Annotated in this window: 82 protein-coding genes (1 of these 82 running past the window's edge); 35 read left to right on the top strand and 47 right to left on the bottom strand. The window is 64.5% G+C overall.

All coding sequences use genetic code 11. The annotated features are described in order from the left end of the window. Together AC0L21_RS18025 and AC0L21_RS18030 are read right to left on the bottom strand one after the other, a co-directional pair. Positions 1–553 carry the 5' portion of a ribose-phosphate diphosphokinase gene (locus tag AC0L21_RS18025; RefSeq protein WP_473263162.1) on the bottom strand. It extends 368 nt beyond the left edge of the window, so only the first 553 of its 921 coding nucleotides appear in the window; it begins with the start codon at positions 551–553; its stop codon lies beyond the left edge, outside the window. Then, entirely contained in the window at positions 550–2,091 is a 1,542-nt protein-coding gene (locus AC0L21_RS18030) for a thymidine phosphorylase family protein (RefSeq protein WP_473263166.1), read from the bottom strand. The genes AC0L21_RS18025 and AC0L21_RS18030 overlap by 4 nt, the downstream gene beginning before the upstream one ends. Before the next feature lie 260 nt (positions 2,092–2,351). Between AC0L21_RS18030 and AC0L21_RS18035 the strand changes: the two genes are divergently transcribed. Further along, positions 2,352–3,797: a hypothetical protein gene (locus AC0L21_RS18035; RefSeq protein ID WP_473263167.1), complete on the top strand. Its 1,446-nt coding sequence runs from the start codon at positions 2,352–2,354 to the stop codon at positions 3,795–3,797. Position 3,798: 1 nt separating this feature from the next. Here AC0L21_RS18035 and AC0L21_RS18040 read toward each other — a convergent pair whose 3' ends face one another. From AC0L21_RS18040 to ku, 7 genes are all read right to left on the bottom strand, one after another. After that, a complete protein-coding gene (locus AC0L21_RS18040) occupies positions 3,799–4,482 on the bottom strand; it encodes a class I SAM-dependent methyltransferase (RefSeq protein ID WP_473263168.1) in 684 nt (227 codons plus the stop codon). A gap of 8 nt (positions 4,483–4,490) precedes the next feature. Further along, positions 4,491–5,486, bottom strand: coding sequence for a glycosyltransferase family 2 protein (locus AC0L21_RS18045; protein WP_473263169.1), 996 nt, complete (start codon positions 5,484–5,486; stop codon positions 4,491–4,493). Positions 5,487–5,662: 176 nt separating this feature from the next. Beyond that, a complete protein-coding gene (locus AC0L21_RS18050) occupies positions 5,663–7,225 on the bottom strand; it encodes a glycosyltransferase family protein (protein WP_473263170.1) in 1,563 nt (520 codons plus the stop codon). Between the two features lie 184 nt (positions 7,226–7,409). Continuing rightward, a complete protein-coding gene (locus AC0L21_RS18055) occupies positions 7,410–7,574 on the bottom strand; it encodes a Flp family type IVb pilin (protein ID WP_275167744.1) in 165 nt (54 codons plus the stop codon). 191 nt (positions 7,575–7,765) lie between these two features. Beyond that, positions 7,766–7,948, bottom strand: a complete 183-nt coding sequence (locus AC0L21_RS18060) for a hypothetical protein (RefSeq protein WP_473263171.1) — start codon at positions 7,946–7,948, stop codon at positions 7,766–7,768. A 173-nt stretch (positions 7,949–8,121) separates the two neighbouring features. Beyond that, the gene (locus tag AC0L21_RS18065; protein ID WP_007608288.1) at positions 8,122–8,358 is read right to left on the bottom strand and encodes a hypothetical protein; all 237 of its coding nucleotides are present in this window, start codon (positions 8,356–8,358) and stop codon (positions 8,122–8,124) included. Positions 8,359–8,415: 57 nt separating this feature from the next. Further along, on the bottom strand, positions 8,416–9,399 hold the full coding sequence (gene ku, locus AC0L21_RS18070) for a non-homologous end joining protein Ku (protein WP_473263172.1): 984 nt from the start codon (positions 9,397–9,399) through the stop codon (positions 8,416–8,418). 234 nt (positions 9,400–9,633) lie between these two features. Between ku and AC0L21_RS18075 the strand changes: the two genes are divergently transcribed. From AC0L21_RS18075 to AC0L21_RS18135, 13 genes are all read left to right on the top strand, one after another. Continuing rightward, on the top strand, positions 9,634–9,789 hold the full coding sequence (locus tag AC0L21_RS18075) for a hypothetical protein (protein WP_007593402.1): 156 nt from the start codon (positions 9,634–9,636) through the stop codon (positions 9,787–9,789). Between the two features lie 235 nt (positions 9,790–10,024). Then, positions 10,025–10,696 carry a response regulator transcription factor gene (locus tag AC0L21_RS18080; protein WP_247349962.1) on the top strand — a complete coding sequence of 224 codons (672 nt, stop codon included), beginning with the start codon at positions 10,025–10,027 and terminating at the stop codon, positions 10,694–10,696. Between the two features lie 121 nt (positions 10,697–10,817). Next, the gene (locus AC0L21_RS18085) at positions 10,818–12,194 is read left to right on the top strand and encodes an ATP-binding protein (RefSeq protein ID WP_473263173.1); all 1,377 of its coding nucleotides are present in this window, start codon (positions 10,818–10,820) and stop codon (positions 12,192–12,194) included. A gap of 159 nt (positions 12,195–12,353) precedes the next feature. Beyond that, entirely contained in the window at positions 12,354–13,754 is a 1,401-nt protein-coding gene (locus tag AC0L21_RS18090) for a hypothetical protein (protein ID WP_473263174.1), read from the top strand. 99 nt (positions 13,755–13,853) lie between these two features. Further along, complete coding sequence (locus AC0L21_RS18095) at positions 13,854–14,123, top strand: hypothetical protein (protein WP_007593394.1); 270 nt, start codon at positions 13,854–13,856, stop codon at positions 14,121–14,123. 131 nt (positions 14,124–14,254) lie between these two features. Beyond that, on the top strand, positions 14,255–15,370 hold the full coding sequence (ccmI, locus tag AC0L21_RS18100) for a c-type cytochrome biogenesis protein CcmI (RefSeq protein ID WP_473263175.1): 1,116 nt from the start codon (positions 14,255–14,257) through the stop codon (positions 15,368–15,370). 37 nt (positions 15,371–15,407) lie between these two features. Continuing rightward, entirely contained in the window at positions 15,408–15,917 is a 510-nt protein-coding gene (gene ccmE, locus AC0L21_RS18105) for a cytochrome c maturation protein CcmE (RefSeq protein ID WP_129269379.1), read from the top strand. Next, positions 15,914–17,896 carry a heme lyase CcmF/NrfE family subunit gene (locus tag AC0L21_RS18110; protein WP_473263176.1) on the top strand — a complete coding sequence of 661 codons (1,983 nt, stop codon included), beginning with the start codon at positions 15,914–15,916 and terminating at the stop codon, positions 17,894–17,896. Before ccmE ends, AC0L21_RS18110 begins: the two co-directional genes overlap by 4 nt. 4 nt (positions 17,897–17,900) lie before the next feature. Continuing rightward, complete coding sequence (locus tag AC0L21_RS18115) at positions 17,901–18,383, top strand: cytochrome c-type biogenesis protein (protein WP_473263177.1); 483 nt, start codon at positions 17,901–17,903, stop codon at positions 18,381–18,383. 231 nt (positions 18,384–18,614) lie between these two features. Beyond that, positions 18,615–20,198, top strand: coding sequence for a Do family serine endopeptidase (locus AC0L21_RS18120; protein ID WP_473263178.1), 1,584 nt, complete (start codon positions 18,615–18,617; stop codon positions 20,196–20,198). Between the two features lie 283 nt (positions 20,199–20,481). Next, entirely contained in the window at positions 20,482–21,162 is a 681-nt protein-coding gene (locus AC0L21_RS18125; RefSeq protein WP_035969420.1) for a response regulator transcription factor, read from the top strand. Beyond that, positions 21,146–22,600, top strand: a complete 1,455-nt coding sequence (locus AC0L21_RS18130) for a sensor histidine kinase (protein ID WP_473263179.1) — start codon at positions 21,146–21,148, stop codon at positions 22,598–22,600. Before AC0L21_RS18125 ends, AC0L21_RS18130 begins: the two co-directional genes overlap by 17 nt. Beyond that, entirely contained in the window at positions 22,597–25,584 is a 2,988-nt protein-coding gene (locus tag AC0L21_RS18135) for a bifunctional [glutamine synthetase] adenylyltransferase/[glutamine synthetase]-adenylyl-L-tyrosine phosphorylase (RefSeq protein ID WP_473263180.1), read from the top strand. Before AC0L21_RS18130 ends, AC0L21_RS18135 begins: the two co-directional genes overlap by 4 nt. Here the strand turns inward: AC0L21_RS18135 and AC0L21_RS18140 are convergent. Genes AC0L21_RS18140 through AC0L21_RS18160 form a run of 5 tightly spaced genes read right to left on the bottom strand, consistent with a single transcriptional unit; the run spans position 25,541 to position 31,521 of the window. Next, positions 25,541–25,774 carry a formate dehydrogenase subunit delta gene (locus AC0L21_RS18140; protein ID WP_473263181.1) on the bottom strand — a complete coding sequence of 78 codons (234 nt, stop codon included), beginning with the start codon at positions 25,772–25,774 and terminating at the stop codon, positions 25,541–25,543. The two genes, AC0L21_RS18135 and AC0L21_RS18140, sit on opposite strands and share 44 nt — an antisense overlap. After that, positions 25,764–26,591, bottom strand: a complete 828-nt coding sequence (fdhD, locus tag AC0L21_RS18145) for a formate dehydrogenase accessory sulfurtransferase FdhD (RefSeq protein WP_473263182.1) — start codon at positions 26,589–26,591, stop codon at positions 25,764–25,766. The genes AC0L21_RS18140 and fdhD overlap by 11 nt, the downstream gene beginning before the upstream one ends. 4 nt (positions 26,592–26,595) lie before the next feature. Next, positions 26,596–29,481, bottom strand: coding sequence for a formate dehydrogenase subunit alpha (gene fdhF / locus AC0L21_RS18150; RefSeq protein ID WP_473263183.1), 2,886 nt, complete (start codon positions 29,479–29,481; stop codon positions 26,596–26,598). Positions 29,482–29,491: 10 nt separating this feature from the next. Then, a complete protein-coding gene (locus tag AC0L21_RS18155) occupies positions 29,492–31,048 on the bottom strand; it encodes a formate dehydrogenase beta subunit (RefSeq protein WP_473263184.1) in 1,557 nt (518 codons plus the stop codon). Further along, positions 31,045–31,521, bottom strand: coding sequence for a formate dehydrogenase subunit gamma (locus AC0L21_RS18160; protein WP_473263185.1), 477 nt, complete (start codon positions 31,519–31,521; stop codon positions 31,045–31,047). Before AC0L21_RS18160 ends, AC0L21_RS18155 begins: the two co-directional genes overlap by 4 nt. A 223-nt stretch (positions 31,522–31,744) precedes the next feature. On the opposite strand from AC0L21_RS18160, the gene AC0L21_RS18165 reads away from it, so the two are divergent. Continuing rightward, positions 31,745–32,638 (top strand): LysR family transcriptional regulator, encoded by an 894-nt coding sequence (locus tag AC0L21_RS18165; RefSeq protein WP_473263186.1) that lies wholly within the window; start codon positions 31,745–31,747, stop codon positions 32,636–32,638. 3 nt (positions 32,639–32,641) lie between these two features. Here the strand turns inward: AC0L21_RS18165 and AC0L21_RS18170 are convergent, their stop codons facing one another. The 14 genes from AC0L21_RS18170 to AC0L21_RS18235 form a co-directional block, all read right to left on the bottom strand. Further along, a complete protein-coding gene (locus AC0L21_RS18170; protein WP_473263187.1) occupies positions 32,642–34,972 on the bottom strand; it encodes a PAS domain-containing sensor histidine kinase in 2,331 nt (776 codons plus the stop codon). Positions 34,973–35,199: 227 nt separating this feature from the next. Further along, positions 35,200–36,573 carry a cation diffusion facilitator family transporter gene (locus tag AC0L21_RS18175; RefSeq protein WP_473263188.1) on the bottom strand — a complete coding sequence of 458 codons (1,374 nt, stop codon included), beginning with the start codon at positions 36,571–36,573 and terminating at the stop codon, positions 35,200–35,202. A 214-nt stretch (positions 36,574–36,787) separates the two neighbouring features. Next, entirely contained in the window at positions 36,788–37,756 is a 969-nt protein-coding gene (locus tag AC0L21_RS18180) for a quinone oxidoreductase family protein (RefSeq protein WP_473263189.1), read from the bottom strand. 26 nt (positions 37,757–37,782) lie between these two features. Next, positions 37,783–38,778 carry an NAD(P)H-dependent flavin oxidoreductase gene (locus AC0L21_RS18185; RefSeq protein ID WP_473263190.1) on the bottom strand — a complete coding sequence of 332 codons (996 nt, stop codon included), beginning with the start codon at positions 38,776–38,778 and terminating at the stop codon, positions 37,783–37,785. A 1,029-nt stretch (positions 38,779–39,807) separates the two neighbouring features. Continuing rightward, entirely contained in the window at positions 39,808–40,458 is a 651-nt protein-coding gene (locus AC0L21_RS18190) for a hypothetical protein (RefSeq protein ID WP_473263191.1), read from the bottom strand. A gap of 69 nt (positions 40,459–40,527) precedes the next feature. Next, a complete protein-coding gene (locus AC0L21_RS18195) occupies positions 40,528–40,728 on the bottom strand; it encodes a hypothetical protein (RefSeq protein WP_007608336.1) in 201 nt (66 codons plus the stop codon). A 171-nt stretch (positions 40,729–40,899) separates the two neighbouring features. Continuing rightward, entirely contained in the window at positions 40,900–41,613 is a 714-nt protein-coding gene (locus AC0L21_RS18200) for a hypothetical protein (protein WP_473263192.1), read from the bottom strand. Between the two features lie 129 nt (positions 41,614–41,742). Further along, entirely contained in the window at positions 41,743–43,149 is a 1,407-nt protein-coding gene (locus AC0L21_RS18205; protein ID WP_473263193.1) for a hypothetical protein, read from the bottom strand. A 229-nt stretch (positions 43,150–43,378) separates the two neighbouring features. Beyond that, the gene (locus tag AC0L21_RS18210; RefSeq protein ID WP_473263194.1) at positions 43,379–44,167 is read right to left on the bottom strand and encodes a fumarylacetoacetate hydrolase family protein; all 789 of its coding nucleotides are present in this window, start codon (positions 44,165–44,167) and stop codon (positions 43,379–43,381) included. Continuing rightward, positions 44,164–45,183: a 2-dehydropantoate 2-reductase gene (locus AC0L21_RS18215; RefSeq protein ID WP_473263195.1), complete on the bottom strand. Its 1,020-nt coding sequence runs from the start codon at positions 45,181–45,183 to the stop codon at positions 44,164–44,166. The genes AC0L21_RS18210 and AC0L21_RS18215 overlap by 4 nt, the downstream gene beginning before the upstream one ends. Before the next feature lie 104 nt (positions 45,184–45,287). Continuing rightward, on the bottom strand, positions 45,288–45,713 hold the full coding sequence (locus tag AC0L21_RS18220; RefSeq protein ID WP_473263196.1) for a CBS domain-containing protein: 426 nt from the start codon (positions 45,711–45,713) through the stop codon (positions 45,288–45,290). Between the two features lie 176 nt (positions 45,714–45,889). Continuing rightward, entirely contained in the window at positions 45,890–47,212 is a 1,323-nt protein-coding gene (gene oxlT, locus AC0L21_RS18225; protein WP_473263197.1) for an oxalate/formate MFS antiporter, read from the bottom strand. Positions 47,213–47,467: 255 nt separating this feature from the next. After that, positions 47,468–48,754 carry an oxalate/formate MFS antiporter gene (gene oxlT, locus AC0L21_RS18230; RefSeq protein WP_473263198.1) on the bottom strand — a complete coding sequence of 429 codons (1,287 nt, stop codon included), beginning with the start codon at positions 48,752–48,754 and terminating at the stop codon, positions 47,468–47,470. Positions 48,755–48,998: 244 nt separating this feature from the next. Next, a complete protein-coding gene (locus AC0L21_RS18235) occupies positions 48,999–49,136 on the bottom strand; it encodes a hypothetical protein (protein ID WP_473263199.1) in 138 nt (45 codons plus the stop codon). A gap of 279 nt (positions 49,137–49,415) precedes the next feature. Here AC0L21_RS18235 and AC0L21_RS18240 point away from each other — a divergent pair, with 279 nt between their 5' ends. Next, entirely contained in the window at positions 49,416–50,747 is a 1,332-nt protein-coding gene (locus tag AC0L21_RS18240; RefSeq protein ID WP_473263200.1) for an Hsp70 family protein, read from the top strand. Between the two features lie 217 nt (positions 50,748–50,964). Here AC0L21_RS18240 and AC0L21_RS18245 read toward each other — a convergent pair whose 3' ends face one another. From AC0L21_RS18245 to pcaB, 3 genes are all read right to left on the bottom strand, one after another. After that, positions 50,965–51,408 carry an SRPBCC family protein gene (locus AC0L21_RS18245; protein ID WP_473263201.1) on the bottom strand — a complete coding sequence of 148 codons (444 nt, stop codon included), beginning with the start codon at positions 51,406–51,408 and terminating at the stop codon, positions 50,965–50,967. A gap of 263 nt (positions 51,409–51,671) precedes the next feature. Next, positions 51,672–52,661, bottom strand: a complete 990-nt coding sequence (locus tag AC0L21_RS18250) for a Bug family tripartite tricarboxylate transporter substrate binding protein (protein WP_473263202.1) — start codon at positions 52,659–52,661, stop codon at positions 51,672–51,674. A gap of 6 nt (positions 52,662–52,667) precedes the next feature. After that, the gene (gene pcaB / locus AC0L21_RS18255) at positions 52,668–54,047 is read right to left on the bottom strand and encodes a 3-carboxy-cis,cis-muconate cycloisomerase (RefSeq protein WP_473263203.1); all 1,380 of its coding nucleotides are present in this window, start codon (positions 54,045–54,047) and stop codon (positions 52,668–52,670) included. A gap of 580 nt (positions 54,048–54,627) precedes the next feature. On the opposite strand from pcaB, the gene AC0L21_RS18260 reads away from it, so the two are divergent. The 3 genes from AC0L21_RS18260 (at position 54,628) to AC0L21_RS18270 (ending at position 55,457) form a co-directional block, all read left to right on the top strand. Then, the gene (locus tag AC0L21_RS18260; protein WP_007593324.1) at positions 54,628–54,837 is read left to right on the top strand and encodes a cold-shock protein; all 210 of its coding nucleotides are present in this window, start codon (positions 54,628–54,630) and stop codon (positions 54,835–54,837) included. A gap of 98 nt (positions 54,838–54,935) precedes the next feature. Next, positions 54,936–55,178 (top strand): hypothetical protein, encoded by a 243-nt coding sequence (locus AC0L21_RS18265; protein ID WP_027516998.1) that lies wholly within the window; start codon positions 54,936–54,938, stop codon positions 55,176–55,178. A 54-nt stretch (positions 55,179–55,232) separates the two neighbouring features. Further along, on the top strand, positions 55,233–55,457 hold the full coding sequence (locus AC0L21_RS18270) for a hypothetical protein (RefSeq protein ID WP_473263204.1): 225 nt from the start codon (positions 55,233–55,235) through the stop codon (positions 55,455–55,457). 66 nt (positions 55,458–55,523) lie between these two features. On the opposite strand, the gene AC0L21_RS18275 is transcribed toward AC0L21_RS18270, so the two are convergent. The 4 genes from AC0L21_RS18275 to AC0L21_RS18290 all read right to left on the bottom strand — a co-directional run bounded on the left by AC0L21_RS18275 (position 55,524) and on the right by AC0L21_RS18290 (position 59,927). Then, entirely contained in the window at positions 55,524–55,706 is a 183-nt protein-coding gene (locus AC0L21_RS18275) for a hypothetical protein (RefSeq protein WP_007608360.1), read from the bottom strand. A gap of 375 nt (positions 55,707–56,081) precedes the next feature. Beyond that, positions 56,082–57,359, bottom strand: coding sequence for a formyl-CoA transferase (frc, locus tag AC0L21_RS18280; protein WP_007608365.1), 1,278 nt, complete (start codon positions 57,357–57,359; stop codon positions 56,082–56,084). A gap of 63 nt (positions 57,360–57,422) precedes the next feature. Beyond that, positions 57,423–59,156 carry an oxalyl-CoA decarboxylase gene (gene oxc / locus AC0L21_RS18285; protein WP_473263205.1) on the bottom strand — a complete coding sequence of 578 codons (1,734 nt, stop codon included), beginning with the start codon at positions 59,154–59,156 and terminating at the stop codon, positions 57,423–57,425. Between the two features lie 78 nt (positions 59,157–59,234). Continuing rightward, a complete protein-coding gene (locus tag AC0L21_RS18290; RefSeq protein ID WP_162496371.1) occupies positions 59,235–59,927 on the bottom strand; it encodes a GntR family transcriptional regulator in 693 nt (230 codons plus the stop codon). Positions 59,928–60,275: 348 nt separating this feature from the next. Here AC0L21_RS18290 and AC0L21_RS18295 point away from each other — a divergent pair, with 348 nt between their 5' ends. From AC0L21_RS18295 to AC0L21_RS18345, 11 genes are all read left to right on the top strand, one after another. Continuing rightward, a complete protein-coding gene (locus AC0L21_RS18295; RefSeq protein ID WP_473263206.1) occupies positions 60,276–62,405 on the top strand; it encodes an acetate--CoA ligase family protein in 2,130 nt (709 codons plus the stop codon). 69 nt (positions 62,406–62,474) lie between these two features. After that, on the top strand, positions 62,475–63,317 hold the full coding sequence (locus AC0L21_RS18300) for an IclR family transcriptional regulator (RefSeq protein ID WP_473263207.1): 843 nt from the start codon (positions 62,475–62,477) through the stop codon (positions 63,315–63,317). 103 nt (positions 63,318–63,420) lie between these two features. Continuing rightward, complete coding sequence (locus AC0L21_RS18305; protein ID WP_473263208.1) at positions 63,421–64,389, top strand: Bug family tripartite tricarboxylate transporter substrate binding protein; 969 nt, start codon at positions 63,421–63,423, stop codon at positions 64,387–64,389. Next, positions 64,386–64,871: a tripartite tricarboxylate transporter TctB family protein gene (locus AC0L21_RS18310; protein WP_473263209.1), complete on the top strand. Its 486-nt coding sequence runs from the start codon at positions 64,386–64,388 to the stop codon at positions 64,869–64,871. Before AC0L21_RS18305 ends, AC0L21_RS18310 begins: the two co-directional genes overlap by 4 nt. Further along, positions 64,871–66,370, top strand: a complete 1,500-nt coding sequence (locus tag AC0L21_RS18315; RefSeq protein ID WP_247359822.1) for a tripartite tricarboxylate transporter permease — start codon at positions 64,871–64,873, stop codon at positions 66,368–66,370. The genes AC0L21_RS18310 and AC0L21_RS18315 overlap by 1 nt, the downstream gene beginning before the upstream one ends. Positions 66,371–66,422: 52 nt before the next feature. Beyond that, positions 66,423–67,223, top strand: coding sequence for an NYN domain-containing protein (locus AC0L21_RS18320; RefSeq protein WP_473263210.1), 801 nt, complete (start codon positions 66,423–66,425; stop codon positions 67,221–67,223). Between the two features lie 84 nt (positions 67,224–67,307). After that, on the top strand, positions 67,308–69,110 hold the full coding sequence (locus AC0L21_RS18325) for an adenine deaminase (RefSeq protein WP_473263211.1): 1,803 nt from the start codon (positions 67,308–67,310) through the stop codon (positions 69,108–69,110). A 152-nt stretch (positions 69,111–69,262) separates the two neighbouring features. Further along, positions 69,263–71,053, top strand: a complete 1,791-nt coding sequence (gene gcl / locus AC0L21_RS18330) for a glyoxylate carboligase (protein WP_473263212.1) — start codon at positions 69,263–69,265, stop codon at positions 71,051–71,053. Positions 71,054–71,065: 12 nt separating this feature from the next. Next, positions 71,066–71,851 carry a hydroxypyruvate isomerase gene (gene hyi / locus AC0L21_RS18335; protein ID WP_473263213.1) on the top strand — a complete coding sequence of 262 codons (786 nt, stop codon included), beginning with the start codon at positions 71,066–71,068 and terminating at the stop codon, positions 71,849–71,851. Between the two features lie 12 nt (positions 71,852–71,863). Beyond that, complete coding sequence (locus tag AC0L21_RS18340; RefSeq protein WP_473263214.1) at positions 71,864–72,751, top strand: 2-hydroxy-3-oxopropionate reductase; 888 nt, start codon at positions 71,864–71,866, stop codon at positions 72,749–72,751. 114 nt (positions 72,752–72,865) lie between these two features. Continuing rightward, complete coding sequence (locus AC0L21_RS18345) at positions 72,866–73,249, top strand: DUF1236 domain-containing protein (RefSeq protein ID WP_007593296.1); 384 nt, start codon at positions 72,866–72,868, stop codon at positions 73,247–73,249. A gap of 43 nt (positions 73,250–73,292) precedes the next feature. Here AC0L21_RS18345 and AC0L21_RS18350 read toward each other — a convergent pair whose 3' ends face one another. The 3 genes from AC0L21_RS18350 to AC0L21_RS18360 form a co-directional block, all read right to left on the bottom strand. Beyond that, positions 73,293–73,670, bottom strand: coding sequence for a VanZ family protein (locus tag AC0L21_RS18350; protein WP_473263215.1), 378 nt, complete (start codon positions 73,668–73,670; stop codon positions 73,293–73,295). A gap of 76 nt (positions 73,671–73,746) precedes the next feature. After that, complete coding sequence (locus AC0L21_RS18355; RefSeq protein WP_473263216.1) at positions 73,747–74,349, bottom strand: thiamine pyrophosphate-dependent enzyme; 603 nt, start codon at positions 74,347–74,349, stop codon at positions 73,747–73,749. An 11-nt stretch (positions 74,350–74,360) separates the two neighbouring features. Then, the gene (locus AC0L21_RS18360; protein ID WP_473263217.1) at positions 74,361–74,927 is read right to left on the bottom strand and encodes a thiamine pyrophosphate-binding protein; all 567 of its coding nucleotides are present in this window, start codon (positions 74,925–74,927) and stop codon (positions 74,361–74,363) included. Positions 74,928–75,193: 266 nt separating this feature from the next. On the opposite strand from AC0L21_RS18360, the gene AC0L21_RS18365 reads away from it, so the two are divergent. Further along, a complete protein-coding gene (locus tag AC0L21_RS18365; protein WP_473263218.1) occupies positions 75,194–76,243 on the top strand; it encodes a hydroxyacid dehydrogenase in 1,050 nt (349 codons plus the stop codon). Between the two features lie 156 nt (positions 76,244–76,399). Further along, the gene (locus AC0L21_RS18370) at positions 76,400–76,612 is read left to right on the top strand and encodes a hypothetical protein (RefSeq protein WP_007608382.1); all 213 of its coding nucleotides are present in this window, start codon (positions 76,400–76,402) and stop codon (positions 76,610–76,612) included. A 52-nt stretch (positions 76,613–76,664) separates the two neighbouring features. On the opposite strand, the gene AC0L21_RS18375 is transcribed toward AC0L21_RS18370, so the two are convergent. From AC0L21_RS18375 to AC0L21_RS18390, 4 genes are all read right to left on the bottom strand, one after another. Continuing rightward, positions 76,665–78,869, bottom strand: coding sequence for a xanthine dehydrogenase family protein molybdopterin-binding subunit (locus tag AC0L21_RS18375; protein WP_473263219.1), 2,205 nt, complete (start codon positions 78,867–78,869; stop codon positions 76,665–76,667). Between the two features lie 7 nt (positions 78,870–78,876). After that, positions 78,877–79,893 (bottom strand): FAD binding domain-containing protein, encoded by a 1,017-nt coding sequence (locus tag AC0L21_RS18380; protein WP_473263220.1) that lies wholly within the window; start codon positions 79,891–79,893, stop codon positions 78,877–78,879. Then, on the bottom strand, positions 79,890–80,381 hold the full coding sequence (locus AC0L21_RS18385) for a (2Fe-2S)-binding protein (protein WP_473263221.1): 492 nt from the start codon (positions 80,379–80,381) through the stop codon (positions 79,890–79,892). The genes AC0L21_RS18380 and AC0L21_RS18385 overlap by 4 nt, the downstream gene beginning before the upstream one ends. A 149-nt stretch (positions 80,382–80,530) precedes the next feature. Then, positions 80,531–81,010 carry an Lrp/AsnC family transcriptional regulator gene (locus AC0L21_RS18390; protein ID WP_473263222.1) on the bottom strand — a complete coding sequence of 160 codons (480 nt, stop codon included), beginning with the start codon at positions 81,008–81,010 and terminating at the stop codon, positions 80,531–80,533. A gap of 134 nt (positions 81,011–81,144) precedes the next feature. Between AC0L21_RS18390 and ald the strand changes: the two genes are divergently transcribed. Continuing rightward, positions 81,145–82,260, top strand: a complete 1,116-nt coding sequence (gene ald / locus AC0L21_RS18395) for an alanine dehydrogenase (RefSeq protein WP_473263223.1) — start codon at positions 81,145–81,147, stop codon at positions 82,258–82,260. 9 nt (positions 82,261–82,269) lie between these two features. Here the strand turns inward: ald and AC0L21_RS18400 are convergent, their stop codons facing one another. Further along, a complete protein-coding gene (locus AC0L21_RS18400) occupies positions 82,270–82,905 on the bottom strand; it encodes a DsbA family protein (RefSeq protein WP_473263224.1) in 636 nt (211 codons plus the stop codon). A gap of 201 nt (positions 82,906–83,106) precedes the next feature. Between AC0L21_RS18400 and AC0L21_RS18405 the strand changes: the two genes are divergently transcribed. After that, positions 83,107–83,325: a hypothetical protein gene (locus tag AC0L21_RS18405; protein WP_473263225.1), complete on the top strand. Its 219-nt coding sequence runs from the start codon at positions 83,107–83,109 to the stop codon at positions 83,323–83,325. A gap of 148 nt (positions 83,326–83,473) precedes the next feature. Beyond that, positions 83,474–84,532, top strand: coding sequence for a YeiH family protein (locus tag AC0L21_RS18410; RefSeq protein ID WP_473263226.1), 1,059 nt, complete (start codon positions 83,474–83,476; stop codon positions 84,530–84,532). A 195-nt stretch (positions 84,533–84,727) separates the two neighbouring features. Here the strand turns inward: AC0L21_RS18410 and AC0L21_RS18415 are convergent, their stop codons facing one another. From AC0L21_RS18415 to AC0L21_RS18430, 4 genes are all read right to left on the bottom strand, one after another. Then, complete coding sequence (locus tag AC0L21_RS18415) at positions 84,728–85,600, bottom strand: ABC transporter ATP-binding protein (protein ID WP_473263227.1); 873 nt, start codon at positions 85,598–85,600, stop codon at positions 84,728–84,730. Next, positions 85,597–86,505, bottom strand: a complete 909-nt coding sequence (locus AC0L21_RS18420) for an ABC transporter permease (protein WP_473263228.1) — start codon at positions 86,503–86,505, stop codon at positions 85,597–85,599. Before AC0L21_RS18420 ends, AC0L21_RS18415 begins: the two co-directional genes overlap by 4 nt. After that, on the bottom strand, positions 86,502–87,923 hold the full coding sequence (locus AC0L21_RS18425; RefSeq protein ID WP_473263229.1) for an ABC transporter substrate-binding protein: 1,422 nt from the start codon (positions 87,921–87,923) through the stop codon (positions 86,502–86,504). The genes AC0L21_RS18420 and AC0L21_RS18425 overlap by 4 nt, the downstream gene beginning before the upstream one ends. Positions 87,924–88,088: 165 nt before the next feature. After that, positions 88,089–88,865, bottom strand: coding sequence for a Crp/Fnr family transcriptional regulator (locus AC0L21_RS18430; RefSeq protein WP_473263230.1), 777 nt, complete (start codon positions 88,863–88,865; stop codon positions 88,089–88,091). Positions 88,866–89,041: the final 176 nt, after the last annotated feature.

The following is an 89,041-nucleotide window of genomic DNA, read 5'->3' on the forward strand; positions in this document are numbered from 1 at the left end:
GGAGCCGCCGGGCGAGATCACTCACCCATGGCTCGGATTCGGAATCGGGGCCGATCACGACGGTGGCCGGATCGACTCCAGTTTTTGCGAGGGTGTTCGCAATCGCCGGCATAGCGGACAGATTGTCCGCCTCGATGCCGGGAAACATGAGCTCGATCCTGGCCGTGCGGTGCAAATGCGCGTCGACGGTGACGACACGATCGACGATTCCTGTAAGGAGTCGGCCGATGGCGCGCTGGCTGATAGCTTCGCCCGGATGAAAAGCCGCGTCCTGCCGCATGTAACATAGATACGGCGCCACCAGGACCAAACGCTTTGCGCCGGCGCGTCGCAGTGCTTCACAGGCCAGCAGCAGCGCGATCAGCTTCTCGTTGGGCTGGTCCAGTGCGGCGTAGAGGATAACCGTGTCCGCGACCGGGCCGATCGTGATACGCAGTTCGCCGTCGGGGAAATGGTGAAGATCAATTTCCTCACAGGCAAGTCCGAGCTTCGTCGCCACTCGCGCTGCTGCACCCGTGGCCGAGGGCAGGCTCTGGAAGGCGATCGTGCTCACGGCGCCGTCCCGCCTTGAAGGGTATCTCGATCTTTGATGGCGTACCCGGCGTCGGCAGCGGTCGCAGTCGCAGCGAGATCGTACTCCGGCTGGTCGAAGGTGTGGACGCGGTAGAGCGGCTCGCCAAGCTCGACCCGGTCGCCGATCTTCTTGAACAGCCGGATGCCGGCGCCCTTGTCGAGCGGCGCGCCGGCGGTGCGGGCCAGGCGATTGAGCCGCAGGCAGTCGATTGCGGTGACGACGCCGTCGTGCGCGGCCTTGACGTCGAACGAAAGATTGCCGAGCTCGGTACTGCAATTCGATGGGCCCTGGGCATCGATGATCCTCTGCATCTGCTTCAGCGCCGCCCCGCTATCGAGCAGCTCGCGAGCCCGCGCATAACCTGCCCCGCCGCGCAGCTTCGGATCGTGTTCGAGGAGATGGGCGGCGAGGCGCAACGATTTCTCGCGCAGATCTCGCGGGGCATCCGGGTCGTTACCGAGCACGGCCATCACGTCGTTGGCCTCGAGCACCGGCCCGATGCCGTTGCCGATCGGCTGGCGGCCGTCGGTTGTGATCACTTCGATCGTGCGACCGAAACAATCGCCGACGAATTCGAACATTTTTCGCAAGCGCATCGCTTCGACGGCGCTGGTGACCTTCGCCGTCGGTCCGACCGGAATGTCGATCAACAGGTGCGTCGAGCCAGCTGCGATCTTCTTGGACATGATGGAGGCAACCATCTGCTCGCGGGTGTCGAGACTGAGCGGGCGTTCGACCGAGATCAGGATGTCGTCGGCGGGCGACAGATTCACGTGCCCGCCCCAGATCAGGCATCCATTGCAGGTCGCAACGATCGTCTTCATCTCCTCGACCCCGACATTGACCCGCGCCAGCACCTCCATCGTGTCGGCGGTGCCCGCCGGCGAGGTGATGGCGCGGGAGGACGTTTTGGGAATCGGCAGGCCGTGCGCGGCGACGATGGGTACCACGACCATCGAGGTGCGATTGCCGGGGATGCCGCCGATGCAATGCTTGTCGACCACGATCGGGGCCGGCCACACCAGTTGCGTGCCGGCCTCGGCCATCGCACCGGTAAGAGAGAGGAGCTCGTCACTGGTGATGAAGCTCGCCGAACCGATCAGGAATGCGGCGATTTCCATGTCGGAGTAGCGGTAATGTGCGAGATCATCGATGATCGCGCCGATTTCCGCCCGACTCAACGTTCGTCCGCGAATTTTGGCGCGCACCGCCTCCAGGCTCTCCGGAGGGGAGGCGGGCGTGACCGTGACCAGCGTGCCGGCGGCTTGCGCGAAACGCCGGAACGCGGGCTCGGAGAGGCCGATCTCGTCGGGGGCGGCCAGCGCGTCGTCGTCAGTGATCAGGAGCGTCGCGAGCAGCACCTTGCCGTCGAGACGAAGCTCGACCCGACTGAACCCGCGAAAGATGTCCGCACGCAGCGCCTTCGACCGCCTGGAAATGACGACGACGTTCTCGCGGCCGGTATCGAGATGGACACGGCGGATCTTGAGTTGGGGACGTGAGGGATCTGGATGCATGAAGGGGCCGGCAGGAAGGTTGGGCCTCCATGCTTACCCGCCACTGGCTCCATGCAATTGACCCAGATCACGTCCGACGTCCTGGCCCGGCATGGCGCTCGGGTCGCCTTGCGGTGACGAGCAGCAGGCGGGCTGCGGACTGCGACCTCCAACGCACGTCAGGAATATGGTTGATAAACAGTAACCGTCCGCCGCGCGCTCCCCAGCGGCCGCGAACGTCAAAGAGGAATTTAACGCTTGCGCCCTAACTTGCGCTCGCCATGAGTGACCAGGCCGTCCACAGCGAGGTACATCCGTTTTCGGCGCGTGCGGCGCTTCCCTGGCTGGTGAGCCTTGGCGTGTATGCCCTGCTGCTGATCCTTGGACCGCGGCTGCTCAATGATCCCGACAGCTATTCCCACATCGAGGTTGGGCGCTGGATTATCGCGCACGGCACGCTGCCGGCGAGCGACCCATTTTCCTTTTCGAGGTACGGCGCCCCCTGGATCACCTTCGAATGGCTCTCGGAGATCATCTACGCCGGAGCCTACGCGCTTGCCGGCTGGCAGGGCGTCCTGGTCGTCGCCGCCGCGGCGATAGCGCTCGCCTTTGGCCTGTTCACCTTCTTCCTGCTGCGCGAGCTTTCGCCGACCCAGACGCTGCTCATGGTGATCGCGGCCGTCATCCTGTTGGCCCCGCATATGCTGGCGCGGCCACATGTGCTGGTGCTGCCGCTGATGGTGACCTGGGCGGCTGCCCTGGTGCGCTGCATGGATCGTGGAGGGCCTCCACCGTACTGGGCCCTCCCGCTGCTGGTCCTGTGGGCCAATCTGCACGGCAGTGTGGTGCTGGCGCTTGGGCTGATCGGCCCTGCGGGGCTCGAAGCGCTGCTGCGCGAGAAGCGCAGCGAATGGCCACGGGTATTCCTGCGGTGGCTGCCGTTCACCGCGCTCGCGGTCGCAGCGTCCTGCCTGACGCCCTACGGGCCGGAACCGCTGCTGATGCCGCTGACCACACTCGGTCTCGGCCCCGCGCTCGGTTGGATCGCGGAATGGCGGCCGCAGGATTTCAGCCACATAGGTTTCTTCGAGCTGCTGCTGCTGGGCGGCATATTGGCGCTCTCGCGTGGCGTGACGCTGCCGGTCGTGCGGGCCCTGGTCGTGATCGGCTTGCTGCATTTCGCGCTGGCCCAGATCCGCAATGCGGATCTGCTGGCCATGCTGGCGCCGCTCTATCTGGCGGCTCCGCTGGGGCGGATGTTCGGCGGACCGATTGGGGAAGATGCTGCCGGCTCGTCGCGCGGCCTGAACCTAGCCACGCTCGGCGTGTTGATCGTGGTGAGCGGGGCGGCACTGGCGCGTGATCTACGGCCGGCCACGGCCATTACCCCTCAGGCTGCCATCGCTGAAGCCAAACTCGCCACGGCGGGGCACGTGCTCAACGATTATTCCTTCGGCGGCTATCTGATCTTTGCCGGCATTCCAACCTTCATCGACGGTCGCGGTGAACTGTACGGGGGAGCGTTCATCAACCGCTACAATCGTGCCCTGGCGCTGGTCGACCTCGGCGACTTTCTCGAGTTGCTCGACGAATATAAGATCGGCGCGACCCTGCTTGCGCCGGGGACGCCGGCGATAGCGATGCTGGACCGGCTGCCCCAATGGCAGCGCGTCTACAGCGACGACGTGGCGGTCGTGCACAAGCGGCGAGATCTGCCGCAAAGATAGATCAAGCGGTCCCGAAGGCTGCGTATTGGCCGCCGAGCGGCACGCCGCTCAGGGTCGCTTCGAGGCGCCGCGACGGTTTGGTGTTCCAGGGCAGCAGCAGGAAATGGCGCGCACCGATTTCGCGCAAGCCGCCGGCAGCCATCAATTTTCGGGTTGTGCCGGCACCGAGCAAGACGGCGTCCCGATCGAACTCACAACGCGCGACGGCAAGGCGGGTCAGCGGGTTGTACGGATTGTGCTCGATGACGCAGACGAGTCCCCCGGGGCGCGTCACGCGCCGCATCTCGGCGATGAATTGCGCCCATTCGGCCGGCACGACGTGGTGCATCACGCAGACGGCCGTGACCAGATCGAAGCTGGCATCATCGAAAGGAAAAGTGCGACCGTCAAACTCACGGTAGTCGACCCTGCCGTTGTCAGCGCGTGCCTGCGCCAGGCTGGCCGACGAAACGTCGATACCGCTCAAGCGGCCGACCATACCGTGCAGCAGGGGATGAAGGCTGCCGACGCCGCAGCCGACGTCCAGCATGTCCGGCCTCTCCGTGTCAAGCCGCTGCGCGATTAGATTGCCCAGGAGATCGGCCTTGGCGCGCATGAAGAAGTGATGCGGCAAGCCGGAGAAGTCGATCGAGGATTGGACCACGTCACGATAGTTGCCGTGGTAACCGTCGAAGAGTTCGGTCATGCGCTGGGTCACTGGTTGACGGCGTGGATCGCGGGTGCGGCCGCCGCCTCGTTGCGGTCGAAGCCGGCGCGGGTCTGCACCACGTAGAGCGGGCGACGTTTCACCTCGGCATGGATACGGCCGACGTAAAGCCCCACGATGCCCGTCATCAGCATGTTCATTCCACACAGCAGGGACACGACGACGATCGTCGAGGACCAGCCGGTGACGAGATGACTGTCGTTGCTGAGCCACAACAGGATCACCCAACCGCCGTAGAGCAGTGCGACTCCCGAGACCGTCAATCCGCACCAGATTGCGAGCCGCAAGGGCAGATCGGAAAAGCCGAGCGCGGCATTCATGGCGAGCCGCACCATCTTGAACAGCGGATATTTGGTCTCGCCCGCTGCACGCTCGAGGCGGTGGAAGGTGACCTCGGCCTGCCGGAAGCCGAGCCATGCGATCATGCCGCGTACGAAGCGGTCCTGCTCCGGCATCTGCCGAAGGGCGTCGAGCACCTTGCGATCGATCAGGCGGAAGTCGCCGACATCGGCGGGAATGCCGACCGAGGACATCCTGCCGAGAAGCCGGTAGAACAGATGCGCGGTGGCGCGCTTGAATCGGCTTTCGCCGTCGCGCGACAGGCGGCGGGCGTGGACGATGTCGTTGCCTTCCTGCCATTTTGCGATCAATTGCTCGATCACTTCGGGCGGATCCTGCAAATCGGCATCCATGACGATGATCGCTTCACCTTGCGCTGCGTCCATGCCGGCGGTGATGGCGATCTGATGGCCGAAATTCCGCGACAAGCCGATATAGCGAAAGCGCGGGTCGCGCGTGGCGAGCGCCTCTAGCACGATCGAGCTGGAATCACTGCTGCCGTCGTCGACGAAGATTGCTTCCGCCGGCCCGTCGAGCCGGGACAAGACCAGGTCGAGCCTGCGCAGCAGCACCGGCAACACGGCTTCCTCGTTGAACACGGGGATGACGAGGCTGTAGCGGATCGACTGGATATTGGCCGCCATGCGAGAGATTCCAACTCGTTGCAGGAGCGGAAGTCTATGCCGGCGGTGGTTAAGGTCGCCTTGCCACAACCATTAAGGATATGGGGCACCGGGGGTGGCTTGCATTGAGTGGGCGCGGATGGTGATGCCCGATTGACCACGCTGGGCAGCCGCGGCTTTGGCCCAGGACTTGCGACTTAGGACTTGCGGCGGATCTTGTAGAGAACAAATCGATCCGAGGTGTCCAGCGCCTCCAGCAGATCCGGCAGCGGGTTTGGGGCCCGCGGCCCGAGGACGTAGAGATAGTCGTAATCGTGGTGCCAGGTGCGAACGAAGGGCGGAACGCCGGCCGGCGGCCGGCTTGCCGCAATCGCGGTAAGCACGCTTAGCGGCATCGGCGCCCCGTAGGGAATGGCAAGACGGCGCACGTCTTCGCGTGGCCGCACGGGCTGCTTGCCCGCTTCCGTGAATAGATTGGGCACGAACGCGTTGGCATAGTGCACGGCGAGCGTAGGCGCATAATACATTGGATATGAGGTAAGGTCGGCGAACGGCGGGTCTCCATTGTCGTCCGTGCTGGCGACGAGGATGCGCGAACCGCGGTCGATCTTGCGGAACGACTCGACAATGGCCGCATAGTCGGTGCGGTAAGGCAACCACACCGCGAGCACGACGGCGAGATTGATCAGTATGATGCCACTGATCGCGGCGAGCGCTGCCATGCTCCATGCCCGGCTCGGCAGCGTCAGCGAGCAGAAGGCGGGCAGGATCAGAGCCGCAGCGGGGATCACGCGAAGGTCGACGAACGAGGTTCCGAACAGCTGCGAGGGAATGACGACGTAGAGCAGCGCGAAGCCGATCGCGAGCCAGATCCCGGCTGTGTCGAGCTTGAGGACGCCGCGTCTTGCGGCGAAAAACAGCGCGATCATCAGCGCAAGCCCGGTCGCCGCCGCGATCGTCAGATTGTAACCGTTCATGATGCGCAACGGCCAGATCGGCTTGAATCCGAGAAACCAGCTCGTTCCTTCGCTTCCGATCGATCCCGCGGTCATGCGCATGATCCCAAACAGGCCAAGCGCGGGTATGGCCAACGCGCCGAGCCGCGCGGCGGCGACACCGTACGAAATTCGCCCATGCCGGATGCGCGAGAGCTCGTAAAGGCCGAGCGTCGCGCCGTAGATGCCGAGGGAGAAGAAATGCGCCGCAAACAGCGCAGCGACGAAGACCATGTTGACGACGAAACGCAGTGGCCATGGGCGCTCCGCGAGCATCAGATAGACGGCGATGCCGCAGAGAGCGAGGCCCAGTCCGAACTCGAAATTCACGAAGCCCCAGCTGAACGGCAGACAGAAAAGGAAAGCGAGCGCCGCAAAGCCGGCGAGATGGACCCGTCCCTTCCGGGCCCATTCGAGCAAAAGCGCGCCGCCGACGATCAGCAATTGGCTCAGGAACAGGAACAGCCGCGTGGCGCTCTCGACGCTGATCAGCCGCGCCATTTGCGGCACCAGCAGATCCATTCCAAGGTTGGGATAGAATGCCCAGGCCACTTCGTAATGCGGATTGGCGTTGGGGGTGCCGTTCTGGCTCAGAATATACATCCGGGCGAGGTGATTGGGATAGTCGACCATCGCGGGGATAGGGGTCAGCAGCACCGGAAGAAACGACAGGGCCGCCAGGACGGCAAGAACGGTGATCGCCACCGACCGGTCCGAGCCAAGACGAGCCCGGATTGTCGAGGTCGGCTTGTCGGAAGGAATCATGTCATAGGGCCGCTGGAGTTTGAGCTTACGCTCTACGACGGCGCAACCGCGCGACACAACGCCATAATGTGAACTTCGCGAAAATCAAGCTGGGGTCGCCGCCGCATCGGAAGGAGGAGCCCGTCATCCGGCGCGCTGCACGCGGACTTGTGCTGATGAGATTGCAGCGCGCCGGCTATGCTGGCTACTTGACCGCCGCACTGATCGAGTTGAATTTGCCGCTCAGGAGTGCGCTGCCGGTGTTGTTCACGGCCGCGATGATCGCAAACGCGATGCCGGTGGCGATCAGACAATACTCGATGGCGGTGGCACCATTTTCGTCGGCAAGAAATGACTTGAGTAAAGTCATCGTCAACTCCTGTTCATCCGTCCAACCTACGCTGGTGCCGTTTTCGGAATGGTAAATTGATTCACTAAGTTTTCGTGGGCGCGCCAAAACGCAGGTCGGATGGTCCTCACCTGCCGCTGATATGGTGTCATCGATTGACTTAAGGTTTCGTCACCCAATTCGGACGCATTAGGCGATGTCGTCATCCCGTCTCAGGACGAGATCTGGCGTTCCGGCGCGGCCTTGCCGGGGCGTTTCAGCACCGTTGCCAGGCGTCCGACCAGATAGCTCAGCGCGCACGGCTGCGCCCGCGCGAAGCTGCCGGCGAGGCTTTCTGCCTCCGCCGCGTCGTTGACGATGCCGATGTAGTTCTTTCTGGCGTCCTGCTGCTGCACGAGCCTGCAAATCCCGGGTTCAATCGAAGGGCGACCATGCTGCGCTGAGCGGGAAGCGTGGGTTAATTTTGTATTCCGTAGGATACGTGCCGCCCCCGGCAACTGTGAGCAGACGCTGAAAGCGCGGCTTGGCTTAACGGATTGTTGAGCCTGTTCTCGAGCGGGCGCCGGGCTCACTCGCGCCGACCGTCCGCATTCAGCGCCCGCAACACCGCGATGCGGGCGAACATCATCCAGCCGCCGCCGGTCTCGGCCGCGTTGATCAGGGTTTCGATCGCGGTCTGCCAGTGGCTCGCATGCTGCGTATCCTCGGGCAGTCGCATGATGTGATCGGCAGCTTCTTGCAGCGTCCGAAGCTTGCGCCCGCCACGTAACGAAATGGGGTCGTCGAACGCAGTCGACCAGGGCATGTCAGGTCGGCCGACCGGCGAGGCGAGGCATCACGGCGTCGTCGCTGCGCGATGCTGCTAGCCGGCCTTCTTCGCCCGCACCGGCCTGTCGGCCTTTTTGGGAGCGGCTTTCGCAGCAGTGTCCTTGCCGCCCTTGCCGGCGATCGGCAGCAGCATCTCGCGCTGGCCTTCGACGCGCTTCTTCGGCTTCTTGCCCTTGACGGTGTCCTTGCTCGCGTCCTTGGTCGCATCCTTGGCCACCTTCGCTGCGGGGCCTGCGTCCTTCTCGTTTGCGATGCTCTTTTTCAGCGCGTCCATGAGGTTGATGACGTTGCCGCCGGTCTTGGGCGCGGCCTTCGCGCTGATGGGCGCGCCGCTGCGCTTCTTGTTGATGAGGTCGATCAGCGCGGTCTCGTAATGGTCCTCAAACAGCTCGGGCTCGAACGCGCCGGACTTCTTCTCGACGATGTGCTTTGCAAGGTCGAGCATGTCCTTGGTTAGTTTCACGTCCTGGATATCGTCGAAATAGTCCTTCTCGCCACGCACCTCATAGGGATAGCGCAGCAGCGTCCCCATCAGGCCGCTCCCGAGGGGCTCCAGCGCGATGATGTGCTCGCGGTTGGTCAGCACCACGCGGCCGATCGCGACCTTGTCCATGCTCCGGATCGTCTCGCGGATCACCGCAAAGGCGTCGTGGCCGACCTTGCCGTCGGGCACGAGATAATAGGGACGGATCAGATAGCGGCTGTCGATGTCGGTCTTTGGTACGAACTCGTCGATCTCGATCGTGTGGGTGGACTCCAGCGCGATGTCGTCGAGCTCGTCCTTGGTGACCTCGATATAGGTGTCGGTGTCGACCTTGTAGCCCTTGACGATGTCCTCCGAAGTCACCTCGTCACCGGTCTCGGCGTCGACCTTGAGGTACTTGATCCGGTGGCCCGTCTTGCGGTTGATCTGGTTGAACGAGACCTTCTCGGTATCCGAAGTGGCCGGATAGAGCGCGACCGGGCAGGTCACGAGCGACAAACGTAGAAAACCCTTCCAATTGGCGCGGGGGGCCATGGGCTACTCCAAACGCAACGGGGACAGAGGACGAAGATACCATCGGGGAACAACGAATCATAGCAAGGCGGATCGCTGAATCTTGCAACTGCGTTAACCGGCCGCCCGGCGCACGGTTGCAGCCTGATCCGGCTGCAAAGGCCGGAACATCATATCCGATCATGCGTTGCCACGGGACATTCCGCCGCGAGGAGTCGCGGCCATCCGACGCGACGGCCAGAAATTGAGGTCACCATGGCAACCACGCGAGACCAACGTCAGATCGTGGAAACTCCGACCGAGGCGCGCCAGGGCGAGCCCGGGCCGTCGGTGGCGGCGCTGCTCGCCATATCCACCGGGCTCGCGATCCTGATCCTCGCGGTCATCTGGTTCGTGTTCTTCCGGACCTGATCGGCAGATCGACCGGACGCTTCGCACCTTCCGACTCGCCGCGCAACGCGGCACATTGCGCCCGCCATGCCGCCGGTTCGTTCGTCCGGTGGCTTGGCGGGCGCGGTGCGTTGACCGCGAACAGGTCGGATATGACCAAAAAGTAACGCGGCCGGTTCCCCGTGTTCATATTCAGTTCACGCCGGAATTGCTCATCTGTGCGGGTGTTTCATGCGGCCTAATTCTGGAGAAAAGCGTGCGCCTGCTCGTCGTTGAGGACGACCCCGATCTCAATCGCCAGCTTACCAAGGCGCTGACCGACGCCGGCTATGTCGTCGATCGCGCCTTCGACGGCGAGGAGGGGCATTATCTCGGTGACAACGAGCCCTACGATGCCGTAGTGCTCGACATCGGCCTGCCGAAGAAGGACGGCATCTCGGTGCTGGAAGCCTGGCGGCGCAACGGCCGCACCATGCCGGTCCTGATCCTCACCGCGCGCGACCGCTGGAGCGACAAGGTTCAGGGCTTCGATGCCGGTGCCGACGACTATGTCGCAAAGCCGTTCCACCTGGAGGAGGTGCTGGCGCGCATCCGCGCGCTGCTGCGCCGCTCCACCGGCCACGCCCAGAGCGAGCTGAGCTGCGGCCCCGTCACGCTCGATACCAGGACCGGCCGGGTCAGCGTATCAGGCAATCCCATCAAGATGACGTCCCACGAGTATCGGCTTCTGGCCTACCTGATGCACCATTCGGGGCGCGTCGTGTCCCGCACCGAGCTGGTCGAGCATCTCTACGACCAGGACTTCGACCGCGACTCCAACACCATCGAGGTCTTCGTCGGCCGCATCCGCAAGAAGCTCGACGTCGACATCATCCAGACCGTCCGTGGCCTCGGCTATCTCCTGACCCCGCCGGCCCCCGGCGCTTGAAGCGCGGTGTCTCGAAGTATTTTGTCTAGACCTATCTTGGCTTGACGAGCGGCGCGGCAGGGGCCTTGTTCTGGTCATGAGTTCCGACGCCATGCCACCCCGCGCCTCCGGGATCATTCCGATGCCCGCCAGCTCGCTTGCGAACCGCCTGTTTCTGTCGGCGACCGCGTGGCTCGTGGTGATCCTGGCCATTACCGGCGTGGTGCTGTCGTCGGTCTACAAGAACGCCACCGAGCGCGCCTTCGACCGCCGGCTCAATCTCTATCTCCGCACGCTGATCGCCGAGGTCGCCACCCCCGACGAGCCGCCGGACCGCCAGTTCCAGTCGCTCGGCGAGCCCTTGTTCGAACTGCCGTTGTCCGGCTGGTACTGGCAGATCACCCGGACCGACACTGAAAAGCCGGAGGTGCGCTCTTCGCGCTCGCTCTGGGACAAGAAGCTACCAAAGCTGGAGGAGCAGGGCACCGAGCTTACCGCCGCCGGCATCCGGATCGCTTATGTCGATGGTCCCGAGGGACAGAACCTGCGCATGGTGGAGCGGCCGGTCGATCTCGGCGCGGACGGCAAATTTCTCGTCAGTGTCGCCGGCGACGACACCGAGATTTTCGATGAGACGCGCAGTTTCGATTACTATCTCGGCGGCACCTTCACCGCGCTAGGCATCGTGCTGCTGCTGACCACCGTGTTCCAGGTCCGCTTTGGTCTCGCGCCGCTCAAACGCATCTCCGAATCCATCGCCGACATCCGGTCCGGGCGGGCGGAGCGGCTCGAGGGCGAGTTCCCGGTTGAGATCGCACCGCTGGCGCGCGAGACCAACGCGCTGATCGACGCCAATCGCGAGATCGTCGAGCGCGCCCGCACCCATGTCGGCAATCTCGCCCACGCCATCAAGACGCCGCTCTCGGTCATCGTGAACGAGGCCGGCGCGCATGCCGCCGATCCATTCGCGGCCAAGGTGATGGAGCAGGCCGACGTAATGCGCGACCAGGTCGCCCATCATCTCGAGCGCGCGCGCATCGCGGCGCGGGTCTCGGTCGTCGCGACGGTGACGGAGGTTGCACCGGCCATCGAGGCATTGCGGCGGACCATGGAGAAGATCCACCGCGGCCGCGGCATCGTGGTCGAGGCCGAAGCCGATCCGTCGGCGAAATTTCGCGGCGAGCGGCAGGATCTGGAGGAGATGGTCGGCAATCTCGTCGACAACGCCTGCAAATGGGCGGCCTCGCGGGTCTTCATCGAAGTTCTGGTGGAGGCGCCTCATCAGGCGAGCGCCGGTCCGCGGCTGCATATCGTCGTCGACGACGACGGCCGCGGCTTGTCGGAGGCCGAGCGTACCCAGGTCTCACGGCGCGGCCAACGGCTCGACGAGTCCAAGCCCGGATCGGGGCTGGGGCTGTCGATCGTGACCGAGCTCGCTGCGCTCTACGGCGGCAGCCTCTCACTCGGCCGCGCGCCGACCGGGGGCTTGCGGGCGGAGCTGGTCCTCCCCGGAATATAATCCCTTGTTCCGACGCGACTATTTGGCCTCCTGGGCGTCGATCCAGATGAAACCAGGGGTATTCGGAGCGACTTCCTAAACGGCTTCTTAAGTGGGCCCTCCTATGATCGGGCAGGACGGATCCCAGGTCCGCCATTTTACCGTTCATTACCCGGGCGCATGAGCCAGACATCGATCGAGCGGCTGAGGGAATATCTCGCGCAGCTCCCGCCGCAGGCGCAGGCGCTGCTGATGCGGGAGTTCGAGCGTGCGCTCGAGCGCGGCCAGGACACGGCCGTGGCAACCCTCGTGCTCGACCAGCTGCGCAAGATCGTCCGCAAGACGGAAGCCGACGCCTCCCCACCGCCGCGTACGGACGATCTGTCGCGGCTGCTGTTCCAGGTGCTGGAACCATTCTTGGTCGAAGCAGGCGCCCCGATCCGGGCCGGGCAGATCCGCCGCTCTTCGCTGGCTCCGATCTGGCAATGGCTCGGCCGCGACGGTGCTCCGGCGAAGCTGAGCGAATTCGAGGCGGCGCTGGCGCGCATGCCGGCCGACAGCGCAGGGCAGGTTGAAGCGCTGGCCTCGAGGCTCCAGGCGGTCGCTGCGGATGCCATCTTCGAGCTGACGGGGCCGGGCGGGGGTGACAAATCGCGTGCGCTCGCACGCGTTGGCCCGCCCAACGTGATCGAGGATCTCTATTCGACCGGGGCGGTGCTCGCGGTCCGCGAGGCTATTGCCACCTTGAACGAGAAGCTGCCGCGCTCCTTGCGCGCCTTCGGCGATGCCCAGATCGCCTCGGTGACTGCCGCGCTCAACATTCCCGTGCTTCAGACGCCGCAGATGCTGCCCTTCGCGCTCTCCATCGTCGTGCAGCGGATGACCGCGCCGTGGCAGATCATCCGCCTCGCCATCAAGATTGCCGCGTCCGACGACGAGATCCGTGTTGCGGCAACGCCCTATGGCGTCGCCGTCACGATCGCGCTGCATGATCTGTCCTGCGTGGCCGCCATCCTGCGCATGGACATCAAGCGCGGCCATTTCGACAATGTCGCCGCCAACCTCAAGACGCTGCACGACGGCGTCCGAGGCCTGCGTACCGAGCTCGACCTGCGCAACGATTCCCCCTGGGGCAAGCAGTTGACCTCGATCCGGGCCGACATCTCCAACGCACTGCAATCCGAGATCGACAGTGTTCCCGGCCGCGTCCGCCGCATCCTGCGCCAGCGCGCCGAGAAGGACATTCCTCCGGGCGCGCGGATCGACAGCACCGAGGTCGAGGAAACCGTCGCGCTGATCGATTTCGTCGCGACCTGCCGCAATTATGCGAGCGAGCTTGCGATCAACGAGGTGACACTGCGCACCTATTCCGACCTGCAGCAATATGTCGAGCGTTCGACCGAGCAGCTGGTGCAGTCGCTGCGCGGCGCCGATCACAAGGTCCGCACCTATCGGCAGCAGCAGGTGCAGGCCGCGATCCGCTTCTGCCAGGTGCTGTTCGGCGATGACTATGCCTCGCTGATGAGCCGCGCCGCGGAGAACGCGGCCACGGGCGAGCGCAAATCGTCGCGCGCGAGTTGATCCAGGCGCATCTTTTTGTGATCACAATTTCAGGTTGACGGTGTCGGTGGCTGGCCCTACGGTCGCCGTGCAAATTTTGATATTTCTATCTGTGGGCGCATGAAATCCGTTATCAGTTCCATCGAAATCGAGAATCGCGTCGTCGTTGCCAAATATCAAAGGCTGATGGTCGGCGCGAAAGTGGTGCTGGTCGAGAAGGCAAGCGGTCGGCAGCTTCCTGAGACCGTCACCAGGGTGGCATCGCCCGTTCCCGTCGGCGCGTTGCGCATCAGATTGCCCGACGCCATCGAACCGGGAACATACTTCCTGAAGGCCTTCAACGGGCATGGCGAGGACGCCGCTCAAAGTGCGGACTTCGAGATCGGCTAAGCCGTTGGATTTTCACCGTTTCGGGACTGTGTGCGGTCGCGCCGAATTGACAATTGTCAATTGCCGCATCGTCCGGCCGTGGTGTAAAGCCACCTGTGGGCGCGGCTTGCGCGCTGCCGGAAGCTTGTCAGATGATGCTATGGTTCGTGTTCGCGCTGATGACGGTGGCGGCGATCTTCGCCGTGCTTTTGCCGCTCGGCCGTAGCGGACGCGCGCAAAATCAGGGCAGCGAGGTCGCGGTCTACAAGGACCAACTCGCCGAGATCGAGCGTGATCTTGCCGCAGGGTTGATCGCAGCGCCCGAAGCCGAGGCCGCGCGCGTCGAGGTCAGCCGCAGGCTGCTTGCCGCGGCTGGCAGCGAGCCCGCAACGGCACCGAAATCCAGCCTCAAATGGCGCCGCGCGGCGGCCGTGCTGGCGCTTGCCGGCCTGCCGCTGGTTGCGATCGGCGTCTATGTGCCGCTCGGCTCGCCCAGGCTTCAGGACTTTCCGCTGGCGCAGCGGGAGCGCGGATCCGGGTCCGGCATGGCCCAGTCGCTCGAGAATCTGGTCGTACAGGTCGAGCAACATCTGGAAAAGAATCCAACCGATGGGCGCGGCTGGAACGTGATCGCGCCCGTGCTGGAGCGGCTTGGCCGCTTCGACGACGCCGTGCGCGCCTATCGCAACTCGCTCACCTACAATGGCGAGAGCGCGGAGCGCCGGTCCGATCTCGGCGAAGCGATCTCGGCCGCCGCCGGCGGCGTCGTGACCGCCGAAGCCAAGACCGAGTTCGAGCGCGCGCGGGCGCTCAGCGCCGACGACCCGAAAGCGAACTACTTCCTCGGTCTCGCCGCCGAGCAGGACGGCCGCAAGGACGATGCCGCCAATATCTGGCGCGCGCTGCTGGCGAAAGCGCCGGCGGATGCACCGTGGCGCCCTCTGGTGCAGACCTCGCTCGCGCGGGTCGGCGGCGGTGGCGTGACGATGCCGGCGCTGTCGGATGAGACCCTCGCAGCTTCCAAGGACATGAAAGAGGGCGATCGCAACGCGATGGTTCGCGGCATGGTCGAACGGCTCGCCACGCGCCTCAAGCAGAACGGTGACGACGTCGAGGGTTGGCTGCGCCTGGTGCGCGCCTATCTCGTGATGGGTGATCGCGACAAGGCGGTCGGGGCATCGACCGACGCCCGCCAGGCCGTTGCCAACGATGCAGCGCGGTTGCGCCAGCTCGATGAAGGCCTCAAGACGCTCGGGCTCGACGGATGACGATGTCAGGACGAGACGGGCAGGGAACGGATACGCCATGACGCGCAAGCAGCGACGTATGACCATCATCGGCGGCTCGCTTGCCGTGCTCGCGCTGGCGGCCGCGCTGGTGCTCAACGCGCTACGCGACTCGATCGTATTCTTCTCGACGCCGACCATGGTCGCCGAGAAGCACGTTGCGCCCGGCAAGCGGTTTCGCCTCGGCGGCCTGGTGCAGCCCGGCTCGCTCCAGCGCGGCGACAATCTCGCAGTGACCTTCGAGGTCGCCGACGGCGGTGCAAAGCTTCCGGTCGCCTTCAAGGGCATTTTGCCTGATCTGTTCCGGGAAGGGCAGGGCGTCGTCGCCGAAGGCGCGCTCGACGCCAATGGCGTGTTCAAGGCTGACACCGTGCTTGCCAAGCACGACGAAACCTACATGCCAAAGGACGTCGCCGATGCCCTGAAGAAGCAGGGGCACTGGAAGGATGATTACGGCGCCAAGGCTTCCGACGGCGTCAAGCCCGCGGCCACGACCGCGCAGGGCAATTCGCAGGGAGCAGTGCGGTGATCGCGGAGTCGGGACATTATGCGCTGGTGCTGGCGCTCGGGCTGGCACTGATCCAGTCCATCGTGCCCCTGATCGGCGCGCGGCTGCGCGATGACGCGCTGATGAATGTGGCGCGCTCCACTGCGCTGGCGCAGCTTCTGTTCGTCGGTGCGTCGTTCATCGCGCTGGTGATGCTGCACGTGGAGTCGGACTTCTCCGTCGTCAACGTCTACGAGAATTCCCACTCCATGAAGCCGCTGCTCTACAAGATCACCGGCGTGTGGGGAAACCATGAAGGCTCGATGCTCTTGTGGGTGTCGATCCTCGCGCTGTTCGGCGGATTGGTCGCGGCCTTCGGCAATAATCTGCCGCTGTCGCTGCGCGCGCATGTGCTGGCCGTACAGGCGTGGATCGCCAGCGCTTTCTATCTCTTCATCCTTGTGACCTCCAACCCGTTCCTGCGCATCGCCAACCCGCCGATCGAGGGACGCGATCTCAATCCGGTGCTTCAGGACATCGGTCTCGCCGTGCATCCGCCAATGCTCTATCTCGGCTATGTCGGCTTCTCGATCTCGTTTTCCTTCGCGATCGCGGCGTTGCTGGAGGGGCGGATCGATGCCGCGTGGGCGCGCTGGGTGCGGCCATGGACGCTGGTCGCCTGGATCTTCCTGACCCTCGGTATCGCCATGGGCTCCTACTGGGCGTATTACGAACTGGGGTGGGGCGGCTGGTGGTTCTGGGACCCGGTCGAGAACGCCTCGCTGATGCCGTGGCTTGCCGGAACAGCGCTGCTGCATTCGGCGCTGGTGATGGAGAAGCGCAACGCGTTGAAGGTCTGGACCATCCTCTTGTCGATCCTGACATTCTCGCTGTCGCTGCTCGGCACTTTCCTGGTGCGCTCGGGGGTCATCACCTCGGTTCATGCCTTCGCGACCGATCCAACCCGCGGCGTGTTCATTCTCCTGATTCTCTGCCTGTTCATCGGGGGCAGCCTGTCGCTGTTCGCGGGGCGCGCGACGTCGTTGAAGCAGGGCGGCCTGTTCGCGCCGATCTCGCGCGAGGGCGCGCTGGTGCTGAACAATCTGCTGCTCACGGTCGCCTGCGCGGTGGTGCTGTTCGGTACGCTCTATCCGCTGGCGATGGAGATGCTTGCCGATTTCAAGATGTCGGTCGGTGCTCCCTTCTACAATCTCACCTTCGCTCCGCTGTTCACGCTATTGCTGCTCGCCGTGCCGTTCGGGCCGATGCTGGCTTGGAAGCGCGGCGATCTGCTCGGCGTCACCCAGCGTCTGCTCGCGGCCGGCGTTGCCGGGCTCGTCGCCGTCGCCATGGTCTGGGGCTGGGTGCTCGGCGGCAGCGCGCTCGCGCCATTGGCAATCGGACTTGGCGTCTTTGTCATCGCCGGTGCCGTCACAGATATCGCCGAGCGGATCGGCCTGGTGCGGTTACCGTTCGCAACGGCACTGCATCGGGCCCGCGGCCTGCCGCGCTCGGCCTGGGGCTCCGCGTTTGCGCATGCCGGTCTCGGCGTCGCGCTGATCGGGATCGTCTGCGAGACCACCTGGAACAGCGAATATATCGCGACAATGAAACAGAACGACGTCGCCCATGTCGCCGGCTATGACGTGAAGCTCGACGGTCTGTTTCAGCGTCAAGGGCCGAACTTCCGCGAGATGCTCGCCGAATTCAACGTCAGCAGTGACGGTGAGAAGCTCAGCGTGATGACGCCGTCCAAGCGCAGCTTCACCACCCGCGGCTCCTCGACCACCGAGGCCGCCCTGCTGACGCGCGGCGCAAGCCAGCTCTACATCTCGCTCGGCGACGCCACCGCCGAGGGCGCCATCGCCGTGCGCATCTATCACAAGCCGCTGGTGCTGCTGATCTGGTGGGGACCTGTGCTGATGGCGTTCGGCGGCGTGCTGTCGCTGTCGGACCGGCGCCTGCGGGTGGGTGCGCCAAAACCGGCGCGGACCAAGCAGCGCCTGCAGCCGGCGGAGTGATCCGATGCGTCGAATGATGGTCGCGTTCATCGCGCTGATGCTGCTAGCCCTGCCTGCGGCGCATGCCGTGCAGCCGGACGAGATCATGTTGGACCCTGCGAAGGAGTCGCGTGCACGCGACTTGTCGCGCGAGCTGCGCTGCATGGTCTGTCAGAACCAGTCGATCGACGATTCCGATGCGCCGCTGGCGCGCGATTTGCGGCTCCTGGTGCGCGAGCGCATCGCGGCCGGCGACAGCAATTCGCAAGTGCTCGATTTCCTGGTCGCGCGCTACGGCGAGTTCGTGCTGCTCAAGCCACGCTTCGAGCGCCAGAACATGCTGCTGTGGCTGCTCGCGCCGCTGCTGCTGATTGGCGGCGGCCTGGCGCTATGGCTGCAAATCCGCCGGCGCGCGCGAAATGGTGCAGACATCCCGGCTCCGCCGCTCACGCCCGAGGAAGAGGCGCGTCTCGCTGCATTGATGTCGGACGAGGCCACATCGCGCTAGCTACGTTGCTGCGCGCATCAAGCCGCACCGCGCGGGCGTTGCTGGAACCTTGTTAAGTTCCTGCCGGTTCACGACTTTCGGCCGCGATAAACTGCCGCATCCGCATTCCCAGTTCATTACAAAAGTTTAACCCTCCCGCCAGCGCACGGTAAGGCGGCAGCCCCCATCTTCAGGTCCGTAAGGTGCCGCCGTCAGGTACCAAATGGATTTCAAGGCCCTGGAGATCTCTGCATGACCGACCGTTCCGACCTCTCGAAACTTCCGTCCTACCGGCAGCCTCGCCGGTCCGTTTTCTCGGCCCGCAAGATCGCGCTGATGGCATCGGTCGTCGCCGGCCTCGGCGCCGCCGTCTACGGCTTCGGCACGTCGACCTCGCCGGCCGACCTGTTCTCGAGCCCCGCGCATGCACAGGTCAACAACGAGGTCCGCAAGGTCGAGCGCCCGATCGGTTTCGCCGACATTGTCGAGCGCGTGAAACCGTCAGTGATCTCGGTGAAGGTCAACATGAAGGAGAAGACCGCGAGCAATGATGATGGCGATGACGCGCAGTCGCCGTTCCAGCCGGGCTCGCCGATGGAGCGCTTCTTCCGTCGCTTCGGCGGTCCGGATGGCATCCCGGGCCTGAAGGGCGGTGGCGGTCGTGGCCGCGTCGTGCAGGGCCAGGGCTCCGGCTTCTTCATCTCGGCTGACGGCTTTGCCGTGACCAACAATCACGTGGTCGACGGCGCCGACAAGGTCGAGGTCACGACCGACGACGGCAAGACCTACACCGCCAAGGTGATCGGCACCGACCAGCGCACCGACCTCGCCTTGATCAAGGTCGAGGGCAGCTCGAGCTTCCCGTTCGCGAAGCTTGCCGACGGCAAGCCGCGGATCGGCGACTGGGTGCTCGCGGTCGGCAACCCGTTCGGGCTGGGCGGCACGGTAACTGCGGGCATCGTCTCGGCCAGCGGCCGCGACATCGGCAACGGCCCCTACGACGATTTCATCCAGATCGATGCGCCCGTGAACAAGGGCAATTCCGGCGGTCCGGCTTTCGACACCAACGGTGAGGTGATGGGCGTCAACACCGCGATCTACTCGCCTTCCGGCGGCAGCGTCGGCATCGCGTTCTCGATCCCCGCCAGCACCGTGAAGAGCGTGGTGGCGCAGCTCAAGGACAAGGGCTCGGTCAGCCGCGGCTGGATCGGCGTGCAGATTCAGCCAGTGACACCCGACATCGCCGACAGCCTCGGCATGAAGAAGGCCGAAGGTGCGCTGGTTGCCGAGCCGCAGGCGAATGGTCCGGCGGCCAAGGCCGGCATCGAGTCCGGTGACGTGATCACGTCGGTCAACGGCGAATCGGTCAAGGACGCGCGCGAGCTCGCCCGTACCATCGGCGGCCTGGCGCCCGGCGCGACCGTGAAGCTCAACGTGCTGCACAAGGGCCAGGACAAGGTGGTGAACCTCACCCTCGGCCAGCTGCCGAACACGATCGAGGCCAAGGCCGACATCGACAAGGACAGCGGCAAGGGCGCGAGCCGCGGCACCGATGTGCCCAAGCTCGGCATGACCGTCGCGCCCGCCGATTCCGTGGCCGGGGCCGGCAAGGAAGGCGTCGTGGTCACCGAAGTCGATCCGAAGAGCGCCGCAGCCGAACGCGGCTTCAAGGAAGGTGACGTGATCCTCGAAGTCGGCGGCAAGAGCGTGAGCACCGCCGGCGAAGTCCGCGACGCCATCAACACGGCGCGGACGGACAACAAGAACAGCGTCCTGATGCGGGTGAAGAGCGGCGGCCAGTCGCGCTTCGTCGCGGTGCCCATCGCCAAGGGCTAACCAAGGACTGGGCCTCAGGAGGCCTCCGAGATGAAGGGTGTCGCCGGCATCAGTCGCCCCCGCCGACGGCGCCCTTCGGGGGAGCAGCGCAACGTTTGCTTCCCCTGTCTACCTTCCGGTGGAATACGCCCCCCTCCGTCGGAAGGCCTAGGGCGGTGAAGTCCCCCCAGCTTCACCGCCCGCCTTTTTCTCCATGCCAGAGTCTCTCACTCGGCTTGCATGCGATTGCCGCTCGCGCCATGTTTAGAGAAGGTTCACTCCCTTGACCGTTGCCGAACGCACGATGCGCCTCCTCATCATCGAAGACGACCGCGAATCTGCCGACTACCTCGTGAAGGCGTTTCGCGAGGTCGGGCACATTGCCGACCACGCCGCCGACGGCGAGGAAGGCCTCGCCATGGCGGAGAACGGCGACTACGACGTGCTGGTGGTCGACCGCATGCTGCCCAAGCGGGACGGCCTGTCGGTGATCGGCGCGCTCCGCGACAAGGACGATTCGACGCCGGTGCTGATTCTCTCCGCGCTTGGCCAGGTCGACGACCGCATCAAGGGCCTGCGCGCCGGCGGGGACGACTATCTGCCGAAACCCTATTCCTTCGCCGAGCTGTTGGCCCGGGTCGAGGTGCTGTCGCGCCGCCGCGGCGGTCCGGCCGAGGACACGTTGTACCGGGTCGGCGATCTCGAGCTCGACCGGCTCTCCCACCGCGTCGCGCGCGGCAAGGACGAGCTGACGCTGCAGCCGCGCGAATTCCGCCTGCTCGAATATCTGATGAAGCATGCGGGCCAGGTGGTGACCCGCACCATGCTGCTGGAGAACGTCTGGGACTATCATTTCGATCCGCAGACCAACGTGATCGACGTGCACATTTCACGGCTGCGTTCCAAGATCGACAAGGGTTTTGAGCGGCCGCTGCTGCACACGATCCGCGGCGCGGGATACATGATCCGTGACGGCATTCGGTAAACTCGTCCGCACCACGGCATTCCGGCTGACGCTGGTCTATTTGCTGTTGTTCGCGATGTTCGCAGCCTCGCTGCTGGCCTATTTCGCCTGGAATACGCGGCGGCTGATCACCGAGGAAATCACGCAGACGGTCAATGCCGAGACCTCGGAGATCAACGAGATCTACGGCCGCCGCGGCTTGGTCGGCCTCGTGCGCGCGATTGAGTACCGGGCGCTGCGGCCGGGGGCCAACCTCTACCTCGTGACCACGCCGACCGGGCAGGCGATCGCCGGCAATGTCGGCTCGCTGGCGCCCGGCGTGATGGCGACGCGCGGCTGGTCGGAGACGGCGTATCGGCGCATCGAGGATGCGGACGAGCGCGACCATCGCGCCCTGGTGCGCGTCACCGAGCTGGAGAATGGCTTCCGGCTTCTGATCGGCCGCGACCTCGCCGAGCGGCGGCGCCTGTTCGGCATCGTCGCCAAGGCCGCGCAATGGTCGGTGCTGATCGTCGTGGTGCTTGGCCTGGGCGGCGGGATCTTCGTCGCGCGCAGGGTGCTCAGGCGCATCGACGCCATGTCCGGGACGGCCCATCGCATCATGACCGGCGATCTCAGCGAGCGCCTGCCGGTGGGACGCAGCGGTGACGAGCTCGACCGCCTCGCCGAAAACCTCAATGCGATGCTGGAGCGGATCGAGGCGCTGATGGCGGGGCTGAAGGAGGTCTCCGACAACATCGCCCACGATCTCAAGACGCCGCTGACACGCCTGCGCAACCGCGCCGAGGAGGCGCTGGCGAAATCAGGCAGTGAGGCTGACTACCGCGCCGCGCTGGAGCGGACCATAGAGGAATCTGACGGCCTGATCCGTACCTTCAACGCGCTGCTGATGATCGCGCGTGCCGAGTCCGGGCAGGCGCGCGGCAACATGGACGATTTCGACGCGGCCGATGTCGCACACGGCATCCACGAACTCTACGAGCCGCTGGCTGAAGACGACGGCATGACCTTGAAGGTCAAGGCCGATCCGACGCCGGTGCACGCCAACCGCGAACTGATCAGCCAGGCGCTCGCCAATCTGGTCGAGAATGCGATCAAATACGGCAAGCCGGTCGCGCTAACGGGCGGAACCGTGGTCAGCCTGGATTCAAGGCAGATCACGATCGAGGCGAGACGCGAGGGCGACCAGGTGCTGCTCAGCGTCACCGATTGCGGCCCCGGTATACCCGAGGCCGACCGCAAGCATGCCGTCGAGCGATTCGTGCGGCTTGAAGCCAGCCGCACGCTGCCGGGCTCCGGACTCGGCCTCAGTCTTGCATCTGCGGTTGCAACGCTGCATGGCGGCGAATTGCGGCTGGGCGATGCCCATCCGGGTCTCGTCGCCACGCTGGTGCTGCCGGCGCGCGCGGGCGACAGGGTTGCTCCTCCAACACCGGATGTGTCACAGAAGGTGGCATGAACCATTCCGCGCCGGGAAACGCGGACGAGCATGGTGAGAGACTTGCCGCACGCTTCGCGGAGGCTCCCCATATTGCCGCTTCCGCCACCGACCAAGGACGTTTTGAAAGCTGGCTGGCCGAGCTCGAGCCCGCGCAATCTGCCCGTCTTGAAGCGCTGCTGGCTCATCGCTTTGCGCGGGGCATTCTGGCCGGCATCGCGGAATTCTCGCCTTATCTGTTCGAGCTGGTGCGCGCTGATCCGCAGCGCCTGATCCGGCTGCTGGAATGCGATCCGGATGCGCATCTCGCCACGCTGATCACCGAGGCGAACGGCGCCGTGCTCGCGGCATCCGATGAAGCCGAGGCGATGCGGCTGCTTCGCCGCATGAAGGCGGAGGCCGCGCTCCTGATCGCGCTGTGCGACATCGGCGGGGTCTGGCCGGTGATGCGGGTGACCGCAGCGCTCACCGATCTCGCGGTGTCCTCGGTGCGGGCAGCGCTTCAATACCTCCTGCGGCAGGAAGCCGCACGCGGCAAGCTCTTGCCGCCCAATCCCGAGGCGCCGGAAGAGGGCTGCGGGCTGATCGTGCTTGCGATGGGCAAGATGGGCGCAGGCGAGCTGAACTATTCCAGCGATATCGACCTCATCGTGTTCTTCGATCCCGACCATACGACGCTGGCTCCGGATATCGAACCCCAGCCATTCTTCGTGAGGGTGACGCAGGGGATGGCACGCATTCTCCAGCAGCGCACTTATGACGGCTACGTCTTCCGCGTCGATCTGCGCCTGCGTCCCGATCCATCCTCGACGCAGGTGGCGATTTCGCGCGACGCCGCGCTGAACTATTATGAGCGGGAAGGGCGTACCTGGGAGCGCGCCGCGATGATCAAGGCGCGAGCCTGCGCCGGCGATCCCAGGGCGGGCGAGGCGCTGCTCGCGGAGATCGCGCCCTTCGTCTGGCGCAAGCATCTCGACTTTGCCGCGCTTGCCGACGTCCACGACATGAAGCGGCAGATGCAGACCTATCGCGGCCAGAGCGAGGTTGCCGTCGAAGGACATAATGTGAAGGTCGGGCGCGGCGGAATCCGCGAGATCGAGTTCTTCGCCCAGACCCAGCAATTGATCGCCGGTGGCCGCCATCCTGAGCTGCGGGTGCGGCCGACGCTTGCCGCGCTTGGCGTGCTCGCTTCCAGCAACTGGATCACGTTTGCGGCGCGCGACGAGCTGACCACGGCGTACCAATTCCTGCGCCGGGTCGAGCATCGCCTCCAGATGATCGCGGACGAGCAGACCCACACGCTGCCCGAGGACAAGGAGGCGGTCGAGCGTTTCGCCTGGTTCTTCGGCTATCCGGATCGCGAGGCCTTTGCCCGCGACCTTTTGCGTCAGCTCGAGATCGTGCAGGGTCACTACGAAAAACTGTTCGAGGGCGACGATCCGACCGGCACGGCCAAGCTGCCGGCGCTCGACTACAGTGCGGGTCCCGACGATCCGCGGCTGCTTCAGTACCTGGCGACGCTCGGCTTCAAGAAGCCTGCTGCCGTCGCGCAGACCGTGCGTGACTGGCTCACCGGCGAGTACCGCGTGTTCCGCGTCGAGGCGACGCGAAACGCATTCGTCGAATTCGTGCCGGCCCTGATCGACGGTCTCGCTCATGCCGAGGAGCCGGATCGGGCCGTCGTGGCGTTCGACCAGTTCCTTGGAGCGCTTCAGCGCGGCGGCCGGCTGATCACGCTGCTCGGCCAGAATCGCGATCTCGTCGCGCTCGTGGCCCTGGTGCTGGGCGCGGCGCCCCGGCTCGGCGAGATGCTGGCGCGGCAGCCGCAGCTCATGGACGGCCTGATTGATCCGCGCTTCTTCGGCGCCATGCCCGACAGGCAGGAATTGTCGGGGCGGCTTGCGATGACGGTGCAGGATGCCGGCTCTTACGAGGAGTTCCTCGACCGCCTGCGCCTGTTCGGGCAGGAGAGCCTGTTCCTGATCGGCACGCGCATTCTCTCGGGCACGGTCTCGGCGCAGCAGGCGAGCACGGCCTTTGCCGACGTCGCCGAGGGCATCGTGCATACCGTGCATGGCCTCGTCGCCGACCGCTTCGCCGCCCAGCATGGCCGGATCAAGGGGCAGGAGACCGCGATCATCGCGATGGGCCGGCTCGGCAGCCGCGAGATGACGGCTTCGTCCGATCTCGACCTGATCCTGCTCTACGATTTCGACGGCGACAATCCGGACTCCGACGGTGCGAAGTCATTGCAAGGTGCCCATTACTTCGCCCGCTTCACCCAGCGCCTGATCAGCGCGTTCACGACGCGCACCAATTACGGGGTGCTTTACGAAATCGACATGCGGCTGCGCCCCTCGGGGCGTGCCGGCCCTGTGGCCTCGAGCCTGGTCTCGTTCGCGGACTACCAGGCCAACGAGGCCTGGACCTGGGAGCACATGGCGCTGACGCGCGCGCGCGTGGTGTCGGCTTCGCCCGAATTCGGGGAACGGATCGAGCGCGTCATCCGCGATGTCCTGACCCGTCGCCGCGATCCCGCAATCACTGCCAACGACGTTGCCGACATGCGGCGTGCGATCGCCCAGGAGAAGGGCGAGGCCGATTGCTGGGATCTTAAATATGCCGCCGGCGGCATGGTCGACATCGACTTCATCGCGCAATATCTCCAGCTCGTGCATGCTCACGAGACGCCGGAGATTCTCGACGTCGCCACCATGCAGGTGCTGGAAAATGCATGCAGGCTCGGTGTGCTCGCGCAATCGGAGACCGAGATATTGCGGGCCGCGGCGCGGCTCTATCACGACCTGACGCAGATCCTGCGGCTCTGTGTCAGCGACCGGTTCAAGCCCGAGACCGCCGGCACCGACCTTCTGCGCGTGATGGCACGCGCGGGCGATGCGCCGCATTTCTCCTCGCTGCAGGCGCGCGTGAAGGAGACGCAGAGCGAGGTGCGCCGTGTCTTCAAGGCGCTGCTGGAAGGGACGTCGTCGGCTTCAGCGAGGTGAGCGCCTCGCGCACGTTCGGCTCCAGGCCCACGCCGCCGGCGTCGAGATGGGTGAAGATCGCTCGCTTCATCCGCGGGTCCCAGAATTTCTTGATGTGGTCGGCGATCCCCGGCACGGCCTTGTCGTGGCCCTGGCTTCGGAAGAACGTGCCGATCTGGTTGGCCATGTAGATCAGGCGGTCAGGCGACATCGGCAACCTCCGTGGCATGACGGGCGACAACCCGGCCGCCATGCGAAAACACTTCAAACCCGTCCTGGCGGGCAATGGCAATTAGCGTGATGCCGGCGGCCTCCGCGGTGCGCACCGCGAGTGCGGTCGGCGCGGAGACGGCGACCATCACCGGCGCGCCGATGGCGGCGGTCTTCTGCACCATCTCGACCGAGACGCGGCTCGTCAGCAACACGATGCCGCCGCTTGCAACCGTGCGGCTGCGCGCCAGCGAGCCGGCGAGCTTGTCGAGCGCGTTGTGGCGGCCGACATCCTCCCGCAGCGCGACGATACCGCCGGCAGGCGACCAGAACGCGGCGGCGTGAACGGCGCGGGTTTGCAAATTGATCGATTGCAACGGTGCGATGGTCTGCATCGCCGCCATGACCTGCTCGGGCGTAAACGTCTGTCCCCGCGGCACGACGGCTGCAGGCCGCACGGCTTCGGCAATCGAGTCGATGCCGCAGATGCCGCAGCCGGTCGGGCCGGCGATGTGACGGCGGCGCTCGCTGATGCGCGCGGCATTGTCGGGCGCCAACCACATGCGCAGCTCGATGCCATCGTCGAGGCGGACCATTTCGAGCGACTTGATGTCATCGACGGACTTGATGATGCCTTCGTCCAGGCTGAAGCCGACCGCAAAATCCTCGAGGTTCTGCGGCGTTCCCATCATGACGGCGTAGGTGCCGCCATTGTAGGTCAGCGCCAGCGGCGTCTCCTCCGGGATCAGCCGCGCTCCTTCCGACGCGACACCGTCGCGCCAGATCTCGCGGTCGATGGCCTGGACCGGCACGTGCATGCCGCTACTCCGCAGCCTCGGCCGGCGCGATCCGGCGGGAATGCCGCGCCTGTGCATCGTAGGCCTTCTGCCAGTCGGACGGGCCGTTCGACGGCGAGATCTGCACTGCCGTGACCTTGTATTCGGGGCAGTTGGTCGCCCAGTCCGAATAGTCGGTCGTGATGACGTTGGCCTGCGTGTCCGGATGGTGGAAGGTGGTGTAGACGACGCCGGGCGCGACGCGATCGGTGATCTCCGCACGCAGCGTGGTCTCGCCGGCGCGGCTCTTCAGCCGCACCCAGTCCCCGTCGCGCACGCCGCGCTGTTCGGCATCGTGGGGATGGATCTCCAGCCGGTCCTCGGCATGCCAGACCACGTTCTCGGTGCGCCGGGTCTGCGCGCCGACATTGTACTGGCTGAGGATGCGGCCCGTGGTGAGCAGCAGCGGATAGCGCGGGCCGGTGCGTTCGTCGGTCGCGACATATTCTGTGACGACGAACTTGCCCTTGCCGCGGACGAAGCCGTCGATATGCATCACCGGCGTGCCCTCGGGCGCCTTCTCGTTGCAGGGCCATTGCACCGAGCCGAGCTCGTCGAGCTTGGCATAGGAGACGCCGGCGAAGGTCGGGGTGAGCGCCGCGATCTCGTCCATGATCTCGGAAGGGTGGCTGTAGCTCATCTCGAAGCCCATGGCCCTGGCGAGGCCGATGGTGACCTCCCAGTCGGCGAGGCCGTTCTTCGGCGTCATCACTTTGCGGACGCGCTGGATCCGGCGCTCGGCGTTGGTGAAGGTGCCGTCCTTCTCGAGGAAGCTGGAGCCCGGCAGGAACACATGGGCGTAGTTTGCGGTCTCGTTCAGGAAGAGGTCGTGGACGATCACGCATTCCATCGCCGATAGCGCCGCTACCACATGCTTGGTGTTGGGATCGGATTGCAGGATGTCCTCGCCCTGCACGTAGATCCCCATGAACGTGCCTTCGACCGCGGCGTCGAACATGTTGGGAATGCGCAGGCCCGGCTCGGGGTTGAGCTTGACGTTCCACAGCGCCTCGAACTGGTCCCGCACGGCGTCACCCGAGATGTGGCGGTAGCCGGGCAGCTCGTGCGGGAACGAGCCCATGTCGCAGGAGCCCTGCACGTTGTTCTGGCCGCGCAGCGGGTTCACGCCGACACCGGGACGGCCGATATTGCCTGTGGCCATCGCGAGGTTGGCGATCGCGATCACGGTGGTCGAGCCCTGGCTGTGCTCGGTGACGCCGAGACCGTAATAGATCGCGCCGTTGCCGCCGGTGGCGTAGACGCGCGCTGCTTCGCGCAGATCCTTCGGATCGACGCCAGTGAGGATGGCGGTGGCTTCCGGGCTGTTGTTCGGCTGGGCGACGAACGCCGCCCATTCCTCGAACTCGCTCCAGTCGCAGCGTTCGCGCACGAAGGCTTCGTCGACGAGGCCTTCGGTGACGATCACATGCGCCAGCGCCGTCATCACCGCAACGTTGGTGCCGGGCATCAGCGGCAGGTGCAGCGCCTTCACATGCGGCGATTCGACCATCTCGGTACGGCGCGGATCGATCACGATCAGCTTGGCGCCCTGGCGCAGCCGCTTCTTCAGGCGGGAGGCGAACACCGGGTGGGCCGAAGCGGGGTTGGCACCAATGACGACGACGACGTCGGTGTCCTCGACCGAGTCGAAATCCTGCGTGCCGGCAGAGGTACCGAACGTTGTCGAGAGGCCATAGCCGGTCGGGGAGTGGCAGACCCGGGCGCAGGTGTCGACATTGTTGTTGCCGAAGCCGGCGCGGATCAGCTTCTGCACCAGATAGGTTTCTTCATTGGTGCAGCGGGACGAGGTGATGCCGCCGATAGCGTCGCGGCCGTATTTCCTCTGGATGCCGCGCATCCTGTCGGCTGCAAACGAGAATGCCTCGTCCCATGACACTTCGCGCCAGGGATCCTCGATCCGTTCGCGGATCATCGGATTGAGGATGCGTTCCTTGTGATTGGTGTACCCCCAGGCGAAGCGACCCTTGACGCAGGAGTGGCCGCGATTGGCCTTGCCGTCCTTGTACGGCACCATGCGGACGACTTCCTCGCCGCGCATCTCGGCCTTGAAGGCGCAGCCGACGCCGCAATAGGCGCAGGTGGTGACGACCGAATGTTCGGGCTGGCCGATCTCGATCACGGATTTCTCGGTCAGCGTCGCGGTCGGGCAGGCCTGCACGCAGGCGCCGCAGGAGACGCATTCGGAGCCGAGGAAGCTCTCGCTCATGCCGGGCGACACGCGGCTGTCGAAGCCGCGGCCGGAAATCGTCAACGCGAAGGTGCCCTGCACCTCCTCGCAGGCGCGGACGCAGCGCGAGCAGACGATGCACTTGGAGGGATCGTAGGTGAAGTACGGGTTGGACTCGTCCTTCGGCATCCAGGCGGCGTTGAGCTCGCCATTGGACTTGCCCGGTGTCTTGGCGAAGACGTGGTTCTCGCCTTCATAGCCGTAACGGACGTCGCGCAGGCCCACGGCGCCGGCCATGTCCTGCAACTCGCAATCGCCGTTGGCACCGCAGGTGAGGCAGTCGAGCGGATGGTCGGAGATGTAGAGCTCCATCACGCCCTTGCGCAGCTTCTTGAGCCGTTCGCTCTGGGTGTGCACGATCAGGCCGGACATGACAGGCGTGGTACAGGAGGCCGGCGTGCCGGCGCGGCCCTCGATCTCGACGACGCAAAGCCGGCACGAGCCGAATGCGTCGACCATGTCGGTCGCGCAGAGTTTCGGGATCTGGTGGCCGGCGTCCATCGCCGCCCGCATGATCGAGGTCCCCTCGGGCACCGTGACCTGGTTGCCGTCGATGGTCAGCGTCACCATCGTTTCCGATTTCGAGCCCGGCGTACCGAAGTCGATCTCTTCGATCAGAGACATTGTCGTTCTCCTATTCCGCGGCCTGAAGCGTGGTCGGGGCCGGGACGAAATCCTCCCGGAAGTGCTTCAATGCGCTGAGCACGGGGTAGGGCGTGAAGCCGCCGAGCGCGCAGAGCGAGCCGAATTTCATGGTGTTGCAGAGGTCCTCGACGAGTGCGAGGTTTTCGCGCACGCGCTCGCCGTTGATGATCTTCTCGATGGTCTCGACGCCGCGGGTCGAACCGATCCGGCATGGCGTGCACTTGCCGCAGGATTCGATGGCGCAGAATTCCATGGCGAAACGCGCCTGCTTGCGCATGTCGACGCTGTCGTCGAACACGACGATGCCGCCATGGCCGATCAGGCCGTCGCGCGCGGCGAAGGCCTCGTAGTCGAACGGCGTGTCGAACAGCGCGCGCGGGAAGTAGGCGCCGAGCGGACCGCCGACCTGCACCGCGCGGATCGGACGGCCCGTGAACGTGCCGCCGCCGACGTCGTCGACGAGCTCGCCGAGCGTGACGCCAAACGCGGTCTCGAACAGCCCGCCGTGGCGGATGTTGCCGGCGAGCTGGATCGGCATCGTACCGCGCGAGCGACCCATGCCGAAATCGGCATAGGCCTTGGCGCCTTCGGCCAGGATGAAGGGGATGGCGGCGAACGACAGCACGTTGTTGATGACGGTTGGCTTGCCGAACAGGCCCTGATGCGCGGGCAGTGGCGGCTTTGCGCGCACGATGCCACGCCGGCCTTCTAGGCTTTCCAGCAGCGAGGTCTCTTCACCGCAAACGTAAGCGCCGGCGCCGACGCGGACCTCGAGATCGAAGCTATGCGTGGAACCACCAATGTTCGCGCCGAGATAGCCGCCGCGCTTCGCCGCCTGGATGGCCGCATTCATCGTCTCGACGGCGTGCGGATATTCGCTGCGGATGTAGATGTAGCCCTTGGTCGCGCCGACGGTGATGCCGGCGGTCGTCATGCCCTCGATGACGAGGAAGGGATCGCCTTCCATGATCATGCGGTCGGCGAAGGTGCCGCTGTCGCCTTCGTCGGCGTTGCAGACGATGAACTTGCGATCCGCTTTCGCCTGCGCGACCGTCTTCCACTTGATGCCGGTCGGGAAGCCCGCGCCGCCGCGGCCGCGCAGGCCGGACGCGGTTACTTCATTGAGGATCGCTTCCGAGCCGAGCGACAGCGCGCGCTCCAGGCCCTTGTAGCCGCCGTGGGCGCGGTAGTCGTCGAGCGAGCGCGGGTCGATCACGCCGCAGCGCGCGAAGGTCAGGCGGGTCTGGCGCTTGAGCCAGGGGATCTCGTCGGTGGCCCCGAGCCGCAGTAGATGCGGCGTGTTGCTCGCGAGCGCGTCGAGCAGGGAGGGCACATCGGTCTCGGTCACAGGGCCGAACGCGATCCGGCCCTGCGGCGTCGCGACCTCGACCAGCGGTTCGAGCCAGTACAGGCCGCGCGAGCCGGTCCTGACGATCTGGATGGCAATGCCACGCTTGGCTGCAGCCTGCTCCAGCGCCAGCGCGACCTCGTCGGCGCCGACCGCAAGCGCACCGGCATCGCGAGAGACATATAGACGGATGCTCATCGCTGCGCCTCCGCAACGAGAGCATCGATACGCTTTTCATCGAGTCGGCCGATCAGCCGGCCGTCGAGCATCGCGGACGGCGCTGTCGCGCACAGTCCGAGGCAGTAGATCGGCTCCAGCGTGACGCGGTCATCGGCCGTGGTATGGCCGAGCGATACGCCGAGCTTCGCCTCCGCACGCGCAGCCAGCGCGTCGCCGCCCGCCGCCTGACAGGCCTCCGCGCGGCACAGCTTCAGCACATGGCGGCCGGCCGGTTTGTGGCGGAAATCATGGTAGAACGTGAACACGCCATGCACTTCGGCGCGCGACAGATTGAGCGCCTGCCCCACCATGGGAATGGCGGCCGCCGGCACGTAGCCAAACGCCTCCTGAAGCGCGTGCAGGATCACCAGCGTCGCACCTTCCTGCTTGCTGTGTTCGGCGATGATCTCGGCGCCGCGCGTTTCGTCCCAAGGCTCGTAAACCGCTGTCATTCTTCGTTCTCAACCAGAGCGTCTGCTCAGCGCAAACTATTTGGAATCGTTCGAAGATCAATAAAGCTGTCTCATGCTGCGATTGCGGATTCCGATCGATTTGCGATGGCGATCACTCGATCTGAAATTGCAATTGAAGCCGTCCGCCGGGCGGTTTTTGCGTGTTGGAAGGGGGCGAGCATGCTAGCTTGTATGCCACCACACAATTCGAGGGGATGACCGGTTGCTCGACAAGCTTGAACTGTTGCTGGCGCTGGCGAAGGAACGGCATTTCGGACGCGCGGCGGAGGTCTGCGGCGTGACGCAGCCGACGATGTCGACCGGGCTCAAGCAGCTCGAGGAGATCCTCGGCGTGATGCTGGTCCAGCGCGGCTCCCGCTTCCAGGGTTTTACGCCGGAAGGCGAGCGGGCGCTGGATTGGGCGCGGCGGATCGTGGGCGATGCCCGCGCGATGCGTGACGAGATCAACGGGCTGAAGCATCAGCTCTCCGGCGAGATACGTATAGCCGCAATTCCGACCGTGCTCGGCATGGTCGCTGCGCTGACGACGCCGTTCCGCGCCAGACATCCCGAGGTGCGTTTCCGCATCCAGTCCACCACCTCATCGGAGGTGCTGGGGTTGCTCGAGAATCTCGAGGTGGATGCGGGGCTGACCTATATCGAGAACGAGCCGATCGGCAAGGTGCGCACCATCCCGCTCTACAGCGAGAGCTATCGCCTGCTCACCGCGCCCGATGGAATGTTCGGCGATCGCGAGACGGTGACGTGGAAGGAGGTCGGACAGGTGCCGCTGTGCCTGCTGACGCCCGACATGCAGAACCGTCGCATCATCGACCGCGCGTTACGTTCGGTCGGTGCCGAGGCGACGCCGACCTTGACCTCGAATTCGCTGCTCGTGCTGTTCACGCATGTGAAGACGGGGCGCTGGGCCAGCGTGATGCCGGCCAAGCTCGCCGAGACGCTCGGCCTGTCCGATACGGTGCGGTCGATCCCGATCACCGATCCCGACGTCAATTACAGCATCGGCATGGTGATCCCGCAGCGCGATCCGATGACGCCGCTGATTGCGGCGCTGGTCAATGTCGCGCGGGAAGTCGCGCCGTCGCTGCAATCGTAGCCATCAGGCCGCGGCCGATATTCCTGATGCCGACTTGATCGCGTCGCGGGGCAGGGTGACGCGCACGACGGTGCCGACCTCCAGCTTGGAGCGCAGCCGCATCGAGCCGCCGTGAAGCTGCGCCAGCGAGCGGGCGATCGCAAGCCCCAGTCCCGAGCCGTGATAGGTCTTGGTGAGCTGGCTCTCGACCTGCTCGAAAGGGCGGCCGAGCCGCGCCAGTGAATGCGGTGCGATGCCGATGCCGGTGTCGGCGATCATCAGCACGATCCTGTCGTCGAGCTCTCGGCTGCGCACCACGATGCGTCCGCCGTCGGGCGTGAATTTCACGGCGTTGGAGAGCAAATTGACGATGATCTGCTTGGTGGCGCGGCGGTCGGCGACGACGGAGATGGACTTGGCAATGTCGGCGTCGAGCGTCAGGTGCTTGTCCTGCGCGCGGCCGGTGACGACCCGCAGGGATTCCGCCAGCGTCTGCGCCAGGTCGAGCTCTTCCATGTCGAGCTTCATGCGGCCGGCCTCGATCTTGGACATGTCGAGGATGTCGTTGATGACTTCGAGCAGATAATGCCCGCTGGTCAGGATGTCGTGGCAGTATTCCTGGTACTTCTCCGAGCCGAGCTCGCCGAACATGCCCGAGCCCATGATCTCGGAGAAGCCGATGATCGCGTTCAGCGGCGTGCGCAGCTCGTGGCTCATATTGGCGAGGAATTTCGACTTGGTCTGGTTGGCTTCCTCGGCGCGGGTCTTCTCGCGCTGGTATTTCTCGGCGAGATCGGCGAGTTCGCCCGCCTGGCGCTCCAGGGCTGCCTGCGAGCGCTTGAGGTCGATGACGGTGGCGCGCAGGCGTAGATCGTTGTCGACCAGCTTCTGCTCGTGCTCCTTGATGCGGGTGATATCGGTGCCGACCGAGACGTAGCCGCCGTCCTTGGTGCGGCGCTCGCTGATGTGCAGCCAGCTGCCGTCGTCGAGCTGCGCCTCGAAGGTGCGCGCGCCGGGGCCTTGGCTCGCAGTCTCGTTGTGCCGGGTGCGGACCTCGGGCATGCGGCCGACCTCGAGCACGGTCTCGTAAGAAGTGCCGGGGATGACGGCGCTGTCGGGCAGCTTGTGCAGGCGCTGGAAGTGCGAATTGCAGAGCACCAGGCGGTCGCTCGCGTCCCACAGCACGAAGGCTTCGGGGATGGTCTCGATGGCGTCGCGCAGGCGCAGATCGGCTTCCACGGTCCGCTCGGCGAGGCTCTTCTGCTCGGTGATGTCGACGGCGATCCCGATCAGGTGAACGCTGGAGTCCGTCGCGCCGCTGGTCTTTTCGCAGCGGACGCGCAGCCAGATCCAGTGGCCGTCGACATGCTGCATGCGGAAGGTCTGGTCGATGTGGTCGATCTTCTCGGAGATGAGCTGGTCGGCGATCTCGAACAGGTCGATGTCGTCGGACTTCACCAGCGCGTTGACCTCGCCGAAGGTGAGGAGCTCGTTGCGGCCGTCGAGGCCGAGCATCGAAAACATCGACTGCGACCAGAAGATGCGGCCGCGCGACAGGTCCCAGTCCCACAGCCCGCAGCGGCCGCGGTTGAGCGCGGTGTCGATGCGGCCGCGCACGGCGTCGTTGATCAGGTCGCCCTCGCGGGCACGGGTGGATTGCCAGTGGAAGGCGAAGCCGAGGATCAGGACCACGAAGCCGGTGGTGGCCGACAGCGTTACCGACAGCGCGGCGTCCGAGCCCCAGATCGGCTCGTTGCGCTCCTGGATCACGGTCACGAAGCCGGGCAGCGACTTGATCTGCCGCGAGGTCGCCATTGCGGCGTTGCCGTTCGGCAGCGTCATGTCGGAGATGTTGTCGTCGCGCGGCGGCGCCGCCAGCAGTTGCGCCGTCGTGATTGCGTCGAGCAGGCGGTCGTTGCCCGAGGGATCGCTGTCGATCGGGATGCGGGCGAGGATGCGGCGGTCGAGTCCGGCCGAGGTGACGATGACGTGGCGGCCCGAGGCGGTGCCCCAGGATGGAATGAGATCGGGCAGCAGCGCCGGCAGGCTCTCGATGTTCTTCAGCCGCTCCTGTCGCCCGGAGGTCAGGCGGTCGATACGCTCGGCGAGCAGGTCGGCGAGCGCCGAGATGTCGTGGCGGATCACCAGCCGCTTCTGGCGTGTCTGGTCGACGACCTGCACGAACGCGCCGAGGCAGATCGTGATCAGGAACGCGATGATGAGCGTCGGCACGGCACGGCGCAGCGCAGGCTCCGCGATCAGGAGCCGATGATAGGCAGGTTTCGCGATCGATTGCGCCAATCCTTTGATCGAATCGGATTGGACGCACGCGTTCGCGGCGTCTGCACGCGACATGCCTAAAGCCCCCTGGAAACCTGCTTGCAACTTGAGTTCGGAAGCAGCCCCACATCGCTTCCGAATCATGGTCGATTTGAATCCAGATTTCGCGGGCTGTCGAGAGTCAACGAATCGTTAACGCGAATTTATTCTTATCCAATGCGCAGTTTGTGCGTCGCGCGTCCGCAAAGTTACGTGCGCGGCGAGTCCGAAACGAGAACGTGTGACTCCTCGCACATTCTCCGTCACGCGCGCGGCGGTTCGGCGTGACTGATGACGCGCTTCACGCTCGGGAACGCGCGCCGCAACGCGCGCTCGATCGCGTCGACATGCTCGTGCACCCTGATCACGCTCATCGACGGCTCGGCGCGGCAGTGGAAGTTGACGATCTCGCCGGCGTCAGTGTTGCGGACGCGGACATTGTGGATGTCGTGGATCTCGCCGTCGGCGGCATATTCCGTCAGGGCGGCGGCGATGGCCCGCACCCGTTCCGGTTCAGCATCGGCCCCGAACGGCAGTTCCGGTTCCAGCGGCTCGATGTGGACGTCGACCTCGACGTCCGCGCCGAACTCTTCCTGGATGTTGCGTTCCAGCGTGTTGGCGACGTCATGGGCGGCGTCGAGCTGCATCCCGGCGTCGACCTCGAGGTCGATGCTGACGATCAGCTTGGCGCCGAGATCGTGCACCGTGACGTGGTGGATGGCGAGGCCCGAATTGTGGGCGATGACCATTATGCGGTCGCGCACGGTCTCGTTGTCGCGCGCCACGGGGACTGCGGTGAAGGTGAGGTCGGTATCGCCGAAGGCCTTCTCGACGGCTGCTTGCGCGTTGCGCTTGATGTCCTCGACCCGGTCGATGGGATAAGTCCGCGGCACCTTTGCGATCGTGTCGATAAATGTGGTGGCCCCGACCATGCGCACGCGGAGCCGCTCGACGTCGATCACACCCGGTACGTTGCGGATCGCGGCCGTGGCCGTCTCATGCGCGCCTTCGGGGGCACGGTCGACCAGCGTCTGCACGGTCGAGCCGGCCATGCGCAGGCCGAGCAGGGCGATCATCACGGCAACCGCGGCGGCGGCAGCCGCGTCGCCCCACCAGAAGCCGAGGGCGGCGAGGATCAGGCCTACGATCACGGCGAACGAGCCCATCACGTCGGAGGCGAAATGCAGCGCATCGGCGGCGAGCGCCTGGCTCCTGGTCTCCCGCGCGGCGCGGTGCAGGGCACGGGCGCGCCAGAGATTGACGGCGATGTCGATCACCAGCACCACGAACGGCACGGCCGAAATCGTCGGCGGCGCGGTTCCCTCGCGCAGCCGGCTGTAGGACTCCACCAGGATGCCGCCGGCGAGCACATAGAGCAGGGCGGTGACGCCCAGTGCCGAGACGCTTTCGAGTTTGCCGTGGCCGTAATGATGCTCTTCATCCGCCGGCTTGTCGGACACCCGCACCACCGCCCAGGTGATGATGGTGGCGACCAGGTCGATCGACGAATGCAGCGCCTCGGAGATCAGCGCCAGCGAGCCGATCGCGATTCCGACCGCGAACTTGGCCGCCGCCATGCCGCCACTGGCGAAGATCGAGATCGCTGCGACCGAGGTCTTGTTGTGTTGGGAGCTCATGGCGGGGATTTAGCAGCCTATGACTGAACATCAAGCGACGATCCACAGGCGAAGACGCTAGTGAGTTGCAGGAGCGGGTCAGCCCCGTCATGCCCGGGCTTGTCCCGGGCATCCACGGTCTTTTTCAGCCGCGGCGGTGCGTGGATGGCCGGGACAAGCCCGGCCATGACGAATGGAGAGAGCGCGCCATATGGCCTCTCGCCGCCCGCGGTCACTACAGCGTCACGACGATCTTCCCCAGGTGCTTGTTGGCCTCCATGTGCTCGAATGCCTTGTCGATGTCGTCGAAGGCAAACACCTTGTCGATCGGCAGCTGCAGTTTTCGCGACTCGACCGCGCCCCAGATGTCCTTCTTGACCTCGTCGAAGATCTCACGGACTTCCGCGATGGTGCGGGTGCGGAAGGTGACGCCGACATAATCGATGCGGCGGGCCGCGTGCAGGTCGAAGTTGAAATCGGCATGGGTGCCGCCGAGCCGGCCGACATTGACGATACGGCCTTTTACCTTCGTCGCCGCGAGGTTCTGGCTGGCGACCTTGCCCGAGACCTGGTCAACGATGAGGTCGACACCTTCGCCGTTCGTCGCCTTCAGCACCTCGTCGACCCATGTGTGGTCGGAGGAATCGACCGCGAGGTCGGCGCCATACTCCTTCAGCCGGCCGCGGCGGGTGGCGTCGGTCGAGGAGCCGATCACGAGCCTGGCGCCCTTGAGCTTGGCAATCTGCATCGCCATCAGGCCGACGCCGGAGCTTGCGCCCTGGATCAGCACCGCTTGCCCGGGCTGTACGCCGCCGATGGTGACGACGGCGTTGTGCATGGTCGCGAGCGCGACGGGCAGGGTGGCGGCTTCCTCGAAGTTCATGTTCGAGGGCGCGCGGAACAGCCGGCCGTGATCGGCCAGCGTGTATTCGGCAAACGCCGCGCCGCCCGAGCCCATGATGCGGTCGCCGACCTCGACTCCTTTGGCATCCGGTCCAAGCGCGGCGACCTCGCCGGCCCATTCCATGCCAAGCACGGTCCCAGCACCGCCGGCCGCGCCATGGGCGTGGCCCTTGCGCATGCCGGTGTCGGCGCGATTGAGGCCACAGGCGCGGACCCGGACCAGCACCTGCGTGCCTTCAGGCTTTGGTTCAGCGACTTCGGAAATTGCAGCGCCACCAGGGCCGTAGACATAAGCCTTCATGTATTGCTCTCGCTTCTTGCCGGTGATTATTCCGCAGCCTGCGCTGTCGGATGAACGATCATGCCTTCGAGCCGGCTGCGGATGATGGCCTCCGCCTCGCGCACGATGCGGGAGATCAGTTCGGCGCAGGTCGGGATGTCCTGGATCAGGCCCTGGACCTGGCCCGCCGACCAGATGCCTTCGTCCGAGTTGCCGGTCGCGTAGACCATCTTGCCGCGGGCGCCCGCGACGAGCTCGCGGATGTCCTCGAACTTGGCGCCTTCCTTCTCCATCGCGACGACCTTGGTCGAGATCTCGTTCCTGGCGACGCGGGAGGTGTTGCGCATGGTGCGGAAGATCAGCTCGGTCTCGCGCTCGTCATTGGCGACGATCTTCTCCTTGATGAGCTGATGAATGGGGCTCTCTTTGGTCGCCATGAAGCGCGTGCCCATGTTGATGCCTTCGGCGCCCAGCGCCAGTGCGGCGACCAGGCCGCGGGCGTCGGCAAAGCCGCCGGAGGCGATCATCGGGATCTTGATCTTGTTGGCGGCGGCCGGGATCAGGATCAGGCCGGGGGTGTCGTCCTCGCCGGGATGGCCGGCGCATTCGAACCCGTCGATCGAGATGGCGTCGACGCCCATGCGCTCGGCCGAGAGCCCGTGACGGACGCTGGTGCATTTGTGCACGACCTTGACGCCGTGCTTCCTGAACTCGTCGACATGCTCCTGCGGCTTGTTGCCGGCTGTTTCGACGACCGTGATGCCGCTATCGATGATGGCGGCGCGATATTCGGCATAAGGCGGCGGCTTGATGGCGGGCAGGATGGTGAGGTTGACGCCAAACGGCTTGTCGGTGAGATCGCGGCAGCGGGCGATCTCCTTCCGGAGGTCCTCCGGCGTCGGCTGGGTCAGTGCCGTAATGAATCCGAGCGCCCCGGCATTGGCGACGGCGGCGACCAGCTCGGCGCGCCCGACCCATTGCATGCCGCCCTGGACGATCGGATGCTCGACACCGACGAGCTTGGTGAACCGTGTCTGCAGCATGATCTGTTTCCTCCGCCTGCGTGGCGCTCTGTTATCGTTTGATGACGGCAGGATGCCGCCCGGGTCGGGAAAAGTCTATTGCGCCGGCGTGCTGTGGAGGCGGGGCGATCATGCGGGGAGTGGGGGGATTCCGCAGGGCGGATAATTTGAGCGCACGATTATTGCTCCGTCATCCTGAGGTGCGACCTGCGCGGTGCGTAGCACCGGGTAGGAGCCTCGAAGGATGAGCGGCCACGCTGCGAGAGCCGGGCTGTCGCCCTTCGAGGCTCGCCTCGCGGTGCATTCGCACCGCGCTGCTCACACCTCAGGGTGACGGTGATAGATTTACGCTCGCGGCCGCGCGCAAATTCGCACCTCGTCAATCGCAAGGCACGCCTCCGCCCTCTCGCGGCGCATTCGCCCGAGCTTTGCCTGATCGCATCGCCCTTGTCGTGACAAGGGCGCAGGGAAGGCCGGGCGCCGGCTGGCACCCGCAAGTCCGTGCGCCAAAAGAATGCACACGGGGTGGACCACAGGTCAGCCAATCGCCCGGCCTTCCCTGCGCGATGGTTTTAACGTGTCCTTCGTGCTCTCCCCGGGGAGCGATGCACTATGCCCCCGTCGCCATGCAGATGACTGATGCGCGCGCCCGGTTGGACCGCCACATCACTGCAGGACTTGACGCACAGACCCCGGGCGTCAGGACCACACGACTTGTTCGTCCGCGCACGTCCTCGCTGGGACTTCGAGAGCTGGCGTGTGCTCGCACCCGAAACCATGCGAAGACGCTGTCGGCGCCGTGTCGTAGGCGCGAAGCCTGTGCTCACGGTTTCCCGCCCTGCAAGGCTCGCCGCGCCCGACGCCGTCGCGTCCATCGCTGCCCAACCCGCGGTTCGTGACGATCGCGATCCGCCCCTTGTCCCGGGTCAGGGTGTGTCGTACCTACGACAAATCCGAATTTCGGTAAAGTGGAATATTTTGGCGGGCGGGGATTGACAGGCGGTGCGGGAAATTTGCGGGTGTTTTGCCCGACGGGCAAGAGGGCTTCAGCTATTCCGTCGACAGCCGCACCACCTGGCGGCCGCCGTTCATTTCCTTGAGGCTGTTGACGAAGTTTTCGGGGCGCTGCCAGCGGTAGGGGACCTTCAATCCCATGTACTCGGCGATGTCGCCGATGAAGCCGGTGCAATTGGTGGTCTCGGCGTTCCAGACCGGCGAGCTCGCCTGCAATTTCTTGATATAGGCAAACACGCGCTTGGCGTCGGCTTCGTTCAGATAGACGCGGTAGTTCGCGGTCAAATAGTCCGGGTCGAGATCGCCGTAGCTCGCGCCGGTCTCCGCCGGCACCCAGGTGAGGTGACCGAGCACATAGGCCCAGGTGTCGCCGGCCGGCGTGAGCCCTGCCACCTCGACGGCGCGCTCGCTGGTCTTGCCGTACCAGACGAAGGCGTGGCCCCAGCTTGCGGCCGTGCGGGCGCGGAAATCGACGTAGTACGGACCTTTCTCCGCGCGCGCGACTGCGCGCCGCGTCGTTTGCAGCGCCGGCCGTGATGCGGTCTCGGTCGTGGCAAGCGCGTTTGCCTCAGCAACGCGCTTGTTCGCTTCGTGGGCGCAGGCCGAGGGCGTCGTGCACGCGAGCAGGGCCGCGAGCGCGAATCCCGCAAGGATGCAGGGTCCGGATCGATCAGGTTTGTTCGTCACGCTATGCCCCTCGACTGTCGGCCACTCACGCAGAGTCCAGCTTTGCTTCCGCGCGTATTTCGCTGCGCGTCAGTAGCGCGCCGCGACGGGGCCGGGCGCCTTGCCGATCGGGGCCTTTCCAACCGGGCTCTTGCCAATAGGCATCTTGCCGATCGGCGCCTGCTCGGAATAGACGGGAACGGGCTGGCGGCGCGGCAGATCCGCAGCATTCGCAACCGTCACCAGAGCAAGCGTAGCACCCACAACAAATACAATCTTCTTCACAGTCACACCCCTAGAAGGTTTGGTCCAAACACGGCACCGCCGTGCCCCCAGACACGCCTCACAGAAGGGCGGCCGAATGCGTCTACAGTGCGGCATCCGCGCGACATGTTGGCGGCATCTGCCGTGCGCGCCGAGATGTGATGTGTCCAGATGCTTCGGAGTGGCGCCGAGCGCTCCTCACCGGTCGGCGCTCAGGCGAAAATTCATCTCGACCTTTGCGGATGGCGTGCCCTCCGCAACGTGCCAGTCCGAATAGCCCGGTGTCGGATCTGGATCGGAGGAGAGATCGAGCCGCCACGATTGTGGGGGCTGGTTGGGCAAAGTGAGGGTGACGAGGCGGTGGGGTGTTTTGTACATCAGCGAGGCGGAGGTGAGGATCACCTGACGATCGCCGTCATGACCATGCCAGCGATTGGTCAACTCGGCCACGGTATATCCCTGTCGTTCCTGCACCTCGATCCGCACGTCCTCCCTTGCCGGCAAGGTCATGCCGGCTGGCAGCTTGAACTGGAGCTCGAGCGTCATGAAGCCGTGCGAGAGGGTGGGCGAGCGGACGAATTCGTACCACGCCCACCAGCCGAGCCCCGCAATCAGCAGCACAAGCGTGACGGCAAAGGGAAACGAGATGCGGCTGCGGGAGGCCGCTGCGGTGCCGGGCACCTCCGCGTCGGACGGAGAGACGCTCTCTCTGACGATGCCGATCCTGCTGAAGAGCCACAGGCCGACAATAAACCCGATGACACCGCCGATCGGCCCGATCTGGAAGAAGGCCCCCATGGCGGTGCCGCCATCCCGGTCCGGCCCCGCGAGCGTCGCCACCAGGATCGCAAGTCCGGACCAGCCGGCCAGCATGCCGACGAGACCAGACAGAAGGCCGAGGATGAAGCGCATGGGGGATTAGTCGCGCCGAGAGAGATCGCGGTTCGAGCTCGACGCTTGTTTCGATCGTAGCTCGGATGAGTGAAGCGGTATCCGGGGTCTTTGCGCATCGCGCGCCCCGGATGTCGCTACGGACTGCCTTCACCCGATCCGGTTCAGGCTATTCCGGATCGTGGAGAAGATGCCGCCGATGTCTTTTCGCAAGCCGTCGAGCGCGTTGAAATTGTCGAAGATGCGGGCGAGGCGGTCCTCGACCTCGCGTTTGCTCCTGGTCAGCGCGTCGACGCGCGAGGCGAGGCTGACGTCGCCGCTCGCCTCGATCTCGCCGACGGTTTTGGCGAGGAGGTCGCGCGTCGTGCCGACGTCCGCGATCATCGCCTCGATGCCGAACACGGGCGCCTTCAGTGGGACGAGGTCAGCCTGCGACTTCGACAGCTCCGTCTTGAAGGCGTTCAGCGTCGCCAGCGTTTCCTGTAACGCGCCGAGGCGCTGGCGCGACTGGAGAACAAAATCGTTCAGCGCATTCTGGCGGTCGGCAAGCGTATTGCCCTCGGCGTCGATCTCGACACCGGCGAGCGAGCGTTCGAGCTGGGCCCGGCGCTGGCCGAGCTCTTCGAAATCGAGCCCGATGCCTTTGAGGATGTGGAAGCTGTCCTCGATGCGGGCCAGGCGCTGCTCGATCTCGATCTTGTTCTTCGACAGTATCTCGACGCGGGTGCTAAGCGGCGCTTCGCCGCCGGTTTCGAGCTCGTCGACGCTCATGGTGAGGCGCTCATGGCTGAGGCCCAGCTCGCCGATCAAGGCATTGAGGCCGGCGTCCGACGCGCGCAGCGGCACCAGCTCGGCGTGGGACTTCGCCAGATCTTCCTTGTACTGGTTCAGGGTCGCAAAGGTGTTCTGGACCGTGCCGACCCGGGATAGCAGCGTCGATACGTCGCGCGCGATGTCCTTCAGCCGGTCGGCGAGGTTGTTCTTGCGGTCGTCGGTTTCGAGGTCGTGCAGCGAGCGTTCGAGCTGGTTCTGGCGGTCACGGATCTCGGTGAAAACGGGCTCGACTGCGCGGCGCTGCTCGGCGGCCTTGCCGACCATGTCGCGCAGTTCCTGCTGGCGCCGGCGGATTTCGGCGAGCTGGTCGTGCATGTCGGTGGATTCGTTGCGGCCCCGCTGCAGCAGGGCGCGCTGCTCGGTCTCGCCCAGCTTGTCGTGCAGGGCGGAGACGGCCTCCCGGGGATCGCTCTCGATCAGGTGCTGGACGGTGGCGTCGAGGTGGTTCTGCAGGGCGTGGGCGACGACGACGTCCTCGCGGGTCTTCTTGAGACGATCGCGCAATGTGTCGAGGCGCCGGTCCTGGCGCGAGAACAGCCAGGCGGAGGCGCCGATCAGTGCCAGCGCCAAGGCCAGGATCGCGCCGGTCGCAAACCGCTGCGGGACTGGCAGGCCTCCGAACCAGGTGGGCAGGTGGCCGACATCGTAACCGAGCGCCTGCTGGGCGAAGATCGCGATGGCAGCGAGCAGAACAAACCAGGCAACCAGGAAAAACAGCCACATCGTGACTTCCTCACGCCGGCACACATTATCGCCATAATTGCTATTGGAGAGCGGAACCGAGATCAAGGGCGGCGGGGGCTTGCCGGATAGGTCCGGTCGCACGATCCACGGCTGAATGCGTCAGCCGATCGGCGGAGTGCGGTGTGAGGTTGCCGGGTTTCCCTCTGCGGGGCGGCGCTGGCTCATTCCGCCGTCATTCCGAAGCGCGAGCCCGGAATGACAGATTGCGCTACAGCCGAAACTCGTTGGTCAATTCGCCGATGCCGTCGATCGCGACGGTTACCGTGTTCACCGGCTCTTTCATCACGCCGACGCCGACCGAGGTGCCGACGGCAATGAGGTCGCCGGGGAGCAGGGTCATGTCGTGGGAGATCCTGCTGACCAGCTCCTGCGCGGTGAAGATCATGTCCGATATCGGATAGTTCTGCCGCTCCGCGCCGTTGAGGATGGTGCGGACCACCAGCCTGGCCGGATCGAGACCGGTGGCAATGACGGGGCCGAACGGGCCGTAATCGTCGATGCCCTTGGCCCGCGCCCATTGCGGGAAGGTCGGGTCGCTGGTCAGGATATCGTTGGCCGTGATGTCGTTGACGCAGGTGTAGCCGAAGATGCAGCCGTCCGCTTCCGCCGGCGACACCCGCGCACAGGTCTTGCCGATGACGACGCCGAGCTCGCCTTCATAGGTGGTCTTGCCGTCGTAATAAGAGGGACGGCGGATCACCGCGCCGGGTGTCGTGATGCTGGTGGTGGCCTTCAGAAGATAGAGCGGCTCCGGCGGCTCGGGCTGGTTGAGCTTGGCCGCGAGCGCGTGAAAATTGTTCCAGAGCGCGACGATCTTGCTGGGCGCGCAGGGCGCGAGCAGTTCGACCTCCGACAGCGCCAGCGTCTTGCCGGTGGCTGCATGGCTGCCGAACATGTCGCCCTCATGCACGCTGATGCCTGACGAATTCAGCGTGCCGAAGCAGGTCGCACCGCTCTTGCGGAAGCGGAGCCATCGTTTGACCTCGCCAGCCATCATGCCACCGCCAGTGCGCGCGGATCCGATGGCGTCGAGATGCCGTCGTAGAGACCGGCGATGCGGGCGCGCTGGGTGACCATCGCCAGCACGGAATCGAGCGCGGGGGTGGCGATGCTGGTGAGGCGGCCCATCTCCTGCACGACGGTGACGAGCGGGTCGATCTCCATCGGGCGTCCGCGCTCGAGATCCTGCAGCATCGAGGTCTTGTGCGCGCCGACCTTGCGGGCGCCTTCGATGCGGCGCTCGACGTCGACACGGAATTTGACGCCGAACGTCTCGGCGATGCGTTGCGTCTCCATCATGATCGCGCGCGACAGCGCGCGGGTGGCTGGATCGGTGCAGATCACGTCGAGCGTTGCATGGGTGAGTGCGCTGATCGGGTTGAAGCAGACGTTGCCCCACAGCTTGAGCCAGATCTCGTCGCGGATGCGATCGAGCACCGGCGCTTTCAGCCCGGCTGCGACAAAGAGATCGGCGAGGCGTTGCACGTCCGGAGTGGTCTCGCCGGAGGGCTCGCCGAGCGGAAAGTTGTTGCCGTAGACGTGACGGATCACGCCGGGCGCCTCGATCTCGGTGGCGGGATAGACGATGCAGCCGATGGCGCGTTCGGCGCCTATTTCGCGCCACTGCCGTCCGCCGGGGTCGATGCTCTCCAGCGTCGAATTCTCGTATTGGCCGCCGTGCTTGTAGAAGTACCAATAGGGGATGCCGTTGACGGCGGTGACGATGCGGGTATGGGGTCCGAGCAGCGGCTGCATTGTCTCGATCACGCCGGTGATCGAGTGCGCCTTCAGCGTGATGATGATGTAGTCCTGCACGCCGAGCTCGGTGGGATCATCGGTGCAGCGCGGATGCACGGTGTGCTTCTCCTCGCCCGCGAGCAGGGTCAGGCCGCGCTCGCGCATCGCGGCAAGGTGCGCGCCGCGTGCGACCAGGCTGACGTCGGCGCCCGCGCGCGCGAGCTGAACCCCGAGATATCCGCCGATTGCGCCGGCGCCGTAGATGCAGATCTTCATGGAATCCTCGCGAAGCAGCGGAAGCCGGATTTCGGGACGAAAGATCCGGTCCGGCTCGGAAGGGTCCGAGCCGGGTCCGGTAGTCGCAGGGGAAGTGAGGCGCTCTAAGCTGCTTGCGGCGTGCCGTTGATCGCTTCGTCCATGAAGGACGCGATGTCACGCATGCTGATGACCGAGACGAGGCTGTAATCATCGATGACAGGCAGGTGCCGGATGTGATTCCGGTTCATGAGATGGCGAACGTGCTCGATCGTGTCGCTCGACGTGCAGGACACGAGCTGCTGCACCAAGACGAGCTGCGAGACCTTGACGTTGACGGCATTGGCGCCGTGCTCGGCAACGGCGCGCACGACGTCGCGCTCGGTGAACATGCCGACCGCGGTATTACCCTCGGAGCGGACCACGTCCTTCACCACCAGTGCGCTGATATTGTTGGCGCGCATCAGCTTGGCGGCGATACCCACCGTTTCGTTCATTCGCACCGTGACAACGCGCGGTGTCTTCTTGCGCAGAATGTCTCCGACCAGCATTGCAACCTCCCTGGGTGAATGATGAAGCAAGTGTGGTATACATAATACCAATCGTCAAGCGTTCGATTTGGCTGATCCGCAAAATCTTGCGGCAGCAATGCTGACATTTGCCGTCAGCCAAAAAGAAAGGGGCGCATCGCTGCGCCCCTGTGTCACCCGTGCAAGGTGCGTGTTCGTTATGCCGTCTCGGTCTTGGCGTTCCCCGTCGCGGCGTTGGCGCTCTCGGCTTCCTTGCCGAGGATGAAGGAGCGGCGCATCGGCTTGATCACGAACAGCGCCATCAGGGCCGCCGTCGCGTTCAAGGCGACCGCGACCACGAACACGGCCTTCCAGCCATACGTGGCCGAGATCACGCTGGCCAGCGGAACGAGCAGGGACGCCGTCCCCTTCGCGGTGTAGAGCATGCCGTTGTTGGTGGTTGCGAATTTCGAGCCGAAGGTGTCGCCGCAGGTCGCCGGGAACAACGAGTAGATCTCGCCGAACACGCCGAAATAGACCGCGGTGGCGAGCACGAAAACGACAGGCACGTGGCCATAGGCGGACAGCGTCAGCAGCATCAGCGCCGCGGTGCCGAAGGCGATGAACATGGTGTGCTCGCGGCCGATCGTGTCGGAGACGAAGCCGAAGAAGGGCCGTCCGAAACCGTCGAAGATGCGGTCGAGCGAGATCGCAAACGTCAATGCCGCCATCTGGAAGCCGGCGAGCGTGACCGGCGTGTCGGCGATCTTGAAGTCGTGCGCGATCGGAGCGATCTGCGCCGCGGTCATCAGGCCGCCGGAGGCGACCATGACGAAAACGAGATACATCACCCAGAAAATAGGGGCGCGCAGCACCTGGGGCGGGGTGAAGTCGATCTTGGTCTGCGGCAGATTGAGCTGCTTCTTCTTCGGCGGGATCGAGATGCGCGGCGGCTGGATGAAGAAGGCGAGCACGAAGACGATCACGCCCTGGCCGATCCCGAAGGTGAGGAACGCGTGCTGATAGCCGCTCGTTGCGATCATGGCCGCGATCGGCACGACGGTGAGTGCAGCGCCTGCGCCGAAGCCGGCGGCGGTCGCACCGGCCGCAAGGCCCCGGCGATCGGGAAACCATTTCAGCGCGTTGCCGACGCAGGTGCCGTACACCGCGCCCGCGCCCATGCCGCCGATGATCGCGGCCGCGTAGAGCAAGGTGAGGCTATCGGCATAGGAGTTGAGAATCCACGACAGCGCGATCATGACGCCGCCGAACATGACGACGATCCGCGGGCCGTATTTGTCGACGAACCAGGCCTCGATCGGCACCAGCCAGGTTTCGGTGACGACGAAGATGGTGAAGGCGAGCTGGATCGCGGCGCGTCCCCAGTGGTGCGCGTGATCGATCGGATCGACGAACAGCGTCCAGCCGTATTGCAGGTTGGCGATCATCGCCATACAGACGATGCCCATGACCAGCTGAAGCCAACGGAAACCTGTGCGAAGAGGCGCGGCCGTGACGGCGCCATCGGTGCTGGAAATCATCAAAAACCTCCCGAGCGCCTGTCTGGTTCGGCACCGGTCGCAAGATGACCTGATGTCGCAATATTGTGGCTTATCGTCGCAAGCGCAGTGGCGAGCTTGGTATACCATATTCCAGATTGCAAGCCTTATCTTGGCGCGCGGGCGACAAAATGCGAGTTCCGTTTGCACCACGGCGGGATCGCCGAAGCTTCGCGCAAAACGAAAACGCCCGGCCGCGAGGCCGGGCGTTTTGCGCGAGAAGCGCTTTGGAGTGCGTCAGACGGTCGATTGCGCGACCACGACCTTGCGCCAGGGCTTGAGCACCGCGATCGCCAGCGCCGAGGCCAGGATGTTGGCGCCGGCCGCGATGATGAACACGTTGTCCCAACTGCCAGACGACTGCTGCATGTAGTTGCCGATCGGGACCAGCAGCGCGGCCGTACCCTTCGCGGTGTAGAGCAGGCCGGCATTGGTGGTCGCGAACTTGGCGCCGAACGTATCGGTGCAGGTCGAGGGGAACAGCGAGTAGATCTCACCCCAGGCGAAGAACACGAAGCCCGAGAGCAGCACGAACCACAGCGGATCGTGGCCCCAGAGGTATAGCATCCAGATGCCGATACCTTCCATGCCGAAGGCGATGAACATCGTGTTCTCGCGGCCGATCATGTCGGAGATCCAGCCGAAGAATGGACGCGTCAGGCCGTTGAGCACGCGGTCGATGGTGGCCGCGAAGGTCACCGCGGTCATCGTCACCGCCATCAACGTGACCGGCACGTTGTCGATCTTCCAGTCGGCCGCGATCGGCTTCAAATTGGCCGTCACCATCAGGCCGCCGGCGCCGACGATCACGAACATGAAGTACATCAGCCAGAAGATCGGCTGGCGCAGTACCTCGGTCGGCTGATAGTTGCGGCGGCTCTGTTGCAGATTGGCGTTCGCCACCACGCTGGGCACCTGGCCTGCCTTCGGCGCCAGCAGGAAGAAGGCGAGAATGCAGATGATGATGCCTTGTCCGAGGCCGAAATAGAGGAAGGTGGTCTGGAAACCGCTGTCCTTGATCATGGCCTGGATCGGCGCAACGGTCAGCGCAGAGCCTGCACCGAAGCCCGCGGCCGTGATGCCCGCGGCAAGACCGCGCTTGTCCGGAAACCACTTCAGCGCGTTGCCGACGCAGGTGCCGTAGACGCCGCCGGCGCCGATGCCCGCAATGATCATGCCGAGATAGTAGCCGTTGAGCGTGGTCGCCTGCGCGTTGATCGCCCAGCCGGCGGCGCAGAGCACGCCGCCGACCAGGACGACGAGGCGCGGACCGTATTTGTCGACGAACCATCCTTCGATCGGCACGAGCCAGGTCTCGAACAGGACGAACAGGGTAAAGGCCCATTGGATCGACGCACGATCCCAGCCGAACTTCTTCTGGATGTCGGGGACGAAGAACGTCCAGCCGTATTGATAGTTGGCGATCATCACCATCGCCGCGACGCCAACCGCCAATTGCGCCCAGCGATACGTGTCGCTAACGCGCGCGGCTGTAGGGGCGGTTGCTTGCACCATGTCCGTCATAAAGCCTCCCGTGGCGCCTCTCATTTTTCTGCGAGCGCTGGAACGGCATTCTTGTATGCATTATGCCAAGCTTCAAGCGCTGGTCCGGTCACCGTGCGCAAATGCCGCAGGACCTTGCCCGGTTGCGGCTGTGACTCAGGACGGCACAAGTAGAAATGGCCCCGTCATCCGGGGCCATTCATCAAAAGTAGTATGCGAACCGGTTTAAACCGTGCCGCTGCGCGGCGGCGCGGGATGGGCCCGCTTACAGGCCGAAGCGTGGCAGGTCCCCATTGTGATTCGAGATCTTGGCGCTCGCCATCAGGAGGCGGTCGATCGTGGCCATCAGGCGGGCGAACAGCGAGGAGGAGGGCGTGAGAGCGACGGAAGCGGTCTTGGACATCGGAAATCCCTTTCTTGAGACGGTCAGTGCTGCTGTCTCATTTCGAAGGGCAATCTATGTATACCAGATGCCAATGTCCATGCATGCCATTGCATGGCAGCATTTAGCTCTTCGCATTGCAGCATAACAATCCGTTAAATCGGTTGATTTGAGTGCGACGTGCCCAAAACCCGCCGAAACTGAATCATTTGACCGCCAATGTCCAAAATCGGAGCCTTGGCAGCGGTGCACGAAGCCGCTAGTGGTCTGCCCTCTTCCAATCATCTGTCAGAGTGGTTCATGTCGAGCGCCTCGCCCGCCGTCTCGATCGGCATCGATTTTGGGACCAGCAACACGGTCGTGGCCCTTGCGGCGGACGACCGCCGGGTCGAGGCCATCCGCTTCGACCATGGCGGACAGCGCCACAGCGTCTTCGTGTCGGCGCTGTGCTTCTGGGAGGACCGGCCGGGAGCCGGCGCCCAGGCCGAAGGTGGTCCGTGGGCGATCGAGCAGTTCCTCGAAGGACGGCATGTCTACCGCTTCCTCCAGTCGTTCAAGACCTTTGCCGCGAGCTCCAGCTTCAACACCACCCAGGTGTTCCGGCAGCGCTACAAGTTCGAGGATATTTTGGCGGCGTTCCTGCGGACGCTGGCGCGCCATGGCGGCGATAAATTCGGCTTCGAGACGTCCACCATTACGGTCGGTCGCCCCGTCCGCTTCGCCGGCGGCAATCCCGACGAGGCGCTGGCGATGCAGCGCTACCGGGCCGCGTTCGAGCGCCTTGGCGCCGGCCACGCCCGCTATGTCTACGAGCCCGTGGGCGCAGCGTTCGCCTTCGCCCGCCGGCTCGAGCGCGATGCGACCGTGCTGGTTGCGGATTTCGGCGGCGGCACCAGCGATTTCTCGGTGATGCGGTTCTCGCGTGCCGGCGGCGCCTTGCGCGCCGAGCCGCTCGGCCATGCCGGCATCGGGATTGCGGGCGACACCTTCGATTACCGCATCGTCGATCACGTCGTCTCGCCGCGGCTGGGCAAGGGCTCGAGCTTCCGCTCGTTCGACAAGGTGCTGCCAATCCCCACCGGCCACTACACCAACCTCGCGCGCTGGCATCAGCTCGCGATGATGAAGAGCAACGGCGACCTGCGCGAACTCCGGGAGCTTGCGCGCACCGCGGTGAAGCCGGCTCTGCTCGAGGATTTCATCACCATCGTCGATCTCGACCTCGGCTTTTCGTTGTACCGCGCGGTGTCCGACGCCAAGGTCGCTTTGTCGGCGCAGGACCAGGTGGAGTTCCGCTTCAGGGGCGGTGGGGTTGACATCGGCTCGACCATCACGCGGAAGAATTTCGAAGCTTGGATTGCCGACGACGTCGCGAGGCTCGGGGCCACCGTCGACAAGGTGCTGGGCGAAGCCGGCATCACCGCGCGCGAGGTCGAGAAGGTGTTTTTGACCGGCGGCACGTCCTTCGTGCCGGCTGTCCGAAGACTGTTCGCAGAGCGGTTCGGCAACGAACGGCTGATGTCGGGCGACCAGTTCGAGTCGATCGCCTACGGCCTTGCTTTGATCGGGCACAGCCCGGACCCCGACCGCTGGACCGCAAGCGGCGGGGTTGCGCCGAAGGCAGGGGCGTAGGCTCGCTGAGATGACACTCGATCGTTCGTGAGCTGGCCATCGCACTAGGCGGCCGTTTGGCGGCCCATCCTTCGAGACGTCCGCCTTTGGCGGGCCCTCAGGATGAGGTCGGAGTATGTGGCTGCAGTCTTGACGAGCCCTGTTGCCGCTAGCCTCATCCTGAGGAGACCGCGGAGCGGTCGTCTCGAAGGACGAGGCGCTCGCTCCGCTGCAGACGCTATTGCTTGATCTCAGGCTCGACGAGCTTCGCCAGATTGCGCAGCGATTCCTGCCAGCCGAGATAACAAGCCTCCGGCGGGATGACGTCGGGGATGCCGGCCTGCGTGATATCCAGCTCGGTGCCGACGGATACTTTCTTCAGGATCACGGTCACCTGGATCTCGCCCGGCAGATGGGGGTCGTCGAACCTGTCAGTGTAGCGGAGACGTTCGCCGGGGACGAGCTCGAGATATTCGCCGCCGAAGGCGTGGCTGTTGCCCGTCGTGAAGTTACGGAACGACATCTTGAACGTGCCCCCGACCTTCGGCTCGAAATGATGCACGGTGCAGGTGAAGCCGTTCGGCGGAAGCCATTTCGCCAGCGCATCCGCCTCCAGGAAGGCGCGATAGACTTTCTCAGGGCTGGTCGTCAAAACGCGGTGCAGGCGCACAGTGCTGGGCATGATCATCTTCCTCATGAATCGCCGGGCTCGACGTCAGCGTCTATTGCCCATTCATGTCTAGATGACGGATCGGATACCGCCGATCCGACAGGGCGTCTCGAATTTTTTTGATGGATGATTGGCACACCGCCGCCACGTCGTGCGGCGTCATGGCGAATGCGAGATTGTAGCCGGGGATCGTCGGATTGTTCCGCCCGCCTGCGACTGATGCGCCGGCGGCGAGAGCTGGCCGGCGATCACGCGCTCGACTGCATCGGTTGCACTTATTGATCGAGGCGAATCTGCGCGGTTTTGACAATGTCCTGCCAGCGCGCGATCTCTTCGGTCATCCGCCGCTTGAGAGATTCGGGGCCTCGCTGGTCCGGCGGTGGCAGGATCAAGCCTACCAGTTCAAGCCGTCTCCGCACGCCGTCATCGTCGAGCGCCGCGCGAAGCGCATCCGAGAACCGGTCGCGAATGGCGTCAGGGGCGCCTTTCGGCAGGTAGAACGCGAACCAGCTCGATGCCACAAACCGTGGAAGCCCGGCTTCCCGGGCCGTCGGTGTGTCCGGCAATTGCGGAACCCGTGCGGCGGCCGATACGGTCAGAAAACGCAGATTGTTGTCACCCAGGAAGGGAAGAACGTCACCCAACAGTCCGCAGCTGAAGTCGCTGCGGCCCGCGATCAGGTCGGTCATCGCCAGCGCTGATCCGCGATAAGGCACCTCCACCGGCTTGAATCCGATCACGGAGGTGAACAGCAGACAGCTGATGTGGCTGATCGAACCGACGCCCGCATGGGCCAAGGTGAGGTCCGGGCCACGCGCCTTGGCGATCGCGATGAACGACGCCATGCTGTCCGCGCCAAGGTCGCGGCGAGCGACGATGAGGATCGGCGTTTCCGCGACCAGGCCAATCGGCGTGAAATCAACCAGCGGGTCGTAACGGAGATTCGGATATAGCGCGACCGATGCCGCATGCGTGCCGACGTGACCGCTGACCAGCGTATAACCGTCGGGCGCGCTTTTCGCGACGCGCGTTGAGCCGGTCGTGCCGCCCGCCCCGGCGATGTTCTCGACAATGATCGGCTGCCCGAGTTTTCGCGACATGTGTTCGGACACGATCCGGCTCATCACGTCATTCGGGCCGCCGGCCGCGAACGGGACGACCAACGTGATCGGCCGTGACGGGAACGGCGACTCGGCCTGTGCCGCATTCAACATTGCCAGCACCGCAGCTGCGACGAGGCCCATGCGCTTGCGCTTCAAAATCATATGGCCTCACTCCGCATCAATGGCGTCGCCTTGCACCGCCGCGAGAACACGATCGACCTCACGGCCGGACAGGCCGATGTATCGGGCCGGATCCGCAGCCGCCTCGATCTCATGGGGCGCGATGTGCGCCGTCACGGCTGGATCGCGCGAAAGGCTCTGGGCTAGTGTCAGGCCCGAGGCGATGGCGTGCGTGCATGCCGCACTCACCATTTCGTGCGCATGATGGCGCCCGACGTGGGGAGCCAGCGCCATCATGACGGCCTCTGCGGCGATGAGACCCTGTGTCCGACCGAGATTGGCCTGCATCGCATCGGGCCTGACGACCAGTCCGCTGCAGAGGCGAACAGCGTTGTCCATGGCCCGGGAGACCAGCACGAACGCTTCCGGCAGCAGCGACCATTCGGCCTGCCACGGTCCCGTCGCCCGTTCATGGTCGTGGACCGAAGCGTCGAGCATGGCGCTCGCGAGCCGGCGCAACGACAGTCCGGTGCTGAGAATCTGCTCGCAGATGATCGGGTTGCGCTTGTGCGGCATGGTGCTGGAGGCGCCGTGGCCCTGGCCGCCTGGCTCCAGCACTTCCCCGACCTCAGTCTGCGCCATCAACACGACATCGGTCGCGATCTTGCTCAGGGTCGCGGAGATCAGCCCAAGCAGGCAAACCGTCTCGGCCAAACCATCGCGCGCGGCGTGCCATGCCACCAAGGGCTCGCCGAGTCCGAGTTCGCTGGCTAGCGCAGCGCGGACGCGGTCGCCATCGTCGCCAAGCGATGCGAAAGTGCCGACCGCACCGCCGAATTGGACCTGGAGGACTCTTGGTTTGAGTTCGGCGAGACGTTGCCTGTGGCGCAGCAGGCCCGACAGCCAGACGGAAACCTTGAATCCGAAGGTTATCGGAATCGCGTGTTGAAGTTTGGTCCTGCCGACCATGGGCGTATCGCGGTGAGTACGCGCCAGATCCGCAAGCGTGGATATCAGGCGCTCCAGGTCGCGGTGGATGAGCTCGAGCGCGTCGCGTATCTGCATCACGAGCGCGGTGTCCATGATGTCCTGACTCGTGGCACCCCAATGGACGAATTCGCCATGGGGGTTGCCGGTAAGCCGGATCAACTGCTCGACCAAATTCACGACCGGCAAGCCGGCGCGCAAAGTGCCCGCGGCCAATTCGTCGAGGTCGAGTAGTTCAGTACGTGCAGCGGAGGCGATCGCAGCAGCAGCCTCGACAGGAATCACACCGAGCTGCCCTTGTACCTTCGCCAGCGCGACCTCGACCAGGAGCATGGAGTCAAGGGAATTGCGCTCACCGAAAATGGTGCGCATCGGGGCGGTGCTGAAAATATCGGCGAGGTGACGGCTGCTGAAGACCGTTCCGGGCTCGAAACTCAGCATGGCCGGGTCGCCATCATGGATGACCGAACGCGTGCGCGTTCAAACGAGCCGGCAAGCCTCAATCCGAGCTCATGAATGGCGACTCTTACCTTGCGGGCGCATGGCGATGTCTGATTAAAAAATAGCCGCATCAGTCAGCATCGGTCCCTCCGTCGTCGCGCTCCATTGCGCGCCGTACGGCTTGGTATCGATCAAGCCTAGGTTACCCCCTCGTTTTGTAAAAATGCATTATTGCGATACATGCGTTCTGAATTGGAGAACGCCGTAGAGCGCCCCCAACACTCGAAATTCGGATATCGCGCCCGTGTCATGTTGGGTTGCAGGTCGTTGCCGAGAGCAGTTGCGGCGATTGATGAGCGCTGGATAGCGCGGCGTCCCCTACCTACCGCCGGGGCCCGAGGCGTTAAATTCGGTCAAGCCTTGCAAATGGCGAGGATGAGGTATACGTTGAGGCTGTTCGTTCAGCCGCTGTGCCTTGTTGAATGCGCCCGCGGGCTCCTTTTCCATAGACATCGACGAATAGAATTTGTTCTGCGTGACGATCACGCGGAACCTGCGCGTATGCGCTTTGGAGAAGAAAATGACGACAGGTACTGTGAAGTGGTTTAACGGCCAGAAGGGCTTTGGATTCATTCAGCCGAACGACGGCGGCAACGATGTGTTCGTTCACATCAGCGCGGTCGAGCGGGCTGGTCTTGCAGGTCTCGCTGAAGGCCAAAAGGTCAACTTCGAGCTCAAGACCGACAAGATGCGGGGCAAGGTCAGCGCTGAGAATCTCTCGCTGGCCTAAAGCCTTGGTGCCGTTTCACGGATGTACTGAAACGGCCATGCCACCCGCTCGATCTCCGGATTGAGCGGGTTTTTGTCCGTTGCAGAGCAGGGTGAATAATGAGCGCCAAGAGACCGGCCGAACCGTCACCCGAAAGCATCGCGCGTTCTAATCGTCAGCGTTTGGCCGCTGAGGAAGGCGCTCGGGCGATGGTGGATGTTGGAAAGCAAGCCGTCGATGTTCGCAAGAACATGGCGCGGCTTCGAGAGCTGCGCGAAGCCAAGGAAGCGGCCGACGCCGCCCTTCAGGCATCGTTGCCCGCGGCCACTCCAACGAAGCGCAAGAAGAAGGTGACGCCATAGCTGCCTTCCGTTGCGGCGACGACAATTCGGAGAGGGCCGATCACATGCCAAAGAGTGCGGGTCGTGCCTAGAATCAAGTCGGATGGCGGTGGCACCATCACCTTCTTTCTCGCGCTTGGCGCGGGCCGACAGATGTGCCGTCTTGCGACGACGTTCCTGACGCAGAAGCAGGCTTTCAGTTATCTTCGCAAGAACCGGACCGAGTTCGAGCGCATGGCGCGGGCGCAGCTCGCTTCTGGTGCAGTCGAAGACGGAATCATCGTGCTTTCGATGCTGTAGGGCAGGCGCAGAGTTCGGTGCCGCGCCTTCAGCGCAATCCGCGGTCGGAGTCTGGGACCGACGCTCTTATTCGGAGCCGCTTCCCGGCTTCGCCTCCCGGGCCAATCGCTCCGCTTTTAGCCGTTCGCGATTCTCGTTGAAGGAGTTCTGGTCCTTCGCATAGTCATTGATCGGCTTCTGCGTTGTCGCCGGCTTGAACGCCTTGTTGGCTTCACGCTTGGCGCGATCAGAGGATTGATCTTTCGACATTTGAGCTCTCAATTTGATCAACGAGCGTGGTCCTGGCGAGCGCCGGACGCGACGCCGCCCGTGCCTGAACTGAAGGGCCGACTTGCCACCCTCGCAAGCGAAGGCAACCAGTTCTTCAGCGTGGGGCAGGTTCTTTGCGGGGCGTGCTGCACTCGCTGTGGAGATGGCATGCTGGCATTTCGGGCATGCTCGCATTCCCGGGAGCACGCCGGTCGAGGGAGCAACGGCCGGCCACCGCGTCTGTTCCTCGCGAACCAATGTTTAATCCAGCCTTCGCGGCGCGGCAAGCGTGCCGATCGTGCGATGCAGCCACTTTGCGCGCCAACAAAAAGGCCGCCGAAGCCGGCGGCCTTTCGGGTCGTGAGATAAGGCCGCTTACTCCGCGGCCTGCTTTTGCGGCGGATCGAGCGCGCCGGACTTGTGGATATCGGCGACCTGATGGTCCGAGAAGCCAAGCACGGTGCGCAGGATCTCGTCGGTGTGCTCGCCGAGCAGCGGGGAGCGCTCCACCTCGCTCGGGGAGTCCGACAGCTTGATCGGGTTGCCGACCGAGATGTACTTGCCGCGGGTGGGGTGGTCGACCTCGACCACGGTGCCGGTCGCGCGCAGCGACTGGTCCTCGGCGATCTCCTTCATCGACAGGATCGGTCCGCACGGGATGTCGTCCTTGTTGAGGATTTCCATCGCCTCGAACTTCGTCTTCGTCATGGTCCACTGTTCGATGCGGCCGAAAATCTCGTTCAGGCGCGGCAGGCGGACGGCCGGCTTGGCGTAGTTCGGATCGGTCTTCCAGGAGGGCTCCCCGATCACGTCGCAAATCTTCTCCCAGACAGGGGCCTGGGTGATGAAGTAGATGTAGGCGTTGGGATCGGTCTCCCAGCCCTTGCACTTCAGGATGCGGCCAGGCTGGCCGCCGCCGGAATCGTTGCCGGCACGCGGCACGGCATCGCCGAACGGAATGCCTTCGCCGAACTGGCTGTATTCCTTGAGCGGACCATGGGCGAGGCGCTGCTGGTCGCGCAGCTTGACGCGCGCCAGATTGAGCACGCCGTCCTGCATCGCGGCCGTCACCTTCTGGCCCTTGCCGGAATGGGTGCGCTGATAAAGCGCGGTGACAATGCCGAGCGCCAGATGCAGACCGGTGCCGCTGTCGCCGATCTGCGCGCCGGTGACGAGCGGCAGGCCGTCGCGGAAGCCGGTGGTGGAGGCGGCGCCGCCGGTGCACTGTGCGACGTTCTCATAGACCTTGCAGTCTTCATACGGTCCGGGACCAAAGCCCTTGATCGAGGCGACGATCATCTTCGGGTTGATCGCCTGGATCTTCTCCCAGGGGAAGCCCATGCGGTCGAGCACGCCGGGGCCGAAGTTCTCGACCAGCACGTCGCACTTCTTGATCAGTTCGGTGAGGACTTCCTTGCCCTTGGGGTTCTTGGTGTCGAGCGTGATCGAGCGCTTGTTGTGGTTGAGCATGGTGAAATACAGGCTGTCCACGTTCGGGATGTCCTGCAGCTGGCCGCGGGTGATGTCACCCACACCCGGGCGTTCCACCTTGATCACGTCAGCGCCGAACCATGCGAGCAACTGCGTGCAGGTCGGCCCGGACTGGACGTGGGTGAAGTCGAGAATGCGAACGCCCTCGAGCGCTTTTGTCATCGTGTTGCTCCGTACTCTGATCTACCCTGCACCCGCAGGGACCTTATGGGTTGAAGGGGATGCTTACTTCTTCTTCTGCAGAACGCTCTGCGGATTGAGGTTGCCGATGCGGCCGCTCTCGGAACCGGCGGCCGGATCGATCACGGCGTTGATGAGCGTCGGCTTGCCCGAGGCCATCGCTTCGTTGACGGCGCGCTTGAGCTCGTCCGGCGAGGTGGCGTTGACGCCGATGCCGCCGAAGGCTTCCATCATCTTGTCGTAGCGGGCGCCCTTGACGAACACCGTCGTCGCCGGATCGGAATTGACGCTGTTGACGTCGGTGCCGCGATAGATGCCGTCATTGTTGAAGATGACGACGCAGATCGGCAAATTGTAGCGGCAGATGGTCTCCACTTCCATGCCGGAGAAGCCGAAGGCCGAGTCGCCTTCGACCGCGAGCACGGGATGGCCGGTCTCGAGCGTAGCCGCGATCGCCTGGCCCATGCCGATGCCCATCACGCCCCAGGTCCCGACGTCGAGACGCTTGCGCGGCTTGTACATGTCGATGACGCCGCGGGCGAGATCGAGCGTGTTGGCGCCCTCGTTGACGAGGATCGCCTCGGGATGATCCTTGATGACGTTCTTCAGCACGCCGAGCGCGCCGTGATAGTCCATCGGCGATTTGTTGTTCATGAGCTTCGGCGCCATCTTGGCGACGTTCTCTTCGCGCTTGGTCGAAATCGCCTTGGTCCATTCAACCGGCGGGGCGGTCCAGCCCGAAGCCATCGCCTGGTTGAAGGCGGAGACGACCGAGCCGATGTCGCCGACGACGGGCGCGACGATCTCGACGTTCGAGTCCATCTCCCTGGGCTCGATGTCGACCTGGATGAACTTCTTGGGCGCTTCGCCCCAGTTCTTGCCTTTGCCGTGCGAGAGCAGCCAGTTCAGCCGGGCGCCGATCAGCAGCACGACGTCGGATTCTTTCAGCACCGTCGAGCGTGCAGCGCCTGCGCACTGCGGATGGGTGTCGGAGAGGAGGCCCTTGGCCATGCTCATCGGCAGGAAGGGAATACCGCTCTTCTCGACGAAGGTTTTGATCTCCTCGTCGGCCTGCGCGTAGGCCGCGCCCTTGCCGAGGATGATGAGCGGACGTTTAGCGCTCTTCAAGACATCAAGCGCGCGCTTGATCGAAGCGGGCGAGGGGATCTGCGCGGGAGCCGCGTCGATCACCTTGACCAGCGACTTCCGGCCGGCATCCGCGTTCATCACCTGACCGAACAGTTTTGCCGGCAGGTCGAGATAGACGCCGCCCGGACGGCCGGAGACGGCGGCACGGATGGCACGGGCAAGACCGATGCCGATGTCCTGGGCGTGCAGCACGCGATAGGCTGCCTTGCACAGCGGCTTGGCGATCGCGAGCTGGTCCATCTCTTCATAGTCGCCCTGCTGGAGGTCGACGATCTCGCGCTCGGAGGAGCCCGAGATCAGGATCATCGGGTAGCAGTTGGTGGTGGCGTGCGCGAGCGCGGTGAGACCGTTGAGGAAGCCGGGCGCGGAAACGGTGAGGCAGATGCCGGGCTTCTTGGTGAGGTAACCAGCGATGCCCGCCGCATAACCGGCGTTCTGCTCGTGGCGGAACGAAATCATGCGGATACCGGCCGCCTGGGCCATGCGGCCCAAATCCGTGATCGGGATGCCCGGCACATTATAGATGGTGTTGATGCCGTTCAGCTTGAGCGCGTCGATGACGAGATGAAAGCCATCCGTCAATTCCTGCTCGGTGCCCGGTGCTTCGGACTTGGTCGCGGTATTCAGCATGGGCCTTGTCTCCCTGGTCTCAAGATGCCGTTTCAGGCTTTGGGGGCGATGCTTCGCCCTTCTGGTGAACGTTGCTGGCTAGAAGAGTTCCTGACCATGCGCTTCGACGTAAGCGGCAAGGCCAAGGGTGTGATCGCGGGCGCGCTTCTCGGCGAGCTCGGTATCGCGCGCCTCCAGGGCTTCGATCATGCCGAGATGCTCTGGGAGCGAAGTCGCGGTGCGGTCCTTGCGTCCGATGGTCAATTGCCGATAGCCGCGCACGTGCAGCAGCAGGTCGTTGGTGAGATCGACCAGCACCGGTGATTCCGACAGCGAGATCAGCGCCTGGTGGAAGGCGATATTGGCCCGCGAATATTCCTCGACGTGATCCTCGGGCAGGCGATCCTTGCCAAATTCCTTGAAGTAGTCGCGCAGCGCCGTGATGTCTTTCTTGCGCGCTGTGGCAGTGATGAGGCGAGCTGCCATGCTCTCCAGCGCCGCCCAGGCGCGGATCATGTCGACAATCTCGCTCTTGGTCCGTCGTACCACCATGATGCCGCGGCGCGGAACCGTCTTCACGAAACCGTCCTGCTCGAGCATCGCGATGGCCTCGCGGATCGGCGTGCGGCTCACGCCGAGGCGCTCGGACAACGCGCGCTCGTCGAGCATCACCGGCTCGGGCGTCGAGTAGATGTCCATCTTGAGGATGGCTTCCTTCAAGGCGTCATACGCCTTGTTCTTGAAGCTACTCTCCGGGGCAATACGAACGATTGCGATATCTGCCTCGGCCATGTTCGGCAACGCCTTGGTTGGTTTCCGCAGTGACACGACGAATCTCCTCCAGTGGGAGTCGTCTTTTACAGGATTATTAACGGGAAAGTTTTTGGCATACCAAATACCAGAATGTCAAGCTGCCTATTTTTTGCAGCGTTCTAAGGTGCGCTGCAGCTTGACAAGTTGGCTTCTGGCATACCAAATGCCATCGCCAGCCATTTTTGATCCAAGCCGGCGGAGTAACCTCGGCTTTATGCCACTCCGTTCCGCGACATGGAACAGAGCGCGGCGAATGGAAAGCATCACGGGCAGCCGCAACACGCGCGCGCTTTGAGAACGCAAGAACCAAGGTCAAGGGAGAGCCACATGTCCAATTCCAAAGATGCCGTCCGCAAGGTGCTTGACCAGGTCAAGGCGGACAAGCGCACCAGCCTGACCGCGCCGGAAGGCAAGCTGGTCTGCGACGCCTACGGCATTGCGGTGCCGAAGGAAGGTGTGGCGAAGTCGGCCGGCGAGGCCGGCAAGATGGCCGCCTCGATGGGCTTCCCGGTGGTGATGAAGATCGTCTCGCCGGACATTCTCCACAAGACCGAAGCCGGCGGCGTCATCGTCGGCCTCAAGACGGCCGAAGACGCCGAGAAGGCCTACGAGACGATCCTCTCGAACGCCAGGAAGTACAAGTCCGACGCCAAGATCGAGGGTGTCCAGGTGCAGCAGATGCTGGCCGGCGGCACCGAAGTGATCGTCGGGTCGATCACCGATGCATCGTTCGGCAAGCTGGTTGCCTTCGGCCTCGGCGGCGTGCTGGTCGAAGTCCTGAAGGACATCACCTTCCGCCTCGCGCCCGCGACCAAGCAAGATGCGCTGTCGATGCTCGACGGCATCCAGGCGCATGAGATTTTGAAGGGCGTTCGCGGCGGCGAGCCGGTGAACCGCACCGCGCTTGCGGATGTCATCGTCAAGGTCTCGCAGCTCGTCACCGATTTCCCCGAGATCGTCGAGCTCGATCTCAACCCGGTATTCGCGACGGCCAAGGACGCGATCGCGGCCGATGTCCGCATCGTCGTCGACTTCGCTTACGTGCCCAAGCCGAAGCCGCGCCCGACCGAAGAGATCGTCGCGGCCATGAGCCGCATCATGCAGCCGAAGGCGGTTGCCGTGGTCGGCGCTTCGGCCGAAGACGGCAAGATCGGCAATTCCGTGATGAAGAACCTCATCAACGGCGGCTACAAGGGCGACATCTACCCGATTCATCCCAAGGCCGCCGAGATCCTCGGCTACAAGGCGTATAAGAGCGTCAAGGACGTGCCGGGCGTAATCGACACCGCGGTGTTCGCCATTCCCGCGAAGTTCGTGGCCGCGGCGCTCACCGAATGCGGCGAGAAGAAAATTCCCGGCGCGGTTCTGATCCCATCGGGCTTCGCGGAAGCCGGCGCGCCGGAGCTCCAGGCCGAGATCGTCGAAGTTGGCAAGAAATACGACATCCGCCTGATGGGACCGAACATCTACGGTTTCTATTATACGCCTGCCAATCTCTGCGCGACCTTCTGCACCGCCTATGACGTCAAGGGCCACGCGGCGCTGTCCTCGCAGTCGGGCGGCATCGGCATGGCCATCATCGGCTTCTCCCGTTCGGCCAAGATGGGCGTGTCGGCAATCGTCGGTCTCGGCAACAAGTCCGATATCGACGAGGACGATCTGCTCGCCTTCTTCGAGCAGGACCCGAACACCAATCTGATCGCGCAGCACTGCGAAGACCTCAAGGACGGCCGCGCCTTTGCGGAAGCGGCAAAGCGCGTCTCCAAGAAAAAGCCGGTCATCGTGCTCAAGGCCGGCCGCACCTCGGCCGGTGCGAAGGCGGCCTCGTCGCACACCGGCGCGCTCGCCGGTAACGACAAGATCTACGAGGACGTCCTGGCGCAGTCGGGCGTGATCCGCGCCCGGTCGCTGCGGCAGCTGCTCGAGTTCGCGCGCGGCGTGCCGGTGCTGCCGACGCCGAAGGGCGAGAACGTGCTGATCATCACGGGTGCAGGCGGCTCGGGCGTGCTGCTTTCGGACTCCTGCGTCGACAACGGCCTGTCGCTGATGTCGATGCCGGCGGATCTGGATGCGGCCTTCCGCAAATTCATCCCGCCGTTTGGCGCGGCCGGAAATCCCGTGGACATCACCGGTGGCGAGCCGCCGATCACCTACGTCAACACGGTGAAGCTCGGCCTGACGGACGAGCGCATCCATTCGCTGATCCTCGGCTACTGGCACACCATCGTCACGCCGCCGATGGTGTTCGCCCGCAACATGGTCGAGGTGAAGAAGGAGATGGAGGCCAAGGGCTTCGTGAAGCCGATCGTCGCCTCGCTTGCCGGCGACGTCGAGGTCGAGGAGGCCGCCGAATATCTCTACCAGAACGGCATCCCGGCCTACGCCTACTCGACCGAGCTGCCGGTCGAGGTCCTCGGTGCCAAGTACAAATGGGCGCGCGGGGCAGGGCTGCTCTGAGACGACGATCCCCTTCACCACCTTCACCACTCCCCGCGCGCGGGGAGTGGTGAAAACAGTCAGGTCGCGATGGGCAGGAACGTGATCCGGCGTAAATCTCTCGAGCCCCGGTCGCCATCGGAGGCCGACCACGAGGCGCGTGACGGCGGCGTGCAGTCCGTCGACCGCGCGTTGTCGATCCTCGAGACGCTGTCCGAAGACGACGAAGGCTATCGCCTCAGCGATCTCGCCGTGCGCACCGGGCTCTCCGCCTCGACCGTCCACCGCCTGCTCGCGACGCTGGAAAGCCGCCGCTTCGTGCAGTTCGACCGCGCTGAATCCAAATGGCATGTCGGTGTGCGCAGCTTCACCGTCGGCGCGAGCTTTGCCCGCCGGCGCAATTTCAGCGCCCAGGCCATCCCCTATTTGCGCAAGCTGCGTGATCTCACCCGTGAGACGGCCAATCTTGCCATGGTCGACGACGAGTTCATCATCGTGCTGACCCGCATGGAGAGCCGCGAGATCATGCGCTCGCTGACCCAAGTCGGCGGCCGCGTCCCGATGGTGACGTCGGGCGTCGGCAAGGCGGTGCTCGCGACCTATTCCGACGAGGACGTCGGCGCCGTCATCCGCCATCACGGCATGCCACGCCTGACCGAGAAATCCATCGTGCGACCGAGCGACCTGTTCAAGGAACTCGAAAAGATCCGCAAGCAAGGCTTCGCGCTGGATGATGAAGAGGCCTGTATGGGCCTGCGCTGCGTTGCCGCGGTCGTCTGCAACGACTGCGCCGAGCCGCTCGCGGCGATTTCCGTGTCCGGCATGACCAGCCGGCTGACCGATCAGCGATTACCGGAAATCGGGCAGATCGTCCGGGATGTTGCTGCCGAACTGACGGCCGCGCTCGGCGGGACAATTCCGACGCTCCGCTAGTCACAAACCCGGGGTATGTCACTGGACAGTGTCGGCCGTTTTGGCTGATATGCGACCAAACGACACGATGCGGCAAACGTTCGCATGAGCCCGGAGACGTTCCATGTTTCAACTTCCCGCGCGCCTCGTCGGCGCAGCCGTCGCGCTGACCCTTGCGGCAGCCACGCCGGCCGTTGCCCAGCAGCTCGAGCTCAAGCTGATGGCACCAGCGGCGCCGGGCGGTGGCTGGGACCAGACCGCGCGCTCGATGCAGCAGGCGCTGGTTGCAGCGGGCGTTGCGCGCAGCGTGCAGGTCACCAACGTTCCCGGCGCCGGCGGCAGCGTCGGCATCGCGCAGTTCGTCAACGGCGCCAAGGGTGACGGCAACCAGCTGATGGTCAACGGCTTCGTCATGGTGGGCGCGCTCGCCATGAACAAATCACCCGTCACGCTCGAGCAGGTGACGCCGATCGCGCGCCTCACCGAGGAAATCCAGGTGATCGTGGTGCCGGCGAATTCGCCGATCAAGACCGCGCAGGATCTGGCCGCAGCCGTGAAGGCCGACATCGCCAAGGTGACCTTCGCCGGCGGCTCAGCCGGCGGCGTCGATCATGTGATGGCGGCATTGTTCGCCGGCGCCGTTGGCGCCGACGCGAAGAAGATCAACTACATCCCGTTCTCGGGCGGCGGCGAATCGCTCGCCGCCATTCTCGGCGCGAAGGTCACTGCCGGCATTTCCGGTCTCAGCGAATATGACGGGCAGATCAAGTCCGGCAAGCTGCGCGCGATCGGCGTGACCTCGGAAAAACGCATCCCAGGGAGCGACATTCCGACCTTCAAGGAGCAGGGCATCGACCTCGTGATCGCCAACTGGCGTTCGGTGGTCGCGCCTCCCGGAATCACGCCGGAGCAGCGCAAGACGCTGAGCGACGCGGTCGAGAAGATGGTGAAGTCGGACGCCTGGAAGGACATCCTCAAGCAGAAGGGCTGGGAGGATGCCTATCTCGGCGGCGACGCCTTCGCCGACTTCCTGAAAAAGGAAACCGTGCGCGTCACCGACGTGCTGAGATCAGTCGGCCTGGTCAAATCATGACCTCAGGTGATCCAGCCCAGCCACCGCGGCGCGTCGATCGCGCCGGCATCGTCATCGCCGCGTCGCTCGCGCTACTTGCCGCGGTACTGGTCTGGGACGCGCGCGGCCTGCAATCGACCACGATGTACGGGATGGGGCCGGAAGCCATGCCGGTCGTGATCGCCTCCGGCCTCGCGCTGCTCGCGATCGGCAATTTCATCGACGCGCTGCGCGGTCATTTGCCGGCGCGCGAGAGCGCCGATCCCGTGCCTGTGGTCTTGATCCTCGCGGGCCTTGCGCTGCTGATCGGCATCATCGGCTTCGGCGGCGGCTTCATCCTGGCGACGTCGGCGCTGTTCGTCACGACCTCGGCGGCATTTGGGCGCCGGGCCGTCCTGGTCGATTCCGCCATCGCCCTCGTGATGTCGACCCTCATTTACCTCGCGTTCGACCGGTTGTTGACGTTGAGCCTTCCCGCCGGCCCCCTGGAGCGACTGCTGTGATGGAAACTTTCGCGGCGCTGGCCCACGGCATGGCGGTCGCCGTCCAGCCGATGAATCTCCTCTACGCCCTGATCGGCGTGTTCCTCGGCACGGCCGTGGGCGTTCTGCCCGGCATCGGCCCAGCGCTGACGGTCGCGCTGCTGCTGCCGGTAACGTACAAGCTCGATCCCGGCGGTTCGCTGATCATGTTTGCCGGCATCTATTACGGCGGCATGTATGGCGGATCGACCACGGCTATCCTGATCAATACGCCCGGCGAGAGCGCCTCGATGGCGACTGCGCTCGAAGGCAACAAGATGGCCAAGGCCGGCCGCGGCGGGCCGGCGCTCGCGACCTCCGCGATCGGCTCCTTCGTCGCGGGCACCATCGCGACCATCGGGCTTGCCTTTCTCGCGCCATGGCTGGTCGATTTCGCCGTGCGCTTTGGCCCGGAGGATTATTTCGCGCTGATGTGCGTCGCCTTCGTCACGGTGTCGGCGACCTTCGGCGATTCTCCGATCCGCGGCCTGACCAGCCTGTTCATTGGTCTGACGTTGGGGCTCGTCGGCATCGACAAGCTGACGGGGCAGGCGCGGCTTGCGTTCGGCGTGCCCGAGCTGCTCGACGGCGTCGAGGTGACGACGCTCGCGGTCGGCCTGTTCGCGGTGGGTGAGGCGCTCTACGTCGCATCGCGCCGCCACCACACCGAGGAGAAGCTCGAGCCGGTGCGCGGCTCGCTGTGGATGACCAAGGAAGACTGGAAGCGATCGTGGAAGCCGTGGCTGCGCGGCACCATGTTCGGCTTCCCGATCGGTGCGCTGCCCGCCGGCGGCGCGGAGATCCCGACCTTTTTGTCCTATTCCTGCGAGAAGCGGCTGACCAAATACCCGGAAGAATTCGGCAAGGGCGCGATCGAAGGCGTCGCGGGACCGGAGGCCGCCAACAACGCTTCGGCTGCGGGCACGCTGGTGCCGCTCCTGACGCTCGGATTGCCGACCTCGGCGACGGCCGCGATGATGCTGGCGGGCTTCCAGCAATACGGCCTCAACCCGGGGCCACTGCTGTTCGCCGAGCGGCCCGACCTCGTGTGGGGCCTGATCGCGAGCCTGTTCATCGCCAATTGCATGCTGCTGGTGCTCAATCTGCCGCTGGTTGGCCTGTGGGTGCGGCTGCTGGCGATCCCGCAGCCGTGGCTCTACGCCGGCATCCTGGTGTTCGCGACCATGGGCACCATCGCCGCAAAGCCGTCGGTGGTCGAACTGTCGATGCTGGCCGGCTTCGGCGTGCTCGGCTTTCTGATGCGGCGGTTCGATTTTCCGATCGCGCCCGTCGTCGTCGGCCTGATCCTCGGCCCGATCGCCGAGAGCCAGCTGCGGCGCGCGCTCGCGATCAGTCTCGGTGATCCCATGACGCTGCTCCAGAGCCCGATCTCGGCGACGCTGCTTGCGCTGGCGTTGATCGCGCTGCTGGCACCCTTCGTGCTGAAAGGGATGGGACGCTTCAAGGCGAACGAGGACTAGCCATCCCGACGCGAGTGTTTTGCAATGCTATGTTCATCTCGTGGGAAAAGTCATGCCGTCAGAGCTCCGTTCGCCCCGTCTCGCTGTCCTGATCGACGCGGACAACGCTTCGGCAAAGATCGCCGATGGACTGTTCGAGGAGATTGCCAAGATCGGCGAGGCCAGCGTTCGCCGCATCTACGGCGATTTCTCCAATGCGCGGTCCAGGGGGTGGGCCGACATCCTGTCCAAACACGCCATCATCCCGCAGCAGCAGTTCGCCTACACAACGGGAAAGAATGCGTCCGACATCACCCTGGTCATCGACGCGATGGACCTGCTTCACAGCGGCCGGTTCGACGGCTTTTGCCTGGTGTCGTCGGACAGCGATTTTACCCGTCTCGCCGCCCGGATCCGGGAGCAGGGCGTTGATGTCTTTGGGTTCGGCGAGCACAAAACGCCGGAAAGTTTTCGGCAAGCCTGCCGAAGGTTCGTCTACACGGAGAACCTGCTGGCCGCCCCGGCGAACACCCAGGACGCCGCCTCGCGATCGACCTCGCTTCAGCCGCTCGATGCCGCAACTCCCATCATCAAGAAGGTCATCACCCAGATGGAGAGCGAGGACGGCTGGGTGACACTTGGAGAAGTCGGCCGCCAGCTCGCCAATCTCGCGTCCGATTTCGATCCGAGAACGTTCGGCTTCCGCAAACTGAGTGACCTCGTACGCAAGACGAATGCGTTCGAGATCGACGAGCAGAACGGGAGGTCGATGCGGATTCGGGTCAAACCCGCTGCCGCAGCGGCCCCGAGACGACGGAACTCGCGCCGACCCGTGAGGTCGGGGGCGGCAGGCGCTTCGCCGCCTAAAGCGTAAGCAGGGCGTGCCGTTATATTTGCGCTTGCCCGGTCTGGCGCAGGGCGTAACCATCGCAGGGCCATAACGCCACGCGAGGGTCCGATGACCAGACTTACCCGCTTCGCCGTCGCACCGTTGCATTCGATGACCCGGCGTCTCGCCGATGTGGCCTCGGCGCGTCTCGCGCCGGATCTCGTCGTCACCGGCGCGCGGGTGCTCTCGACCTATTCGGAGCGTATCCACGCGAGCCGCGAGGTCTGGATCACCGGCGGCCGCGTTGCTGCGGTGAAGCCGGCCGGTGCTGCGAAGAAAGTCTTCAGCAACGTGCCGGTTTACGACGCGGCTGGCGGCATTGTCGCGCCGGGCCTGGTTGATCCGCACATCCACATCGAATCCTCGATGGTGACGGCCTGCGCCTATGCCGAGGCCGCCCTGCTCAACGGCACCACCACGATCTTCTGCGACAGCCACGAGATCGGCAACGTCATGGACGTCGCCGGCGTCGAAGCGATGCTGGAGGACGCACGCGAAGCACCGTTGTCGATCTTTTTGACCGTGCCAAGCACGGTGCCGGCCACCTCAGCCGCACTCGAGACCGCGGGTGGCGATCTGACGCCCGACAAGATCGCCGGCCTGTTCGACCGTTGGCCCGAAGCTGTGGCGCTCGGCGAGAAGATGGACTTTGTGCCTGTGACCATGGGCGATGAGCGCAGCCACGCCATCCTCGCCGCCGCCCTGAAGCGCGGGCGACCTGTGTCCGGCCATGTCTACGGCCGCGAATTCGTCGCGGCCTATGCGGCGAGCGGCGTGACCGACACCCATGAGGCGATCGACCGCGACATCGCCGACGATTTGCTCGATGCCGGCGTCTGGGTGTTCCTGCGCGGGGGACCGCCGACCACGCCGTGGCACTCGCTGCCGCAGGCGATCCGGACCATCACAGAGCTCGGAGCTTCGCACAAGCGCACGGCCGTGTGCACCGACGATCGCGATGCCGACGATCTCCTGCTGTTTGGGCTCGATTGGGTGGTGCGCGAAGCCGTGAAGGCAGGGATGTCGCCGGAGCAGGCCTGGTCGATGGGCTCGCTGCATGGCGCCACGCGCTTCAATATGGACAGCGATATCGGCGGGCTCGGCGGCGGCCGTCGCGCCGATCTCGTGCTGATGGACGATAATCTCAAGCCGCAATCGACCTGGTATGGCGGTGAACTGGTGGTCGAGAACCGCAAGATCACGCCGCGGCTCGATCAGGCATTGTCGCAGCGATATCAATACCCGCAGGCGGCCTACGCGACTGTGAAGCTGCCGGAGAAGCTGAAGCTGACGCCGGAGCTGCCGGCGAAGGCCTGCACCGTCAACGCCATCAAGGCCGCGTTGCCCGGCATCACGCTGATCCATGAGAAGATCGCGATCGAGCCGGCCAAGGATTGGCCGGAATTGTTTGCGCGCTACGGCCTGTGCTTTGTCACGGTGGTCGAGCGCCATGGCAAATCGGCCGGCAATGTCGCCTATGGCCTGTTGAAGGACTTTGGCCTCAAGCGCGGCGCGGTCGCCTCCAGCGTCGGGCACGACAGCCACAACATCATCGTTGCCGGCACCAACGAGGCCGACATGCAGGTCGCGGTGGCCGCCATCAAGAAGCAACAGGGCGCCGTCTGCCTCGTCGCCGAGGGCGAGGTGAGGGCGCTGGTAGCGCTGCCGATCGCCGGTCTGCTGTCCGACAAGCGCGTTACTGAAGTGGCCGAAGAGGTCAAGGCGCTGAAGAAGGAATGGGCGGAAGCCGGCTGCACCATCCCCTACATGGGTTTCAATCTGATTCCGCTATCGGTCATTCCGGAAATTCGCATCAGCGACAAGGGCCTCGTGCTGGTGCCGCAGATGGAACTGGCGCCGTTGTTCGAGTGAGCGCTTTCACGCGTGTCTCGACTTAACTGACTGAAGCTGCCGCGATTTTTCCGCGGTTGCCGCATCGTGGAAAATAAAATCGATCTCGTTGAGTGCAGCACCCGCGCGCCCGATGATCTCGCTCGAGCCAACACAACCGAGCGAGGTCCGATATGGCGAAGATGCGAGCCATCGATGCTGCCGTGCGAATTCTGGAGAAGGAAGGCATCTCGACCGCCTTCGGCGTTCCCGGGGCCGCGATCAATCCGCTCTACTCGGCGCTGAAGAAGCGCGGCTCAATCCGCCACATCCTGGCGCGCCATGTCGAGGGGGCCTCGCACATGGCCGAGGGCTATACTCGGGCCAAAGCGGGCAACATCGGCGTCTGCATCGGAACCTCGGGGCCGGCGGGCACCGACATGATCACCGGGCTCTATTCGGCGATCGCCGATTCCATCCCGATCCTCTGTATCACCGGGCAGGCGCCGCGCGCGCGGCTCTACAAGGAGGATTTCCAGGCCGTCGACATCGAATCGATCGCAAAGCCCGTGACCAAATGGGCGGTGACGGTGCGCGAGCCCGCGCTGGTGCCGCGCGTGTTCAGCCAGGCGTTTCATGTGATGCGCTCAGGGAGGCCGGGACCGGTGCTGATCGACATACCGCTCGACGTGCAACTCGCCGAGATCGAGTTCGACGACGAGACCTATGAGCCGCTGCCGGTCTACAAGCCTACCGCCACGCGCAAGCAAGTCGAGAAAGCGCTGGAGATGCTCAATGCGGCTGAACGGCCGCTGATCGTGGCAGGCGGCGGCGTGATCAATGCCGACGCCTCGGATTTGCTGGTGGAATTCGCCGAGATCGCTAACGTGCCGGTCGTGCCGACGCTGATGGGGTGGGGGGCTATTCCCGACGACCACGTGTTGATGGCCGGCATGGTCGGTCTTCAGACCAGCCATCGTTACGGCAATGCCACCATGCTCGAATCCGATTTCGTGCTCGGCATCGGCAACCGCTGGGCAAACCGCCACACGGGCTCGGTCGAGACCTACACTAAGGGTCGCACCTTCGTGCATGTCGACATCGAGCCGACGCAGATCGGGCGCGTGTTCAATCCCGATCTCGGCATCGTCTCGGACGCGAAGGCGGCGCTCGAACTGTTCGTCGCCGTCTCCAGAGAGTGGCGCCGGTCCGGCAGGTTGCGCGAGCGCCAAGCGTGGCCCGCCGCCTGCCGCGACCGCAAGAAGACAATGTTGCGCAAGAGCCATTTCGACAATGTCCCGATCAAGCCGCAACGCGTCTACGAGGAGATGACCAAGGCCTTTGGCCGTGACACCTGCTACGTCTCCGTGATCGGCCTGTCGCAGATCGCCGGCGCGCAGTTCCTGGGCGTCTACAAGCCGCGCAACTGGATCAATGCCGGGCAGGCGGGACCGCTCGGCTGGACGCTACCCGCGGCGCTCGGCGTGCGCGCCGCGTGCCCGGATCGCGAGATCGTCGCGCTGTCCGGCGATTACGACTTCCAGTTCCTGATTGAGGAGCTCGCGGTCGGCGCACAGTTCAATCTGCCCTACATCCACGTCGTCGTGAACAATTCCTATCTCGGCCTGATCCGCCAGGCCCAGCGCGGTTTCGACATGGACTACCACGTCCAGCTCTCGTTCGAGAACATCAACGCACCGGAGCTCGGCGGCTACGGCGTCGACCATGTCGCCGTGGCCGAGGGGCTCGGCTGTAAGGCGATCCGCGTCACCGACCCCAAGGACTCGCAGGCCGCGTTCGCGACTGCGCGCGAATTGATCGCGAAGCACCGCGTGCCTGTCGTAGTCGAGTTTATCCTCGAACGTGTCACCAACATCGCGATGGGCACCGAGATCGACAACATCGTCGAATTCGAGGAGGTGCTGGATCTGCCGCTCGACGAGGTCGCGACCGCGCGGCCCGGCGTGCTGCAGCCGGCGGAATAGGGAGATAGCGTCATGCCGAAATTCGCAGCCAACCTCACCATGCTCTTCAACGAAATGCCGTTCGTGGACCGCTTCGCAGCGGCCAAAGCAGCGGGCTTCGGCGGGGTCGAGTACCTCTTTCCCTATGAATTCGACAAGGCGCAGCTACGCGAGCAACTCGACAGCCATGGGCTGACACAGGTGCTGCATAATCTGCCGGCCGGCAATTGGGCGGCAGGCGAGCGCGGCATCGCGATCCTGCCTGATCGTATCAGCGAGTTCAGGGACGGCGTGTTTCGCGCCATCGACTATGCCAAGGCGCTCGATTGCGAGCAGCTCAACTGTCTCGTCGGCATCGCGCCTGTCGATGCCGACCCGCGCGAGCTCAACGAAACGCTGGTCGGGAATCTGCGCTTTGCGGCTTCGACCCTGGCGCGCGAGAACATCAAGCTTCTGGTCGAGCCGATCAATACGCTCGACATTCCCGGCTTCTTTCTCAACGGCACCGAGCAGGCCGTGCAGCTGATCTCCGAGGTGCGCTCCAACAATCTGTTCGTCCAGTATGACATCTATCACATGCAGATCATGGAGGGCGATCTCGCCCGTACCATGCAGGAATATCTGCCGCAGATCGCGCACATCCAGCTCGCCGACAATCCCGGCCGCCACGAGCCCGGCACCGGCGAGATCAACTATCCCTTCCTGTTCCGCCATCTCGACGCGATCGGCTATCGCGGCTGGATCGGTTGCGAATACAAGCCGCGCACCACGACGCTGGAAGGCCTGTCCTGGCACGCCGCGCAGACTTTCGAGACCTGAGGAAACTTTGACATGATCGACATCGGCTTTATCGGACTTGGCACCATGGGACGGCCGATGGCCGGCCATCTTCTGGCCGCAGGCCATCGCGTTCTCCTGCATGATGTCGGGCCGGTCGCACCCGAGCTGATCGCCGTCGGCGGCGTTGACTGCAAGTCAAGCAAGGAGGTCGCAGAGGAGGCGGATGCGGTCATCATCATGGTGCCCGATACCCCGCATGTGGAGGCCGTGCTGTTTGGCAAGGACGGCGTCGCGGGCGGCATTTCCAAGGACAAGATCGTGGTCGACATGAGCTCGATCTCGCCGCTGGCGACCAAGGAGTTTGCGAAGAAGATCGAGGCGCTCGGCGCGGATTATCTCGACGCACCGGTGTCAGGTGGGGAGGTCGGTGCCAAGGCGGCAAGCCTCACCATCATGGTCGGTGGTCCCGAGCGCGCTTTCAACACCATGAAGCCGATTTTCGACCGGATGGGAAAGAACGTCACCCGGGTCGGCGCCAATGGCGACGGCCAGACGACGAAGGTCGCCAACCAGATCATCGTCGCGTTGACAATCGAGGCGGTCAGCGAAGCGCTGCTGTTCGCGTCGAAAGCCGGTGCGGATCCGGCGCTGGTGCGGCAGGCCCTGATGGGTGGCTTTGCGTCGTCGCGGATTCTCGAAGTGCATGGCGAGCGCATGGTGAAGCGCAATTTCGATCCGGGTTTTCGCATCGAGCTGCACCAGAAGGATCTCAACCTCGCGCTTGAAGGCGCCCGCGCGCTCGGCCTGTCGCTGCCGAGCACGGCAGTGGCACAGCAACTATTCTCGTCCTGCACCGCGCATGGCGGCAAGGGCTGGGATCATTCGGCGATGGTGCGCGCGCTGGAACTGATGGCGGGGCACGAGATCGCCGCAGCCTGAACTGTTACCGGGTAACAGTCTCCACTTCTAGTTCTGCCTAGATCCGGCGGGAACCGGAACAATGATCCGGCCCCGCGGTTGAAGGCGCACAATAATCACTGGAGACATAAGCACATGAAAACCCGTCTTGCGATTTCGTTGGCTGCCGCGTCGCTGCTGGCGTCGAGTGCGGCCTTTGCTCAGTCGACGACCGAAGAAGGCGCCAGGAACGGTGCACGCGCGGGCGGCGACATCGGCGGTCCGGTCGGCGCGATGGTCGGCGGTACCGTCGGTGCGGCGGTCGGCGCTGGTCTGGAAATCCCGAATGCGATCCTCGGCGGAATTCCGCGCGATGATTCTGTCGTGGTTCACGAGCGCGTCGTGGTCGGCGAGCCATTGCCGCCGACCGTGGTGCTGCGGCCCGTGCCGAACTACACCGAATATCGCTATGCGGTCGTGAACGATCGCCGCGTGATCGTGGAGCCGCGCACGCGCCGCGTCGTCAAGATCATCGACTGATCGCTCGGAGCGTGAGCTTTGAAGACACAGGCCCTGCGGAGCGTCACTCCGCGGGGCCTTGGCTCGAGAGGGCCGAGCTTGCGCGAAACCGCGTTACAACCCAATCGGCGACGGACGCGAGCGCGAAGCCGATGCAGGTGGTGCCGGCATCGACCAGAAAGTCCTCCAGCCGCGCATGCCGTCCCGGTGCCCAGAATTGCATCAGTTCGAGCAGGCCGATCAGCACCACCGCGATCGCTGCGGCCGACAGGCGGCGGCGCGGATAGGCGAGGCCGAAGGCTAGTCCCACCAGGACGAAGGCGAGGGCATGTTCGCCGTCCTGGCCGAGGTCGGAATGGGGCCGCAGGCCGGGCGGGCCGAGGGTTGCAAAGGCGACGGCGGCGGCAAGCAGCCAGGCAGAGGAGCGAACCAAAATGGACATCCGAACCGCTTAGCACGGATTGCAGCAGCCTGCCGAGGCGCCAGGATCAGATCGCCGTGTAGTTAATGACGAAACGTTAAAGTGGCTCCCGCACGCCAAGGCCGTGCATGAAGCGTTCCCGGATTTGTACGGGATCGCGTCGAGTGGCACCGACGCCGGGCTTGTCATCGATACGAACGGCGATCAGGCTCGGCTCGCCAGCCGACATGGCTTCCTCGACCAGACGCTCGAAATCCTCCTCGTCCGCGGCCCAGGCGCTGTTGGCAAGCCCGGAGCCGGTTGCGATGGCGACGACGTCAGCCACGTTCGCGGCCGGTGTCGGCTGCGCGCCGGTGATCTGATAGATGCCGTTGTCCATCACGATCATCACGAGGTTCTTCGGCTTCAACGCCGCAATCGTCGAGAGCGCGCCAAGCTGCATCAGCAGCGAGCCGTCGCCTTCGAGCGCAAAGACGCGCCGGTCCGGCTGCGCCAGCGCCACGCCCAGCCCGATCGGGAAGGCGAGCCCCATGCTGCCGAGCATGTAGAAATTCTGCGGACGGTGGCCGGCGGCCCAGAGGTCGAAATTGGTGTTGCCGATGCCGCCGATCACGGCTTCCTGGTGCTCGAGTTTCGCGATCAGGCGCGAGGTGACGTCGAAGCGGTTCATCACTTTGGTGTTGCGCACGTCTGTATTCATTTGGGCCGGCCTCACTTGTCGAACACCTTGCCGCCCGTGAGCAGCGGGTTGAGGATCAGCGCGACCGGCGCCTGCGTCGTGACGGCCTGCTTGATCGAACGGTCGGCAATGAATTCGAGCTCGTCGAGCCGGGTGATGGTGTGATGCTCCAGCGCCAGCGAATCCAGCACCGGACGCATGGTGCGGCAGACCAGTGCCTGGCCGTAGTTGAACTCGCCGAGCGTGCCGCGCTCGGACACGAACATGATCAGCGGAATCTGGTAGGGCACCGCGAGCGAGGCCAGCACGTTGGCGAGCGTCGCAAAGCCCGAGGTCTGCATCAGCACCGCGCCGCGCCGTCCGCCCATCCAGGCGCCCGAGACGATGCCGACGGCCTCCTCCTCGCGGGCAGTGGCAAAGGTGGTGAAGAAGGGATCGGCGTGCAGGTTCTTGATCAGCGGCGTCAGCACGCGGTCAGGCACGTAAGGGACGAGGTTGATCTCGTTCCGCTTCAGGGTTTGCAGGACGATGCCGTGCCAACTCTTGTCACTGGAGGTCTGCGCCGCCTCGGACGAGGTTTGTTGCTCCGCAATCGCCATTGCGTTCTCCCTTCGACCGCGCAGCTTCTTGGTGTTTTGCCTTTGTCGTGGCCATCGTCTTGGCCGTCGCGGCGGTCTACCGAACTTGACGCAGGCAGCGGGATTGTCAACATGTCCGGGCCGCACCGTGATCTGCGCCAGACGACCTGCCGCGGCCGGTGCCGCCGTGTCATAAGCGGCAATAACAAGAGAACGGAGGAACGCATGACAGGAGCGCGCGAAGCGCTGGCCCTGCGGATCTCCTGGAGAGAGCCGGAAGGGTCCTGATGTCCGTCAACAGCAAGCGCGTCTTCTACGTCAAATATCTGGCCAACCCGATCTACATCGACATCCTGAAGGCGCGGCCCGACGTCCGGCTCGATCGCATCGAGAACGAGAGCCCCGCGGAATATTTCGCGCCGATCATCGAAGCGGCTCATGTCTACCAGATCGGCGCCGCCCGTGACGAACTGGCCCCGCACTTCCATGTCGATGCTGCCTTCCTGAAGCGCGCGCCGAACCTGCTGCTGGTCTCCAGCAACGGCGCGGGATTCGATCCTGTCGACGTCGAGGCCTGCACCGATGCCGGCGTGCTGGTCGTCAACCAGTCCGGCGGCAACGCCCATTCCGTCGCCGAGCATGCGCTGGCGATGATGCTGACGCTGTCCAAGCGCATCATCCAGTCCGATCGCAAGCTCCGCAGGGAGTCCAACGTCAACCGCAACGAACTCGTCGGCAACGAGATCGAGCACAAGACCATCGGCATCATCGGCCTCGGCAATGTCGGTCGCCGCATCGCCGCGCTGTGCAAGGGCCTGTTCGGCATGAAGGTGCTGGCCTACGATCCGTACCTGACGGCCGAGGTGATGGCCGAGCGGGGCGGCGAGAAGGTCGAGCTCGACGAGCTCTTGCGCCGCGCCGACTTCGTCTCGATCTCCTGTCCGCTCGACAAGGGCAGCCGCAACATGATCAGCGTGCGCGAGTTTGGGTTGATGCAGCCGCATGCGTACTTTATCACCACGGCGCGCGGCTTCATCCACGATGAGGATGCGCTGCTTCAGGCCTTGCGCGACAAGCGCATTGCGGGCGCCGGTCTCGACGTCTGGTCCAAGGAGCCGCCGCCGCCGGAGCATCCGCTGCTCCAGCTCGACAACGTGCTGGCGAGCCCGCATACCGCGGGCGTCACGATCGAGGCGCGGCAGAACATGGGCCGCATCGCCGCCGAGCAGGTGCTGGATACGCTCGACGGCAAGCGCCCGCCGCGCATCATCAATCCGGAGGTCTGGCCACGCTATGCCGAGCGATTCAAGCAGGCGTTTGGCGTGACGCCGGCGTAGTCGGCAGTCGCTTTGTCCTTCCGTGGGCGGCGCTCCTGCTGCCGAATGATCAGCGGACGGGAACCGCGCCCGACTTTGATCCGCGTCAAAATCTCCCTCCCGGATTCCGCCTAAATGGGATTAGAGTGAGCGCCGCCGGGGCAGGCAGGAGGTCCCATGTCAACTTATGTGGTCAGGTTCATGAAGGACGTGCTCGGCCAGTACGGCCGGCAGATCGAGGTGTGCCAGGGCACGCTCGAGATCGACGCTTCCGACGAGGACGAAGCCAGAGAGCGGGCGAAGGCGAGGTTTTGCGAGGACCAGGCGTTGCACCACTGGTCGTTGCATGCCGACCGCATCCAGGTCAGACCGGCTGACTTTCCATCGTGAGCGGCCGGGCGCCGCGAGGTGCCGCCGGCGCCGAGCGGACCGCTGCACCATCTCAGTCGAGTAGCTTGTCCAGTGTGATCGGGAAGCGGCGGATGCGTTTGCCGGTGGCATGATAGACGGCGTTCGCGATCGCGGCGGGGACGCCGACGATGCCGATCTCGCCCAATCCCTTGATGCCGAGCTTGTTGATACGATTGTCCGGCTCGTCGACGAAGATCACGTCGATGTCGTGAACATCCGCATTCACGGGAATGTGGTACTCGGCGATGTTGGCGTTCATGATCCGGCCAAAGCGGTGATCCATCACCGTCTCCTCGTGCAGTGCCATCCCGATTCCCCAGACCACGCTGCCCATGATCTGGCTGCGGCCAGTCTTGGTGTTGAGAATCCGCCCGGCCGCGACGGCGCTCACGACCCGCGTCACGCGGATGACGCCCAGCTCTTCGTCCACCTTGACCTCGGCAAAGACGGCTGAATGGGTATTGCGCGCGTGCTTCTTGTCCTCACCGAACTGGTTGAGCTTTTCCTTCTCGATGCGTTCGACGCCGCCATGGCGCATCGCGTCGGCGATCGAGACCTCACGGCTGGTGTCGCTGGCCCCGGCAATGCTGCCGTCGATCAGGACCGTATCGGCCAACTCGGCGCCGGCAAGCGGCGAGCCTGGGATTTTCCCGGCCAGACCTAACAGCTCCTTGCGCACCTCCTCGGCGGCTGCGAGCACCGCATGTGCGCTCGAGGCGGCCATCCAGGAGCCGCCCTCGACTGGCGCCTGCGGCAGACTGGAATCTGCGAGCCTGACGCTGATGTTCTCGATCGGCAGGCCCAGCGCATCGGCCGCGACCTGCGCGACAATGGTGTAGGTGCCGGTGCCGATGTCGGATGCGGCGCAGGACACCTCGGCATGTCCGTTCGACGTCAGCACGATACGGACGGCGACCGGCATCTGCAGTGCTTCCCACACCCCCGTCGCCATGCCCCAGCCGACCAGATCCCTGCCGTCGCGGATCGAGCGCGGCGCAGGATTGCGTCTGCTCCAGCCGAAGGCGTCCGCGCCCCGCGCGTAGCATTCGCGCAACTGCTTGCTGGTGTAGGGCAGGTTTTCGCTCTGGTCGCGGTCCGAGTAGCACTTCAGCCGCAGCTCGACCGGGTCGAGCTTGAGCGCCACGGCGAGCTCGTCCATGGCGCATTCAAGCGCGCAAACGCCCGACGCCGCGCCCGGTGCGCGCATGTCGCAGGGTGTGGAGACGTCAAGGTGAACCAGCTTGTGGGAGAAGCGGCTGTTCGGGCTCTTGTAGAGCTGTTCAGCCCAGCCGGTATCGTTGCGCGCAAAATCCTCATAGCGCGAGGTGACGGCAATGGCCTCGTGCGTGACCGCATCGAGCGTACCGTCGGACTTTGCGCCCAGCCCGACGCGCTCGATGGTCATCGGCCGGTAGCCGAGCCCATACATCTGCTGCCGCGTCAGCACGACGCGAACGGACCGCTTCAGCGCGAGCGCGCCGAGCGTTGCCAGTACCACCTGATATTGCGGCCGCAAACCGGAGCCGAAGGCGCCGCCGACGTATGGCGAGACCACGCGAATGTCATCGGGCATCTTGTCGAACACGCCGCAGAGAAATTTGTGGACGTTCTGGACGCCTTGAGTCTTGTCGTAGATCGTCAGCTTGCCACTGCTGTCCCAGACCGCCGTGGTCGCATAGAGTTCCATCGGGTTGTGATGCTCGGTCGGTATCACGTAGTCCGCCTCGTGGCGCACGTCAGCTCCCGCAAGGGCGGCTGCGGCGTCGCCACGAGGATTGTGCGGCTTGTCCTTCTCGGCAGCATTGCTGCGCTCGCCTTCGAGGTCGGTCGCAAAACCATGCTGCTCATATTCGACCCGCACCAGCGTCGCGGCGAATTTCGCGGTTTCCCAGTCCTCTGCGACGACAAGTGCGATCGGCTGGCCGTTGAACTTGATCGTGTCATCGTAAAGCGGACGGAAAGGCGAGCCTTCCTCGGGCGCCACCTCGTCCTTCCAGGCCTCGTCCTTGTCGGCCAGCGGCGGACGGTTCGCATGCGTGAGCACGTCGAGCACGCCCTCGACCTGCAGCGCCGCACTGCTGTCGAGGCGTGCAATGCGCCCGCGTGGAATGGTGGCCTCGACGACAAAGCCATGGAGGAGCCTGTCGGCCGGAAATTCGCCGGCGTATTTGGCGGCCCCGGTGACCTTGGCCCGGCCGTCGACACGCGACGTCGGCGTTCCCACATAAGCGTTCATAGGGTCCTCACGCGATCTTCTTGTGGGCCTGGGATTGCGGCGTGGCGTTCGCCGCCTGTGTCAGCGTCCGCACGATGGCGCGGCGTGCGAGTTCGACCTTGAAGCCGTTATGTGAGCGGGCCGTTGCTCCCTGGAGCAAGAGATCCGCGGCGTGTGAGAAGTGATCGGGCGTCGCGGCCTGGCCGCGCAACGCCGCTTCGGCTTCGAGGCTGCGCCAGGGCTTGTGAGCCACGCCGCCGAGCGCCACGCGTGCCCCGCTGATCGCGTTGCCCTGCAATTCGAGCGCGGCGGCAACCGAGACCAGAGCAAAAGCATAGGACATGCGGTCGCGAATTTTCAGGTAGCTGTAGTTTTGAGCAAAGCCGCGCGGCGGCAGCTCGATCGCCGTGATGATCTCGCCGGTGCCGAGATTGGTATCGACATGAGGCTTGTCGCCGGGCAGCCGATGGAAATCGGTCAGCGCGATGGTGCGTTCGCCGGAGGGACCCGCGATGTGCACGAGCGCATCGAGCGCGGCAAGCGCCACGCTCATGTCGGATGGATTGGTCGCGATGCAGGCGGCGCTCGTGCCCAGGATCGCATGGTTGCGGTTGAGGCCGTCCATCGCCGAGCAACCGCTGCCGGGATGTCGCTTGTTGCAGGGCGTGGCCGTGTCATAGAAGTAAGCGCAGCGCGTTCGCTGCATCAGATTGCCGCCAACGGAGGCCATGTTGCGCAATTGCGCCGAGGCGCCGGCCAAGATGGCGCTGGCGAGCAGGGGATAGCGCTGCTCGATCAATGGATGGTAGGCGAGGTCCGAGTTCGGCACCAGGGCGCCGATGCGCAAGGACCTGCCGGGTGTCTCCTCGACCTTGCGCAGCGGCAGGCGGGAAATGTCGATCAGCCGAGTGGGGCGTTCGACATTCTCTTTCATCAGGTCGATCAGATTGGTGCCGCCGGCAATCAGCTTGGCGCTGGGATCGGCGGCGAGCAGGCGGATCGCGTCGGCGACATCATTGGCTCGGGCGTACTGGAAATTGTTCATGGTTGACCCATTGCCTGCTGGATGGCGGCGACGATGTTCGGATAGGCGCCGCAGCGGCAGAGGTTTCCGCTCATCAACTCCCGGATCTCGTCGGTATCTTTGGCACGGCCTTCGGCGAGCAGTCCGGCCGCCGAACATATCTGTCCCGGCGTGCAATAGCCGCACTGGAAGGCGTCATGGTCAATGAAAGCCCGTTGGAGGGGATGCAGCGCGCCGTCTTTGGCAAGGCCTTCGATGGTTGTGATCTCGGCACCATCCTTCATGACCGCGAGCGTCATGCAGGAATTGACGCGCCGGCCGTCCACCAGCACCGTGCAGGCGCCGCACTGACCATGATCGCAGCCCTTCTTGGTGCCGCTCAGTGCAAGATGGTCCCGCAAGGCGTCGAGCAGCGTTGTCCATGGCACGAGATCCAGCGTGTGACTGACGCCGTTGACGACAAGATGGATCGGGATTCGTTCGGAAATCTGATGCGTGACATCGCCCATGTCCTGCTCCCTGCGACGGCGACCGTGCCGGACGTCAGCCGTGTTGACGCTGGGGCACGCCTTCGCCGGCCGATAGCGCCCAACGGACCACCGGCCGGTTGGTTCCTTTTGAGTCCTTGCAGGCAGTTCGCCTTTCCGAGAGGCGGCGATCAGCGCTTTGCTTCGCCGAACACCACATTCGGCACCGCGCGGTTGACGACCTCGCGCAGCGCGAAGCTGGATTGCACCCGCGCGACGCGCGGCAGGCGCGACAGCTCGGTGCGGTGGATGCGCTCGAAATCCTGGATGTCGCGGGCGAGCACGATCAGGATGTAGTCGTCGGTCCCCGACATCAGGAAGCAGCGCACGACGGACGGGCATTTCACCACCTCCGCCTCGAACGCCTTCAACGCCTCGTCGCTCTGGCTTTCCAGCGCGATGCGGACCAGCACCGTGGTGGTGAGGCCGAACTGCGCGAGGTCGAGCGCGGCCTGATAGGCCTGGATGTAGCCGTCGTCCTCGAGCGCCTTCTGCCGCCGCGCGAGCGCGGTGCTGGACAGCCCAACCTTGTTGGCGAGCTCGGTGTGGCTGGCCCGCGCATTGGTCGTGAGTTCCGCGAGAATGGCGAGATCTTTCCGGTCGAGGGCCAAGGTTTCGTTTCCAGCGTGAAAGGGCGTTTGAGCGCCGGAAACCGGCGCGGCGAGGCCAAAGCTAGCGGATATTTGCACGAAACCAAACCGGGCACGTCGCTACGATCATGAGGTGAATCAAAGGGAGGCCCGGGATGCGCGTCGGTGTGCCGAAGGAAATCAAAGTGCAGGAATATCGCGTCGGGCTCACCCCGGGTGCGGTCCGCGAATATGTCGCGGCGGGGCACGAGGTGACGGTCGAGACGGGCGCGGGTGGCGGCATCGGCGCCTCCGACGAAGTCTATAGGCGGGCAGGGGCCACCATTGCCGACAGCGCGCGCGACATCTTCGTGAAGTGCGACATGATCGTGAAGGTGAAGGAGCCCCAGAAAAGCGAATGGGCCCAGCTCCGCGACAGCCAGATCCTGTTCACTTATCTCCATCTCGCGCCGGATCCCGAACAGGCCAGGGGTTTGCTCGCCTCCGGCTGTACTGCGATCGCCTACGAAACCGTCACCGACGCGGCCGGTCGCCTCCCCCTGCTTGCGCCGATGAGCGAAGTCGCCGGCCGCCTCGCCATCGAGGCCGCCGGCGCCGCGCTCAAGCGATCGGCTGGCGGCCGCGGGCTGCTGCTGGGCGGCGTTCCCGGCGTGCAGCCGGCGCGGGTCGTCGTGCTCGGCGGCGGCGTGGTGGGAACGCAAGCCGCGCGCATGGCCGCCGGCCTTGGCGCCGAGGTCACCGTGATGGACCGCTCCATTCCAAGGTTGCGGGAGCTTGATGACCTCTTTGCAGGGCGCGTGCGCACCCGCTTCTCCACCATCGAGTCGGTCGAGGAGGAGGTGTTCGCAGCCGACGTCGTGATCGGCGCGGTGCTGGTGCCGGGCGCGAGTGCGCCCAAGCTCGTCACGCGTGCGATGCTGGCATCGATGCGGCAGGGCGCCGTGCTGGTCGACGTCGCGATTGATCAGGGCGGCTGCTTCGAGACCTCGCACCCGACCACGCATGTCGATCCGACCTATCTGGTTGACGGCATCGTGCATTATTGCGTGGCTAATATGCCGGGCGCGGTGCCGGTGACGTCGAGCCAGGCGCTGAACAACGCGACGCTGCCGTTCGGCTTGATGCTCGCGAACAAGGGTTTCGCGGCGGTGCTGGAAAATCCACATCTGCGGAACGGGCTGAATGTGCATCGCGGCCGCATCACCAACAAAGCGGTGGCCGAAAGCCTCGGGCTGGAGTTTGCTCCGGTGGGGAGCGGCCTGGCGGCGTAGCGTTGCTGCTCATACCGGCTTGCGATGGCGGCTGCCGAGCGCGGCCTCGATCGTCCCGGGCTTCTCGATGCGTTCGATCAGCATGTCGATGCGGTCGCCGCCCCAGAACAGCTCGCCGTTGAACACCATGGTCGGCACGCCGAACACGCCGAGCGCTTCGGCCTCGTCGATGATGCGGTCGTGTTCGGCGCGTGCGGGGCCATGGACGTAGGCTTTGAACTGACCGGCTGAGCCACCGCACGACGTGATGACGTCGGCGATTGCGGCGAGATCGTCGATCTCCAGCTCATGGCTCCAGAACCGACGAAAGACCGTGTCGTGATACGGACGGAAGAAGCCGTGCTGTTGGGCGAATAGCATGCCGACGCTGGAATAGAACGCGTCGTAGATCCGCCGGGGCCCTTTCATGACGAGCCCCTGCGCATTGGCATAGCGCCGTGCGTCCATATAGGCATAGCGCACCTTGCGCCAGAAATGCGGCGTGCGCTCCTCGACCGTCCCCATGAATTCGGCGACGCGTAGCGTATAGGGCAGCCATTCGAGCTCGACGCCGTGCGTCTCCTGCAGTTCGAACAGGCGCTTGTTGGCGACGAACGCGTAGGGGCTCTTGTAATCCGTGTAGATGCGCACGCGGGGGTTTGGCATAGGCAGATTCCTTTCATACGCGCAGCGGGACCTGCTAACCGGGGCGCGGGTGCTCAGATAGGCCGGAAGAAGAAAACTATTGCCTCGGGTCCGTTCGGCGGAAGGAGTTTCCCCTCCGGGAGGCAAAAAAGCCAATCGCTTCCATTGCTGTTTGGGGCCGAAACGACGACATTTCCATCAGAAATTGATGGATTGACTGCTATGGAACGCACCAGGTTTGAGCCCTTCGGCGAGCAATTGGTGTCCGCAACGGACACCCAGCCGCGCTCGCGCGGGTCAAAGCTGCTGCTGCGGGTCGGCACTGGCCTGTTCTGGTCGCTGGTCGCCGGCATCGTGCTGGCGCGCGCGGCCTTCTTCGAGCCCGGGGTCTATGACGGCTTCAGCCGTGTCGCCTCGCTGGCCAAGGATCTTATCTTCTAAGGCGCGCCTGATCTTCTAAGGGCGCCTGACCTTCAGAGCCAGATTATTCCGGGCCGAGGATAGAACTTCCCTCTGCCCTGATATGTCGAAAACTTATTTCCCAATCGGATGGCGCTGCGTATAAATCCTTCTCCTTGGGGAGAGATTTGTGTCGCAGAATCAAGCATCCAGCCCGGCCGACGCCAAGCCGACCACGGCCACTGGCCGCATCGTCGCGCTGATTCCCGGGATCCTCCTCTGTATCGCCGTGGCCGGTGTTTCGGCCCTGCTCGAACGGGCGGAATTGGGCGTCTTTGAGCATCCCTATGTCGAGGCGCTGGTGATGGCGATCTTGCTCGGCATGGCCGTGCGCAGCTTCTGGAAGCCCGCGCCGCGCTGGCAGTCCGGCATCGCCTTCAGCGCCAAGCAACTGCTCGAAGTCGCCGTCATGCTGCTGGGGGCCTCGATCAGCTTTGCTGCTATCGCGGCGTCCGGCGTCGCGCTGTTGGTATCGATCGCGGCCATCGTCGTGATCGCGCTCAGCGTCTCCTTCGGCATCAGCCGCCTGCTCGGTCTCTCAACGCGGCTCTCGATCCTGATCGCCTGCGGCAACTCGATCTGCGGTAATTCGGCGATTGCCGCGGTGGCGCCGATCATCGGCGCCAACAATGACGAGATCGCATCCTCGATCTCCTTCACCGCGATCCTCGGCGTGATGATGGTGCTCGGCCTGCCGCTGCTGATCCCGCTGCTGCAGCTATCGGCCACGCAATACGGCATCCTCGCAGGCCTCACCGTCTATGCCGTGCCGCAGGTGCTGGCCGCGACGGTGCCGGCCGGGCTCGTCTCGACGCAGATCGGCACGCTCGTCAAGCTGATGCGCGTGCTGATGCTCGGGCCGGTGGTCGTCGGCCTCTCGCTGACGGCCTCGCGCTGGCACAACGAGGCCAAGAAGACCAGTGTCGGCTTTTTCCGCCTGGTCCCCTGGTTCATCCTCGGCTTCCTTGCGCTGGCGACCCTGCGATCCCTCGAGATCGTGCCAGGCACGGTGGTCGGTCCGGTGACGAAGATCACCAGCTTTCTCACGGTGGTGTCGATGGCGGCGCTGGGCCTGGGTGTCGATGTGAAGGTGCTTGCCAATGTCGGGGGGCGGGTGACGGCGGCCGTGACGTTGTCGCTGCTGCTGCTGCTCGGCATCAGCATCGCGCTGGTGCACTGGTTCAAGTAGAAGCAATCGCGCGGCGATGGCTGTGCACCCTCTCCCCTTGTGGGAGGGTGGCTCGCCGCGCAGCGGCGAGACGGGTGAGGGGTTCTATCCGCGAGTCAATCTGTAGCAGGGAGCGCGCGGACGCATACCCCTCATCCGGCGCTTCGCGCCACCTTCTCCCACAAGGGGAGAAGGGAAGTAACCGCCGAGAAATCGCTAAATCACGTCCGCGAGCGAATGCCCGTGCAGCTCGATGTTGAGCCCCTGCATGCCCATGTCGTTGAGCTCGCCGCCCATCGCCTTGATGCTCTCCTCGCGGATCAGGGACATCAGTCCGCGGCGCAATGCCAGGAATTCCGACGACATCATCATCGACTGCTGCCGCGGCCGCTCCAGCGGGATCGGAATTTCCGCCTTGATCGAGCCGGGGCGTGCGGTCATGCAGTAGACGCGGTCGGACAGGAAGATCGCCTCGTCGATGTCGTGGGTGACGAACAGCACCGAGATCTTCAGCCGCTGCCACATGTTGGTGAGGATCTGCTGCATGATGACGCGGGTCTGCGCGTCGAGCGCGCCGAAGGGCTCGTCCAGCAGCAGCACTTTGGGTCCCGTCGCGAGCGCACGCACGATGCCCACGCGCTGCTTCATGCCACCCGAGAGTTTCTCGGGGTAATGCTTTTCGAAGGCTTCGAGGCCTGCGAGTCCCAGCAGCGTGCGCGCGGCGCGCTCGCGCTGCGAGCGCGGCATGCCGCGCATCTTCAGACCGAACTCGACGTTCTCCCGCACTGTCTTCCAGGGAAACAGCGAATACTGCTGAAATACCATGCCGCGCTCGGCGCTCGGACCGTTCACCTTCTCGCCGTCGACGGTGACGATGCCCGTGGTCGGCTTGAGGAAGCCAGCAACGGCGTTGAGCAGCGTCGACTTTCCGCAGCCGGAGGGACCGACAATCGAGACGAACTCGCCTGGATTCACATGAATCTGCGTATCGGTGACGGCTTCGACCGCCCCCTCGATGCTGTCGTAGCTGAGGGAGAAATTCTTGACCTCGATATGGCCCTGCGGTGCCTTGACAACGATCTCGCTCATCTTGACCTCCACGGCATCACCAATTGTCCGGCCCCTCGGATCAACATGCTCGATCCGAGGCCGAGCACGCCGATCGCGATCATGCCGAGCGCAATGTCGGCATATTGGACCAGCGAATAGGCCTCCCAGGTGAAATAGCCGATGCCGTACTGCCCCGAGATCATCTCGGCGGCGATCAGCGACACCCAGGCCACGCCCATGCCGACGGTAAGGCCGGTGAAGATGTGCGGGAGCGAGGCGGGAAAATACACGTCGCGGAAGATCGAGCGCTCCCGCGCGCCGAGACATTGCGCGGCGCGCACCAGCACGGGGTCGACCAGCGACATGCCGTGCAGCGTGTTGACCAGGATCGGGAAGAACGAGCCGAGGAACGTGATGTAGACGATGCTCTGCTCGTTGGTCGGCCACAGCATGATCGCCATCGGCACCCAGGCGATCGCCGGGATCGGCCGCAGCACCTCCGCCACGGGGAAGATGATCTCGTGGACGAGCTTGAAGCGGCCCATGATCAGGCCGAGCGGCACCGCGACGATCGCCGCGAGCGAGAAGCCGAAGAAGATGCGCCGGCAGCTCAAGAGGACGTGCATCAGGAATTTCGGATCGTGGATCGCCTTGGTGAAGCTCGCATAGACCGCGAGCGGCGAGGGCACGTTGGTGAAGCGCACGAAGAACACGACGCGATAGGTCGTCAGCAGGTGCCAGACCAGCAGAAAGGCGAGCAGAGAGATGATGCCGATCGCGGTCGCGCGCAGCCCACCCCGGTTGAGGCGGTACCAGCGCAACGCGAGCGTGCCGAAGGAGGGCGGTGATGCGGGTGGCGTGGAGGCGGGCATGGCGCTTGCCTCCGCGATTGCACTTGCCGGCATGCTGTCCTCGGAATGTCTGAGGAGGGCGGGACTGCTCACGTCTTGCCCCCGCCGACCGCCGCCTTCACCGCCTCGTCGAAGCCGAGCACCTTGCCGCTGATCTTGGCGGCGTAGGCTTCGGCGTCCTTCTTCAACAGGAACGGAGCAACCTCGCCATTGCCGACCGCGAAGAAAGCCTGGTCGGCGAACAGCTTGATGCCGCGGGTGGTGTCGAAGACGTAGGCGACGTTGATCTTCTTGCCCTTCGCCTTGTAGTCGGCATAGGCGCCGAGCGTGCAGCTCGCTGACGAGAAGGGCATGATGCCTGAATCGTCGACCCAGACCTCGCCGGCCTTGCGCGGATCTGCGATCGGCTTCTTGCAGAAGGAATCTTCGCCGGAGATCTCGTAGTTGCTGGCGCTCGCGAGCCGCGCGTCATAGTCGAGCTTCATCTCGGCATAGGCTTTGCGGATGTAGCTGTCGTCGACCCACTTCTTCGGGTCGAACTCCTTCATCCGGCCGAGGTTCTGTAGCACCTTGACGTCGGCCGCAGCGGCGTCGATCAGCGCCGGCTTGATCGAGGGATCGGTGGTCATGTTGCCGCTGGGGCCGAGGAAGATGTAGACGACCTCCTTGTTGATGCCGGTCCATTCCTGGATTTTCTCCGCGGCGAGCTTGGGATCGTCGCGCAGCCACTGATTGGCGGCGATCAGGGCCTTGAAATATGCGACGACGACCTCGGGATATTTCTCGGCGAAATCGGTGCGCACCACGATGCCGTGGAAGGTCGGCAGATTGGTCTCGACGCCGTCAAAGATCTTTCGCGCAAAACCGCGGAACGGCAGCAGTTCGGCGAACGGAACGAAGTCGGCGTGCGCGTCGATCTTCTTCTCCTGGAGATTGGTCGAGCCGACCTCCGGGCTTTGGCTGACCAGCTGGAAGAAATCCGATGCATAGCCGCGGTCCTGCATCGCCTTCAACACCATGCCGTGCGCGGCAGAGCCGAACGGCACGCTCACGAGCTTGCCCTTGAGATCGGCGAGATCGTAGTAGGACGAATCCTTGTGAACGACGATGCCGTTGCCGGAGCCCGACAGGCTGTAGGCAGCCATGCCGATCAGCCGGCTCTTGCTCTCCGGATTGCTGTCGAAAGTGAAGCCGTTCACGATCAGCGGATAGTCGCCCATCATGCCGATCTGCAGCTTGTTGGCCATCATCGCGTTGGTGACGGGCGGGCCCGAGGTAAAGTTCTGCCATTCCAGCTCGAACTTGATGTTGGCGTATTTGCCGTCCTTCGGCAGATATTTCTCGAGGAGATGGAGCTGGCGGATGACGACGCCGGCGGTCACCGTGTTGGTCGTGGTGTCCTGCGTTCCGATGCCGAGAGTGACGGTTTCCGCCGCGGCCGGCTGCGCGAGGAGAAGCGCCAGCGACGTCACCGACATCGCGATCGAGAGCGTGGGAAGATGGCGGACCATTCTCATCCTCATTCGGTTGGATGTGCTGTGGTTGCCATGATTGGGTGAGGGCGTGGGCAGGGCAAATCCGGAATGAGCGCCACAGTCGATTAGTTGCCGGGAAAAGCTGATTGCATAGTCCTTGGGCAGTCCTGCACTATAAAGCCGCTTGCGTGGGCACCGGTCCTAGTCAGACGCTTGCCCTCGCATCTCTTCCAGCACGTCGGGCCGGCAGACCACGATCTGGGAGCGCTTGGTCAGCACGATTCCCTTCTCCTGCATGCGCTTCAGGCTGATCGTGACCCATTGCCTGGTGGCGCCGACCATGTGGGCGATATCGGCATGGGTGAAGGCGGCGGCGATCACCCGGCCGTCGGCGTCATCGACGCCATAGAGGTCGACGAGATGCAGCAACAGATGCGCAAGGCGCTGTGTGATCGAGCGCGTTCCCAGCATCTGGGCAAGCGCCGAATAGCACTTGCCCTTGAAGGTCAGGCCTTCGATCAGGCCGATCGCGAGGTTCGGAATCTCGACCGCAAGGGATCGCAGCTCCTTTCCGGGCAGATGCACCACGCTGCAATTGCTGGATGCAACGCCGGACCATTGATGCACGGTGCCTTCGAACACTTCGGGGCCGCCGACGAAATTGCCGACATGCCAATAGGCCAGCGTGATCTCGCGGCCGAGCGGGGAGGTGTAGAACACCCGGATACGGCCGCTTTCGATCAGCCAGATACCGTCATGCTTGCCACCCTGGCTGAACAGCGTCTGGCCACGGTTGAGCACTTTTCGGCGGCCCTGCTTCAGCACCAGCTCCCGCTCGCGCTGGCTGAGCTTGTCCATCAACGCCGGCGGCCCGCCGATCCATTGCTGGTTCTCGGTGAGCAGCAGCGAGGAACCGCCCGCAGGCCGGACCGTTGCGGGAGCCGTCCCGCGAACCACATTGGCCGCCTGCAACATCATCTGCCTCCGGAACGTTCAAACCGTTCTAAAGAGGAGCAATGTCCGTGCCAGATGGTCGCGTTCTCCCGGTCATCGCCCCCGAAAGCGGGCGATCCAGTATTACAAAGGCTTGAGTGGGGAACGGTGAGGGCGCGGGGGTCTGGATTACCCGCATTAGCAGGGTATTACAGCGGAGT

This window comes from Bradyrhizobium sp. WSM4873 (assembly GCF_055811355.1).

What these genes read in the sequence shown, in the direction of transcription:
- AC0L21_RS18030 (WP_473263166.1), bottom strand. Translation starts at nt 2,091, where the DNA reads ATGCATCCAGATCCCTCACGTCCCCAACTCAAGATCCGCCGTGTCCAT.
- AC0L21_RS18035 (WP_473263167.1), top strand. Translation starts at nt 2,352, where the DNA reads ATGAGTGACCAGGCCGTCCACAGCGAGGTACATCCGTTTTCGGCGCGT.
- AC0L21_RS18040 (WP_473263168.1), bottom strand. Translation starts at nt 4,482, where the DNA reads ATGACCGAACTCTTCGACGGTTACCACGGCAACTATCGTGACGTGGTC.
- AC0L21_RS18045 (WP_473263169.1), bottom strand. Translation starts at nt 5,486, where the DNA reads ATGGCGGCCAATATCCAGTCGATCCGCTACAGCCTCGTCATCCCCGTG.
- AC0L21_RS18050 (WP_473263170.1), bottom strand. Translation starts at nt 7,225, where the DNA reads ATGATTCCTTCCGACAAGCCGACCTCGACAATCCGGGCTCGTCTTGGC.
- AC0L21_RS18055 (WP_275167744.1), bottom strand. Translation starts at nt 7,574, where the DNA reads ATGACTTTACTCAAGTCATTTCTTGCCGACGAAAATGGTGCCACCGCC.
- AC0L21_RS18065 (WP_007608288.1), bottom strand. Translation starts at nt 8,358, where the DNA reads ATGCCCTGGTCGACTGCGTTCGACGACCCCATTTCGTTACGTGGCGGG.
- ku (WP_473263172.1), bottom strand. Translation starts at nt 9,399, where the DNA reads ATGGCCCCCCGCGCCAATTGGAAGGGTTTTCTACGTTTGTCGCTCGTG.
- AC0L21_RS18075 (WP_007593402.1), top strand. Translation starts at nt 9,634, where the DNA reads ATGGCAACCACGCGAGACCAACGTCAGATCGTGGAAACTCCGACCGAG.
- AC0L21_RS18085 (WP_473263173.1), top strand. Translation starts at nt 10,818, where the DNA reads ATGCCCGCCAGCTCGCTTGCGAACCGCCTGTTTCTGTCGGCGACCGCG.
- AC0L21_RS18090 (WP_473263174.1), top strand. Translation starts at nt 12,354, where the DNA reads ATGAGCCAGACATCGATCGAGCGGCTGAGGGAATATCTCGCGCAGCTC.
- AC0L21_RS18095 (WP_007593394.1), top strand. Translation starts at nt 13,854, where the DNA reads ATGAAATCCGTTATCAGTTCCATCGAAATCGAGAATCGCGTCGTCGTT.
- ccmI (WP_473263175.1), top strand. Translation starts at nt 14,255, where the DNA reads ATGATGCTATGGTTCGTGTTCGCGCTGATGACGGTGGCGGCGATCTTC.
- ccmE (WP_129269379.1), top strand. Translation starts at nt 15,408, where the DNA reads ATGACGCGCAAGCAGCGACGTATGACCATCATCGGCGGCTCGCTTGCC.
- AC0L21_RS18115 (WP_473263177.1), top strand. Translation starts at nt 17,901, where the DNA reads ATGCGTCGAATGATGGTCGCGTTCATCGCGCTGATGCTGCTAGCCCTG.
- AC0L21_RS18120 (WP_473263178.1), top strand. Translation starts at nt 18,615, where the DNA reads ATGACCGACCGTTCCGACCTCTCGAAACTTCCGTCCTACCGGCAGCCT.
- AC0L21_RS18125 (WP_035969420.1), top strand. Translation starts at nt 20,482, where the DNA reads ATGCGCCTCCTCATCATCGAAGACGACCGCGAATCTGCCGACTACCTC.
- AC0L21_RS18135 (WP_473263180.1), top strand. Translation starts at nt 22,597, where the DNA reads ATGAACCATTCCGCGCCGGGAAACGCGGACGAGCATGGTGAGAGACTT.
- AC0L21_RS18140 (WP_473263181.1), bottom strand. Translation starts at nt 25,774, where the DNA reads ATGTCGCCTGACCGCCTGATCTACATGGCCAACCAGATCGGCACGTTC.
- fdhD (WP_473263182.1), bottom strand. Translation starts at nt 26,591, where the DNA reads ATGCACGTGCCGGTCCAGGCCATCGACCGCGAGATCTGGCGCGACGGT.
- fdhF (WP_473263183.1), bottom strand. Translation starts at nt 29,481, where the DNA reads ATGTCTCTGATCGAAGAGATCGACTTCGGTACGCCGGGCTCGAAATCG.
- AC0L21_RS18155 (WP_473263184.1), bottom strand. Translation starts at nt 31,048, where the DNA reads ATGAGCATCCGTCTATATGTCTCTCGCGATGCCGGTGCGCTTGCGGTC.
- AC0L21_RS18160 (WP_473263185.1), bottom strand. Translation starts at nt 31,521, where the DNA reads ATGACAGCGGTTTACGAGCCTTGGGACGAAACGCGCGGCGCCGAGATC.
- AC0L21_RS18170 (WP_473263187.1), bottom strand. Translation starts at nt 34,972, where the DNA reads ATGTCGCGTGCAGACGCCGCGAACGCGTGCGTCCAATCCGATTCGATC.
- AC0L21_RS18175 (WP_473263188.1), bottom strand. Translation starts at nt 36,573, where the DNA reads ATGAGCTCCCAACACAACAAGACCTCGGTCGCAGCGATCTCGATCTTC.
- AC0L21_RS18180 (WP_473263189.1), bottom strand. Translation starts at nt 37,756, where the DNA reads ATGAAGGCTTATGTCTACGGCCCTGGTGGCGCTGCAATTTCCGAAGTC.
- AC0L21_RS18185 (WP_473263190.1), bottom strand. Translation starts at nt 38,778, where the DNA reads ATGCTGCAGACACGGTTCACCAAGCTCGTCGGTGTCGAGCATCCGATC.
- AC0L21_RS18200 (WP_473263192.1), bottom strand. Translation starts at nt 41,613, where the DNA reads ATGCGCTTCATCCTCGGCCTTCTGTCTGGTCTCGTCGGCATGCTGGCC.
- AC0L21_RS18205 (WP_473263193.1), bottom strand. Translation starts at nt 43,149, where the DNA reads ATGTGGCTGTTTTTCCTGGTTGCCTGGTTTGTTCTGCTCGCTGCCATC.
- AC0L21_RS18210 (WP_473263194.1), bottom strand. Translation starts at nt 44,167, where the DNA reads ATGATGGCTGGCGAGGTCAAACGATGGCTCCGCTTCCGCAAGAGCGGT.
- AC0L21_RS18215 (WP_473263195.1), bottom strand. Translation starts at nt 45,183, where the DNA reads ATGAAGATCTGCATCTACGGCGCCGGCGCAATCGGCGGATATCTCGGG.
- AC0L21_RS18220 (WP_473263196.1), bottom strand. Translation starts at nt 45,713, where the DNA reads ATGCTGGTCGGAGACATTCTGCGCAAGAAGACACCGCGCGTTGTCACG.
- oxlT (WP_473263197.1), bottom strand. Translation starts at nt 47,212, where the DNA reads ATGATTTCCAGCACCGATGGCGCCGTCACGGCCGCGCCTCTTCGCACA.
- oxlT (WP_473263198.1), bottom strand. Translation starts at nt 48,754, where the DNA reads ATGACGGACATGGTGCAAGCAACCGCCCCTACAGCCGCGCGCGTTAGC.
- AC0L21_RS18235 (WP_473263199.1), bottom strand. Translation starts at nt 49,136, where the DNA reads ATGTCCAAGACCGCTTCCGTCGCTCTCACGCCCTCCTCCTCGCTGTTC.
- AC0L21_RS18240 (WP_473263200.1), top strand. Translation starts at nt 49,416, where the DNA reads ATGTCGAGCGCCTCGCCCGCCGTCTCGATCGGCATCGATTTTGGGACC.
- AC0L21_RS18245 (WP_473263201.1), bottom strand. Translation starts at nt 51,408, where the DNA reads ATGCCCAGCACTGTGCGCCTGCACCGCGTTTTGACGACCAGCCCTGAG.
- AC0L21_RS18250 (WP_473263202.1), bottom strand. Translation starts at nt 52,661, where the DNA reads ATGATTTTGAAGCGCAAGCGCATGGGCCTCGTCGCAGCTGCGGTGCTG.
- pcaB (WP_473263203.1), bottom strand. Translation starts at nt 54,047, where the DNA reads ATGCTGAGTTTCGAGCCCGGAACGGTCTTCAGCAGCCGTCACCTCGCC.
- AC0L21_RS18260 (WP_007593324.1), top strand. Translation starts at nt 54,628, where the DNA reads ATGACGACAGGTACTGTGAAGTGGTTTAACGGCCAGAAGGGCTTTGGA.
- AC0L21_RS18265 (WP_027516998.1), top strand. Translation starts at nt 54,936, where the DNA reads ATGAGCGCCAAGAGACCGGCCGAACCGTCACCCGAAAGCATCGCGCGT.
- AC0L21_RS18275 (WP_007608360.1), bottom strand. Translation starts at nt 55,706, where the DNA reads ATGTCGAAAGATCAATCCTCTGATCGCGCCAAGCGTGAAGCCAACAAG.
- frc (WP_007608365.1), bottom strand. Translation starts at nt 57,359, where the DNA reads ATGACAAAAGCGCTCGAGGGCGTTCGCATTCTCGACTTCACCCACGTC.
- oxc (WP_473263205.1), bottom strand. Translation starts at nt 59,156, where the DNA reads ATGCTGAATACCGCGACCAAGTCCGAAGCACCGGGCACCGAGCAGGAA.
- AC0L21_RS18290 (WP_162496371.1), bottom strand. Translation starts at nt 59,927, where the DNA reads ATGGCCGAGGCAGATATCGCAATCGTTCGTATTGCCCCGGAGAGTAGC.
- AC0L21_RS18295 (WP_473263206.1), top strand. Translation starts at nt 60,276, where the DNA reads ATGTCCAATTCCAAAGATGCCGTCCGCAAGGTGCTTGACCAGGTCAAG.
- AC0L21_RS18300 (WP_473263207.1), top strand. Translation starts at nt 62,475, where the DNA reads ATGGGCAGGAACGTGATCCGGCGTAAATCTCTCGAGCCCCGGTCGCCA.
- AC0L21_RS18305 (WP_473263208.1), top strand. Translation starts at nt 63,421, where the DNA reads ATGTTTCAACTTCCCGCGCGCCTCGTCGGCGCAGCCGTCGCGCTGACC.
- AC0L21_RS18310 (WP_473263209.1), top strand. Translation starts at nt 64,386, where the DNA reads ATGACCTCAGGTGATCCAGCCCAGCCACCGCGGCGCGTCGATCGCGCC.
- AC0L21_RS18315 (WP_247359822.1), top strand. Translation starts at nt 64,871, where the DNA reads ATGGAAACTTTCGCGGCGCTGGCCCACGGCATGGCGGTCGCCGTCCAG.
- AC0L21_RS18320 (WP_473263210.1), top strand. Translation starts at nt 66,423, where the DNA reads ATGCCGTCAGAGCTCCGTTCGCCCCGTCTCGCTGTCCTGATCGACGCG.
- AC0L21_RS18325 (WP_473263211.1), top strand. Translation starts at nt 67,308, where the DNA reads ATGACCAGACTTACCCGCTTCGCCGTCGCACCGTTGCATTCGATGACC.
- gcl (WP_473263212.1), top strand. Translation starts at nt 69,263, where the DNA reads ATGGCGAAGATGCGAGCCATCGATGCTGCCGTGCGAATTCTGGAGAAG.
- hyi (WP_473263213.1), top strand. Translation starts at nt 71,066, where the DNA reads ATGCCGAAATTCGCAGCCAACCTCACCATGCTCTTCAACGAAATGCCG.
- AC0L21_RS18340 (WP_473263214.1), top strand. Translation starts at nt 71,864, where the DNA reads ATGATCGACATCGGCTTTATCGGACTTGGCACCATGGGACGGCCGATG.
- AC0L21_RS18345 (WP_007593296.1), top strand. Translation starts at nt 72,866, where the DNA reads ATGAAAACCCGTCTTGCGATTTCGTTGGCTGCCGCGTCGCTGCTGGCG.
- AC0L21_RS18350 (WP_473263215.1), bottom strand. Translation starts at nt 73,670, where the DNA reads ATGTCCATTTTGGTTCGCTCCTCTGCCTGGCTGCTTGCCGCCGCCGTC.
- AC0L21_RS18355 (WP_473263216.1), bottom strand. Translation starts at nt 74,349, where the DNA reads ATGAATACAGACGTGCGCAACACCAAAGTGATGAACCGCTTCGACGTC.
- AC0L21_RS18360 (WP_473263217.1), bottom strand. Translation starts at nt 74,927, where the DNA reads ATGGCGATTGCGGAGCAACAAACCTCGTCCGAGGCGGCGCAGACCTCC.
- AC0L21_RS18365 (WP_473263218.1), top strand. Translation starts at nt 75,194, where the DNA reads ATGTCCGTCAACAGCAAGCGCGTCTTCTACGTCAAATATCTGGCCAAC.
- AC0L21_RS18370 (WP_007608382.1), top strand. Translation starts at nt 76,400, where the DNA reads ATGTCAACTTATGTGGTCAGGTTCATGAAGGACGTGCTCGGCCAGTAC.
- AC0L21_RS18375 (WP_473263219.1), bottom strand. Translation starts at nt 78,869, where the DNA reads ATGAACGCTTATGTGGGAACGCCGACGTCGCGTGTCGACGGCCGGGCC.
- AC0L21_RS18380 (WP_473263220.1), bottom strand. Translation starts at nt 79,893, where the DNA reads ATGAACAATTTCCAGTACGCCCGAGCCAATGATGTCGCCGACGCGATC.
- AC0L21_RS18385 (WP_473263221.1), bottom strand. Translation starts at nt 80,381, where the DNA reads ATGGGCGATGTCACGCATCAGATTTCCGAACGAATCCCGATCCATCTT.
- ald (WP_473263223.1), top strand. Translation starts at nt 81,145, where the DNA reads ATGCGCGTCGGTGTGCCGAAGGAAATCAAAGTGCAGGAATATCGCGTC.
- AC0L21_RS18400 (WP_473263224.1), bottom strand. Translation starts at nt 82,905, where the DNA reads ATGCCAAACCCCCGCGTGCGCATCTACACGGATTACAAGAGCCCCTAC.
- AC0L21_RS18405 (WP_473263225.1), top strand. Translation starts at nt 83,107, where the DNA reads ATGGAACGCACCAGGTTTGAGCCCTTCGGCGAGCAATTGGTGTCCGCA.
- AC0L21_RS18415 (WP_473263227.1), bottom strand. Translation starts at nt 85,600, where the DNA reads ATGAGCGAGATCGTTGTCAAGGCACCGCAGGGCCATATCGAGGTCAAG.
- AC0L21_RS18425 (WP_473263229.1), bottom strand. Translation starts at nt 87,923, where the DNA reads ATGGTCCGCCATCTTCCCACGCTCTCGATCGCGATGTCGGTGACGTCG.
- AC0L21_RS18430 (WP_473263230.1), bottom strand. Translation starts at nt 88,865, where the DNA reads ATGATGTTGCAGGCGGCCAATGTGGTTCGCGGGACGGCTCCCGCAACG.